General features: G+C 39.6%; 100 protein-coding genes and 2 tRNA genes (1 of these 102 cut by a window edge). 42 read left to right on the forward strand and 60 right to left on the reverse strand.

Going from position 1 to position 115,343, the window contains the following annotated elements; genetic code table 11:
- Positions 1 to 44 precede the first annotated feature (44 nt).
- The gene (locus tag ABFX33_RS11375) at positions 45 to 1,940 is read left to right on the forward strand and encodes a heavy metal translocating P-type ATPase (protein ID WP_346086170.1); all 1,896 of its coding nucleotides are present in this window, start codon (positions 45 to 47) and stop codon (positions 1,938 to 1,940) included.
- Between the two features lie 129 nt (positions 1,941 to 2,069).
- Here ABFX33_RS11375 and pgi read toward each other — a convergent pair whose 3' ends face one another.
- Entirely contained in the window at positions 2,070 to 3,719 is a 1,650-nt protein-coding gene (gene pgi / locus ABFX33_RS11380) for a glucose-6-phosphate isomerase (RefSeq protein WP_346086171.1), read from the reverse strand.
- A 286-nt stretch (positions 3,720 to 4,005) separates the two neighbouring features.
- Here pgi and prfB point away from each other — a divergent pair.
- The 8 genes from prfB to ABFX33_RS11420 all read left to right on the forward strand — a co-directional run bounded on the left by prfB (position 4,006) and on the right by ABFX33_RS11420 (position 18,224).
- Positions 4,006 to 5,089 (forward strand): peptide chain release factor 2 gene (gene prfB, locus ABFX33_RS11385; RefSeq protein WP_120261199.1). Its coding sequence is split into 2 segments (ribosomal slippage): positions 4,006 to 4,065 and positions 4,067 to 5,089, totalling 1,083 coding nucleotides; the frame shifts between segments, so codons are not numbered across the junction.
- A gap of 412 nt (positions 5,090 to 5,501) precedes the next feature.
- Positions 5,502 to 6,947, forward strand: a complete 1,446-nt coding sequence (locus ABFX33_RS11390) for a glycosyltransferase family 2 protein (protein WP_346086172.1) — start codon at positions 5,502 to 5,504, stop codon at positions 6,945 to 6,947.
- Positions 6,948 to 6,986: 39 nt separating this feature from the next.
- Positions 6,987 to 8,288 carry a nucleotide sugar dehydrogenase gene (locus ABFX33_RS11395; protein WP_346086173.1) on the forward strand — a complete coding sequence of 434 codons (1,302 nt, stop codon included), beginning with the start codon at positions 6,987 to 6,989 and terminating at the stop codon, positions 8,286 to 8,288.
- Between the two features lie 223 nt (positions 8,289 to 8,511).
- A complete protein-coding gene (locus ABFX33_RS11400) occupies positions 8,512 to 9,048 on the forward strand; it encodes an RNA polymerase sigma factor (protein WP_346086174.1) in 537 nt (178 codons plus the stop codon).
- 95 nt (positions 9,049 to 9,143) lie between these two features.
- The gene (locus tag ABFX33_RS11405) at positions 9,144 to 10,256 is read left to right on the forward strand and encodes a FecR family protein (protein ID WP_346086175.1); all 1,113 of its coding nucleotides are present in this window, start codon (positions 9,144 to 9,146) and stop codon (positions 10,254 to 10,256) included.
- Between the two features lie 238 nt (positions 10,257 to 10,494).
- The gene (locus ABFX33_RS11410) at positions 10,495 to 13,908 is read left to right on the forward strand and encodes a TonB-dependent receptor (RefSeq protein WP_346086176.1); all 3,414 of its coding nucleotides are present in this window, start codon (positions 10,495 to 10,497) and stop codon (positions 13,906 to 13,908) included.
- 17 nt (positions 13,909 to 13,925) lie between these two features.
- Positions 13,926 to 15,725, forward strand: a complete 1,800-nt coding sequence (locus tag ABFX33_RS11415) for a RagB/SusD family nutrient uptake outer membrane protein (protein WP_346086177.1) — start codon at positions 13,926 to 13,928, stop codon at positions 15,723 to 15,725.
- Positions 15,726 to 15,845: 120 nt separating this feature from the next.
- Complete coding sequence (locus tag ABFX33_RS11420) at positions 15,846 to 18,224, forward strand: outer membrane protein assembly factor BamB family protein (RefSeq protein ID WP_346086178.1); 2,379 nt, start codon at positions 15,846 to 15,848, stop codon at positions 18,222 to 18,224.
- Positions 18,225 to 18,379: 155 nt separating this feature from the next.
- Here ABFX33_RS11420 and ABFX33_RS11425 read toward each other — a convergent pair whose 3' ends face one another.
- From ABFX33_RS11425 to ABFX33_RS11435, 3 genes are all read right to left on the reverse strand, one after another.
- Positions 18,380 to 19,822 carry a tagaturonate reductase gene (locus ABFX33_RS11425; RefSeq protein WP_346086179.1) on the reverse strand — a complete coding sequence of 481 codons (1,443 nt, stop codon included), beginning with the start codon at positions 19,820 to 19,822 and terminating at the stop codon, positions 18,380 to 18,382.
- Positions 19,823 to 20,076: 254 nt separating this feature from the next.
- Positions 20,077 to 21,093, reverse strand: a complete 1,017-nt coding sequence (locus ABFX33_RS11430; protein WP_346086180.1) for a zinc-binding alcohol dehydrogenase family protein — start codon at positions 21,091 to 21,093, stop codon at positions 20,077 to 20,079.
- Positions 21,094 to 21,517: 424 nt separating this feature from the next.
- A tRNA-Glu gene (locus ABFX33_RS11435) sits at positions 21,518 to 21,589 on the reverse strand.
- A 140-nt stretch (positions 21,590 to 21,729) separates the two neighbouring features.
- Between ABFX33_RS11435 and ABFX33_RS11440 the strand changes: the two genes are divergently transcribed.
- Positions 21,730 to 24,246, forward strand: a complete 2,517-nt coding sequence (locus ABFX33_RS11440; RefSeq protein ID WP_346086181.1) for a family 20 glycosylhydrolase — start codon at positions 21,730 to 21,732, stop codon at positions 24,244 to 24,246.
- Positions 24,247 to 24,401: 155 nt separating this feature from the next.
- Here ABFX33_RS11440 and ABFX33_RS11445 read toward each other — a convergent pair whose 3' ends face one another.
- The 3 genes from ABFX33_RS11445 to ABFX33_RS11455 all read right to left on the reverse strand — a co-directional run bounded on the left by ABFX33_RS11445 (position 24,402) and on the right by ABFX33_RS11455 (position 30,258).
- Positions 24,402 to 26,897, reverse strand: coding sequence for a TonB-dependent receptor domain-containing protein (locus ABFX33_RS11445; protein WP_346086182.1), 2,496 nt, complete (start codon positions 26,895 to 26,897; stop codon positions 24,402 to 24,404).
- A gap of 142 nt (positions 26,898 to 27,039) precedes the next feature.
- Complete coding sequence (gene nagB / locus ABFX33_RS11450; RefSeq protein ID WP_428835646.1) at positions 27,040 to 28,968, reverse strand: glucosamine-6-phosphate deaminase; 1,929 nt, start codon at positions 28,966 to 28,968, stop codon at positions 27,040 to 27,042.
- Between the two features lie 141 nt (positions 28,969 to 29,109).
- Complete coding sequence (locus ABFX33_RS11455; RefSeq protein ID WP_346086183.1) at positions 29,110 to 30,258, reverse strand: methionine aminotransferase; 1,149 nt, start codon at positions 30,256 to 30,258, stop codon at positions 29,110 to 29,112.
- Between the two features lie 72 nt (positions 30,259 to 30,330).
- Here ABFX33_RS11455 and ABFX33_RS11460 point away from each other — a divergent pair, with 72 nt between their 5' ends.
- Positions 30,331 to 31,011, forward strand: coding sequence for a peroxiredoxin family protein (locus ABFX33_RS11460; RefSeq protein WP_346086184.1), 681 nt, complete (start codon positions 30,331 to 30,333; stop codon positions 31,009 to 31,011).
- A gap of 109 nt (positions 31,012 to 31,120) precedes the next feature.
- Here ABFX33_RS11460 and radA read toward each other — a convergent pair whose 3' ends face one another.
- The 3 genes from radA to ABFX33_RS11475 are packed head-to-tail and all read right to left on the reverse strand — an operon-like array spanning position 31,121 to position 35,419.
- On the reverse strand, positions 31,121 to 32,506 hold the full coding sequence (gene radA, locus ABFX33_RS11465; protein WP_346086185.1) for a DNA repair protein RadA: 1,386 nt from the start codon (positions 32,504 to 32,506) through the stop codon (positions 31,121 to 31,123).
- 31 nt (positions 32,507 to 32,537) lie between these two features.
- On the reverse strand, positions 32,538 to 33,698 hold the full coding sequence (locus ABFX33_RS11470) for a dipeptidase (RefSeq protein WP_346086186.1): 1,161 nt from the start codon (positions 33,696 to 33,698) through the stop codon (positions 32,538 to 32,540).
- Positions 33,695 to 35,419, reverse strand: a complete 1,725-nt coding sequence (locus tag ABFX33_RS11475; protein ID WP_346086187.1) for a serine hydrolase domain-containing protein — start codon at positions 35,417 to 35,419, stop codon at positions 33,695 to 33,697. Before ABFX33_RS11475 ends, ABFX33_RS11470 begins: the two co-directional genes overlap by 4 nt.
- A 171-nt stretch (positions 35,420 to 35,590) precedes the next feature.
- Here ABFX33_RS11475 and xseA point away from each other — a divergent pair, with 171 nt between their 5' ends.
- Both xseA and xseB read left to right on the forward strand, forming a co-directional pair.
- Complete coding sequence (xseA, locus tag ABFX33_RS11480; RefSeq protein WP_346086188.1) at positions 35,591 to 36,874, forward strand: exodeoxyribonuclease VII large subunit; 1,284 nt, start codon at positions 35,591 to 35,593, stop codon at positions 36,872 to 36,874.
- 43 nt (positions 36,875 to 36,917) lie between these two features.
- Positions 36,918 to 37,145 (forward strand): exodeoxyribonuclease VII small subunit, encoded by a 228-nt coding sequence (gene xseB, locus ABFX33_RS11485; protein ID WP_346086189.1) that lies wholly within the window; start codon positions 36,918 to 36,920, stop codon positions 37,143 to 37,145.
- Here the strand turns inward: xseB and ABFX33_RS11490 are convergent.
- The 7 genes from ABFX33_RS11490 to ABFX33_RS11520 all read right to left on the reverse strand — a co-directional run bounded on the left by ABFX33_RS11490 (position 37,142) and on the right by ABFX33_RS11520 (position 47,270).
- Entirely contained in the window at positions 37,142 to 37,786 is a 645-nt protein-coding gene (locus tag ABFX33_RS11490; RefSeq protein WP_257095867.1) for an MgtC/SapB family protein, read from the reverse strand. The genes xseB and ABFX33_RS11490 overlap by 4 nt on opposite strands.
- Positions 37,787 to 37,953: 167 nt before the next feature.
- A complete protein-coding gene (locus ABFX33_RS11495) occupies positions 37,954 to 38,667 on the reverse strand; it encodes a pirin family protein (RefSeq protein ID WP_346086190.1) in 714 nt (237 codons plus the stop codon).
- A 97-nt stretch (positions 38,668 to 38,764) separates the two neighbouring features.
- On the reverse strand, positions 38,765 to 39,511 hold the full coding sequence (locus ABFX33_RS11500) for an aspartate/glutamate racemase family protein (RefSeq protein WP_257095868.1): 747 nt from the start codon (positions 39,509 to 39,511) through the stop codon (positions 38,765 to 38,767).
- Positions 39,512 to 39,570: 59 nt separating this feature from the next.
- Positions 39,571 to 40,554 carry a DUF4973 domain-containing protein gene (locus ABFX33_RS11505; protein ID WP_120261227.1) on the reverse strand — a complete coding sequence of 328 codons (984 nt, stop codon included), beginning with the start codon at positions 40,552 to 40,554 and terminating at the stop codon, positions 39,571 to 39,573.
- Between the two features lie 15 nt (positions 40,555 to 40,569).
- Positions 40,570 to 42,627 carry a RagB/SusD family nutrient uptake outer membrane protein gene (locus ABFX33_RS11510; RefSeq protein ID WP_346086191.1) on the reverse strand — a complete coding sequence of 686 codons (2,058 nt, stop codon included), beginning with the start codon at positions 42,625 to 42,627 and terminating at the stop codon, positions 40,570 to 40,572.
- 12 nt (positions 42,628 to 42,639) lie between these two features.
- Positions 42,640 to 45,801, reverse strand: a complete 3,162-nt coding sequence (locus tag ABFX33_RS11515; protein WP_346086192.1) for a SusC/RagA family TonB-linked outer membrane protein — start codon at positions 45,799 to 45,801, stop codon at positions 42,640 to 42,642.
- An 11-nt stretch (positions 45,802 to 45,812) separates the two neighbouring features.
- On the reverse strand, positions 45,813 to 47,270 hold the full coding sequence (locus ABFX33_RS11520) for an IPT/TIG domain-containing protein (protein ID WP_257095878.1): 1,458 nt from the start codon (positions 47,268 to 47,270) through the stop codon (positions 45,813 to 45,815).
- 985 nt (positions 47,271 to 48,255) lie between these two features.
- On the opposite strand from ABFX33_RS11520, the gene ABFX33_RS11525 reads away from it, so the two are divergent.
- Positions 48,256 to 48,915, forward strand: a complete 660-nt coding sequence (locus ABFX33_RS11525) for a DUF6266 family protein (RefSeq protein WP_346086193.1) — start codon at positions 48,256 to 48,258, stop codon at positions 48,913 to 48,915.
- 383 nt (positions 48,916 to 49,298) lie between these two features.
- Here the strand turns inward: ABFX33_RS11525 and ABFX33_RS11530 are convergent, their stop codons facing one another.
- The 8 genes from ABFX33_RS11530 to purD form a co-directional block, all read right to left on the reverse strand.
- Positions 49,299 to 49,847 (reverse strand): hypothetical protein, encoded by a 549-nt coding sequence (locus ABFX33_RS11530; protein WP_346086194.1) that lies wholly within the window; start codon positions 49,845 to 49,847, stop codon positions 49,299 to 49,301.
- Positions 49,848 to 49,945: 98 nt separating this feature from the next.
- Entirely contained in the window at positions 49,946 to 50,386 is a 441-nt protein-coding gene (locus ABFX33_RS11535; RefSeq protein WP_346086195.1) for a hypothetical protein, read from the reverse strand.
- 235 nt (positions 50,387 to 50,621) lie between these two features.
- Positions 50,622 to 51,182, reverse strand: a complete 561-nt coding sequence (locus tag ABFX33_RS11540; RefSeq protein ID WP_346086196.1) for a hypothetical protein — start codon at positions 51,180 to 51,182, stop codon at positions 50,622 to 50,624.
- A gap of 536 nt (positions 51,183 to 51,718) precedes the next feature.
- The gene (locus tag ABFX33_RS11545; protein WP_257095888.1) at positions 51,719 to 52,432 is read right to left on the reverse strand and encodes a LytR/AlgR family response regulator transcription factor; all 714 of its coding nucleotides are present in this window, start codon (positions 52,430 to 52,432) and stop codon (positions 51,719 to 51,721) included.
- Positions 52,429 to 53,463, reverse strand: a complete 1,035-nt coding sequence (locus ABFX33_RS11550; protein WP_346086197.1) for a sensor histidine kinase — start codon at positions 53,461 to 53,463, stop codon at positions 52,429 to 52,431. The genes ABFX33_RS11545 and ABFX33_RS11550 overlap by 4 nt, the downstream gene beginning before the upstream one ends.
- Positions 53,464 to 53,747: 284 nt before the next feature.
- The gene (locus ABFX33_RS11555; RefSeq protein WP_257095894.1) at positions 53,748 to 53,978 is read right to left on the reverse strand and encodes a hypothetical protein; all 231 of its coding nucleotides are present in this window, start codon (positions 53,976 to 53,978) and stop codon (positions 53,748 to 53,750) included.
- 197 nt (positions 53,979 to 54,175) lie between these two features.
- Positions 54,176 to 54,247, reverse strand: a tRNA-Glu gene (locus ABFX33_RS11560).
- 91 nt (positions 54,248 to 54,338) lie between these two features.
- Positions 54,339 to 55,613 (reverse strand): phosphoribosylamine--glycine ligase, encoded by a 1,275-nt coding sequence (gene purD, locus ABFX33_RS11565; RefSeq protein WP_346086198.1) that lies wholly within the window; start codon positions 55,611 to 55,613, stop codon positions 54,339 to 54,341.
- A gap of 194 nt (positions 55,614 to 55,807) precedes the next feature.
- Here purD and ABFX33_RS11570 point away from each other — a divergent pair, with 194 nt between their 5' ends.
- The 7 genes from ABFX33_RS11570 to idi all read left to right on the forward strand — a co-directional run bounded on the left by ABFX33_RS11570 (position 55,808) and on the right by idi (position 64,312).
- Positions 55,808 to 58,492, forward strand: coding sequence for a carboxypeptidase-like regulatory domain-containing protein (locus tag ABFX33_RS11570; RefSeq protein ID WP_346086199.1), 2,685 nt, complete (start codon positions 55,808 to 55,810; stop codon positions 58,490 to 58,492).
- 39 nt (positions 58,493 to 58,531) lie between these two features.
- Positions 58,532 to 59,296, forward strand: coding sequence for an enoyl-CoA hydratase/isomerase family protein (locus tag ABFX33_RS11575; protein WP_346086200.1), 765 nt, complete (start codon positions 58,532 to 58,534; stop codon positions 59,294 to 59,296).
- A gap of 21 nt (positions 59,297 to 59,317) precedes the next feature.
- Positions 59,318 to 60,001 carry a hypothetical protein gene (locus ABFX33_RS11580; protein ID WP_346086201.1) on the forward strand — a complete coding sequence of 228 codons (684 nt, stop codon included), beginning with the start codon at positions 59,318 to 59,320 and terminating at the stop codon, positions 59,999 to 60,001.
- Between the two features lie 34 nt (positions 60,002 to 60,035).
- Entirely contained in the window at positions 60,036 to 61,772 is a 1,737-nt protein-coding gene (locus ABFX33_RS11585) for a phospho-sugar mutase (RefSeq protein WP_346086202.1), read from the forward strand.
- Positions 61,773 to 62,315 (forward strand): NUDIX hydrolase, encoded by a 543-nt coding sequence (locus ABFX33_RS11590; protein ID WP_257095911.1) that lies wholly within the window; start codon positions 61,773 to 61,775, stop codon positions 62,313 to 62,315. It abuts the gene before it with no gap.
- Between the two features lie 78 nt (positions 62,316 to 62,393).
- Positions 62,394 to 63,707: a nicotinamide mononucleotide adenylyltransferase gene (locus tag ABFX33_RS11595; protein ID WP_346086203.1), complete on the forward strand. Its 1,314-nt coding sequence runs from the start codon at positions 62,394 to 62,396 to the stop codon at positions 63,705 to 63,707.
- A 71-nt stretch (positions 63,708 to 63,778) separates the two neighbouring features.
- Complete coding sequence (gene idi, locus ABFX33_RS11600) at positions 63,779 to 64,312, forward strand: isopentenyl-diphosphate Delta-isomerase (RefSeq protein WP_346086204.1); 534 nt, start codon at positions 63,779 to 63,781, stop codon at positions 64,310 to 64,312.
- Positions 64,313 to 64,484: 172 nt separating this feature from the next.
- Here the strand turns inward: idi and ABFX33_RS11605 are convergent, their stop codons facing one another.
- The 3 genes from ABFX33_RS11605 to gcvP form a co-directional block, all read right to left on the reverse strand.
- On the reverse strand, positions 64,485 to 65,309 hold the full coding sequence (locus ABFX33_RS11605; protein WP_346086205.1) for an N-acetylmuramoyl-L-alanine amidase: 825 nt from the start codon (positions 65,307 to 65,309) through the stop codon (positions 64,485 to 64,487).
- Between the two features lie 208 nt (positions 65,310 to 65,517).
- Positions 65,518 to 66,177 (reverse strand): hypothetical protein, encoded by a 660-nt coding sequence (locus tag ABFX33_RS11610; RefSeq protein ID WP_346086206.1) that lies wholly within the window; start codon positions 66,175 to 66,177, stop codon positions 65,518 to 65,520.
- A gap of 398 nt (positions 66,178 to 66,575) precedes the next feature.
- Entirely contained in the window at positions 66,576 to 69,449 is a 2,874-nt protein-coding gene (gene gcvP, locus ABFX33_RS11615; protein WP_346086207.1) for an aminomethyl-transferring glycine dehydrogenase, read from the reverse strand.
- Between the two features lie 557 nt (positions 69,450 to 70,006).
- Here gcvP and ctlX point away from each other — a divergent pair.
- Positions 70,007 to 70,960 (forward strand): citrulline utilization hydrolase CtlX, encoded by a 954-nt coding sequence (ctlX, locus tag ABFX33_RS11620; RefSeq protein WP_120261243.1) that lies wholly within the window; start codon positions 70,007 to 70,009, stop codon positions 70,958 to 70,960.
- Positions 70,961 to 71,119: 159 nt separating this feature from the next.
- On the opposite strand, the gene ABFX33_RS11625 is transcribed toward ctlX, so the two are convergent.
- The 7 genes from ABFX33_RS11625 to rpmB form a co-directional block, all read right to left on the reverse strand.
- Entirely contained in the window at positions 71,120 to 74,299 is a 3,180-nt protein-coding gene (locus ABFX33_RS11625) for a TonB-dependent receptor (protein ID WP_346086208.1), read from the reverse strand.
- A 188-nt stretch (positions 74,300 to 74,487) separates the two neighbouring features.
- Complete coding sequence (bshC, locus tag ABFX33_RS11630) at positions 74,488 to 76,077, reverse strand: bacillithiol biosynthesis cysteine-adding enzyme BshC (RefSeq protein ID WP_346086209.1); 1,590 nt, start codon at positions 76,075 to 76,077, stop codon at positions 74,488 to 74,490.
- Positions 76,078 to 76,400: 323 nt separating this feature from the next.
- Entirely contained in the window at positions 76,401 to 77,738 is a 1,338-nt protein-coding gene (rimO, locus tag ABFX33_RS11635; RefSeq protein ID WP_346086210.1) for a 30S ribosomal protein S12 methylthiotransferase RimO, read from the reverse strand.
- Between the two features lie 145 nt (positions 77,739 to 77,883).
- Positions 77,884 to 78,846: a signal recognition particle-docking protein FtsY gene (gene ftsY, locus ABFX33_RS11640; protein WP_120261247.1), complete on the reverse strand. Its 963-nt coding sequence runs from the start codon at positions 78,844 to 78,846 to the stop codon at positions 77,884 to 77,886.
- A gap of 134 nt (positions 78,847 to 78,980) precedes the next feature.
- Positions 78,981 to 79,148: a DUF4295 domain-containing protein gene (locus ABFX33_RS11645; RefSeq protein WP_257095943.1), complete on the reverse strand. Its 168-nt coding sequence runs from the start codon at positions 79,146 to 79,148 to the stop codon at positions 78,981 to 78,983.
- 54 nt (positions 79,149 to 79,202) lie between these two features.
- Entirely contained in the window at positions 79,203 to 79,385 is a 183-nt protein-coding gene (rpmG, locus tag ABFX33_RS11650) for a 50S ribosomal protein L33 (protein WP_002998409.1), read from the reverse strand.
- A 76-nt stretch (positions 79,386 to 79,461) separates the two neighbouring features.
- A complete protein-coding gene (gene rpmB, locus ABFX33_RS11655) occupies positions 79,462 to 79,695 on the reverse strand; it encodes a 50S ribosomal protein L28 (RefSeq protein WP_046672597.1) in 234 nt (77 codons plus the stop codon).
- Between the two features lie 218 nt (positions 79,696 to 79,913).
- On the opposite strand from rpmB, the gene ABFX33_RS11660 reads away from it, so the two are divergent.
- The 3 genes from ABFX33_RS11660 (at position 79,914) to ABFX33_RS11670 (ending at position 81,637) form a co-directional block, all read left to right on the forward strand.
- Positions 79,914 to 80,180 (forward strand): signal peptidase, encoded by a 267-nt coding sequence (locus ABFX33_RS11660; RefSeq protein ID WP_120261249.1) that lies wholly within the window; start codon positions 79,914 to 79,916, stop codon positions 80,178 to 80,180.
- Entirely contained in the window at positions 80,164 to 80,886 is a 723-nt protein-coding gene (gene recO / locus ABFX33_RS11665; RefSeq protein ID WP_346086211.1) for a DNA repair protein RecO, read from the forward strand. Before ABFX33_RS11660 ends, recO begins: the two co-directional genes overlap by 17 nt.
- A gap of 262 nt (positions 80,887 to 81,148) precedes the next feature.
- Positions 81,149 to 81,637: a DUF805 domain-containing protein gene (locus ABFX33_RS11670; protein ID WP_346086212.1), complete on the forward strand. Its 489-nt coding sequence runs from the start codon at positions 81,149 to 81,151 to the stop codon at positions 81,635 to 81,637.
- A 110-nt stretch (positions 81,638 to 81,747) separates the two neighbouring features.
- On the opposite strand, the gene ABFX33_RS11675 is transcribed toward ABFX33_RS11670, so the two are convergent.
- Together ABFX33_RS11675 and ABFX33_RS11680 are read right to left on the reverse strand one after the other, a co-directional pair.
- Complete coding sequence (locus ABFX33_RS11675) at positions 81,748 to 81,951, reverse strand: quinol oxidase subunit 4 (protein WP_120261252.1); 204 nt, start codon at positions 81,949 to 81,951, stop codon at positions 81,748 to 81,750.
- Between the two features lie 116 nt (positions 81,952 to 82,067).
- Entirely contained in the window at positions 82,068 to 82,259 is a 192-nt protein-coding gene (locus ABFX33_RS11680; protein WP_046672593.1) for a cold-shock protein, read from the reverse strand.
- A gap of 162 nt (positions 82,260 to 82,421) precedes the next feature.
- Here ABFX33_RS11680 and ABFX33_RS11685 point away from each other — a divergent pair, with 162 nt between their 5' ends.
- The 6 genes from ABFX33_RS11685 (at position 82,422) to gcvT (ending at position 86,822) form a co-directional block, all read left to right on the forward strand.
- Positions 82,422 to 83,138 (forward strand): SIMPL domain-containing protein, encoded by a 717-nt coding sequence (locus ABFX33_RS11685; protein WP_259185410.1) that lies wholly within the window; start codon positions 82,422 to 82,424, stop codon positions 83,136 to 83,138.
- 2 nt (positions 83,139 to 83,140) lie between these two features.
- Positions 83,141 to 83,638 carry a DUF4112 domain-containing protein gene (locus ABFX33_RS11690; protein WP_257095955.1) on the forward strand — a complete coding sequence of 166 codons (498 nt, stop codon included), beginning with the start codon at positions 83,141 to 83,143 and terminating at the stop codon, positions 83,636 to 83,638.
- Between the two features lie 146 nt (positions 83,639 to 83,784).
- Entirely contained in the window at positions 83,785 to 84,153 is a 369-nt protein-coding gene (locus ABFX33_RS11695) for a DUF4359 domain-containing protein (protein ID WP_120261255.1), read from the forward strand.
- A gap of 1 nt (position 84,154) precedes the next feature.
- Positions 84,155 to 84,847, forward strand: a complete 693-nt coding sequence (locus ABFX33_RS11700) for a pseudouridine synthase (RefSeq protein WP_120261256.1) — start codon at positions 84,155 to 84,157, stop codon at positions 84,845 to 84,847.
- A complete protein-coding gene (locus ABFX33_RS11705) occupies positions 84,841 to 85,659 on the forward strand; it encodes a DUF6929 family protein (RefSeq protein WP_346086213.1) in 819 nt (272 codons plus the stop codon). Before ABFX33_RS11700 ends, ABFX33_RS11705 begins: the two co-directional genes overlap by 7 nt.
- Before the next feature lie 80 nt (positions 85,660 to 85,739).
- Entirely contained in the window at positions 85,740 to 86,822 is a 1,083-nt protein-coding gene (gcvT, locus tag ABFX33_RS11710; RefSeq protein WP_120261258.1) for a glycine cleavage system aminomethyltransferase GcvT, read from the forward strand.
- Between the two features lie 83 nt (positions 86,823 to 86,905).
- Here gcvT and ABFX33_RS11715 read toward each other — a convergent pair whose 3' ends face one another.
- The 4 genes from ABFX33_RS11715 to ABFX33_RS11730 form a co-directional block, all read right to left on the reverse strand.
- A complete protein-coding gene (locus ABFX33_RS11715; RefSeq protein WP_120261259.1) occupies positions 86,906 to 87,148 on the reverse strand; it encodes a DUF6358 family protein in 243 nt (80 codons plus the stop codon).
- Between the two features lies 1 nt (position 87,149).
- The gene (locus tag ABFX33_RS11720; RefSeq protein ID WP_346086214.1) at positions 87,150 to 87,446 is read right to left on the reverse strand and encodes a PLDc N-terminal domain-containing protein; all 297 of its coding nucleotides are present in this window, start codon (positions 87,444 to 87,446) and stop codon (positions 87,150 to 87,152) included.
- A 1-nt stretch (position 87,447) separates the two neighbouring features.
- Positions 87,448 to 87,762 carry a rhodanese-like domain-containing protein gene (locus ABFX33_RS11725; RefSeq protein WP_223584073.1) on the reverse strand — a complete coding sequence of 105 codons (315 nt, stop codon included), beginning with the start codon at positions 87,760 to 87,762 and terminating at the stop codon, positions 87,448 to 87,450.
- 154 nt (positions 87,763 to 87,916) lie between these two features.
- The gene (locus ABFX33_RS11730) at positions 87,917 to 88,039 is read right to left on the reverse strand and encodes a hypothetical protein (RefSeq protein WP_257095966.1); all 123 of its coding nucleotides are present in this window, start codon (positions 88,037 to 88,039) and stop codon (positions 87,917 to 87,919) included.
- A gap of 90 nt (positions 88,040 to 88,129) precedes the next feature.
- On the opposite strand from ABFX33_RS11730, the gene ABFX33_RS11735 reads away from it, so the two are divergent.
- Positions 88,130 to 89,434, forward strand: a complete 1,305-nt coding sequence (locus tag ABFX33_RS11735) for a M20/M25/M40 family metallo-hydrolase (protein WP_346086215.1) — start codon at positions 88,130 to 88,132, stop codon at positions 89,432 to 89,434.
- Here the strand turns inward: ABFX33_RS11735 and ABFX33_RS11740 are convergent.
- The 8 genes from ABFX33_RS11740 to surE all read right to left on the reverse strand — a co-directional run bounded on the left by ABFX33_RS11740 (position 89,431) and on the right by surE (position 97,816).
- Positions 89,431 to 89,931 carry a GNAT family N-acetyltransferase gene (locus ABFX33_RS11740; RefSeq protein ID WP_257095972.1) on the reverse strand — a complete coding sequence of 167 codons (501 nt, stop codon included), beginning with the start codon at positions 89,929 to 89,931 and terminating at the stop codon, positions 89,431 to 89,433. The two genes, ABFX33_RS11735 and ABFX33_RS11740, sit on opposite strands and share 4 nt — an antisense overlap.
- A complete protein-coding gene (locus ABFX33_RS11745; RefSeq protein WP_257095974.1) occupies positions 89,928 to 90,500 on the reverse strand; it encodes a thiamine diphosphokinase in 573 nt (190 codons plus the stop codon). The genes ABFX33_RS11740 and ABFX33_RS11745 overlap by 4 nt, the downstream gene beginning before the upstream one ends.
- A gap of 9 nt (positions 90,501 to 90,509) precedes the next feature.
- Positions 90,510 to 91,700, reverse strand: a complete 1,191-nt coding sequence (locus ABFX33_RS11750) for a M20 metallopeptidase family protein (protein WP_346086216.1) — start codon at positions 91,698 to 91,700, stop codon at positions 90,510 to 90,512.
- Between the two features lie 13 nt (positions 91,701 to 91,713).
- On the reverse strand, positions 91,714 to 92,172 hold the full coding sequence (locus ABFX33_RS11755) for an SPOR domain-containing protein (protein WP_120261266.1): 459 nt from the start codon (positions 92,170 to 92,172) through the stop codon (positions 91,714 to 91,716).
- A 20-nt stretch (positions 92,173 to 92,192) separates the two neighbouring features.
- Entirely contained in the window at positions 92,193 to 95,480 is a 3,288-nt protein-coding gene (gene secA, locus ABFX33_RS11760; RefSeq protein WP_346086217.1) for a preprotein translocase subunit SecA, read from the reverse strand.
- Between the two features lie 325 nt (positions 95,481 to 95,805).
- Positions 95,806 to 96,675: a menaquinone biosynthesis family protein gene (locus ABFX33_RS11765; protein ID WP_346086218.1), complete on the reverse strand. Its 870-nt coding sequence runs from the start codon at positions 96,673 to 96,675 to the stop codon at positions 95,806 to 95,808.
- An 81-nt stretch (positions 96,676 to 96,756) separates the two neighbouring features.
- Positions 96,757 to 97,017 (reverse strand): hypothetical protein, encoded by a 261-nt coding sequence (locus ABFX33_RS11770; protein WP_346086219.1) that lies wholly within the window; start codon positions 97,015 to 97,017, stop codon positions 96,757 to 96,759.
- Positions 97,007 to 97,816, reverse strand: a complete 810-nt coding sequence (surE, locus tag ABFX33_RS11775) for a 5'/3'-nucleotidase SurE (protein WP_120261270.1) — start codon at positions 97,814 to 97,816, stop codon at positions 97,007 to 97,009. The genes ABFX33_RS11770 and surE overlap by 11 nt, the downstream gene beginning before the upstream one ends.
- Positions 97,817 to 97,971: 155 nt before the next feature.
- Here surE and kduI point away from each other — a divergent pair, with 155 nt between their 5' ends.
- Genes kduI through ABFX33_RS11790 form a run of 3 tightly spaced genes read left to right on the forward strand, consistent with a single transcriptional unit; the run spans position 97,972 to position 100,750 of the window.
- The gene (gene kduI / locus ABFX33_RS11780) at positions 97,972 to 98,817 is read left to right on the forward strand and encodes a 5-dehydro-4-deoxy-D-glucuronate isomerase (RefSeq protein ID WP_346086220.1); all 846 of its coding nucleotides are present in this window, start codon (positions 97,972 to 97,974) and stop codon (positions 98,815 to 98,817) included.
- A gap of 35 nt (positions 98,818 to 98,852) precedes the next feature.
- Entirely contained in the window at positions 98,853 to 99,980 is a 1,128-nt protein-coding gene (locus ABFX33_RS11785; RefSeq protein ID WP_346086221.1) for a DUF4861 family protein, read from the forward strand.
- A gap of 5 nt (positions 99,981 to 99,985) precedes the next feature.
- On the forward strand, positions 99,986 to 100,750 hold the full coding sequence (locus tag ABFX33_RS11790; protein ID WP_346086283.1) for an SDR family NAD(P)-dependent oxidoreductase: 765 nt from the start codon (positions 99,986 to 99,988) through the stop codon (positions 100,748 to 100,750).
- 27 nt (positions 100,751 to 100,777) lie between these two features.
- Here the strand turns inward: ABFX33_RS11790 and ABFX33_RS11795 are convergent, their stop codons facing one another.
- From ABFX33_RS11795 to dnaN, 10 genes are all read right to left on the reverse strand, one after another.
- Positions 100,778 to 101,620 (reverse strand): SUMF1/EgtB/PvdO family nonheme iron enzyme, encoded by an 843-nt coding sequence (locus ABFX33_RS11795; RefSeq protein ID WP_346086222.1) that lies wholly within the window; start codon positions 101,618 to 101,620, stop codon positions 100,778 to 100,780.
- The gene (locus ABFX33_RS11800) at positions 101,617 to 102,405 is read right to left on the reverse strand and encodes a hypothetical protein (protein ID WP_346086223.1); all 789 of its coding nucleotides are present in this window, start codon (positions 102,403 to 102,405) and stop codon (positions 101,617 to 101,619) included. The genes ABFX33_RS11795 and ABFX33_RS11800 overlap by 4 nt, the downstream gene beginning before the upstream one ends.
- Positions 102,386 to 103,141 carry a hypothetical protein gene (locus tag ABFX33_RS11805; RefSeq protein ID WP_346086224.1) on the reverse strand — a complete coding sequence of 252 codons (756 nt, stop codon included), beginning with the start codon at positions 103,139 to 103,141 and terminating at the stop codon, positions 102,386 to 102,388. Before ABFX33_RS11805 ends, ABFX33_RS11800 begins: the two co-directional genes overlap by 20 nt.
- Before the next feature lie 236 nt (positions 103,142 to 103,377).
- Positions 103,378 to 103,953, reverse strand: a complete 576-nt coding sequence (gene nadD, locus ABFX33_RS11810; protein ID WP_223584059.1) for a nicotinate (nicotinamide) nucleotide adenylyltransferase — start codon at positions 103,951 to 103,953, stop codon at positions 103,378 to 103,380.
- An 8-nt stretch (positions 103,954 to 103,961) separates the two neighbouring features.
- Positions 103,962 to 104,531 carry a guanylate kinase gene (gmk, locus tag ABFX33_RS11815; RefSeq protein WP_120261277.1) on the reverse strand — a complete coding sequence of 190 codons (570 nt, stop codon included), beginning with the start codon at positions 104,529 to 104,531 and terminating at the stop codon, positions 103,962 to 103,964.
- A 2-nt stretch (positions 104,532 to 104,533) separates the two neighbouring features.
- The gene (locus tag ABFX33_RS11820) at positions 104,534 to 105,409 is read right to left on the reverse strand and encodes a YicC/YloC family endoribonuclease (RefSeq protein ID WP_257095996.1); all 876 of its coding nucleotides are present in this window, start codon (positions 105,407 to 105,409) and stop codon (positions 104,534 to 104,536) included.
- A gap of 93 nt (positions 105,410 to 105,502) precedes the next feature.
- Positions 105,503 to 106,075 carry a CAP domain-containing protein gene (locus ABFX33_RS11825; protein ID WP_346086225.1) on the reverse strand — a complete coding sequence of 191 codons (573 nt, stop codon included), beginning with the start codon at positions 106,073 to 106,075 and terminating at the stop codon, positions 105,503 to 105,505.
- 43 nt (positions 106,076 to 106,118) lie between these two features.
- Positions 106,119 to 106,766: a DedA family protein gene (locus ABFX33_RS11830; RefSeq protein ID WP_346086226.1), complete on the reverse strand. Its 648-nt coding sequence runs from the start codon at positions 106,764 to 106,766 to the stop codon at positions 106,119 to 106,121.
- A gap of 24 nt (positions 106,767 to 106,790) precedes the next feature.
- Positions 106,791 to 107,453 carry a DedA family protein gene (locus tag ABFX33_RS11835; RefSeq protein WP_120261281.1) on the reverse strand — a complete coding sequence of 221 codons (663 nt, stop codon included), beginning with the start codon at positions 107,451 to 107,453 and terminating at the stop codon, positions 106,791 to 106,793.
- 14 nt (positions 107,454 to 107,467) lie between these two features.
- Positions 107,468 to 108,589, reverse strand: a complete 1,122-nt coding sequence (gene dnaN, locus ABFX33_RS11840) for a DNA polymerase III subunit beta (protein ID WP_104384747.1) — start codon at positions 108,587 to 108,589, stop codon at positions 107,468 to 107,470.
- Positions 108,590 to 108,798: 209 nt separating this feature from the next.
- Here dnaN and ABFX33_RS11845 point away from each other — a divergent pair, with 209 nt between their 5' ends.
- The 7 genes from ABFX33_RS11845 to ABFX33_RS11875 all read left to right on the forward strand — a co-directional run bounded on the left by ABFX33_RS11845 (position 108,799) and on the right by ABFX33_RS11875 (position 114,605).
- The gene (locus ABFX33_RS11845; RefSeq protein WP_346086227.1) at positions 108,799 to 109,941 is read left to right on the forward strand and encodes a DNA polymerase III subunit; all 1,143 of its coding nucleotides are present in this window, start codon (positions 108,799 to 108,801) and stop codon (positions 109,939 to 109,941) included.
- Between the two features lie 10 nt (positions 109,942 to 109,951).
- A complete protein-coding gene (locus ABFX33_RS11850; RefSeq protein WP_346086228.1) occupies positions 109,952 to 111,334 on the forward strand; it encodes a PSP1 domain-containing protein in 1,383 nt (460 codons plus the stop codon).
- 54 nt (positions 111,335 to 111,388) lie between these two features.
- The gene (locus ABFX33_RS11855; RefSeq protein ID WP_257096006.1) at positions 111,389 to 111,853 is read left to right on the forward strand and encodes a gliding motility lipoprotein GldH; all 465 of its coding nucleotides are present in this window, start codon (positions 111,389 to 111,391) and stop codon (positions 111,851 to 111,853) included.
- Positions 111,853 to 112,902, forward strand: a complete 1,050-nt coding sequence (lpxK, locus tag ABFX33_RS11860) for a tetraacyldisaccharide 4'-kinase (protein ID WP_346086229.1) — start codon at positions 111,853 to 111,855, stop codon at positions 112,900 to 112,902. The genes ABFX33_RS11855 and lpxK overlap by 1 nt, the downstream gene beginning before the upstream one ends.
- An 81-nt stretch (positions 112,903 to 112,983) precedes the next feature.
- Complete coding sequence (locus ABFX33_RS11865; protein ID WP_257096011.1) at positions 112,984 to 113,352, forward strand: hypothetical protein; 369 nt, start codon at positions 112,984 to 112,986, stop codon at positions 113,350 to 113,352.
- A gap of 388 nt (positions 113,353 to 113,740) precedes the next feature.
- Positions 113,741 to 114,127: a hypothetical protein gene (locus ABFX33_RS11870; protein ID WP_346086230.1), complete on the forward strand. Its 387-nt coding sequence runs from the start codon at positions 113,741 to 113,743 to the stop codon at positions 114,125 to 114,127.
- 70 nt (positions 114,128 to 114,197) lie between these two features.
- On the forward strand, positions 114,198 to 114,605 hold the full coding sequence (locus ABFX33_RS11875) for a hypothetical protein (protein WP_346086231.1): 408 nt from the start codon (positions 114,198 to 114,200) through the stop codon (positions 114,603 to 114,605).
- Between the two features lie 149 nt (positions 114,606 to 114,754).
- On the opposite strand, the gene dnaA is transcribed toward ABFX33_RS11875, so the two are convergent.
- Positions 114,755 to 115,343 carry the final stretch of a chromosomal replication initiator protein DnaA gene (gene dnaA, locus ABFX33_RS11880; RefSeq protein WP_077436883.1) on the reverse strand. It continues 836 nt past the right edge of the window, so 589 of the gene's 1,425 nt are visible here — the last part of the coding sequence; the start codon falls outside the window, past its right edge; the stop codon is at positions 114,755 to 114,757.

The following is a 115,343-nucleotide window of genomic DNA, read 5'->3' on the forward strand; positions in this document are numbered from 1 at the left end:
CTTAAAATAGCTAAATTTATATTATTTAATAGACCCCTCGATATATGTGCGAACACAATCACGAGCATAGCCATACAGAAAAAGATACACCTTGGTGGATTTCACAACGCAAACTCCTTATAGCGCTCATCATATTGATCACACTGCTGATACTCAAGTACGCATTTAAGATCACACTTCCGTTTTACGCCTCTCTCCTTCTAAATGGCATTGCTTACCTATTGGCAGGTATTCCGGTTATCCAAATGGCTTTTCGAAAAGCAAAGCGTGGCGATTTCTTCAACGAGTTCTTTCTAATGAGCGTGGCAACCTTGGGCGCATTCGCAATACGGGAATTTGAGGAAGGCGTAGCTGTCATGGTATTTTATCAGATTGGCGAATGGTTTCAGGATACCGCGGTGGACAACGCAAAAAAATCCATTAAATCACTATTGGATATCCGTCCGGACAAAGTCTCTGTCTTGCGAGATGGAAAACGAGTGGATGTCAACCCTAAGACGGTTGAAATCGGTGAAATTATCCTCGTCAAAGCCGGTGAAAAAGTCGCTCTGGATGGCAGACTGATCAATGAACGGGCGGCGTTCAATACCGCAGCGCTAACCGGGGAAAGCAAACCGGACACCAAATATAAGGGTGACACTGTTTTTGCAGGTATGATAAATCTAGAAACAGTTGCTGAGATCGAAGTTGTCAGCTCGTTTCAGGACAGCAAATTGAGCAAGATATTGGAGATGGTGCAGGATGCGACAGCGCGCAAATCTAAAACACAGCTCTTTATCTCAAGGTTTGCAAAAATCTACGTCCCTATTATCTTTGCGCTGGCACTTCTGGTACTTATCGTCCCTATATTCCTTGTCAGTGATTATAGCTTTAGAGACTGGTTTTACCGCAGTTTGGTCTTTTTGGTGATCAGTTGTCCTTGTGCACTCGTAGTCTCGATCCCCTTGGGTTACTTCGGCGGAATAGGATTAGCCTCCAGAAATGGAATATTATTCAAAGGCAGCAATTTCCTGGATGCCATCACCACAGTTGATACTATTGTTATGGATAAAACAGGTACCCTCACCGAAGGTGTTTTTGAAGTAAAAGAGGTCCACGCTGTCAATGGACAAGCGACAACATTACTGGATTATGCCAAGGCCATTGAATCAAATTCTACCCATCCTATTGCCAAGGCAATAGCTAGCCACCAGCCGGGAGACAACTCATTCATTACTGAAGGGATTGAGGAAATCGCGGGCCATGGACTCAAAGCAACGATCAACAATAAGCTTGTCCTCGCTGGCAATAGTAAATTGCTGGACAAGTTCAACATTCGCTATCCGGAAGAAATAAAGCAAATTGTCGATTCCATTGTATTGATTGCCATAGCGGATCAATATGCGGGCTACATCACCGTTGCAGATCGAAATAAGCCTGATGCAAAACAGGTTATTTCGGCTATGCGGGCCCGAGGCTTATACACGGTCATGTTGTCCGGTGATAAAACAGCAGTAGTAGATGAGGTCGCGAGGGAACTTGGTGTTGACAAAGCTTACGGGGACCTTCTACCCGAAGATAAGGTAAGTCATGTGCAGAGACTGATCGACGAAGGACGCAATGTCGCTTTTGCCGGAGATGGCGTCAATGATGCCCCTGTGGTAGCTTTAGCTCAGGTAGGTATAGCAATGGGTGGATTAGGAGCTGATGCGACCATTGAAACGGCAGATGTTGTGATCCAAAATGATGAACCTCATAAAATTTTATCCGCAATCAAAATTGGTAAAATTACCCGCAATATTGTTTGGCAGAACGTCATCCTAGCAATGGGCATAAAGATTATTGTCTTGATCTTGGGTGCCGGGGGAGTTGCAACGCTCTGGGAAGCTGTTATCGCGGATGTTGGGGTAGCACTCTTGGCGATCCTAAATGCCATCCGTATACAAAATAAAACTGTATAAGCTAATTCGCTAGCAGAAGAAAACTGTGCAAAATCGGTAAAACATAAGCGGCTGACTTTGGGAAAAGTCAGCCGCTTATGTTATATACTGGTATCAGTATTCCTGAATGCCATGTACTTTCCGGTCATCTTAATCACGCCAGGATTTATATGTATTAATCAATCCATTGGTGGAAGAATCATGACTAGTGATGGGATTATTATCACCTAATTCTGGTAGAATCTTATTGGCCAACTGTTTACCCAGTTCAACGCCCCATTGGTCAAAACTGTAGATATTCCAGATCACACCTTGCACAAAAATCTTGTGTTCATACAGGGCAATGAGTCTACCCAGTGTACGTGGCGTCATTTTTTTCAATAAAATAGAGTTTGTTGGTCGATTACCCTCAAATACTTTATACGTTTTCAATTCCGCCACCTCTTCATTGGATTTACCTGCTTTTTGTAATTCGGCAACAACCTCTTCCTCCGTTTTACCGTTCATTAGTGCCTCTGTCTGTGCAAAGAAATTAGACAATAAAAGCTGATGATGGTTGCCTATCGGATTAAGGCTGTTTGCTGGAGCAATAAAATCACATGGTATCAATTTTGTACCCTGGTGGATCAATTGATAAAAGGCATGCTGTCCGTTTGTTCCAGGTTCCCCCCAAATGATCGGTCCCGTCTGGTAGTCTACACGCTCGCCATTCCGGTCTATATATTTTCCGTTGCTCTCCATATCCCCCTGCTGGAAATAGGCCGCGAAACGGTGTAAGTATTGATCATAAGGAAGAATGGCGTGGCTTTCAGCTTCAAAGAAATTATTGTACCATATACCAAGCAAAGCCAATATCACCGGAATATTTTCCTCAAAGGCGCTGGTTCTGAAATGCTCATCAGCATCGTATGCACCTTTTAAGAGTTCCTCGAAATTATCAAAGCCAATAGCCAGGCTAATGGACAGTCCGATTGCAGACCATAGGGAATAACGTCCGCCAACCCAATCCCAAAATTCAAACATATTTTGTGGGTCTATTCCGAAAGCCTTTACTGCCTCCGTATTGGTGCTCAACGCCGCAAAGTGTTTAGCAACATCCTGCTCACTTGCTCCCTTACTTAAAAACCAATCCTTAGCGGTATGCGCATTGGCCATCGTCTCCTGTGTTGTGAAGGTTTTGGACGCAATCAGGAACAAGGTTGTTTCGGGGTTTACTCCCTTTAGCGTTTCAGCGATATGTGTACCATCTACATTAGAGACAAAGTGTACATTCAGCCTGGTCTTGTAAGCTTTTAAGGCTTCGGTAACCATTACTGGTCCCAAATCAGAGCCACCAATACCGATATTAACAACATCCGTGATCTCCTTGCCTGTATAGCCTTTCCATTCACCGGAGAGAATCTGCTCTGTGAACGTTTTCACATGTGCCAACACGCTTTTAACAGCAGGCATCACATCCTTTCCATCGACAAAAACAGGTTGATCGGATTGATTTCTCAATGCGGTGTGCAAAACGGGTCTGTTTTCGGTCACATTGATCCGCTCACCCGCAAACATACCCGTGATTGCTTCGGAGAGCTGGCATTCCTTTGCTAACTGGATCAGCAGCGCCATTGTCTCTTCGTTTACGCGATTTTTAGAATAATCTAAAAGAATATCCTCGAAAAGGATCGAAAACTTCTCAAATCGCTGTGGGTCTGCCACGAAAAGCTCACGGAGGTCCTGCTGATTGATATCAATATAATGATCTACCAAATATTGGTAGGCTTTGGTTGTTGTAAAATTAATTTTTGGAAACATACTGTTTTTGTTGAAATTATTTGTTTTAAACCGCTAATAAGAACCTTCCGTATTTTTTCATTACACCTTGCACAGATCGCAAAATGAAGGTTTATGCTGTTGATGATATCAAAACTAAAAAAAAAAGGTCAAATATTAGTATTGAGTGGAGAGTATTGCAGAATTAGCGGCCAGCAGTACAAGTCTACGGCTTATAATGTTATTCTTAATATAGCTGGCTACAGTCTTAATAACATATTGAATTTAAGAACGGATTTATTGATTAAAAATATCTACATTAGCAGATATGACAAAAGAACAAATTCAAGACTTGAGGGATCGTGTTACTTCCCTGAGGAGGCATCTTTGACATCGATGTCCGTAAAGAAGAAATAGAAAGAGATCAAGCCATTACAATGGAAGCAACTTTCTGGGATGACTCCAAAGCGGCAGAGAAAATACTGTTGGCCATCAAAAACCAGAAAGTATGGACAGATCATTTTGATGAAGTTGCTTCAGCGGTTGAAGATACCTATGTAATGTACGAGTTTTTTCAATCTGGAGACGCAACTGACAAAGAACTGGACGACCAGTATAAACTTGCATTGGAACAGGTCGAAGAACTGGAGTTCAAAAATATGCTCAGTGCAGAGGAGGATCAGCTGGATGCAATCTTACAGATCACTGCGGGAGCTGGTGGTACTGAGAGTTGTGACTGGGCAGCCATGCTGATGCGGATGTATATCATGTGGGGGGAGAAAAATGGGTATAAAGTCACCGAACAGGATTCTCAGGAAGGGGATGTTGCCGGAATTAAAAGTGTAACTCTTCAACTATCTGGAGACTTTGCATATGGCTACCTTAAAGGTGAAAACGGAGTACATCGACTGGTTCGTATATCGCCGTTTGACTCCAATGCAAAACGACATACTTCCTTTGCCTCGGTTTATGTATACCCCCTGATTGATGATAATATCGAAATAGACGTCAAAGATTCAGAAATCGAATGGGATACCTTCCGTTCTGGAGGTGCTGGTGGTCAAAATGTAAACAAAGTAGAAACAGCTGTACGACTCCACCATAAACCCACAGGCATTATTATCAAAAATCAGGAAACGAGATCGCAATTGCAAAATAAGGAAAATGCGTTACGCCTATTGAAATCACAATTGTATGAGATTGAAATGCGCAAACGACAAGAAGCCTCCGCTGCGATCGAAGGAAATAAAAAGAAAATCGAATGGGGATCCCAAATTCGTAACTATGTTCTACATCCTTATAAATTGATCAAGGATTTACGCACAAATTACGAAACATCAAATACACAAGCGGTATTGGATGGAGACTTAAATGATTTCTTAAAAAATTATTTGATGGAATTTGGCGGTTAATCTATCGCGAAAAATCTGCAAAATCAAAAGGGGTATCAGCAAGGCTTGATATCCCTTTTTTCATACAAAGTCACTGCCTTCTTTCGGACACAGTTTGTCACTTAAACTGTCAAGTTCTCTTAAAAAAATTCCCAAAAACGTTAAAAAACCTTAAATGTCTACTGCTCATATAGGCTTGTTATTTTTTGATTACACAAGCGCCAATACAGCAACAAAACACTGATATTCAACAGATTAAAAACAATAAAAATGTATCAAGAACGTTACAAAAGAGTCGTTCGCTCAATTTTTGGCACAAAATAAAGGCATGTATTTTGCGTTTATGGATTCGTAATATTTTCATTACAAAAGACTCGTCGTTTGAGTCAGCAAAGAAAGTAAAGAAGAATGTATATCTAAAAATAGAATGGCTATGAATTACATGAAAGAAAACTCAATCGTATCAAAGCAGATGGCTAAACAATGGGAACCTGCAATGTACGACGTAAATGAAGAACAGCAGCAATCCGAGACCAAAGTAGAGAAAGTCGAAGAAAGCAATTTTGGACCAAAGGAATACGGTATTTTTGGAGCGACCTTTTTCGTACTATTTGCATCGGTCTTTGGTGTATATATGCTCCAACCAGATTTTGATGCATTACGTTTCCAACGTTTAGATAGTATAGGTGGAACCTTTTTAGTAGGCTTAGGTATATTTTTGGCCACTATCGCGATCAGCTTTTTAATCTTTTTAATTGTACTTCATCGTAAATACAAGCCGATTGCATCCGTTTCAGATGAAGAACTTCCAACCTGTACGATTATAGTTCCGGCTTATAATGAAGGACAATTGGTTTACGATACACTTCATAGCTTGGCAAGTAGTGATTATCCCGATAAAAAGCTTCAGATTATCGCCATTGATGACGGAAGTAAGGATAATACTTTCGCTTGGATACAACGTGCCAAAATGGAGCTGGGCGATCGCATAGAGATCTACCAACAACCTAAAAATATGGGTAAACGCCATGCGTTATACCGCGGTTTTAAATTAGGTACTGGTGAAGTATTTATTACAGTAGATAGTGACTCTGTGGTCAACAAGGATACGATCCGTAATATGGCCAGCCCATTTGTAACCAATAAGGAATGTGGTGCTGTAGCGGGTAATGTGCGTGTATTGAATAATAAAAAGGCTATTATACCACGTATGTTAAATGTGAGTTTCGTCTTTAGTTTTGAGTTTGTGCGTTCGGCCCAAAGCATGCTAGGCACTGTGATGTGTACGCCAGGGGCATTATCTGGATATCGCAGAGAAGCTGTGATGAACTGTCTTGAAGACTGGATTCACCAAACGTTTATGGGACAACCTTCGGACATTGGAGAAGATCGTGCCATGACCAATATGATTTTGAAGCAAGGATATCATGTATTGTTCCAGTCTAACGCGTTAGTATATACGGATACTCCGGTACGTTATAAAAATTTATATAAAATGTTTATCCGTTGGGAACGAAGCAATGTGCGTGAAAACATTATGATGAGTCAGTTTGCCTTTAAAAACTTTCGTAAAGGACCGAAGTGGGGTGCACGTATCTTATTGATTATGCAATGGCAAAAAGTGTTGCTTTCCTACCCTATGCTATTATTGATGTTATGGACAGTATTCCATTATCCATTGATGTTCTTAAGCTCAACTTTGGTAGGTATTCTTATATTTTCAAGTATCCAGGCATATTTCTTTGCCTCTAAAAATGCAAATGCGAAAGAAGCATTCTGGGCATATAGCTACAGTATATTTTATGCCTTTAGTTTATTTTGGATCACTCCCTATGCCATTGCTACTGCTGGACGTAGAGGTTGGTTGACAAGAGGTTAATTTCAACGTAAAGAACGTATCTTTACTTTAAATATAAATATGACAGACTTTCAGATAAAAAAAATTGCCATCATTGGACAGGGATATGTGGGATTGCCTTTAGCGATAGCTTTCTCTGATTTCTTTCCAGTGATAGGCTTCGATATCAACAAAACACGTATTGACGAACTTAAAGCCGGCATAGACCGTACACTGGAAACTCCTGCAGATGAGCTTACGCGTGCTAGAAATCTATTTACGACATCGGAACAGCGCAAAGGCTATGATGCAAGTGCAACCGTTCAAGATATTGCAGATGCCAATGTCTATATTGTAACTGTCCCGACGCCTATAGATCGTTATAATTCACCAGACCTATCACCACTATTAGCGGCGTCTAAAATGATCGGTGAACTCCTAAAAGTTGGTGATTTGGTTATTTATGAATCCACAGTCTATCCCGGGTGTACCGAAGAAGAATGTGTTCCGGTTTTGGAAAAAAACTCAGGCTTGAAATTTAATCAGGACTTCTTTGTTGGATACTCACCAGAACGCATAAATCCTGGCGACAAAGTTAATTCACTGCAAAAAGTGATGAAAGTAACCTCCGGAAGTACTGCTGCAGCGGGACTTGTTGTGGATGGACTTTATAAACAAATTATCCATGCAGGTACACATCTTGCTCCTTCAATCAAAGTGGCCGAAGCAGCGAAAGTTATTGAAAATGCACAACGTGATGTCAATATATCGTTTATGAACGAACTCGCTTTGATCTTTGACCGCGTTGGTATAGATACGCAGGACGTGCTTGATGCAGCAGGAACAAAGTATAATTTTCTCCGCTTCAAACCAGGTTTAGTTGGTGGACATTGTATTTCAGTAGACCCCTATTATCTTGCTCAAAAGGCAACACAGTTGGGCTATCATCCCCATGTTATCCTATCCGGTAGGGAGGTTAATGATCAAGTAGCTTCTTTCATCGCTTCCAAGGTCGTCAAACTGATGATACAGAAGAACATCAAATTCGATGGTGCCAAAGCTTTAGTATTAGGTGTAACCTTTAAGGAAAACTGTCCAGATATTCGTAATAGTAAAGTCGTTGACATGATTCAAGATCTCAAAGAATTTGGTTTGGAGGTCGATATCTATGACCCTTGGGTAAACCCCGATGAATTAAAAAAACATTTTGGTCTTGACCTATTAACAACTCTTCCGCAGTCAGGCAATTATGACAGTATTATTCTTGCTGTAGGTCATCGAGAGTTCTTACATCTGGATCTCAAAAATTTAAAAAAGAATCCTTCCGTTGTATTTGATATCAAAGGAATATTAGATCGAAAATTAGTGGACGCACGCTTGTAGGGTTCTGTTTTTTTTAGATTATTTTCTGGTAACATTCTTTTAAACCATCAGTTTTCTTATTATTTATTGAGAAAACTGATGGTTTTTGTTATAAATGGAGATTATGCAATCGTTTGCTTAAAAAAACATCATCAAATCTTTTGTTTTTAATATTAACTTAACACCACAATTATAAATTTGACCTCATTAAACTAAGGGATATTTAGCACAAATTGCGGTACTTATGAAACAGTTAGACGACACCGAGCTATTCATCAGAATTCAAGCGGATGACCGTTATGCTTTTTCTGAATTAGTCAATCGCTATTCAGATATACTTTTCCGTTTTATTCAGCGCCGTGTTTCCTGTAATGAGGACAGTGAAGACATTTTGCAGGAAATATTTGCCTCACTATGGCACCAACGTCTTAACATCACAATAGAAAACTCTTTATACCCTTATCTATTTAAAACTGCTAAATATAAAATTATCGACTGGACAATAAACGAGCAAAAGAAAATTGTCCGTGCCGAAAAACTACTGGCAAGCTTTCAAGGGGCGTCCCCGACATCCGAAGATGAGCTTCTGGCAAAAGAATTGGCGGTATTGATCGACGCCGAAATAGAAAAAATGCCCACAACAATGAAATCGGCTTTTTCACTTAGCAGAAAGGAATCCATGTCCATCAAAGATATTGCTTCGGAACTCGCCCTATCCGAACAAACCGTGAAAAACAATATTTCGTTAGCCCTGGGTTGGCTAAAGCTTCGTTTCAAATAACGAATAAAAAAATATACACCTAGTTTACAAGCACTTAAACTATTTTCATAAATTTCTTCGGTACTTTTATTCTCCTTCTCCGATTATAGGTCTGTATGAAGGAACAAGAATCGTCAGATCAAGCTAAAGCTTTGCTCAAAAAGTATCTGGAAGGCCAGTGTACTCCAGAGGAAGAACAACAAGTTCTTCACTGGTTTTATGCACAGGATCAACCCGAGGAGGAGCAATTAAAGGAATACCAAACAGGATTAGCATCACGTATCAATACGAAGCTAGAGGAACAGCTATTTAGTGAATCTACTCCTACTGTCCGACGACTAACTTGGTTTCGCTCCAAATGGATGGTGGCAGCGATGCTTGTAGCCGTTTCGGGCTGTAGCCTTTGGATGTACAACAGATTTTCTTCGCTAGATCAAAAGCCACTGGAACTGGCTGCAGAAGTACCTTCACAGGATCAGGCCTTTCACAATGACATCCTTCCTGGAGGGCATTATGCCAAAATTATAAACCCAAAAGGAGAAGAAAAACAACTAGCAGATCCATTTGTACAGCGCCTTGAACAATCATCCGATCAACAAGGAAAGAATTTTCTTGTTGATGTTCCAAAAGCGGGTTCTTATATGATTATTCTTGAAGACGGAACAAAAGTATGGTTGAATGCTTCTACAAAATTATCCTACCCCACACATTTCGAACCCCATCAACGTCAAGTTGCTTTAACAGGGGAAGCCTATTTTGAAGTAGCAAAAGATGCTAATAGACCTTTCCGGATCAATGCCAACGGTACCACAATTGAAGTCCTTGGAACAACTTTTAATGTCAATGCCTATCACGATGAGGTTTCTACATCTTTAGTGGAAGGCAGCGTGAAAGTCCTTAAAGAAGGCAACCAAATTATTATCAAGCCAGGCCAACAGGCAACAACATCGCTAACAAACGATATCAAAGTTACAGCAACTGACCTGACAAAAAATACAGCCTGGCAACGGGATGAATTTTATTTCGATGGCAACAATTTCAAAGATATCTCTCTTCAGATCGCCCGATGGTATGATGTTGAGTTTGAAAATATGGAGATAATCGGAGCAAATTCAACCTACAAAGGCTCCATCAGCAGAAATAGTAGACTTTCAGAAGTATTGCAGATCTTGGCTCTTGCCACGGGACGCAAATTTGATATTATCGGACGAAAGGTTATAATACAATGAGACTAATTACCCAAATATTAAACGGCCTATGGTATAAACATCAACTTTAGCGCCTTGTGGTTAACAAAAAAGGGGATGTTGACGCATCCCCTGTTAAATTCAAGGCTTATTTTACTGATTACCAACAGAAATTTTAAAACCTTAAAAATCATTCTAATTTATGAATTTTTTTTCTCCAATGAAAAGGCAGGAGAAAGATCGGGGATTCCGTATCCCTCCGGCCTTTAAAACTTTATGTATGATAAAGTTAAGCACTCTTTCTTTGCTTTCCATCGCACTTGGAGCCCATGCTTCGGGAACAGCACAGACTGTCAATCTTTCTTTAAAAAAAGTACGCGTAGAGAAAGTTCTGCAAGAAATTTCAAAACAGACCGATCTCCGCTTTTTCTATGATGAAAAACTATTGAACAGTTTACAACCTGTAAGTATCCAAATGGATCACGGCCCTATACAACAGGCCCTATCCAAGGTTTTTAAAGGTCAGAACCTGACGTATCAGATTCTTAACAACACGATCGTCATTTCAGAAAAACAACGCACAGATATCGAAATAACAGGTATTGTACGTAGTACAGAATCTGCCCTGGCTGGTGTTACCGTATCTGTTGAGGGCCATACTACACTTTCGACGAAAACCGATGCCAATGGTCAGTTTAAACTCCGTGTGCCGGAGAACGCTGTACTTGTATTTCAATATATGGGATATACCACAGAACGTGTGCAGATAGGAAGTCAACGTACAGTAAACGTGACCCTCCAAGCAAGCAACTCACAGTTGGATGAGGTGGTTGTTGTCGGCTACGGTACGCAGCGAAAAGTGAACCTAACGGGGGCTGTCGATATGATCTCTTCAAAACAACTGGAAAGCCGTCCTATTGCAAATCTCGGCGCTGGACTACAAGGGTTAATCCCCAACTTGAATATCACGACTTCCAATGGCCGTGCTTCTACAAATCCCGAATTTAACGTACGCGGATTTACCAGTCTAAATGGCGGCGCCCCGTTAATTTTGGTCGATAATATCCCCTACTCTCCGGATGAAGTTGCACGTATCAACCCGAATGATGTCGAGTCCGTGTCTGTATTGAAAGATGCTGCTTCAGCTGCTATTTATGGTGCCAGAGGTGGTTTTGGGGTGGTATTGATCACAACAAAAAAGGCAAAAAGCGGTCAACTTGATGTTAATTTCAGTACAAATGTTGGGTATAGAACTTTAGGTAAACTGCCTGAATTCATTACTGACCCTTATGAAGTAATGGCCATTAAACATGAGGCAGGAAAACCATTGTACAACTCCTACCCAGAATCTGCACGTGAGTATGCAAAAAAACGCTCTTTGGATCCTTCCCTACCGGCAGTAACACTATCAGACAATGGACAAGATTGGGTATATACAGGCAGCACAGATTGGTTGAAAGAAGCCTACAATAAAACTGCTCCAACCTATAATGCAAACTTAAGTATTGCCAAAAAGTCGGATAAAATCGGCTATTACCTCTCCAGTGATTACTATAGACAAGATGGGCTTTTAAAATATGGAAACGATATTTACAAACGGTACAATGTCAGAGGAAAGGTAGATTTTGATGTTACTGACTGGCTACAGGTATCTAATAATACATTGCTTACCAGCATGAATTATGATACCCCTGTCGTTTTGGATGCCGGCGACAGCTTTTTTTGGAGAGTCAACCGAACCAACTCGCTCGATGTACCCCGAAACCCAGACGGTAGCTGGACAAGAGCCGGTGCGCAGGTATTAGGTTCATTACAAGAAGGTGGGCGTAATGATAATCGTATCAACGAATTTGTAACCACATTCTCCGCAAAGGCCGCGTTGATCAAAGGGATCTGGGACTTAAATGCCGATGCAACTTTCAGACGCAGTTCAGGATTAAAAAGATCATATGATGTTCCTTCGAAGTACAAAACGGGACCAGAGGCTATCCTAACGCCAACATTTTCGAATACCTATGCAAGAAATGAGAATGATCTCACCCGATACAACGTCTATAATATTTACACTGATTTTCATAAAAATTTTGGAGACCACTATATACAAGCACTTGCAGGCTATAATCAGGAGTACAACTACAACAACTACAATTACATACAGGCATTAAACCTAATCTCCACCACGGTGCCTTCCATCGGAAGTGCGACGGGAAATATTTCAAAAGATGAACGCATTAAAGACTGGGCAGTACAAGGTATATTTGCCCGTATCAGCTATAGCTATAAAGATAAATATCTAGCGGAATTCAATGGTCGCTTCGATGGTTCATCCCGTTTTCCAAAGAATAACAGATGGGGCTTCTTTCCATCTGCCTCTGCGGGTTGGGTAATCTCCAAAGAGAATTTTTTCGAACCGGTGAAAAATGCTTTGGCAATGGATTTCCTAAAGATCAGGGGATCTTATGGATCACTGGGCAACCAATTGTTCAGATATGATTCCGATTTCCCTTACTATGACACCTATCCATATATGCCTATTATGGACAACAAGCTGGCGGACTATATCCTGGGCAATGGCAAACCACCAGCGGTATATGCTCCGAGAGCTGTTTCCGATAATTTTACCTGGGAAACAATCCAGACGGTCAATGCAGGTATTGATATGAATTTTTTCAGCAACAAATTGGGAGTTAACTTCGACAAATATACCCGCTACACCAATGATATGTTGGTACCAGGAAAGGAATTGCCGGGACCATTTGGCACAAAGATTCCCGTCCAAAATGCCGGTGACTTAAAAACAAAAGGCTGGGAGTTGCGTTTAAGCTGGCGCGATAGCAAAGAGCTAAGTGGCTCTCCTTTCTGGTATAATGTCGCCTTTACACTGGCGGATAGTCGTTCATGGATCACTCGTTTTGATAACCCGACAAAATCCTTGGGCGATCAATGGGACAGAAATTATGTGGGAAGGGAAATTGGCGAAATTTGGGGTGCTGATATTACTGGCTTTTTTGAAGATGATGCAGCAGCAGCAGCTTCGAAACAATCTGCCATGGGAACGGATGATCAATCATACAAATTTTATGCTGGTGATCCTGTCTTCGCTGACCGCAATGGGGATGGCAAAGTTGATATGGGCAAAAAGACGGTGGATGACGCCGGCGATATGCATATTGTTGGCAATAACAGTGCGCGACTACCTTATAGTCTAGATCTCTCTACAGGATGGAAAGGCTTTGATTTACGCGTATTCTTGCAAGGCATAGGCAAACGTGATTGGTATCCAGGCGCTTCCAATATCTACTTCTGGGGAGTCTATGCACAACCATGGACAAATCCGACCGTACAAAATGGAGATCACTGGAAATCAAAAGATGAACCTGGCTATTTCCCTGCTGTGCGAGCCTACTCTGCAGAAGATAATTATCAACAGCTCGGTATTCCAAACAAGCGTTATATGCAGAATGGGGCCTATATGCGGGTAAAAAATCTTACGCTCGGTTATACACTACCAGAATCTGTATTACAACGTATCAAATTGCGAAAAGTACGTTTCTTCTTCAGTGCAGAAAACGTTTTTGAGATCTCTCATATTAAGGTGAAATTGGATCCGGAATCGATAGGATCAGGTAACAGGGCGCAAGCTGCATATCCATTCCAGCGGACGTATACCTTTGGTCTGAATGTAAATCTTTAATCTCTAAATCTAAAAAAATGAAACGTATCAATTATATCGCACTGGCATCCCTTATACTACTGGGGACATCCTGTAAAAAAGATTTTCTGGATCGCACCTCGGGATCGGCGATAACCAAAGAAGTATTTTTTAATACAACGGAAGATCTGGCAATTTATACAAATGGTCTATATAAGCAAATGCGTGCACAATATACAGATCTATACTCGGATAATATTGCGTTGAGCAACAATGATCAAAACGCCGAAGTGAGAACTTTATTGGCAGGCACACTTACACCATCTACTGTAACAGGATGGGATAAAGACACTTGGGCTCCCCTGCGTGATGTAAATTATATGCTGGACAATGTGGGTAAAGTTGCTGGTGACCCTGCTGTTATCAATCATTATATCGGAGTTGCCCGTTTACTTCGCGCAAACTTCTACTATAAAATGGTGAAAAAATATGGCGATGTGCCTTGGTACCCCCATGTAATGGGTACATCATCCGAAGACCTTTACAAGGCAAAAGATTCCCGTGCTGCTGTTGTTGACTCCCTCATGAAAGATCTCGAATTTGCGGCAGCAAATGTCCGTCCGGGTGGAGATAATAGTTATTTCACCAAATGGAGTGCTTTGACACTATTGTCCCGGATAGCCCTTCATGAAGGTACCTTCCGTAAATACCACACGGAATTAAATCTACAGAACACTGCAGCAACATTTTTGGAAAGAGCTGCATCAGCCTCGCAGGAAATCATCAATAACGGCGGGTTCTCCATTGCAGGTAGCTCCGCGACCGATTATCGTAACCTCTTTTCAAGCAGCACCCTCGCAGGCAATAAAGAGGTCATTTTCTTACAAAAGAACGGCCGCGATTTAGGAGTTGCCAACAATACACACACAGTGTTGGATTGGCAGTGGGCATTGAGTGCCGAACTGGCCGATGAATTCCTGATGAAGGACGGAACAACATTTACATCCAAAGTAGATTACAAAAAGAAAGCTTTTGTGGACCTATTTAAAGATCGTGATCCTCGTTTAGCCGAAACAATTATGCCGCCGGGTTTTAGTAACAATGTAGCTGGAACGCCGTATATAACACGTCCAGACTTTGGAGGATTACTTCAAATTAAGTTCTATCCGCGCGATCCTGCATTACGTGGTGGCTGGGAACTTAACTATACTGATCTTCCTATCATGCGTTACGCGGAGGTCCTATTAATTAATGCCGAAGCAAAGACCGAATTAGGAAAAATAACGCAAACTGATATTGATGCTACTGTAAACAAGATTCGCGCACGTGTAGGAATGCCTGCATTAAATCTTGCCGTTGCCAATGCAACAGCTGATACCTACCTCGCAAATCAATATCCTTTAGTAACGGGCGCTAATAAAGGCGTGTTGTTAGAAATCCGTCGCGAACGTCGAGTAGAACTTGCCTGTGAAGGATTCCGTTTTGATGATCTTTACCGCTGGAAATCGGGCAATATACTCGCCAAGGCTCCAAGTGGCATGTACATCCCTAAGCTGGGACTTATTGATGTCAGCGGTGATGGTGTTGGTGATATCATTATCCTAAAAAAAGGAGATAACAGTCCTATAGCTGGTATTCCTGAGGATGATCTTAAAAAGATTCCTAAATTCTATGTCAATGACGGTATATTTTATCTGGAAAACGACAATTCAGGAAGAATCATGTTCATCGACGACAAAACAACCCGTCCAAGGAGCTTCAATGAGCAAAGATATTATTACTTCCCTATACCGATCGAGCAAACTGTTCTCAACAATAAGCTGAAACAGCCGAAAGGTTGGGAAGAATTTGACCTGTAAAAAAGCAACATTCATAACCTCGGTAAATAAGTCTAGGTGATGAATATGCTTAATAAGCAGTGAAACCAGTAAAACGAGCCAGTTCTCCGCAGGGAGCAGCTGGCTCTACTTTATAAAACTATGATGAAATTAACGAAACTAATCACATGCCTCCTACTCCCGATCTCGCCCTTATTGGCACAACAACGGACAGGACGGGTTTTTGAAGATCAAAATTCGAACAATCAATTCGAACAGAACGAAAAACAACTTGCCAACATTGTTGTCTCCGATGGTTATGGTGTAGTAAAAACAGACAAGACCGGGACATACAGCTTACCGCACAACCCAAACGCCCGCTTTTTGTCAGTTACCATTCCGAGCGGATATAAAGCAACAAAAACGCACTATATCCCATTGCGCGGTGAAGTTAAAAATTTAGATTTCGCCTTAACCAAAGACACTGTGCAGCAAGCTGATTTTTTGCGTTTTATCCAAATTACGGACACCGAAACTCCACTTTATGGCCCCTGGATAGATAACGTCAGAAATTATGCCCAACAGCAAAAGGCGAGCCTGATTATGCATACCGGCGATATCTGTTATGAACCGGGTATGCTTTTTCATGCCAAGCAAGTAAACTCCGAACTGATGGCCAGACCTACATATTATACGGTGGGCAACCATGATCTCGTAAAGGGGGAATATGGAGAAAAACTATTTGAAGACCTCTTTGGTCCCACCTATTACTCGTTTGATGCTGGTCCTGCCCATTTTGTCGTGACACCAATGCCAAATGGAGATTATAAACCAAGTTACACAGCCGACCAGATCATCGCCTGGCTTAAGAAAGACCTTGCAACAATGGACAGATCAAAACCCTTGATCTTTATCAATCATGACTTCTTCGCTGGTCCAGACTTTATCCTGAAAGGTGAGAAAGAGCAAATTGACTTGATGCAATTTAATCTGAAAGCTTGGTTTTATGGCCATTGGCACAACAATTTTGTCTTTAAACAAAAGGGAGTCTATGTTGTCTGTTCAAACGCTCCCAATAAAGGAGGAATTGATAACTCGGCAGCGCAGTTTGTCGTGGTCGATATCGACAAACAAGGAATCAAAGATATTAAACCTATTTATACCAATCTACGTGACCATATCCAACTAGTACATCCGACCGCTGACCAGCAAATAAATATGCTAGAAACTCTTCCAATCGTGGTCAGTGCTTATGACAGTGAGCGAAAAATACAAAAGGTAGCCGTGGAAATCTCTGCCCACGAAACCGGTAAACGTCTAGCCAATGTTCAGCTGTCTCCTTCTGGCGATTGGTTATGGCAAGCAAAAGTACCATTCGGAAAACAAAAAGGACAATATGATGCACTCATTACTATTCATTATGAAAATGGTGAACAAGCCTTAAAAAGGCAGTCTTTTAATTTGGCTGGCCATGCAGAAAGCACCATGAAACTACAATGGTCTGCTGCTGTAAACGGAAACATCTGGAAAACCAGTCCGCTAATTGTTGGAGATAAACTTTTCGTTGCGACGATGGACGATGGTATTGGGACTAATCATTCCATTATAGCACTAGATAAACGCACCGGCAAAACGCTGTGGTCATTGCCAACAATCAATTCTATCAAACATAAGCTGCGCTACAGCGACGGAATATTGCTCGCAACTGACGTCGAAACAAATGTATATGCCATCGATGCAAACACAGGCAAAATCCTGTGGACAAAAAACCCATCCAATCCAAGTCTTCCTACATTCGTATCTGGTCCAGCACTTGACAGCGGAATTTATTATGCAGGCCTGGGCAAACGTATGTCAGCAATTGACATCCATACCGGAAAAGTGCTTTGGGAAGGTGTCGATCCATCGGGCGGGGAAGCGACTCCAGCAGAGCTATCGGTCGTAGATCAAACCTTATTGGCGGGATACAATTGGAATGCCTTATGTGCATATGATATCCAAACGGGAAAGCTACTTTGGAAACGTCAGGAAGATGGGCTACGTTTTAGAAGCGGCGGCGTTACAGCAAAAGACGGTTATCTGTATACAACGGGGCTCAATGGTATATTTAAGCTAAACTTAAAGACTGGCGAAATCGCACAAAAAAGCATCAAAACAGATGATTTCAAAGTCATGGCCTCGCCCAAAATTATTGAGGACCTATTGGTCATGCCGACATCCACAAACGGAATAAAAGCATACGACCCTCAGACTTTAGAAGAGAAATGGCATTTTTCCACTGGCGAGGCACTGGTATACACCTCCCCTTACAGTAGTCCTGACCAACATAAATTGGTTGGAACCGTAGAGTCATCGGTAACTGAAGCCAAAGGAAAGCTCTTTTTCGGGGCTTCGGATGGTTACTTCTATGCACTCAACAAGCAAGGGAAGCTACTCTCTAAATTTAATCTGGGTGCTCCTATTTTTTCAGAAATCACAGTAGATGGCGATTTTATTTATATCGCTGATTTCGCAGGAAATGTTTCCTGTTTTAAATTCTAATAGACAATAGCATCTGCAAGACTCCCGAATCTGGGAAATGCCTAAATTCGGGAGTCTTGTTTATTTGTCAATTAAAAGACCACCTGAAATATCAATGAAAAAATTAATCAATTAATCTGTAATCTATCCTAGATTAAAAGACACTTTTGGTTAGTCTATAAAAAATAATTTATGGTTGCCAATATACCTTGCCGCTCTATATGAGTAACTATTGTATGAACTATTGAAGTGAGACCTGGATAATTATGAAGTGGTTTATCCCAGATCTTAGGATCGGATAATATCCTTGTTGTAAAATCGGAATACTCCTGGTGTCTTAATATTATTAAGCTGGCGTCATCTTGAAATGAAGGTTCTGTTGTGTCTTGATTGCATATGACAAGTATGTATGCAGCTAGGCCAATAGCAATACCAATCGGTGGTTCAGATTGTTTACTATACCATTGTTCAATTAAAGGACACACGCGCATGTTAAGTTTGGTCGTATACTGAAATGCGATGGACTGCCATTTGTGTAATAAAAATGGGTTCTTAAAACGATCAATAACTGCCTCACCAAAGGGTTGAATAAGTTCATGACTGATCCCTGATTGCTCAACTATTGGACTTATCTCTTTAAAAAGTAAATATTGAATATAACGGTCTAAGATCTCATTATTAAAGAAGTCCTTAACAAATTCTGTATTGGACAAGAGCGCAATACCACAACATAAGATATGCGGAGCATTAAGCAGACGCAGTTTCAATTCGCTATATTGCGCTATGCTGGGAACTATCTTCACGGTACTGTCAACCCATGCAAAACTCAAAATACTCTTAACATCCTGATTATCTGATTCAATAGCCCATAATTTATACGGTTCGGCCATAATTGCAAGCTGATCTGTATAGGAAAGGTCCTCTTCAGAGACCTTACCGGGAACAATACGATCTACCAGTGAGTTGCAAAAGTAATTGGCCTTGTCAATCCAATCAATAAAATCTTTGCTTAATTTTTGCTGTTCCGCCATCCAGACGATGTTACGCTTTAGTACTTTAGCATTATCTGAAACTAACTCCGTAGGAATGATGACAAGACCTTTAGAGTTATCGCCATTAAAATAGGAAAATCGATGATATAAATAAGCTGTTACCTTTGCCGTAAAGCTTACCGGGGGACTGTCATCAATAGCTCCTCCCAATTCCAACAGTCCAGCTTCAGTTGTATTTGAAATCAGAATGCTGATCAAAGGAGAAGTCGCTGTCGTTAGTATTTCTTCCCACGAATCATGGACAGACAACACCCTGGAGATGGAAGCATTAATGCATTTCAGTTCTTTAATCTTTCCTTTCTCCATCCCCCTCGTAATCAAAGTATAGAGCCCATTTTGATTGTCAAATGCAGTTGTATTTCCAGTGCGTGTTGATTTGACAACAACTATACGGCCATTAAATATTCCTTTTTGATTGGCCTGATGGATATAATCATCAGGCAGGCCACGTAAGAGTGCTCCTGTTCCAAATTGGACGACCCGTTCCGGCATAGTAAATATTGACTCCATGGGAACTTCAATTTCCTGATTGTCAATACCCGCTAAATGTTGTTTATCTAAATTCATCACGCTATTTCTTTAATACCAAAAGCTTTTGTTTTCTTTTTACCTATACTTAGTCCTCAGCAAAATGGTCATTATTCAAATTGTACACGCTATTTTGAATGTCATGATTGCGTATAACTATCACTCTGTTTTCATAAACTACTTTTTACTTTGATCGTACTGATAGTCCCTTTGGGTTATTCAAGGTTTTCAATAGAATATATTAATTTATATTATGCGGTATTTTATGGGGACTAAATTATGATTAACTTAAATCAACGAATGGATATCATCGCTTTTATTACCGATGATGATGGGTCGAGCCAACTTTTAAACTTAGTTTTTACTTCATCAAAAAATACCCTGTGTGTAATATAATATTCGGGGTTGATCAATCGCTTTTTCATACAGTTTATTACATGATCAAAATCTTCTATAGTTGCATTTCGACTGCTCATGAGGGTCCCTTCGCGTTTATGGAATTCCGGATGACTCACCATCAATTCACCCTTTTGTAAGCCAACCAATACATATCTGCCACCGTGTGCCATGTAATAAAAAGAATTGTTAATCGCTTTTTGGTTACCTGTAGCATCTATCACCAGTGTAGGCATATCACCAGCAGTAATTTCAGCTAATCTATCGGCTACATTTTCATTGTTTGCATTTATGATGTGTCTTAGATTTAATTTTTCACTACAGAAATTTAAACGATTGTTGTTGACATCTAACGCAATTACTTGAGCGCCAGCAATTCTGGCGAGTTCAATAATACCAAGTCCTATTGGACCCGCTCCGACTACAAGGACAAACTCACCCGGCTTTATCTGGGCTCTACGAAGGCTATGGGCGCCTATAGCCAAAGGCTCTATCAAAGCCAGTTCATCAAAACTTAAGCCACATCCCTTCACCAACAAACGTGCAGGAATCTGTATAAACTCCGCCATTCCTCCATCAGTATGCACTCCGCAGACTTTTATATTTATGCAACAATTAGGCTTTTTACTTAAGCAGGCAATGCAGTTTTCACAATTGATGTAAGGGATAAATGTCACAGGCTCCCCCACTTCAAAGTTTTGATTACCGCCAGTATCGATCAGTTCACCAGAAATCTCGTGCCCCAAAATGCGAGGATAAGTAAAAAAGGGTTGCGTTCCTTCAAATGCATGTAAATCGGTGCCGCAAACCCCGATGCGATGTATTTTTATAATTGCAAAATCAGCCTTAGCTTTTGGCATGGTGCCGTCTTTGTATGCTAGTTTTTGTGGTCCTGTACAGATTAGAGTTTTCATAATTTACCGTCTTATTGACACTTAATCATATACTAAAAGCCAAATGTCCTATTTAAACCTTCCTCGCTAATCAAATTTCCCCGATATAGATGATGCCAAAAACTTTTAGGTATGTGGGTATGTGTCAAACCAATATTCTATTCAATATGCTCGAGCGAATTCGCGCTTAAAGCAATACTACTTATTCCCGAAGCTGCTATCCCAAATTTTGCACACACTGCTACTGGAGTAAGATTCATTTGCCTTTAATATTCAGTTATTAAGAGCAAAAATAATTTTTTGAAATCGATTTCCAATATTTTAATTCATTTTTGAAAAATAGGGGAATAAGGGCGGAGGAGAGCTTGATCTAGATATGCGAACAAAGTAGCGGAAGAGGACAAAAAAAAGGCAAATCAAGTAAAAACTTGATTTGCCTACCCTGTAGCCCGTAGGGGAATCGAACCCCTGTTTCAAGAATGAAAATCTTGCGTCCTAACCCCTAGACGAACGGGCCATTTTCTGTTTCGGTGTGCAAATATAGAAAGTTTTCTAAATCCGTCAAAATTTTATCGAAATTTTTATTCATTTTTTTCAAAATAGATCTTAAAACCCTCTAAAATAGCTATATTTAGACTCATTGAAAAAGTAACCAACATGACTAATTTTAAAAAAATTAAAAATCCTCTACTCTATGCGGGTCTTGGCATGGCACTTTTTAGCCAAGCAGCATATGCTCAAAAATCGAGCTCAATTGCAGATCAGCTGCAACTCACCTGGCAGGTCAAGGATGGCCAGAACATCCGTAAAAATCCTGTCTCAACAATCATTCTGAAAAATACGAGCAAAAGTGCGATACAGCTCAATGATTGGAGCCTCTGGTTTAATTTTATCAGATCTATTGATCCTGGTAAAGTAGATAAAAGATTTGCCATTGACCACAGGAATGGCGATCTATTTCAGGTAAGCTTTAAGAAAAACAATTTTTTATTAAAATCACAGGACACCATCCATATTGATTTCATCACAACAGGACTCGTCAATTATACCGACGGGCCAATCGGTTTGTACATAAAAAATAGCAAAACTGGGCTTTCAACAGATATTCAGAACTATACTGCGGTGAAAACAGCACCTCAGTCCGATGCTGAAAAAGCGGATTATTGGTCTTATAAATATGACCAAAATAAACTTACCGAAGGTATAGAGGCGCAGGCCATTATCCCCCTACCCAGCAATATTAGTATTAACAATAATACAAAGTTCAATATATCGGCTAGTACAAAAGTATTTATCGCCAGTGAATTCTCTTCCGAAGCAAGCTTTCTGACAGATTTCCTAAACAAATACGCAGGTATCAAGTTGTCAACTAGCTCTGAAAAACAAGATGCTGTTGTTATCGTCAAAGCAAACGATCTGAAACCTGAATCTTATCGACTAAACATCGATGCAAAAGGTATCCGTATAGAAGCAGCGGATAAGGCCGGTGCATTTTATGCCATACAGTCTTTGAAATCCTTGATTAATCATCAACAATGGAATAAAACGAGCAAATCAATTGCCTTACCTTACACAAAAATAGAAGATAGTCCTCGTTATGGCTACCGTGGATTTATGTTGGATGCGGCCCGTAATTTTCATAGCAAGGCAGAGGTGCTGCGCATTTTGGATCTGATGGCTGCCTACAAATTAAATAAATTCCATTTCCACTTTATTGACGATGAAGGTTGGCGATTGGAAATTCCATCCTTACCGGAACTGACTGCAGTGGGGGCCAACCGTACCGCTAATTTTGAAGACGGCAAAGGAATTCAACCTGCTTACGGCTCTGGTGCAACTGCAAAAGCGCATCAATTCTACACCGTAGCTGATTATATCGAAATATTACAATATGCTAAAGCAAGGCATATCGATGTGATACCTGAAGTAGAAACACCGGGGCATGCCCGTGCTGCGATCAAAGCAATGCGTGCACGCTTTGCTCATTTTACAAAGGCGGGCGACAAACAGAAAGCAGAAGAATTCCTGTTGGATGACGCGGATGACAAATCGATCTATAACTCCGCACAAAACTGGAACGACAATGTGATGAACCCTGCCCTACCTTCAACATATCATTTCCTGAGCAAAGTGGTCGATGAAATCAAAACGATTCATGAAAAAGCTGGAGTACCGTTGAAAATTATCGATTTGGGAGGAGATGAGACACCGAGTGGTGTCTGGGAAAAATCACCAAAAATCCTTGCATTCATGAAGGATAATAATATCAGTAATGTACTTGATGTTTGGCCGATATATATCGCCAAAATTAACAAGCTCGTTCAAGATAAGGGTTTGACGATGTCTGGATGGGAAGAGATGGGCATGCGCAATAAAGGGAAAGGAATGGAAGTTAATGCTGAATTGGGCAAATCCGGCATCCATCTCAATGTATGGAATAACCTTCCGGGTCAAGGACAGGAGGATTTAGCTTACCGCTTAGCAAATGCAGGCTATAAAGTTGTCTATACCAGCGCGGCAAACAACTACCTGGATATGTCTTGGGACCGCGACTTTGCAGATCCAGGCCATAGCTGGGTAGGTACTGTAAACCTGAACAGAACCTATTCTTTCTCACCGGAAAACTTCTTTATCAATCTTCGTAAAGATGATACTGGAAAAGATCTTGTAAAAGAAGCTTATACCAACAAAGAGCAGCTTACTACTGAAGGAAAGAAAAATCTGCTCGGCATTAAGGGTGCACTCTGGGCCGAAAAAGTATCGACAGATCAACGCCTTGAAGAGATGATATTCCCTCGATTAATTGCTATTGCCGATCGTGCCTGGGCGCAAGAACAAGACTGGGAAAAAGGGAACTCGTATGACGAAGCAAGCTATCGTAAATCCTACACAGCCTTTATTAAAAAATTAGGAGAGGATGAATTGAAGAAACTGGATATTATTGATGGGGGTTACACCTATCGCCTTCCGAAGCTTGGTATTAAAAAAGAGGGCAACCAACTCCTTATCAACACCGATTATCCAGGGTTCAAAGTATATTATACGGACAATGGAAGCACACCGACGTTGAAATCAAAAGAAGCAAGTGGTGCAATTCCTTATCAAACGGGCAAGAAATACCTATTCAAAGTCTTTGATGCCAAAGGTAGATCCGGAGAGGTTATTGCTTATTAAAAATCAAACTGCATGATCTCAATAAAACAGGGTTATCAGGCAACTTAAAGCTCATAGGTGAATCTATAAACTAAAGCAATCCTGAAATGGAAAAAGGGATGATTTCGAATAGAAATCATCCCTTTTACTTGCACTCACGATTAAATGCGTTCTGCTTAAAACTTATAGCTTAATGACACGGCAGCATTTCTAGGGTCGATCTGATTGATAAAACCGCCTCTAAAATACGAATTCAAGCCAATCTCATTGGTGATATTGTTAACAAAAACTTTTGCATCAAACCTCCGCCATTTATACCCCACCTGTGCATTTAAAGTTGTATAAGCTGGCATATTGAATGGTTTTTCGCCATAATATTCACCGTGGCCTTGCGGTGTTAGACTATACTCATTTACTGGACGATCGCCCACATAATACACTCCGGCACTTAAGCTCAGATTTCTTAAAGCACCTTGATTAAAGACATATTGCACCCAAGCATTGGCCGTATGCTTTGGCGCATTCATTGGAGCAGAGCCATTCATGTAGGATGGAGAATTTTTATATCGGGCATCTAAATATGCATAGCCCAACATAACCGTTAGATTTTCCAACACACGACCGTTTAATTCAGCTTCGATACCATCCCGGACTAAATCACCCGCTTTAAAATAAAGACCTGTCGGTTGATTCGCCTCATTATATTCCGCATTCGTTAGGTCAGATGTATAAATATGGAAATAAGTTAAATTGAAACGCAGTCTATTATCCAACCAATCTGATTTAATCCCCCCTTCGAATTGTTCGGTAGTTGAAGCACCCGCCTTGGTCCCATCAACCATTGGATTGGCTGCACTTCTGAGACTGGTTGAGTTCGTATAAGATCCGAATACATTGAAATTCTCGAAAGGCGTTACGATAACACCTGCCATCGGATTCCAAGCTGATACCCTCTTATTTCCGTTTGATATAAAATCCTTCGTCGTCATCTCAGAGTAACGCAAACCCAATACTGCCTTAATGTATTTATTGAATTCAATAACATCCTGCGCCATAAAGCCAACAGAAGAATAGTAATTTCTAACAGGAGTTTTAGCCTCAAAAGCCACCTTCTTTCCTATCTGATTATTCCCCAATGAATCCACATAAGATACTTGGGTCAAATCGTTGGCCCAATCGCCATGAATATCAATCACGTCAATTATACCACCGGCTAAAGCTGCCTGATCAGGCTTTGACAAGGGAACTTTACTGTCCAACAAACTCAATTTGGTACCAAACGAAGTTGTTGTTGCATCGGCGATACGATAGTCAACTCCCGCCTGTACCAAATGCTTTACCTTACCTGTATAAAGATCTTTTCCAATCAGATCAAACTGAAATGTCTTATTCTTATCATCTCTTAAGCTCTTACTCATCTTCCGCGAAAAGGTATTGAACTTTTCCTCTTTGTCCTCTATCAGAGTCGCCGATGTTGTCAAGTTATCGACCTGGTAAGATGAGGTCGCTATTGAGGCGCGAATACTCCAACGATCGCTCAATTCATGATTGATCTGCCCCATAAAGCTCTTCATCTCTGTGTTAACATTATCAGAATTCATACCTAAGAATTTATTATTGGGTATGACATATAAAGCATTAATACTCTGCGAAGGGTTTAAGTTAACCGCCGAATTTACCGGGGTACGGTTATCGTTGAAATAGTCTCCTTCCAATGTGATCGTTGTTCTCTCAGTAGGTTTCCAGGCCAGTGATGGGTTCAGATAGACACGGTTGGCTGAAAGCCCTTTTCTGAAACTATCATTTCTTTCATAGGCACCATCCATACGAAAAGCGACAGTCTCTTTTTTGTCTAATACGGTCTGAAAATCGAATGTCGGCCGAAACTGCCCCCAGCTTCCCACACGTACCCCAACCTCACCAGAGTTTGTAAAATTAGGCGTTTTTGTCACGACGTTAATCACCCCACCGGCATTCCCGAGGTCAGTAATAACACCTTGCGTCACCGCTGCAGATCCTTTGATCATCTGGATAGACTCCACCCCTTGCATATCAACGACGCCAGAAGCTGTCTGAAACTGCGAGTCCATACGTACACCATTTTTCAAAACTGGTACACCCCTGAAACCCCGTGTAGATAGGGATTCTTTGACGCCACCGTAAGAACCAAATAGTGTAACACCCGGAATATTTCTAACAGCATCAGTCAATGTCAATATACCCTGATCTTGAATTACTTTATTGGATATCACCGATATACTCTGAATCTGATCGGAAGGTTTTAACGGCATACGGGTAATCATCTCAAGCCCCTTCGGCTTTTTATTTCGCTCACCAAACACTTCCACCTCATCGATGGCTTGCTCATTGCCTACTAACACCACCGGTTTCATGACGACCTCACGGCTAGTGGAACTAAAAACATAATCAACCGATGTCGCCTGATAACCTAGATAAGTAAAACGAATGATTGCATTCTGATTGATACCCTGAAGCCTGAAATGACCTTTATGGTCTGTCCGTACTGTTTTATCACCGATTGAAACGGTTACTGAGCTTAATGGGTTGTTGTTTGCATCTACAACCTTTCCTTTTACGATTCCTGAAGTTTGACCGTATACAGCGCTTCCGATTAAAAATGTAGAGGCAAGTGCAAGTAAGTGTTTGTCCATGTTAATAATCTTGGGTAATTATTTTTAATTAATCTAAATAGTTAAGCAAAGGTATAAAAATTTTGCTTGCTATAACAACTAAAAACAAAAAAGCTCTGAACCAATTAAGATTCAGAGCTTTCCTATATTAATTCAGACTATTTTAGTCAAATTTCCATCTTACAAAAGCTTCTATCGCTTCATAGTTTGCAAGACCTAATCGGTCATACATTGCTGCGGTATCGCTCGTACGGTCTTCAGCACGTACCCAGAATTCACGTGGATCATCACCTGGGAATACAGGTAGATCTTTTTGGGATTGATGTTTGAAGATCGCTAAACGCTTGCGATATACCTCTTGTGGAGATAATGGAACGGCCATTTCGATCTCATGGATCGGATATTCATGCCATGCACCTCTATACAACCACAACCAACAGTCTTTTGTCCACTCGTCAGTTTTGCTCAATCTTCTCAAAGCTTCAAACAAAATATCGAAACATACTTTATGCGTACCATGTGGATCTGCAAAATCTCCTGCTGCGAATACTTGGTGCGGTTTTACCTGACGCAACAATTCCATCGTTTGTTGGATATCATCTTCAAACGATACATCCTTTGCAAATTTTTGTCTATCGTAGAATGGTAGATCTTGGAAATGGATATTTTCATCTGGCAACCCGACTAAACGAGCTCCGGCAATAGCTTCTCCTTTACGGATCAATGCCTTTATTTTGCGAACAAGTTCGGTATCGATCTGATTTGGTTTTTTAGTCGCAAAGATTGCTCTTTCTTCATCATAAATCTGATTGATTTGAGCTGCCTCTGTATTTGCACCAATTTGATTTGCTAAATCTTCAGCAAACTCCAGGTAACGTACCACATCATCATCCCATACAGCCGTATTACCACAAGTCTGGTAAGCAACATGCACATTGTGCCCTTGGTCAGCCAGACGGATAAATGTTCCACCCATAGAGATCACATCATCATCAGGGTGTGGCGAAAATACGATCACGTTTTTCTTAGCCGGATTCGCGCGCTCTGGACGCTGTGAATCGTCTACGTTCGGCTTACCTCCCGGCCATCCAGTAATTGTATGTTGAAGCTCATTAAAGATTCGGATATTAATGTTATAAGCAGGGCCAGTTTCTGTAACCAGCTTGGCCATACCATGCGCATTGTAATCTTCATCTGTAAGTTTTAAAATCGGCTTATTGATTTCCAGTGCTAACCAAACAACAGCTTTTTTGATCAATGTTGGCGTCCAGGTAACATCTTCTGCCAACCATGGAAGGTCAAAACGTGTCAACAAGGATGCTGCTGCCTCATCTAAGATGAATTCGACATTATCCGATAGTTGAAGATAGGTTGCAGGAATCTCTGACGAAATCTCGCCCTCAACCGCTTTCTTAATGATCTCGGCTTTCGTTTCAGTCCAAGCCATCAAGATAATCTCGCGTGCTTTGAAAATTGTACCTACGCCCATCGTGATGGCTTTTCTTGGCACATTTTCTTTACCACCAAAGGCACGTGATGCATCCCGACGTGTCAAGTCGTCCAAGGTTACAATACGGGTACCAGAGTTTGGAGCAGAACCCGGCTCATTAAATCCAATATGGCCTGTACGACCGATACCTAATAATTGAATATCTAAACCGCCAGCAGCAGTAATCTTTTGTTCGTATGCTTCACAAAACGCATTGACTTGATCCGGAGCCAGGGTACCATCAGGAATATTTACATTCGCCTTATCAATGTCTACGTGATCAAACAAATTCTTGTTCATAAAGGTCACATAGCTCTGATCGGCATCAGGTTGCATAGGGTAATATTCGTCAAGATTGAAGGTAATCACGTTCTTAAAGCTTAAACCTTCTTCTTTGTGCAAGCGAATCAATTCTTGATAAACTTTCACCGGTGTAGCACCAGTAGCAAGACCTAGAACAGCTTTTTCACCTTTCTCCTGCTTTGCACGAATAATTTCAGCAATACGATTTGCAACGTTTTTCGAAGCTGAATTTTGATCTGGATAGACGCTTACGGGGACTTTTTCGAAGCGTGTTTCTTCCAATAAATTTAATCTAGCCATTTTATGGATATATTGATAAACGTGAATTACAAATTTATGAAATTAGTGAGTTAAGTTGAAGTAAAATTTTAATAAAGTGGCTTATTCTTAACAATATTTTAAATAAATCCTTTTAGCCCTTATTTTAGCATAGAAATCCCACTATATTTCGTTTAAAATCGCTACTGCTTTTAACAAAGTATCATCCTGCTTAGCAAAACAAACACGTAAAACTTGCTGATCTGTAGCTTGTTTATAAAAGGCAGAGAGCGGAATCGTCGCTATTTTGTGATGTTTTGTCAAATAGCAGGCAAAATCAAACTCCTTCTCCTGACTAATGGCACTATAATCGAGATTAAGAAAATAGGTCCCTTCACAAGGGAGAATCTTGAAGCGAGACGGCGCCAATCCATTTTTGAGTAAGTCTCTCTTCTTCGCAAAGAAACCAGCAAGACTCTCCACATAAACAATATCTCTCAAATATTCGGCAATTGCGATCTGCATAGGTGTATTAACACTGAATACATTAAACTGATGGATTTTCCGAAATTCGCGCATCAATAGAACTGGCGCAACACAGTAGCCGATCTTCCATCCCGTGGTATGCAACAGCTTTCCGAAGGAAGCAACAACAAAACTCCGTTCACGCAAGCTCGGTATACTTAAAACAGATTGCGGTGAAACGCCATCAAAAACGAGATGTTCATAAACTTCGTCGCTTAATAACAGGGTGTTTGTTCCCGCTAATAGCACCCCAAGTTTATTTAGATCCTCTTTTCCGAGTACTTTTCCAGTAGGATTATTCGGATTATTGATAATCACCAATCGCGTTTTTTCGTTGATGAGTGTAGCCACATAATCCCAGTCAATTTGAAAATCTGGTGCCAATAATCGAACTGGAACAACCTTACCGCCAAACAATTCAATCGTTGGGGCATAACTATCGTATGCCGGTTCGAATATAATTACTTCATCTCCCTGGCTGACGACTGTTGCTATAGCCGTAAAGATGGCCTGTGTTCCCCCGGCTGTAACCGTGAGTTCTTCAGTCGGATCTATATCCACGGCATATACCGCCTTGTATTTATTTACGATCGTCTCCCGTAGGCTTTGTGCACCGATCATTGGTGCGTATTGGTTGTGCCCTTTTTCCATTGCGGCAGAGACCAATTGTACAAGCTTGGGGTCTGTCTCAAAGTCTGGAAAACCCTGTGACAGATTCAGCGCCTGCTCCTCATTGGCAAGCGTGGTCATCTTGGTAAAGATCGATGTACCGACATGTGGAAGTTTAGCTATTAGGTTGAAGTTCATTTTTTGACATTTTATTAATCTACCAAATTAGTGGATTTTCTTATATTTGTAAATATATACAAGAATAGCAACATGATAAAATACATCACACTACTTTTTTTGGTTCTTCCGTTCTTTGGTTTAGCCCAGAAAAAAGAATTGACCAAACAGGAATATATCGCCCGCGTAAAAGCAACACCGGATTCCATCTCAACTTTAGTTGATTTGCGTCGTGTAGGCGGCTACGACCCTGTCTATACCGAGTTACAGGCGCTTTATAACACCTTGAGTGGCAATGTAAAGAATTCCAATGAAGGAAAAGAGTTTCAGGAATATCTGAATGCGCTAGAGACTGTTCAGATCGGCAAAGTTGCGCCTGCTTTTACACAAAATGATACAACAGGCACCCCTGTACAACTATCCGATTTCAAAGGTAAATATGTATTACTTGATTTTTGGGCTTCATGGTGTCCAGACTGTCGCGTTGAAAGTCCAGATCTTGTAAAAACTTACGAACAATTCAAAGGAGACAACTTTGAAATCCTGGGTATATCCTTTGACAAAGACCGCAACTCTTGGATCAAGGCCATTCACACAGATAAGCTACATTGGAAACATGTTTCTGACTTAAAACGTTGGCAAAATGATGTTGGTACATTATACGCGGTGAAATCTATCCCCCAAAATGTGTTGATTGACCCGAATGGAAAAATCATTGCGAAGAATTTACATGGTGATGCTTTACGTGCCAAGCTAAAAGAAGTATTAAAGTAAGAAGGAATGTTAGCCATGAGGCTATAGGGAAATAGAAGAAATATTAAAGAAAAAAACAGGTGTCCGAAAATTCGGGCACCTGTTTTTTTAATATGGTTCTTATGCTATATTAGCCAAATAAGGCGCTAAACAGGTCTTCCAATTTAGCTACTGGTCTAATGGCAATATTATATTTCTTGGCATCCAATCCTTTGGTATTAAACTTGGAAATAAAGATCCCATCAAAGCCCAACTTCTCAGCTTCTTGAATACGTTGTTCAATCCGGTTGACAGCTCTGATCTCTCCGGATAAACCTACTTCGCCAGCAAAGGTCAGGCTGGTCTTTATCGGAATATCTTGTTGTGACGAAATAATAGCCACGATAACTGCCAGATCGATGGCTGGGTCTTCAACGCGAAGTCCTCCGGCAATATTCAAAAATACATCCTGCGCGCTTAACCGAAAACCAAATCGCTTTTCCAATACAGCCAACAACATGTTTAATCGTTTTGTATCATAACCTGTAGATGAGCGTTGGGCAGTTCCAAATGCGGAATTGCTCACCAAAGCCTGAACTTCAATCATCATTGGACGCATCCCCTCTAGCATAGCCGCAATGGAAACACCGCTCACGGGCTCATCGCGTTGTGAAATCATAATTTCGGACGGATTCGACACCTCCCGCAATCCGGAACCCTGCATTTCATATATACCTAATTCAGACGCGGAGCCAAACCTATTTTTTACCGCACGCAATATACGATAGACGTGATGGCGGTCACCCTCAAATTGGAGTACGGTATCAACCATATGCTCCAAGACTTTCGGTCCTGCAATGGAACCATCTTTGGTAATATGGCCTACAATAAATACTGGGGTGCTGGTTTCTTTGGCAAACCGTAGTAATTCGGCTGTACATTCCCGCACTTGGGAAACCGACCCTGGTGCCGATTCAATCTGCGCTGAATGCAAGGTTTGGATGGAATCTATGACAATGACATTAGGTTGTACTGTCTCGATCTGCTTGAAAATATTTTGTGTAGATGTTTCTGTCAGAATATAACAATTGGCTTTGGAGGATTGTGACAATCGCTCGGCCCGCATCTTGATTTGCTGCTCACTCTCCTCTCCGGAAATATAGAGGGTCTTGACCTGTGGAATGGACAAAGCCAGCTGAAGCATCAATGTGGATTTTCCAATTCCGGGTTCACCTCCTATCAAAACCAGGGACCCCGGGACGATTCCCCCTCCCAACACCCGATTAAACTCCTGATCTGGAGTCAAGATACGCGATTCATCCTGATATACAATCTCATGAATAATAGCTGCTTTGTTTGCCCGCTTTGTATTCCCTGTTGTTGTGGTGCTTCGCCATTCAGGAACTTTTGAGCTTGACTTTTCGACCACTTCCTCCACGAAACTATTCCATTGTTTACACGAAGGACACTGTCCCATCCATTTGGGAGCCTCATAGCCACAGTTTTGACAGAAATATGCTGATTTTGTTTTTGCCATTCTACGAAATTACAAATTTCTATCCTTTACTTTACCCTTCGTTTTCTTTTAAAATCCGTAGAAAATTCTGTCCCATGATTTTAGCGATATCTGCTTTGTCGTAACCTCTTTCTAAAAGTCCTTTTGTCAATAAAGGAAATTTAGAAACATCTTCTAATCCTTGGGGAGCAGATTCGATGCCATCAAAATCCGATCCAACGGCAACATGTTCAATCCCTACTTTCTTGACGAGATAATCAATATGGTCCAATAGTTTGGACATTGGTGCATCGACTTCATACCTAACATCTATGGGCAATTTATCATACATCTTCCAGGTACTCAATGCGGTATCGGCATTCTTACCAAATTGCTGTGTATAGATTCTCTTTAATCGTGTCTCATACTCGGGATCTAAAAAACCAGAGTAAAAGTTGACACCGATCACACCGCCATTTTTCTTCAGGGCATCCAATTGTTCGTCTTTCAGGTTGCGGAAATGTGGACATAAACGATAAGCATTACTGTGAGACACCAATATTGGCTTACTGGAAACCGCAAGGACATCATAAAAGGTCTGCTCACCACCGTGGGAGAGATCGACCAGCATGCCAAGTTCATTCATTTTTCGGACAATCGCTTTCCCGTGGTCAGTTAATCCCTTCGCCTTGGAATCCATCGCACCAGACTCCATTGCGGCACAACTCGCCCATGGCACATTATAGTTCCAGGTCAAGGTTAAATATTTCGCACCACGTTTATGAAGTTCGATGAGCTTGTCTATGCTACCCTCGATCATATTACCTCCCTCCACACCAATAATCGCAGCAATTTTACCCGTTTTTAGAATGCCATCGATATCTGCGGTTGATTTTGCCAAGGCAATATCCTCCGCATTTGTAGCAATCATTTTTTCCAGGGCATCTATTTGAGCGTTGGCATGCTCAAAGGCTCCGGTCTTCCATTTTGCATCATCCGACCAAACAGCAAATACCTGCACATCGATCCCACCTTCTTTTAGTCGCGGCAAATCCGTAGCACCCGTACTCAATCGCTGACCAATATCCTTTCCTCCGAAAATTGATTCATAGATTACATCATTATGTCCATCCACGATAACCAGATCCTGATGAGCTTTTTTATAATCCTGACTATAAGCCAACCTATTTAAAGATAACATGCCCAGCCCCATCAACAATAGTTTTTCTATCATTTTTTCGCCTCATTAATTGTTTCATAAATGGCATCCTGAATCCGGCTACGGATATTGAGATCCAACAATTTGGTGCTGACCTGCGGGTGCACGCGATTGGATAGGAAGATATAAATCAATTGGTTTTGAGGATCCACCCAGATACAGGTGCCTGTATATCCCGTATGCCCAAAGACAGTGCTATTGGCCAATTTAGAGGGATACTCGTTTTTCGGGTTTGGATCCCAGCGGTCGAACCCCAATCCTCTTCGGCTTGTCGCGGACTGCTTAGACGTAAAAAGATCGATTGTTTCAGTCTTAAAATATCGCTCGCCTCCGTATTCTCCCCGGTTGAGCAAAAGCTGGCCATATATCGCGAGGTCATTAGCTGTGGCAAATAAGCCGGCATGTCCAGCGATACCGCCGGCCATAGCTGCTCCCTGATCATGCACATAACCTTCCAACAATGTTTTACGGAACGAAGTATCCTGCTCGGTAGGCACAATCTGTTCCTTCGCAAATCGCTCCCTTGGAAGATATCCTGCATGTGTCATACCTAATGGTTTATAGAAATTTTCCTGAACATAATCCTGCAATGGTTCGGCCGTCTGATGTTCGGCAACCTCCTTCATCACATACATGCTAATATCACTATAGACATAGTTTCCTGTTGGCTTAACAGGCGATTTTAACATTTCGGGCCACATCACATCGCGGTAATAATGATTGAGAATATAACTATTGTCAGCCATCTTTACCTGATGTTGTTGGTCCGGTACGGCAACAACATCACCTGCTTTTAAATATTTATAAAAAGGGATAAATGGCGTAAACCCTGCTTCATGCAGCATCACAGAACGCAATTTGATATCTTTTTTATTTGTATACTTTGCCTGCCACAGGTAATGCCCCATCGTACTATCGAGATTAATGATATTACGCTCCGTCAATCGCATAATCACGGGTGTAGTACCCGCAATTTTACTGACTGAGGCCAGATCAAAAATATCACTTGTTTTTGTTGGAATGTCTTTTGAATAGGTATGATAACCATAGGATTTCTCCAATAGCACCTGCCCATCTTTGATAATCATCACAACTGCACCGGGGGTTGCCTGCTTTTCAATAGCTTCTTGTGCAATGGCATCAATTTTTTTGGTCAATTTACCCAAATTCAGATTGGAGTTTTCACCTGAACTGTATTGCAGTCTCGATTGAGCCGTCTTCACATTTCCTACAGTAATGGCAGCACCACCAAAAATAGACATCGCGGCATTGCGTTGACCAAGTTCCGTAAAAGGAGCCAACAATTCGATCAAATCAGATTGGGGATGTTCGGACAATGATCTTTTGTTGCGTTCTTGTTCAAAGAAATGACAAAGAACAACTTTTTTATTGTTCAGTACAGCCTGCTTTAACTGTGACAAGCAATCGGCGTCCAAATCATCTTCCTTACCCGCAACAATAATTGTATTATAATATTTGATATCTTCATCAAATTTACTGAAACCAAATAGCGTAATGGCTGCATAACGTGCCAATTGGCTTGTAAACGCGGCATATTTTTCAGCATGAGGCACAACGACAGCAATACGTAACTGTGCCAGATTACCCAAAGGAAGCAGCTGATCTACATTATTGTAAAGTATGGTTTCATTCTTTATGGTCGACTTATATTGAGCGAACAAGGGGCCAATACAGAACAAACCTGCAAATAACACCCCAAAAAATCCTTTTTTCATTCTGATTTTATCGTTTTTTAGGTTCTATCAAATAAAAATACGAATAAAATAAAAAAGCAAAGTCCTTTCCCTTAAAAAAATCAATTTTGTTACGTCAGTTTTTTACAGCCTCAGTATAGGGATTTTTGGCATGAGCAAGTATAAATCTTTTTTTTTCTGTAAGTTTGGTTAATGCCGGAATTGATTCAAGATAAAACAATATTTTCCCTTTTGGAGGTTAGCAAAAGTATCCAAAAAACGCTTGCTGAGCGTTACAAGAGCTTATATTGGATCAAGGCGGAGATGAATAAACTCAACCATTATACGCATTCCGGACATTGTTACCCTGAGCTCGTTGAAAAGCAAGACGGTAAAATTGTAGCCGAGATCAGATCAACTTTGTGGAAAGCAGACTTCACCCGAATCAACAACAATTTCCTGAAAATTGCGCAAGAACCTCTACGGGAGGGTATTACGATGTTGTTTCAGGCAAGTATTTCCTATGATCCGATGTATGGTTTGAGCTTAAGGATTGTCGATATTGACCCAACTTTTACGTTGGGGGAACTGGAGAAAGAGAAGCTGGATAGCATTAGAAAGCTTAAAGAAGAAGGCATTTACGAGGCTAATAAATCCGTTCCGTTCCCAACGCTTCCAAAAAGGCTAGCGATTATTTCGGTGGAAACAAGTAAAGGCCTTTCCGATTTTTACAAGATTATCAATCAAAATCCGTGGGGTTATCGATTGGAATGCACCTTATTTCCGGCACTCTTACAGGGTGATAAATCTATCCCCTCAATCATCAATCAACTTGCGATCATTGCCGATAAAATAGCTGAATTTGATGTGGTCGCCATTATTCGTGGCGGTGGCGGTGAGGTTGGCTTATCGAGCTACAATAATTATTTGCTGGCACGGGCAATAGCAATCTTCCCTATTCCTGTATTGACCGGAATTGGCCATTCTACCAACTATACTGTGAGTGAGATGGTGGCTTACAAAAATGCAATCACACCGAGTGAGCTGGCTGATTTTCTCATTCAAAAGTTTCATAATTTTTCTGTTCCCATTGACAAAGCAACTGAAAGCATCCAGCAATTGATCTCTACTCGTTTTAAGGAAGAAAGAAATACTTTGGCTCAAATGGCAACGCATATCCAATGGGTTGGGAAAAGAGAACTTCAGACTGCGCGCGCCAATATTCAACAGATTCAGCACGAACTGGCTGCGCTGATCAAACTACGCTTTTATGAACATAAAACGGCGTTGGCGCATACCGAACGGATTATCCAGCTTTCTGATCCGCGGAGGCTGCTTAAACAAGGGTTTTCCATTACAAAAGTCAACGGCAAATTACTTCAATCTATCGATCAGATATCTCCGGGTGATCTGATCCAAACGATGGTGGAAGATGGCGAAATTACAAGTACTGTAACGGATAAGAAGACGCTTAGCGCCAGTTCCGAAAACAACTAACCGGAACTATATTAGCGTGAACAATTTAAAGAGATACCATACAATGGAACAAAAATATACATATACCGATGCCTTCAATGAATTACAAACGATTGTAAAAGAAATTGAGAATGGAACAACAAATATTGATGAACTTGCAGAGAAAATCAAACGTGCATCTGATCTCATTGAGGTATGTCGGACAAAATTGACCGCAACCGAAGACGAAGTGAATCAGTTGTTGCAAAAGATCTCGCCTGTACAAGATTCAGAGTCTGGCTCCCCCTCCTAATATTGATATGCAACAATTTGTTTATCCCTTCGCAAAACTTTAACGAGCTCTTTATGTTGATTTATGTTGCCTGTCAATCGCCAGGTAGTGTTTAGACTTTCCTTATTATACCGTTGATTTACGATTGTTGCTTTAAACCCCATCTGTCTGATCAATTGCTCTGTATGTTCAAAATCTGCTTCAGATAAGGTCTGGAGCTCATAGTCTTTAATTTTATGGTAATTATCAATATAAGTCTGTAAATAGGTCAACAACCCCAAAATCACTAAAACCAACCCTACACCGATAAAGGCTAAAAAAATATTCCCTGTGCCGACACACATTCCCAGAGATGCGGTTGCCCATATCGTTGTTGCTGTTGTAATTCCGCTAACTTTATTATCTTCTTTAAAGATTACTCCAGCCCCTAAAAAACCAATTCCTGTAATAATATTAGCTGCTAGTCGATCTGGATTTCCAACACCTATCTTCAATGAGATAATAGTAAAAAGGCAGGAGCCAAAACTCACCAGTATAAAAGTCCGTAATCCAGCAGATTTATTACGGTATTCGCGTTCGACGCCAATCAACAGCCCAATCAGCACGGATAACATAATCAGTAAGACATCCCTACCCTCAAAAGCATGTAATAAATTTTCCATGGGTTTTACTTCTATTCCTACTCCAATTTACAAAAAATAAGGAGTCCCTTTTACAGAACTCCTTATTTTTATAGTAGATCTTTATATTTCTTTTTTTCATGTATCCCTAGTCTAGCCGAACAATAAATCAAGCATTACCAAATCATGAAAGGTGTAGGCTTCCAGCACTAAAACATTGGAACTTCAATAAGTAACAGCTTTGCATTGTACTCGGCCTTAATCTCAATGTTATCCAACTCATAGATGCCGATGGCATCTCTTCGCGATAATATTTCGTCCGCTACCTGTACCTTACCCTCTAATACAAAAAGATAAATTCCGTTTCTTTCAGAATGAACTGTATACGGGATTGTATTCCCTTCATCCAAGTCCACAATATTGAAATATGCATCTTGATGAATATGAACCGCATCTGAATCGGAAACATCAGGGGACACAATGGTTACAAACTTATTATGACGGTCCAAATGAAGGTAAGACTTCTGGTCATAACCAGGAGTAAGATTCATTTCTTGAGGTATTATCCAGATCTGAAGAAACTTAACAAGCTCCTTCTGGTCGCCATTAAACTCCGAATGCTTTACTCCTTTGCCTGCAGACATAATTTGCACATCTCCGGTTTCAATGTTTCGGACATTGCCCAGACTGTCCTGATGGGAAAGTACTCCCTCCAAAGGTATGCTCACAATCTCCATATTGTCATGAGAATGGCGACCAAAGCCTTGCCCCCCTTCAACCTGATCATCGTTTAATACGCGTAAAGCCCCGAAGTTTACTTTTTCTGGATCAAAATATTGCCCAAAACTGAATGAGTGGGCACTTTTCAACCAACCAAAATCAACATGGCCACGATCGTTTTCTCGGTGTATGATCTTTTGCATCTGTTCCTCCCTGTTACATAAATAACTACTAATCAGAAGACAAAACTCATACCAACAAGCATTTCTCTAGAAAATCTGCCAATTTGACAAAGCAGCACTAAAGTGCTTTGAGTTTTCCAGGAGCAACCGTTTGAATCAGCGCTCGGGCAAGAATACGATTGGGATCGATTACAACCATTCCGTTATGATCTTTTTCGGGAATGGCCAACGGCAATTCGGCACATCCCAAAATAATCACCTGAGCACCTTGTTTTTTCAAGTCATCCATCGCCATTAGTAAATCTTCTCTTGCCTTATTGGCTATGGGTACCGGTTGTGCCTTAATACCATAATCTTTATCGTAAATAGCATTGTTTACCTTTTCCTTCTCTGCCCCTTCAGGTTCCACAATAGGAAATCCCTTTTTCATAAAAGCTTCTCGATACTGACTATAGGCTTGTTCACCCGCTGTCGATAACACACCTATTGTACTCTCTGGATAATTTTCATGAACAAAGCGCACTGTTTCATGGACAATATGAAGCAACTTCAGTTCATTCCCTAAACGTGCCATCTCATCCTGAATAACTGAAAAAATCGGTTCTGCATGCGCTGTATTCGACGGAATTGCCGCAATCGTTGCCCCAGCCTGTTCCAGTTGTTTTAAAATCATCGCTATTGCCTTTCCTGGATTCTCCTTCGATTTATCCAATAAATATGCGGAACGATCTGGAATCAAATTAGGGCAGGAAAACAATAACAGTGGCAAGTGTTCCTGATCGGAACTTGCCACTGTTTCATCTATAATTTTCTTGGCTATATCCAAGCCTGCATAAGGACCTAGGCCACCTACTATACCAATCATAACTACTATTTTTATACCTTATGATATAACCAATAGCTCGCCGAATGGTTTGATAAAGTTTACCATTCAATGGCTTGATCCTCATCTGGAATCTGTGTATTGAGCTGACGCTCCAAGATCAATGAACCAGAAACCTTGAATTTGATCGCCGTAGTAGAAACAAGCGTATAATCGGTAAATTCATAATCCACATTATTGATTGTGATATAACGATGCAATAAATAAGGACGGACGGCGTCCATCTGTTCTGAAACAGTATAACTTGCATCTTTTTTAACAACGAATTTCATATTTGGATTTACGGCACGAAAGCTTACCCCACCCTTGTCATTGAATGTTGCAAAAACCTGATAATTCTTCCGGTCCTTTCGCTCTTCATCTATATTACCCGCATAAAAGAAGATCGTATTCTCATCGACAACATAACTTTTGATTTGACTTTTTACGATCGGGGTTTCATTTTCATGTCCTTCCATAACAACCTTCAGGGCTGTCCCGCTATAGGTCCCGGAGTAATTGTTAAAAGGGTTGATGCGTAATAGTGCTTTTTTATAATGCTTTCGGGGATTGACCTTATATTTAGCCCCTGGATCATCCAAAATAGTCAAGGGAAGCACCCATTTTTCGGTCATATCAATACCCTTCAATGTAAAATCAATGGCCATTAATCCGGTATTTTCCCCAGACTTGATATCCACCGCTGATGGAATCGCAAAAAAGTTCGTACTGAGCTGTTTGTAATAAAAATCCGTCCTCGTTTGGAATCGCTCGTAATTCAGCACGCCCAATGTATCAGCATCCACTCCAACCTTGACCGAAAGATTATTATCGTTGGTTGTCGATCCGCTGACTTCCAGCGGCTGCATAAAGGTTGTCTTTTGCCCATCCTTGTAACGAACATAGATATTCGCGACACCCTCACTTTCCAAGGGAGCCTTAAAAGAAATGTAATGTTCGAATTGTTCCTCTTTCCATTCATCATTACAAGAGCTGCAGACAGCAAGTAAAGTGAGGAACAACAATTGTATATATGACTTGTTCATAAAATGCATATTTGGTTAATCATTATAAGTCCATCCAGGATTTTGAGTCAAATTCTTATTGCGCTTAAGTTCGGTATGGCTAATCGGCCAAAACCACATTTTGTCGGCAAAGGTTGTCTTTAAGGTCCAGATCGCGACGGGCTGATAGAAAAGGTCACGTTCCTCTACGTTCATCAAAACGTTACAGCCATACACCGGCAATGCTTCTTCAACAGGCGCATCCATCCAACGGCGTAAATCATAGTAGCGCTGGCCTTCGCCCATAAGCTCAATAAAGCGCTCCCTTTTCAATGTTTTGCGCAGTTCATTCTTATTCCCATATATACTGGCCGAATAATCAGGCACACCTCCGCGGATGCGGACAGGATGGATACCCTTTTTCATTTCGGCAATGTCACGGCTGATCGAGTAACTTGCTCCACGCCAAGAAGGAATCGTATACGAACCGCTTAATTCATTTAGCGCCTCAGCATACATCAACAATACATCTGCATAACGGATGGCTGGCTCCGCCTTAGGAATAATACGAGAGCCAACTCCACCTTCATAAGTATCACTGGGATGAACAAACTTCTTAACTCCGAAACCCGTACGCAACCAATAGCCATTCGCTGAATTAAAGCCGTTTCCTTTCGGGTCAGCGCTATAATAGAAGATTTGTTTATTGCGGTTTTCCTCTTTTGTTTCATTAAGCAGTGTCCAAAAACTTCCGCTATAAGCCACCGAAGCATAGAATCTCGGTTCTCGGTTTGCATATTGCAAGGACACACCGGGACGCAATGGTCTGTATTTATTGTTGTCATAATTTTCCTGGGTCACAAAACCACTGACACGATTTGAACCATTTCCACGGCCGATTTCTTTATCCTTTCCCGGTACATCCGTACCGTCATTCATATAGTAGGCGTCCACTAGCTTCTGTGTCAGTCCATGCGTATTCCATCCCGTTGCTGAACGCGGCAGTTGGTGGATGACCATTTGGTCGATACCTTCATTCGGCTGGTTGTTACCTCGGGTAAATATTAACTCCGGATTACCCGAAGCAGTCAATGTCCCATTAAAGACCTCTGCATATGATTTGGCAGGATCAATGTCCGCCCAACCTCCTGGCCAGCTTTTATCCGAAAAATTATGATCCTGAGGAGGTCTAACTGTTGCATCATCACCCGTTTCCTGAAAAGGTGCGGTGTACAGCCGATATACCCCCAGTTCGATGACATCGCGTGCAGCAGCTGCAGCCTTCGCCCATTTCTCTTCTTTATAATCGGCAGACAACAGACGTTTCATCTGCTTGTCTACCAACCGGGCAGCGTAACCTGAATTATTCCCATTGGCCAAGGGACTTGCAGCATACAGGAGCACCTTAGCCCTCGCTGCCAATGCTGCCCCCACAGAAGGGCGGCTAGAACCATCCTGTCCACGTCTCATCCCAAGGGCTTCCATTTCTTTTGCGGCTGTTAATAGTTCGTTGCTGATGAATTCAGCACACTCATCATAGGTGTTTCGCGCAATAGCCAGTTCTTCGTAACTATCTGTATAATCCAGACCTTCATCGGGCAGTATCGGAATTGGTCCATATTTACGGAGCAATAACCAGTAGAGGTAAGCCCGCGCAAAACGTGCCTGCCCCCGATAATCTACGATTTCGGCCTCGGACATCTCCGTATTCATGTAGATATTATGGATAAAGGTCGAAGCATTCCGAATCCCGCGATACGATTGAGTCCATGTACCCTGTTTATCCGTTTCGGTATACAAACCCATTTTAAACATATTATAGGACAGTTCATTTTTTGATGGATCATAATCCTTGTCCCGATCACCATAATACATATCATCCGCGAAGCAGTGCGGTGTCAGGCCTTTACTGGCGACATCAGCATTTTCACCTTTAAACTCTTCAAATACATGAGCCAGCCATTTCTCCGAATACAGCTTGCTTTTAAATGTTTTTTCCAAGGTGATCCGATCTTTAAAATATTGGTCGGATTTTAAGTAATCCTTTTTACAGGATGAGATCACATTCGTGCCCAAAACGAGCATCAACGCAATATATAATGTCTTTCTTTGCATCTTTTTCTAATTTTATAGGTTAATATTGATGCCAAATGTAAATGACTTAGGTAAGGGATAATCCTCACCCCTTGGTGTTGCCAGCTCCGGATCCCAAAGTTTGAATTTTGACCAGGTCAATAAATTTGAGCCAACGAGGAATAGGCGAATACTATTGGCCTTGATCCGATTGGTCAGGTGTTTTGGCAGTGTATATCCAATATCCAGGGTTTTCAAACGAAGATATTGTCCGTTTTTTAACCAAAATGTTGACTCTCTGAAATTATTAATATTGTCTCCAAAACTTAAACGTGGATAAGATGCATTTGGGTTTTCGGTCGACGGATCGCCTGATATGTCGGCAGAAATCCAACGATTATCGCCCATGACACCTTTCATTACCTGCCCCCATTCGCCCTCACGAAAGGCTTGCACCGTTTTTCCATAAATCGAAAAAGTAGACTTCCCTGATCCTTGGAAATGGACACTAAGGTCAAATCCCCGCCAACTCACTGAAGCACCTACACCATAAACCAAATTAGGTCTCCGCGTTGCTCCTATGGCCACCCGGTCACCATCATCCACTATGCCATCTCCATTGACATCTTTATATTTTATATCTCCGGGCTGATAATTGGGGGGATTATTATCAAACTGTTGTTTCGGGCTATTGCGAATATCATCGTAATCTTTAAACAAGCCTAAAGCGATCAATCCTATAGACTGATCCACACGATAGCCTTTTTGATTTTGATAACCATATACGTTATTTTCCTCATCAATTGCCGTAATTTCGTTCTTACTATAGGTGATATTGCTACGTGCTGTAAGGTTCAATTCACCGATCTTCTGTTTATATTCCAAGCGTCCGTCGAAACCACGTGATTTTACGCCACCCACATTAGCTCTGGGAATACTCTCCAAACCAACCATGCTTGGCAAAAATCTTCGTTCCATATAAATGCCGGTACGTTTTTCATCAAAAAAATCAAAGTTGGCGACAATTTTATCACGAAATAAAGCGATATCCAAACCCAGGTTATTTTTGGTAGCCATTTCCCACGTTACGTAGGGCGAAGCCACCTGACTATAGCGAATACCGCCATAGGGACGATCTAGGCCGTAGTCAGCCCATTGATAACCCCCTGCGGGAATCCGCTGACCATTACTATCCAGAATCAGGTTACCCCTATCATCTCTACGCCAGATTTCCTCAATCGTATACAAATACGGAAAACGTTCGTTGTTATCACCTATTTTAAGTTGGTCATTTCCCACCTTACCCCAGGAGTAACGTACTTTAAGCAAATTCAGCCAAGGAACATTATTCTTGACAAAAGGCTCCTCGGAGATATTCCATGCTGCCGCTACAGCAGGGAAAAAGCCATACTGTTGTCCCATGGCAAAGTTTTCCGAACCCGTATAACCGAAATTAAAATCAGCAACATAACGCGACTTCCAATTATAGGTTAATCTTCCCGCTAATGCCTGGTTACGTCGTGATACACCATTTTTGATATCATTGCCCAAATCAACTGTTTTGGTAAAAGCATCTCTTGTAAAACGTGCTACTGCTCCCAAATTATGGTCTCCAATTTTGCGATCATAATTAAACATGACATCATAAAACTCCCGTCTATTTCCTTCAGAATACCCCCCTTGTTCCATTTCTCTGGGATTAGCCTTATGCGTAAAAATCAGATTTCCATTCTCATCACGCGCACGTTCGGCATGCCATAATTCAGGCAATTTAATACGCGTGATATTGTTATTATTATAGGTATCAAAACCGACAATCCCTCTAAGCCTTAAACCTTTGGTAATAAAATCAAAGTTCTGTTCTATTGTGACATCGGTCTGCACTTTGTTTTGCCAATTTTCATTGAATCCCGACTGTGTTGACATGACCCATGGATTGATCTTATTGCCATCTCCTATTGTTGGTACGCGGCCGTTGGAATACAGTACTGGTGTACTGATCGGAGAATATCCAAAAAAAGAACCCCACAGATCCTGATCACCCAGGCCCGGGCTATTCCGTTTGTCCAACGATCCCGCGACGCCAACTTTCAATACGGTGCTTTTGGTCACATTGATATCTGCATTCAAACGGTAATTCCAACGTTTATAATTAGCATTTGTGTTGTAATCGTTGCGCAGTGTCTCATCTGTTTTATACATACCCCCCTCATCTATATAGCTTCCCGACACGAAATAACGCGTTGTAGCCCCGCCTCCAGTCATGTTGAGGTTTGCCCGGTAGGTCATGGCACCATCTTTCAACAATAGATCTTTCCAGTTGACATTGGGATAAAGATCTGGGTCCAATCCTAAACGCAAGATTTCTAATTCTTCAGGACGATAAATAGGTTCAAAATTTCGTGTGATCCGGGCCTCATTTAGTAGGTTAGCATAAGTTACACCATCCTCAAATTCAGGCGTAATTGTACGTGTATTATAAATCGTCTCGTCTTTAAAATTGATATTAATTTTCCCCTCTTTCCCGCGTTTAGTTGTGATCAGGATAACGCCATTTGCACCTCTAGAACCATAAATTGCGGTCATCGCTGCATCTTTAAGCACTGTAAATGTTTCAATATCTTCGATATTTATATCATTGATATCGCGCTCGACATTGTCTACTAAAACCAAAGCGGCACTACCGCCACCGAAGGTAGAAATACCACGTATCCAAAACTCGGAGATATTTCTACCGGGCTGACCAGACTGCATCATCGCCATTACTCCTGGTACATTTCCAGCAAGTGCATTCGTTATACTTGAAGTCGGGTTGGCTTTCATCGTTTCTACATCGACTCCACTTGCAGCTCCTGTCAATGTCAGCTTCTTTTGAGTTCCCGTACCTGTTACCACCACCTCATCCAATACACTGGTCTCCGATTCTTTCAAGCTCACATTAATGATATGTGAATCTTTCACAAGTACTTCCTGTTTTTGGTAGCCAACAGAAGAGAACACAAGTGTTTTGTAACGCTCTACCTTTATCTTATAGTTACCTTTGCTATCCGTGGTCGTCCCTAGACCGGGGGTATCTTTCACAGCGATGCTGACACCGACCAGTGGGGATTTCTGAGTATCAACAATGACACCTGATACTTCAACAATTTCTTGTGCGAACACACTCCAGCTGAAACTGAGAAGCGCCATACATGTTAGTAATATTTTATTCATCATCTTATCACAGGTTAATCTTGGTCATTTTCATCCATTTCTTCCAGTGCGATCTTACGAATTCGCCTATTCTCCCGGTCTCCGATATAAAAAGCTTGTTCTTTTTCATTATAGGCAATACCTGATGGTCGATCAAAACGAGCATCTGCCCTTAGATCTCCATTAACATAACCGTAAGGATTAGTATTCAGGCTTGAACTACCTCTGCCGGCAAAAGTTGTTACAGCACCTTCAGGCGTAAGCATACGAATGGCATGATTCATAAGGTCTGTAAAATAAAAATCATAGACGTCAGGCTTACCTGCTTCCACATAGGCTTGATTTTTGACAAACACCCCTTGGTAGGGCTGATTGACACGGGCTGAGGATCCGACCCCATCTTTATAGCCAGATTCACGGACTTTACCGCAAACTAAGTAGGGTTGGTTAAACCGCTTTTTATCCCAATTGTAGTCCGCACGCATAATATAACCTTGGTTAATCACCAAAATATACGCGTAGTTTCCAGTCGGATGAATCAAGGCCCGATATTCCCATTCCGGATCCTGAATCACATATAACTGCTCAGCTTTTACCGTTTTATCCGTGAAATACTGATTGAGATCAAACCGGAAGAACTCTCCCTTCGCATAACTGTTAAAATACATTTCTCCATTAACCGGGTGAATGGAGGCCCCATTACATTGTCTACTTTTGGTCAGTACTTCTTTATCGAGAAAGCTCTTTGCACGGGAAAACAATAGGGTAGACTCATCATTCTCTCCGCCCCGATCTTGCGCCACAATCATATATTTGCCATCTACCGAAAAATCTACACTACGTGGACGGTTAAAATCGGAGCGCTTTTTGGTAATCGTGCTATCTTCAAAATTAACCAGATAAAGGCCATTATTGTCATCAAATGTCACCCACAGATGTTTGGGATTCGCGGGGTCAAACTTCATAAAAGAGGAGAGCCAAAAACCGCTGGCCATTTTGTTTTGGTCAGCATCTTTAAACTTGCCATCTTTCCAAGGTTCGTCACCGCGGGCATTCCTGTAGCCGGCGAGTGTGGATACCACCAGCTTACGTTTATAGTCAAACTTTGCTTCAGCCCGGCCGATGACAGGTTTCTCGGCTCCGCCAACACGCACTTCGATATTGCCCTCGAAAGCCTGTTTGGGGACTAGGCAATACAATGACTCACCTAAAGCATTAATAACGATTGCTTGTTGTCCACCTATAAGCACAGTAACATTCTTCGGATCATTTCCGAAATTTTGCCCATAAATAATTAAGCGTTGTCCCATACCACCCGATTTTGGGTTGAAATCAGACACGACGACTGGTTTTGTAGGATCAAAAGGCTTAGATTCTCCAATAATTGCTGTTGTATCGTTCTTGCAGGCCCAAAGACCAAGGGTGAGAATCATAAAGACCCAGAGTCTACCAAATCGGTACAAGGCTCTACTCGCTACTTGTTTTCTTCTCATAAGTTATTAATTGGTTAGAATTTATTTCAAATACTCTTTTCAGTATCCCCGTAGATCGCTTCTGGATATTTTATCTTAGGCTCTCTCCTTGAAGGCATCTCAGGGGTTTAATTAATTTTCTTGGTATCATAATTTTAGGACGAACGAATCAATGCCCGCCCTTTTGAAGGGCAAACTCCTTTTAAAAATTTACACATAATTGATTATTTAAAATTAAAGCTAAATGGTATTAGCTTTTGACAGCTAAAAAAGACTTTATTGCAATAGCTTCAAAGTCTTCCTAATTTATTTAAATTACTTTTCTATTATTTTCTATTTCCCTTTTTCAAATTCCGAACATGGCACGGCTTGATGTTTTATTGGAAACTTCCCTGTTCCCCGTTTAATAGTTACTTCAAACCATTCTACTGATCATTCGCATTGTACTGTCTGTTTCGTTCAAAAAAATTGTTGGATAGTTCTTAAATTTTGGTTTCTAATACTTCTCTAAGATGTTCTGCTTTATAATTGATTACTCAAAAGTAGGGAACGTAAAATTTTTGAGACTATCGAATTATCTCAATAATCTGCGTATTTGTATCAAACCAAAACATCCATAACACAATAATCTATAAACTAGCTTATTAAGAATTTATTTTTTCTATACAACGCATCAGCGAGTTGATATTTAGTCCTTGAAAAGTAGATTTATTTCGTTTCGGCCCAGTTGAGATCTTGGATCCTTTTCTTTATGAATGTTAGTTTCTTTTGTCGATACTTTTAGGGACAACACACTGGGATCAACTAGTGATCAAATTTGATCTTTTCACAGTATTTGTTCAGTGCTCGTTCAGTGTTTGCTCAGTGATCGCTCAGTATAGATTGAATAACCAATGACTGATCAATGTCTAAACATTGATTGAAAATTGTTATTAGATATAATCTGGTATTAGGATGTTCCAGCTTTAATGCTTATCTTGACTATTAGTTTTATAATCAGTTAGTTATGGCAATCATCAAAAATGGCGTAAATGGAACTGTTTCTGGGAAGGCAGGTTCCGTTGTGTTTGTGTTAACAAAAACAGGAAATTATGTACGTTCTCTCCCGCGCGTTAAAAAACGAGCGCCTACACCTGAACAGCTGCTCAGTAGAACACGCTTCAAAATTGTGAGGTCGCATATTAGCCTATTAAATGCCGTCATCAATCTTGGTTATAAGGCGTACAGCTATCCTAAGCGGGCATACGATGTCGCCATGTCTTATAATCTGAACGAAGCACTTATCAAGAAAGAAGACGGTTTTGTAGTTGACTGGCAGAAATTTATGATTGCCAAAGGAAGCCCCAACCCCATCACCTCCTACGCGATGGATTTCGATCAAGAAAACCAAATGCTCAAGGTTACCTGGGAATATGATGCCTATCTGGAAAAGAAGTTTGACACAGGGTCTTACGATTCCTTGTTAATCCTCTATAGTGCAGAAGATAATGGGGCTGAATTTCCACTTTTGATGAACGAATCGAAAAATAGCTTGACATCTGGTAAACAGGATGTTAATATTCCAGAACATACAAAGGAAGCGACTTATGAAGTGTATATATTTTTTGTAAAGAGTTATGGTGGAGGTAATACAGACAGTCTGCATTTAGGCAAGATAAAGGTTTGAGCGGTACCATATTAAAAAACCTACAAATTTACTATTTTGCAGGTTTTCTTTTGTAGTCTGTAGGGGGATATAAAACATTGCATTATAATAATGTAAAGCAACATTTTTTATAATGGTAGTCTTCTTTGGGTTTCTTTATCCGGACAGAATGATTAACATTCTTGCGTAAAGGTATGGGTATCGTGCAAAATCTTCACTATGGACAGCGACTTGGAAAACAACCCGAGATAATCAAAGCATTACCATCTTACCGGTGCATGGAAATAATAGCCAGTATTTCTGGCCTAACATTAATTCGTATAGCTCAAAATATATGCATATGGAAAGATTAGAGATTTTAGTATTATAAAATATAAATTCTGTCAAAAGCAATAAATGTAATCCTAATTGTATGGCGCTGCAAACTCACCATCTGTTACTTTCAAAAAGGAACTTCCATTCCTAAGGAGACCGGAAAACTTTCCTTTTACACCCCATCTACTTAAGCTTGTAATGGTGAGTGTGAAATAGGTGCCGTCGCTCCGCCCGCCCATATGACAGTCGGTATCTACGTGAGCTCCTGCATCCCAGCGTTGTACACAATACTGGCCGTCGAGTTCCAACGATGTGTTCCCATTCACGGAATAGGTCGTTTCCTTTGCTCCATCGGGAAGCACCAAAGAAATATCAAAACTAGGCGATTTATCGATATCGTTCGTTTCCCATCCTGCGATCACAACAAAATGGATCTTATTCCAATCTGCCGGTTGACTATTCGCATTGACAGCGAAATTAAACTTACGTTCTTTACCATTGATTTTGCATATTAAAAAACTTTCCTCGTTAATTCCTGTTGGCTTACCATCATTTTTACTACAAGCGACCAGAAGCAGTATCCCTATGGCTAGCATAAACTGGGATCTGCCCTTAACAAAATTTAATATCGCTACCATCACATATAGGTATTTATCATTGTTGAGATGTACATTTTGTTCGATTATAGGTTTGCCTGCTTGGAAATACCAGACAGGCAAAATCTAAAATAATAGGCCTAATGTAAGCGAAAACTAATAGCATCGTCCTCCACTTCTTCAATAGACTCTTTGGTAACAATTCCATTGGCTTTTTTCAAAATTTCCTTGAGAAGATCCGAAGAAGTTGTTGAATGCATAACCGTAATTTTGGAACCGTCTTTGTTGAACTTTGAAGTTGCAGACGCAACTCCGCTACAGCCTTCAATACGAGCTTGTAGATCTTGCAGCTTGGCATAATCAATGCCTGAAATGCTGATAACAGTTTTTTGGTCGGATTTTTCTTTTTTGCCAAAAAGCTTACCTAGTTTTCCAGCCGTTTTCCCTGCACGGTCAGTTTGATTTGACGCTTTTTCAGTTTTGTTCAGCAATTTGTCGACCTTATCAAAAATGTCTTGTGCCCGAGCGCTGTGAAGACTAGCACTTAACATCATAACCAATAAACATTTGAGTGTATTCATAATTTACATTTTTTATCTTGCCTACTCTAGAAGCAGTTTTCGGCCTCCCTGCTAGAATACTAGCGTTATAATTCAGGAATAAAAATGGAAACAAACCGTTGATTATCGAAAACTGTTCAACAGGTTGGCCAAAATATTTAGTGCCCAAGGTATTTTATTCAATAATTTTGTATCCAGGCATTAAGAATACTTTACTTGACTGTGTGGGGGGATAACGTAAATAACAAAAAGAAATCTAGCGTGCCCGGCTCATATCCACAGGCATATAGAATTTGCCCGCGGCAAGTTTTATTATTTTCCCATTGGCATTTTTGACTGGACATTCAAATGTGCCACGGATCTCTTCATTTGTAAAAGACACTACGCTGATCCTACCGATAGGCCCCTGCTCACCAGCACTATAAACGTCTTCATTCTCGTCTTCCGCATTCATATCTACCCAATATATTACGGAATTGAAGCCCCCCGACGAGCCGGTCGAATAGACTCCAGCTTTTTTTTGAAAAGGTTGGATCAGGAGGTCTATTCCTCCAAATTTTTTTAGATCGATCGTTGAAATTCTCCACCGGCCACTCACTAACAATTGATTGCCAAACCCTTCTGTAAATACAACCTGGGCTTTCATACCGAGAAGCTTATCATTCTCAGCTTTTTTTTCTGTACCGTCAATATTTACTGTAAAGTAATACGGGCTGGCTGAATTGCCGGAATTGTCATTGCTTTTAGAGCAGCCACTAACAAGAAGAACTGCCAAAAATAGGCTATTAAAAAAATACGATTTGCGAGCGTTTTTCATGCTTTAAAATATTTATTTTGATTTTGTTTGATTTTCACTCAATCAGAATAGGTTATAACTAGGATTATTAGTTTTCTCTTAAACTATCTGAACCGAAATGTTATCTCATAAATTATTGGAGCATTTCAATTTTTCTATAAAAGTCCAGGGCAGAAAATTTAGCCAGAGCGAGATAAGCATAGTTGACGCCATCGCCAAGGCCAATCCTAAGGTATTGATAATGATAAACGCCCTTTTATTCTTAAAGGTTCTGAGTATGATCCGGAGCTGCTTTTTCTGCATCATGGTATGAATGTCTTGAACTCAAAATGAAAATAGCACCTTCACGATTGATGCAATACGAAAATAAATGTGGTACATAAATGCTGAAGATGAAAAACTATTCAACGGTTTGTTGAGAATATTTAATAAAATAAGCGAATTGTTCAAACTATACATTTAAATAACCTTAATTATCGGCCACCTAAGTCCTGTCTTCTATTCAGGAAAATTGGCTGTCTTAAAAGATGGGTTATGAAAAATGTTTATGGTAGTGATCATAGGATATGTTTCGCTATCAGGCTTAAAAATTGATCCCTATAGCTGTTACTAATCGGTATTTTCGTCTGCCCAATGACGGCCTGATTGTCAACGATACGATCCAAATGCTTGATATTGACAATAAAGGAATTATGGATACGGATAAAGAAGTCCGGCAGCTCTGCTTCCAGTTGTTTCATCCTTTTATAAACCAGGATTTGTCTGTCGGTACTGACGACAGTTACATATTCTTTCTGCGCCTCAAAATATAAAATGCACTGGTAGTCCAATTTGATATACTGTTTTCCTGATTTGACAAATATGTAGTGGTCAGAATGTCGTTCCTTTGAGGTGTCAGTGACTATTTTACGATCAACAAGAACATAATTTCGAACTTTTTCAATGGCATGTATAAACCTTTTAAACGTGATTGGTTTGAGGAGGTAATCGATAGCATTGTATTCATATCCTTCCAAGGCATAAGATGAGTATGCCGTCGTAAAAATAATACACTGATTTTTGGGTAATTGGGCCGCAAGTTCCAATCCCGACATCTGGGGCATGTTGATGTCCATAAAAATAAGGTCAACCTGTTCCTGTTTCAGATAAGCAATGGCTTCAAATGCATCATAGCATTTTTGTTTTAATACCAAAAACGGTACTTTGAGGATATGGTCTTCCAACAGCTTTACAGCATTGGGCTCATCGTCCAGGATCAAACAGTTAATCATCTTTGTAATGGTATAATCAGGTGAACAATAAAATGACCATCACTTTCCTTTTTTTCAAATTGAAAGCTTTCTCCATAAAGTAGTTTCAATCGGGTACACAAATTTTTTAAACCGCTGTGGCTTGTCGCAGGAATTTGGGATGAAACTATACGGTTGGTGACTTCAACATGGAGCTCACAGTTATTTACTTTCAGATTTAAACGCAACAGATTATTGAGGCCACGCCGGTCTATACCATGTTTAAAAACATTTTCAACAAGCGGTATGATGAGCATTGGCGGAATGTTAAACGTCTGGGTATCGCCGACGATCTGAATTTCAACCTTCATCGCATGGCGTAAGCGGATCCGCTCGAGGGCTATATAGTCAAGAACAAACTGAATGTCTGTAGCCAGCAGTATCTCTTTTTTCGGTGCTTCATCAACAAAATAACGCATGATATTGGAAAGTTTTGCCAGCAGCTGAGCTGTTTCCGGAGACTGGGTCTGTGCTACATAATAAATATTGTTGAGTGTATTGAATAGAAAATGAGGCTGTACCTGCGATTTCAATAGGTTTAGTTCAACTTCTGCTGTGTATTGTTCCAACATTTCCTTTTCCTTCCGGACCCTAAAATAATCCAGCGCCATTTTTAGCAAAAAGCTGAAGAAGAACGCCATTAATGATGGGATGATTACGGCTATATAGACCTGTAAGGTTGAACTTTGGTCGACAGCACCAGGAAAGAAAAGCTTCATCATAAAAGCTCTGAATTCTACCCTGTAAACGCTGATAAGCAGAATAAGGAGGAAACTAAATAAAATATAACTTCCTATTTTATGCCGTTGGTAGAACTTTGGCATCAGAAAAAGCATATTTCCATAAATTATAATTGCCCAGCAAAGAACATTGTTGATGGCCGAGTAAAGCGCTCTGACCATAATTGGATAGTCCGTTATTAAATAGGAGACGATCAAAAGAAGAAATACACAGATCCAGCAGATCCATTGAATACGGATCAAAGATGTATCTCGCAATTCTACTCTTTTCATAAATAAATATAAAATTAAAGATTCAAACATTCAATCGGTTTCAATAGATTCAAATTTTTTATCAACAGATGAGCTATATAGTTAAATAATTGGAGGGGTCACTGTTCATTGAAATGTTATGTACGGTGCCTTGCACAACAGAAGCCTCCTAAGCGCCCTGTCGTGGATTCCTTTTGAATGTCGTTGACAAATTTGCCTTTTAGAAATTTACATTCGGACAGACATTTTTCAGATGATCGAGTATTTTATGTTCATTTTCGGCTTCATACTGTTTCAATTCAGTGTTACCTGTCGATGATTGCGTTTGCTTCTGCCGATTCCAGTGCTTTCGGTTCTTCGATGGGCCTTTCCTTTTCAGGATTACATTTGACAAGGTGTATCTTGGTTCCCGTAGGGATCTTTACAACTGGCTTGCCGTTGTACTCCACGAAGCATGTTATTGGCGTTGGTTTTGTGGCTGCCATTTCCCTGAGACGGAAATTTATACCACATTCGATTTTCATCGTTCTTCTCATAATCCACTGATTTTAAACTACCAAACAATAACACAAGTAAGAAAGAAAGTGAAAAGCTACAAGATGTTGGTGGTTCTTTTTGGGGTTATTTATCGAATTAGGGTGAATTTCATCGTATCCTATAAAGTCAAAATCCGCATTTAAATATATTTAAATGCGGATTTTGAATCTTTTTGGCTCTCTTTGGAGCCTCTCTGTAGCCCGTAGGGGAATCGAACCCCTGTTTCAAGAATGAAAATCTTGCGTCCTAACCCCTAGACGAACGGGCCATTTTTAATGCAACTCCAAAAGCTTTCTTGTTTTTGGAGTTGCAAATATATACCTTAAAATCAGTATTACAAAAATAATTTTAAATATTTTTTAGATGAGGTCAAAACCGATGTCACGTCTGAAGTATTTTCCTTCAAAATAAATTCTTCCGGCATCAGCAGTAGCCTGTTGAAGAGCATCAAAAAGGGAGTCTTGTAATGTCGTAACAGCGATCACACGTCCACCGGCAGTGACAACCTTACCGTCCTGCTCCTTGGTTCCTGCCTGGAATACAATAGATTCTTTGACGTTCTCCATATTCGCGATTTCCTTTCCAGATTCATAGGCTCCGGGGTAACCTCCAGCCACTAACATCACCGTAACAGCTGTTTTTGGAGAAACGGTATAAGAACGTTGGTCCAAATTTCCTTGTGCGACACCTTCCAACAGATCCAACAGATCAGATTCAATCCGTGGCAATACAGATTCTGTTTCAGGATCACCCATACGAACATTATATTCAATGACATATGGCTCTCCTTCAACATTCATCAAACCGATGAAAATAAAGCCTTTATACGGAATACCATCTTTCTTCAATCCTTCGACAGTTGGTTTAATGATACGTTCTTCCACCTTATTCAAAAATGTTTCATCAGCAAAAGGTACTGGAGAAATAGATCCCATTCCACCTGTATTTAACCCTGTATCCCCCTCACCTATCCGTTTATAGTCCTTCGCAGAAGGTAATACCTTATAGGAGTTTCCATCTGTCAAGACGAATACCGATAGCTCAATTCCTTTTAAAAATTCCTCAACGACAACGACGCGGCTGGCCTCTCCAAATTTGGAATCCGCAATCATAGCTTTCAATTCCGCTTTGGCATCTTCAAGTGTTTCACAGATCAAAACACCTTTTCCCGCAGCCAGACCATCAGCTTTAAGAACGATAGGCAACTTTTGGCTCTCTAGATACACCAATCCTTCGTCCAATGACGCGACATCAAAAGAACGTGATGCAGCGGTAGGTACACCATGTCGATCCATAAACTGTTTCGAAAAATCTTTTGAGCCTTCTAATTGGGCTCCTTCCTGTTGCGGGCCGATTACTGGAATATCTTTCAAATCTGCACGGTTCAAAAAATAATCATGAATACCTTTTACCAAAGGCTCTTCAGGTCCTACGACTACCATCTGGATAGCATTTTCCAACACAAAGGATGCTATAGCTTCAAAATCAGTAACTTTAATATTGACATTTTGGCCATATGCTCCTGTACCAGCATTTCCTGGAGCAATAAATAATTGACCTAAACGTGGACTTTTCGACAACTTATAGGCGAAGGCAGATTCACGACCTCCGGAACCGATTATTAGGATATTCATAGCACAAAGATATTTTTTTTATGCTAATTTTCAGGCATAAGATGGTTCAAAAACGGATTTTAAATTTATTTTCCGGCTTAAAAGAACTCCAAAGCATCAATACAAATAATTTAACTTCTCCAATTCGATAATATTTTGATTTATAAGTTGATTAAAGGAAAAATATTTTCTAATTTTCAAGAAACATTAGTTATATGTACGCTCGAATATTGTTGTTAGTCAATTGCCTATTACTTCCTTTCTGGGCGCTCGCTCAAATTGATCAAACGTTACAGACATTGGAGTCTTACCATGAAAATCATGTAACTGAAAAAATTTATCTACACCTAGACAAAAATGACTATTCGGCCGGTGAAAATATTTGGTTCAAAATGTATTGCACCACCGCACCTTTCAATTACTTGAGCAATATCAGCAAAATCGCCAATATCGAATTAATCTCCCCAACAAATAACGTCATCAAGAGCATCAAAATTCCATTAACATTAGGGCTCGGTATTGGTGATTTCAGCTTATCTGACACCCTCGTAGAGGGTTCGTATAGAATTAGAGCGTACACCCGTTGGATGCAAAATGATTCCATATCCAATTTCTATGAGCGCATTATCCCTATTACCAACGGAAGAGCAGATAATGTCATAACCCAAAGCACATTCCTTAAAAATGGAAATGAAAATTTCTTCCAGATCAATCTAAAAACAATTCAAGGAGCACCTCTAATAAACAGTAGTGTAAGCTATGCCCTCAAACAAGATGGCCAAAAGGAAAAGACTGGACGGTTAAAATCCAATGAAAATGGAACAATAGCACTTGAACTCAAAGATAACTTTAAAGGCGGGCTATTAACATTGCAATTCCTCTCCTCAGATAAAAGACGTGTTTTAAAGAGTTTTACTATCCCAAATCCAAATCAGCAAAACAGTATCCAGATTTTTCCTGAAAGCGGTGAATTAGTAAACAATATCTTGAGTAAAACTGGAGTCAAAGTGCTTAGCCCCGCAGGCTTGGGTATAAAATCAAAAATCAAAATCGGGGAGGAAAACCAGACACCGATCATCGAATTTGAGACCAATGCCCTTGGTATGGGAAGTATGCCGCTTATTCTAAGCACTGGGAAAAAATATATTGCCACGGCAGTCTTCCCAGATGGAAATTCTGTGAGTGCTCCTCTGCCGCCAGTTGCAGCCTCCGGCTATGTACTTACCGTCAATGCTGGTTTAAAAGACAAGATTGCAGCCCAATTATCCTCCACTAGCGATCTGGTAACGGGCAAAGATGTTTATCTAATCGCACAATATAACGGCATCGTACTACATGCTGTAAAGCAAAAGCTAAATGGACCGGAGATTCTATTCAACATTCCCAAAAAGGATCTTCCTTCGGGAGTGATTCAACTATCTGTACTTAATGAACAGATGACTCCCTTTATAGAAAGACTCGTTTTTAATTACAATGCTCCTAAAACATTATTTCCAATAGCGATCCAATTAAATAAGTCCTCCTTTGCGACGAGAGACCAGGTCATCGCAAACCTCTCTGTAAAAGAAGGCAGTAGCGATACCTCAAAAATAGCGGCACTCTCTGCAGCTGTAGTCAATCTCAGTAAAATCGATTCTACGACAGATCAATATTATTCTTCGATAGTCTCGGAGCTTCTACTCAAGTCCGATCTCCGTGGTTTTGTAGAACGACCCAATTATTATTTTGAAGATTTAAATAACATCCGGTTTGGTGAGCTTGACAACCTGATGTTGATTCAGGGTTGGCGTAAGTTAGACTGGAAAAACTATCTCAATACCACGAATACGGTGTATCCACCAGAAAAAGGTCTCACGATCTCGGGAACGGTAAAGAAAACTGGGCGCAAAGCGGTCGTTCCCAATGCTAAAGTGACCCTAGTACCGACCAGCAATATGATGCTGAGTATAGATACATTGACAAATAATGATGGTCGATTTGTTTTTGAGGACCTCTTATTCGCCGACAGTATTAAATTTATAGTAACCGGGAATGGTCCAAAGGAGAAGAATAGAGTCGATATACTTGTGGACGAGACCACAGCGCCTGCAGTTAATGAGAGCAGAGACCAGCCATTGATCGCGAATGATGTAAACAGCAAACTGATCGATCAGCTCAAAGGTAGCCAACAATTTTTGACGGAACTGGAAGCTGCTGGTATTATTCAAAAAAGTATTAAATTGGAGGAAGTACAGGTGAACAGGGTAAGGGCCAATAAAGCAGACAAAAATTCAAGAAACCTCAATGGCCCCGGTCATGCAGATCAGGTCATATCTGCCGAAGATCTATCGACCTGCACAACCCTGGAGCAATGTCTCGCGGGGAGACTGGTAGGCGTGATCTTCAGAAATGGAGTCCCTTACAGTACCCGATCGATGGGAATGAACGGGGGTAGTCCCATGCAGGTTGTTTTAGATGGCATGTACATTGAAGCTGATCAGATCAGCATGATCAATGTTCAGGATATCGCGAGTATCGAGGTGCTGAGAAGCATAGGCAATACCGCCATTTATGGTATGTATGGCGGAAATGGTGTATTGGTTATCACGAGTAAATCTGGCGAGGCACTCTCAGCGTCCTATACACCGACTGGAATTGTCACAATTGTGCCCAAAGGACTGCATGTAAACCGTAACTTCTACAAACCACAATATAATACCGCACAAAAGCAGGAACTTAGGCGTGACCTAAGAACAACCATCGCCTGGGAGCCTAATTTGGTCACAGAGAAAAATGGAAAAACCAAATTTGATTTTTTCACTTCTGATGAACCCGGAACTTATAAAATTACCATCGAAGGAATTGACATGGAGGGTAAAATTGCCCATCTTGAATATTTAATAGAAGTAAAACCACAATAGCAACCCGAACAAACCGTTATAAATTTATATAAATTCGTTATGGAGCATATCAAAACCAAAATAGAAGACCATATTTTAAGTATTTTTTTGGATCGGGGTAAGTCTAACGCCATCGATACACTGCTATTGAAAGAGCTTATAGAGACATTGGAATCTAGCCAAGAAAACGATGCCGTGCGTGGGGCGATCCTTATTGGTAAGGAGAACTTTTTTAGTGCTGGTCTTGACCTAATAACCTTGTTCGGCTATGACGAGGATCAAATCCGGGAATTCTGGAATCTTTTTTTAGAGGCAACCTCGCTACTGGCCTCTTTCCCTAAACCGATAGCTGCCGCCATATCTGGCCATAGCCCTGCTGGAGGTTGTGTATTTGCCTTATGTTGCGATTATAGAATCATGGCTGAGGGTAATTTTGTCATAGGACTTAATGAAATACCTGTTGGCCTTATCGTTCCTGAAAGTATCTTTCAACTTTATGCTTTTTGGATCGGGAAACGACATGCTTATCAGAATCTCCTTGAGGGAAAACTGCTTTCTCCCCAGGAAGCAAAATCACAGGGCTTAGTGGATGAAGTCGTTCCAGCGGATATACTTTTTAATACCGCCGCAAAGAAGATAAGACAGATCACGCAGTTTAATCAAAATACCTGGCAGACTTCTAAACTAAACTTCAGAAAAGAAATAATTCTTAAATTGCGCGAAAATAGAGAAGAAACCATTCAGGCTATTCTCGAGCAATGGTGGCTTCCGTCAACACGGTCTATATTAAAGTCGATCATCGAAAACTTGACTTCAAAAAAATAATATATAATAAACGAAAATCACATGAGAAATCTCTTTTTCTTTGTTCTTATCTGTCTCTCCATAGGTGTGATCTCCTGTAGAAACAATAAAAAAGAAGACAAGGCAGTAAAAATTGCCCAGGATTCTATCCCTTTGGATACTATAAGCAAACCGGACACGATCGAAAAAGAAGTGAAGAAAGAGAATACTGAAACACTTGAAGAAGTATTGGAAAAAATTGCCAAAGCATATACCGATCAAGACAGTAAAACAATCAACAACTATATCCATCCAAAATTAGGGATCTATATTATCTATCGTCCGGGGGCATTGGATTCGTATGTACATCAAAGTAGTTTTAACTTTTCCAAACCAGTACCAGAATATCATTCGTATGAAAAACTGAGTTACAAAGGTCCTCTAAAAGCAGGAAAATTGCCTGCTTTTGACTGTGGAACAATGAAATGGGACAAACTAGGTTTTTTTTATGATAAGAAGTCCCGTCCGAATGAACTGTCACAAACGGCCAAATTCATGAATGAGATTTTAGATGCAAAAATTAATCAAACCGAATTACAGCGATTGAGAAATATAGAAACCAGAAGCTACCGTGCGATCATGACTTCCAACGAAAGCGAAGAACCTTTCGTTTTTCATGTCACAAAAGAGGGGGAAAAGTGGTATATTACAGTCATAGACCGCGCCTATGCAGGTTGTGACGCATAAAAGAATTTTTTACATTTAGCCATATTTAACGATCATGGGAAATTTAGATAAAGACATACTAGAGAAAATCGACGATTGGTTAACCTCCAGTTATGACGAGGAAACAAGAGCCTCCGTCCAGAAATTAATAGATGATCAGGCAGAGACAGAACTTATTGATTCATTCTACAAGGATCTTGAGTTTGGAACAGGAGGTTTAAGAGGAATTATGGGTGTAGGATCCAACCGTATGAATAAGTATACAATTGGAAAAGCTACACAGGGATTATCAAATTATCTAAAAAAACAGTTCCCCAACCAGGAAATAAAAGTAGCTGTTTCCTACGATAGCCGTAACAATTCGCAGTCCTTTGGTCAGCTTGTTGCCCAAGTATTTGCAGCAAACGGTATCAAGGTTTATCTTTTTAACGAACTACGTCCTACACCAATGCTATCTTTTGCCATCCGCCATTTTGGATGTAAAAGTGGGGTCATGTTGACTGCTTCGCATAATCCCAAAGAATACAATGGCTATAAAGCTTATTGGAACGATGGATCCCAATTGACAGCTCCTCATGATAAAAATGTGATCGATGAGGTCAATGCTATCGCCAGCGTCAAAGACATCAAATTTGAAGGGAATACCCAAAATATTATTCCTGTTGGTGAAGAAATTGATCCAATTTATATCGATGCCAATAAAGCATTAAGTATACATCCGGAGGCTGTACAAGCACAGAAGGACCTAAAAATAGTTTATTCTCCGATACATGGTACCGGAATTACGATCGTTCCAAAAATGCTTGCTTCGTGGGGCTTTGAAAACGTTACTGTGGTCACCGAACAGGCGACTCCTGATGGGAACTTCCCTACAGTGATCTATCCTAACCCTGAGGAGGAGGATGCCATGGCCTTAGCGAAGAAAAAAGGGGAAGAGATTGATGCAGACCTTGTTTTAGCAACCGATCCAGATGCGGACCGCGTTGGGATCGCGGTTAAAAACAATCAAGGCCAATTTCAATTACTCAATGGTAATCAAATTGGCAGTTTGTTAATCTATTATGTGCTGAGTTCAAAAAGTGATCTAAAGCAATTGGGCAACAATCCCTATATTGTGAAAACGATTGTAACCAGTAACCTTCAAGCAGACATTGCAAACCATTACCATGTTTCTCATTATGAAACACTCACTGGGTTTAAATATATTGGTGAACTGATAACAAAACTAGGTGATTCAGCACAATATCTTGCGGGTGGAGAGGAAAGCTATGGCTACTTAGTCGGTGATTTAGTCCGGGATAAGGATGCGCCTAATTCATGTGCATTCTTGGCAGAAATGACTGCATATTTTAAGTCAAAAGGCAAGACTGTGTATGAAGTTTTGTTAGATATCTATCAAGAATTTGGCTGTTATCAGGAAAAGCTGATCTCCTTAACAAAAAAAGGAAAAGCTGGAGCCGAGGAAATTCAAGCCATGATGGCTGGTCTACGGCAAAACCTACCTACCAAGCTTGGCGGAATCGAAGTCAAAGAAATTCGGGATTATGAGCTTTCCCAAACAACGGACATGAAAACAGGCCGTAAAAGCGAAATTACTCTTCCAAAGTCGGATGTATTACAGTTTATCACTGTGGATGGTGACGTGATTTCAGCTAGACCTTCGGGTACAGAGCCCAAAATCAAATTCTATTGCTCCGTTAAGGGGACGCTTCAAGATAAAAGTAATTACCTAAGCCTTCAAAATATATTGGAAGAAAAGGTAGACCGTATGATGAAAGATATTGTTGGATAAATGGAAAAATGGAAACGATTATCATTCGAATATATTTGTAAGGAACCTTGGGCAACATTACGCAGGGATACTTGCGAACTACCCGATGGGCGAATTAATGACCACTATTATGTCCTGGAATATCCGGATTGGGTCAATATGGTCGGCATCACTGCACAAGATGAGTTGTTAGTAATCCGGCAATACCGTCATGGTGCAGGTATCATTTCATTGGAAATTCCGGCTGGTACCACTGAGCCGGGAGAAAATCCGCTAGACGCCGCAGTCCGCGAAATGCTTGAAGAAACGGGATATCAGTTCGATAAAATTGAAGAGATTGCGAGCCTCTATGCCAATCCCGCGACAAGTGGCAACATTACATATACCTACCTCATGACAGGTGGACAGAAAGTTCAGGAACAAGATCTGGACGAACACGAAGAGATTGAAGTTTTTCTTATCCCACTTGAGGAAGCGAAAACAATGTTGCTGGAAAACAAATTTAGTCAGGCATTACACAGCAGCGCATTATTCTATGCTTTTAATAAATTAGGCTTGTTATAAAACAAGCCTAATTTTATTCTGTTTTTCTCTTTCATACTTTAATTTTCACTAGACTTTTGATTTTTGTACCTTTGTGCTATGGCAAGAGAAATTTTTGAAACCAAGCGCAAGGCCCTGAAAATAAATCTAAATCCTGAGATTTATGGAACCTTCGCTGAGATCGGTGCTGGACAGGAAGTCGCACGAAACTTTTTCAATGCAGGGGCCGCATCCGGCACAATTGCAAAAACAATGTCGGCTTATGACATGGCATTTAGTGACGCGATTTACGGTGAGGAAGAAGACGGCAGATATGTCAGCAGAACCCGCTTAAAAAAGATGCTTTCCCATGAATTTAACCTGCTGACGCAACGACTACATGGCGATAAGTATTGCAACAAAAAATTCTTTGCCTTTGCGGACACTGTTACCACGCTTAACTTCACCAAAACCAATGAGCCTCATGGCTGGATTGGTCTCCGTTTTCAGCACGAGGTCGGTGGCCCTACAAATGATATTATTGTCCACGTCAGACTTTTGGACAGTGACAATCAGCTGCAACAAAAAGTACTGGGTATTATCGGTGTAAACCTGCTGTTTGCGGCTTACTACTATACAGAAAATGTGCAGACCTTAATTGAATCCTTGGTCGATAATTTATCTGTCGGATCTGTCGAAATTGATTTAGTTAAGTTAAACGGTCCTTTGTTTGAAAATGTCAGCCAACGACTGATCAACTTATACCTCATTGCCAAAGGATTTGCAAAGGCTGCTATTTTCCAACCAGATGGTAAAGCAGTACAGATCAAGGATTATTTGTACAAAAAGAATATCATCTTACTTCGCACAAAATACCGCCAGAAATCACTTCCTAACTTTGACCTATTTAACCTTGCCGTCGAGCAGTTTAAGAAAAATACAGGGGCAACGGACAGCGATACCATTGTATTGATCGAGGTGTTAATGGGTAATGTATTGGAAGATACACATGAGATCACGGATGAAGATCTACAGGAATTTGCGTCGAGAGCAGATGAATTATGTGCCACAGGCAATAACATTATCGTCAGCAACTTCCGTAGAAACAACCATTTAGCGGAGTTTATAAGCAACTTCAAACCCAAAAATATCGGGATTGCAACAAACGTTTATAACTTAAAGAACATCTTCAATTCGGACAATTACAATAAAGAACTCTACACCAATGAATTATTATCCTACATATCAGGTATGTTCAATAAGAATGTAAAGCTTTATGCTTATCCATACCTATTGAAAAAGGAAAATAAAATCATCACAACGCAAAATATGCCCGTTTCGGAAGAAGCCAAACCGCTATTTGAATTCTTAATTAAAAACGGTTACATCATTGATATTGAAAATTACGACGAGAAATTTGTAAAAACTGTATAACACAAATCTTCGCGATAATTTATTATATAGTCCAATTTGGTTAAATTGGACTATATTTATGTTTGAGCCTTATGAAGCAAGAAAATGTAATACTAGTCGATTCCAATGACAGTGTCATTGGAAGTATGGAAAAATACGAAGCTCACGAGAAGGGTTTGCTACATCGAGCTTTCAGTGTCTTTTTGTTCAATAACAGGGGTCAGTTGCTCATGCAGCAAAGGGCTTTGGACAAATATCATTGCGGCGGTTTATGGACTAATAGCTGCTGTTCTCACCAACGGCTTGGCGAAAGCAACTTAGATGCTGCCGAACGTCGTCTGATGGAAGAACTCCGGATCAAGGCATCAGACCTATATGATTCATTTTCGTTTGTATACAAAGCCGAGTTTGACAATGGCCTTACCGAACATGAATTTGATCACGTGCTTATTGGAAAATTCAACGGTAAGTCTAATTTTAATGTTGCAGAAGTAGCAGCCATACAATATATGGATCAGCAGCAGATCGAAGATGAGATCGCGCACTTTCCAGAGAAATTTACCCCTTGGTTCAAACTCATCTATCAACGTGTATTTGAAACCTATTGGGACAAATACAAAAAATAGGATCATCAAAAAAGCCCTATGGCGATAGAAGGACTTCGACACCATCCTTATCATGTCTACACTTCATCAACAGCACGCTAATACAAGCTCTAGGATCTGCTAGCCCCGCAAATAAAAAGGAGCAATTCTATCATAAATTGCTCCTCTCATTTTTATACAGATCAAGAAACCCCTATAAGTATTTTTTATAGATGGAATACATAATCTTTAGATCGTTTTCATTCAAAAATGCAGTATTCACATCTTGTTGAATATAGTGAATTTTAAAAGCCTTTATGGCTGCATCCAGATTACGGACATCGTAGCCAATAATACGCAAAGCCATTTTTGGATTAAAATCGATTGGTGGCGTTTCTAAAAATTCCTCATACCAATAGCCAAATCCCTGATCGGCCAATTTTTTCCAAGGGAATCGTGATGGGTCATTTTTACGCGAAGGTGCCAGATCCATATGTCCAATAAAATTTGCCTGCGGAATCTTATAGGTATTTTTCAAATAGTTCAGCAGCTGAATCAACGCATTTATCTGTGCATCCGTCCAGGGGTCTGTCGTCCCATTATTATCCAACTCGATACCTATCGATGAGGAGTTCAGATCAGTATCATTCCCCCATTTACCCAAACCTGCATGATGGGCCCGGTATAGATCATTTACCATCTGTACCACCTTACCATCCCGCCCCACAACATAATGTGAACTTACCCCTGCTTTCGCAGAGTGAAAGGTACGGATTGTCTGTCCTAACGAATCCTGAGCTGTATGATGAATGACGACAAAATTAGGTTTTCGGATACCAAAATTGATGGAGGCGATCCATTGCTGATCTTTGACATTTACTTTCTCCAACTGCCCAGATACAGGAGACTGGCGATACAAATTAGAAAACTCTTTTGCTTGGTTTTTATATACCTTTTCGGTCTTAGCATATTTATTGCCAGCACAAGATGTGATCAATGCTGCAATAATAAAAAGATTGAATCGTGATGTTACCCTCATATCGAAATGTTTCAACACAAATATACTTCCAAAATAGGATATCGGTGTGATTGTACCCTAAAATGATACAATAATCTTCCTTTTCAGAGGCGCCTCCAATGAAATGGCCAGTTGTTCTTGAGCGATTTACCGCACACGAGAGCTGATCATCAAAAAAGTCCAGACGGAATAGCTGGACTTTTTGAGATCGATGTAACGTATCGATATTTTATTTTAAAGCGCTTACATTCAATTTACCCATGAATGCTTTCAGCTCATCTAAACTATACCCATTGCCTCTTAGTGTGATCAAATAACGATCTTTTTCAAGGTAACTGATTTCGGAACTCTTTGGTGTCGAACCTTCTACACCTTTATTATCCATTGTCTTTGCACGCTTTCCTTCAAAATCACCCGTTTTCTCTACTTCCGTATCAGTAATATTTTCTGAATCGACCATAAAACCCATTTGAGCAAGACTAACGATAGCCGAAGCGGTCTCACCGGCACCATCAATAATGCTTATTTTAATATCCTTTTGATCATCAACAGTATAGGTTGCGTCGCCAGAAACGACACTGACGCCATACATCGAGCCGGCAGAATAAGATGTTCTTTTCAAACCGTCTAAACTTTCTGGGAGAAATGCTTTTAATTCGTCCGAACTCAATGGTTTTTCAGATTTTAGTTTGGCCTGAAGTTCTTCCATTTTTTTTGCACCATCAGTCAGGTTATCTAGATTAGATACCCCCTTAACCACATCCGAGATTCCCGCACTTGTTTCATTATCATCTCCTGCACCATCCTTGGATTCGTTGCGATTACCGCAACTTGTGATCAAAATAGCTGCGCCTAATAATAGGGACATTATGCTCAATTGTCTTTTCATGATTATCGGTTTTTTAGATAAAACGTTAGAAAGATAAAAAAATGATTTAATTGGCGCAACTATTTAAAATATAGCCGTAAAATAGTCCTATTCGTTTTTCCTGAACTTATCTAAGAATGTTTGGGGATCATCATACTTATATACTCTTTGGTATCTATCCTATTGGTTTATAAAGGCTTCATTTAAACCCCTTAAATATTGCCCAGACTCCTGCAAATAATCTCGTCTGGATTAAACCTTTTACAGTATAATGCTTTATTTGCCTAGCCCCAATTCGTCTCACGCTAAAAGTCAATATATTTTGTATAACAAAAATATAATGACCGTTTCTAAATTCTCCGTAAAAATTAAAGCCCCTCCGATGTGGAGAGGCTTTAAGCATATTATTTTTAAGACTATTACGCCTCGGCATATTCTTCGATAGAAGGACATGAGCAGATCAATGTACGGTCTCCCTGAGAGTCGTTTACACGACCTACAGAAGGCCAAAACTTACGCTCTCTTACGTACTCCAACGGATAAGCCGCAGTTTGACGACTGTAAGGTCTATCCCACTCATCTGCAGTAACGACTGCTGCTGTATGTGGAGCATGCTTCAACACGTTATTTGCTTGTTCTACTTCACCGGATTCAACCGCAGCAATCTCCTGACGAATGGCAACTAATGCATCACAAAAACGATCCAATTCAGCTTTAGATTCAGACTCTGTTGGTTCAACCATCAGGGTTCCCGCAACAGGGAAAGAAACTGTTGGTGCATGGAAACCGTAGTCCATCAAACGTTTTGCGATATCAGCAACTTCGATACCTACATTTTTGAATCCACGGCAATCTAAGATCATCTCATGCGCACAACGACCATTGCTACCAGAATAAAGTACTGGGTAGGCATTCTCCAAACGCGCTTTAATATAGTTTGCATTCAATATTGCTGTACGTGTAGCATTAGTCAACCCTTCACCACCCATCATCGAAATATAAGCGTGGGAGATAATCAGGATTGATGCTGAGCCAAATGGTGCAGCCGAAACAGCAGTAATTCCTTCTTCTCCTGAAGTAGAAACAACTTGATGGTTTGGCAAGAAAGGTACCAAGTGTTTAGCAACACCGATCGGCCCCATACCTGGACCACCACCACCATGTGGAATACAGAACGTTTTATGCAAGTTTAAGTGGCAAACGTCAGCACCAATATGGCCCGGACTAGTCAAACCTACCTGTGCATTCATGTTTGCTCCATCCATATATACCTGACCACCATTGGCGTGAATGATTTCACAAACTTCAATGATAGATTCCTCAAATACACCATGTGTAGATGGGTAAGTTACCATTAAAGAGTTCAGGTGAGCAGCATGCTCTTCAGCTTTTGCTCTTAAATCTGGGATATCAATATTTCCAAGTTCATCACATTTCACTACCACCACTTTCAGACCAGCCATTGAAGCTGATGCAGGGTTTGTACCGTGTGCAGAAGCTGGAATCAAACAGATGTTACGGCCATGATCGCCGCGGCTCTCATGATAAGCACGGATAACCATTAGACCTGCATATTCACCTTGCGCTCCTGAATTTGGCTGGAAGCTCATTTTAGCAAAACCTGTGATCTCTGATAACCAATCGTTCAATTCACCGATCATCTGCATGTAACCCGAAGTTTGATCTGTTGGTGCAAATGGATGTAATCCACCAAATCTCGCCCAGGTAACTGGAGTCATTTCAGCTGTCGCATTCAGCTTCATTGTACATGAACCCAATGGGATCATAGAATGACACAACGATAAATCTTTCGCCTCCAACGATTTAATATAGCGTAACATTTCATGTTCAGAATGGTAGCTATTAAAGTTTGGATGAGTTAAGTAAGCTGAGGTACGAACCAATTCCGCAGGAATCGAAGAGCTTAAGTTTTCTTCTAGCGTATCGAAATCTACATCGTTCAATGTTTTGCCTTGAATTTTTGCAAACACTTTTACGATCGTTTTGATATCCTCATATGTTGTTGTTTCATCGATAGCGATAGAAACTTGTGAACCGTTGTAGTAGAAGTTCAATTCATTGTTCAACGCTTCAGATTTCAAAGCGCCAGCATGTCCACCTAAATCTACACGTAATGTATCAAAGTAAGCGTTATTCAATTGAGTATAACCCAAAGACTGTAAAGCTTGATCCAATAAATTTGCTAAAGCATTGATACGGGATGCAATATTTTTGATTCCTTCTGGACCATGGTAAACAGCGTAGAAAGAGGCCATAATAGCCAATAAAGCTTGCGCAGTACAGATATTCGAAGATGCTTTATCACGACGGATATGTTGCTCACGAGTTTGTAAAGCCATACGTAAAGCGTACTTTCCATTTGAATCAGAAGTTACACCAATGATACGTCCGGGAATATTACGTTTGAAGCTATCACGTGTAGCGAAGAATGCTGCATGAGGACCACCGAATCCCATTGGTACACCAAAACGTTGTGAGTTACCAACAACAACATCTGCCCCCCATTCTCCCGGAGGAGTCAACAAGGCTAAACTCATTAGATCCGCAGCCGCACATACTGTAATATTTTTACCGTGTGCAGCGTCAGCAAATGATTTGTAATCAATGATTGATCCGTCCGCTGCTGGGTATTGTACAAATGCAGCAAAAACATCATCTGTCAATTCTGATTCTTGAATAGCTGTAATTTTCAGCTCGATACCGAAAGAAAGCGCACGCGTCTTTAATACGTCGATCGTCTGTGGATAAGCATTTTCAGAAACCAAGAATACATTTGCATCTTTGTTTTTACGTGCTGAGTAAAGCATAAACATGGCTTCAGCAGCAGCTGTAGCTTCATCCAACAATGAAGCGTTTGCAATTTCCAATCCAGTAAAATCAGAAATAACGGTCTGGAAGTTTAACAGTGCCTGTAAACGACCTTGTGCAATTTCTGCTTGGTAAGGCGTATATTGTGTATACCATCCTGGGTTTTCAAACACATTACGTTGAATTACACCTGGAAGGATCACGTCATAGTAACCTTGACCAATAAAAGATTTAAAAACTTTATTTTTCTCTGCGATTTCCGCTATCCGCTTTAAATAAGCAACCTCAGACAATGCTTTTGGAAGATTTAAAGGTTTTGGAGCGCGGATTTGAGAAGGGACCGTTTGGTCAATTAGCTGGTCAATTGACGATACGCCCAATTTGGCCAACATTTCATTCGCTTCAACTGGACTTGGGCCATTGTGGCGACTTTCGAATTTTTCTTGGAAGTGTATATTGCTCATGTGTGCAAAAAGTTAACGCTTATAGACAGTTAGCGACATAATAATTAGGTAATTAACTCTCTTATAAACAGTCGTTTTTTGGATGAGCAAAGATAGTAAAATAAATGACTGAAAACGAAGCAAAAAAGTGTATAAAAAGTCAGTTTTAAGTACAAGCGAATGTGCAATCGATTGTCCTCACTACATTAAAATTAAAATAAAAACAACCAATAACTATCAGATTTAAAAATGTACTAATCAATCCTGAAATAAATTGACACAATGACAAAAAACAAAAGATTATACTACTATTTTTCAACCACCATTTTTTCTTTTTAAAGATATTCTTTTTGCAATGGCGCTGATTTTTCAATACATTAGTATAAGTACCAATTGTAAAGTGATTGCTGACACAAAGACTATTATTCAAAACGAATGTCAGGCATATTCTGGGATACGCTGATTCGCTCAAAAATATCGAAACCAAACACTGTCTCTTTCATACAATAGGCTCATTTAAGTAAGAATATCATTTCTTTTTTAACAAATATAAACCAGCGAAGTAACGATTATAAATCATGAGAAAACAGGTAACAGACAGCGTACTTCTAGTAAGACCCTCTGTCTTCCGCAAAAATGAACAGACCGCAGTCAATAATTTTTTCCAAAAGGATATTGAAAATCTAAGCGGCGAAGACGTAAATAGAGAAGCACAAGGTGAATTTGATGCCCTTGTCAACGAATTGAAATCACATGGTATTTTAGTGACCGTCATTCAAGACGATGAAAAATCCGAAAGCCCAGACAGTATATTTCCGAACAATATTGTCTCTTTCCATCAGGATGGTAAAATTATCTTTTATCCGATGTTTGCCCCCAACCGTCGAAAAGAACATTTATTAGACTTTGAGGGGCCATTGAAGCAAAATGGTTATTATGTAAAGTTGATTAAAGACCTAAGCGAGTCCGAAAATAATCGACAATATTTAGAAGGAACAGGTGCTCTTGTACTAGATCGTACACATCGTATTGCTTATTGTGCCCTGTCTGAACGAGCAGATCGAGCCATGTTGGACGAGTACTGTAAAACGGAAAATTACACCCCTGTTGTCTTTCATGCATTTCAGACAGTCCATGGCGAACGTAGACCTATCTACCATACCAACGTGGTATTGGCTGTGGGAGAAGATTTTGCAATTTTATGCCCCACTGCGATTGATAATGCATCTGAGCGTGATGCACTACTAAAGAAATTAAAAGAAACAGGTAAGGAAATCATCGAGATCAACGAAAATCAACTGGAAAATTTTGCGGCAAATTGCCTTCAGGTGAGAAATAAATATGGAAATCGCTTTATTGTCCTAAGTGATAAAGCTTTGTCCTCATTGACACTGTACCAAACGGCACAATTGGAAAAACATGGCAAAATCATTCATCAAGATTTACATGTCATTGAAACCTGTGGTGGAGGCAGTGTCCGTCATATGATGGCTGAGGTATTCCTGCCAAAAGAAAAAGTGATGAATGCTTAGGCATTCATCACTTTTATAGATAATCAAATGGGAAAGGACCAAATTCTTACTGAATTTTGGTCCTTTCCCATTTGATTTAATGAATTTTTAAAATTTTATTTTGAGCCATTTATCAAAATCGACTTTTGTGACAGCTCCTTATCCTTTTTCTAAAACATATTAAAAAGAATAACGTAATCCCAGCTGGAATTGGTATGGGTTACCAGATGGAGTAACGATACCTGAATTGTTTACATTGTAATTAAACTGTTGCTTTGCAACATCAAAGGGGATCAACTTTTCCCCAGCAGCATCTTTCCCACCTAAAGCATACAGATTTTGATTGCCTAGAGACTCATTTACACCCCAAGTTTTCTTAAACAAGTTGGCAACGTTGAAAAGATCCCCTGATATTTCCAGAGCATGGTTTTTATATAAATTGAATTTTTTAGCAATCCGAAGGTCAATCAAACCATAAAAACCATTCACTCCACCATTACGGTCTGCTATTTTACCCTGATATTTCTTAATATAATCTTTAAGGCTCTGACTCGCTTCTGGGTTATTCAACAGATTATTCAGCCCGGTAACCAGCTGTTTTGAAGTATTGGAATTATTCGGGTCAAAAATATAGGCCAGATCATTGTCTCCGGCAACAAAGTCTCCATTGATATTTCCGCCGGCGAGCAAACTATACCGTGTACCTCCGATACCTGAGTAGCGAACGCCGACACTGACACCATAAAACGTTGGCAAAGTTCCGTAAATAACAATCTTATTACGGAATTGATTGTTCGAATAGCTCATCTTGCTTAAATCACGAGGATCATCTTTCACAGCTAAGGATAAAGTCGCCGTATTGGCTACATTTCCGTTGAAGGAGGTATTGTCTTTTGCATCATTCCACGTATAGCTAACCGATATCGTTCCATCCTTGTAATACTGATAACTTGCGTCAAATACGACAGCAAATTGGTTGACTTTCCCCTCAGAATTCAATTCTAAAACTCGACCAAACTTATCGGAAATCCTTCCTTTTTTCCAATCCGGAGCTCCATCGACGATGGATGCGGCAGGAACGAATACGCCTCTATTATCTTCATTTGCAAGTCTAAAGAAAGGATCTTTCACCATATTACGGTCGACATACATATAATTATTGCGTCCCAAATTCATATATCCGGAAAGACTTGCCTTCAGCTTTTCTGTGAAAAAGTGTGTATAAGATACATTAGCCTTATACACGACCGGAATTTTGGCATCGGGACCATAAGTATTGATGGTCGGGACCTGAAACTGGGCTAAAGTAGGTGTGGATGACGGATCCTTTCTGTAGTCGACAAAATTTGGTGTAGGTACATCCGCACCGCGAACATCAACAGTAGCAAAATGCTTTCCATCAAAAGTAAGGTTATTGATCGTCATATAATTATTGATATCCGATGCAAATATACCTGCGCCCACTCGAAAGAAATCTTTTCTTTCTTCGTTCACATCCCAGGTCATTTGGAAACGCGGCTGCACCACAAAAGACTTGAGTTTATGATCTGTACGGACACCAACTTCTTTTAACAATTCTTCATTCAGAGGAGAAGTAGGATAATGTCCGTAATCCAATCGCAAACCGGCAACCAAGTCTAATCCCTGCGCTAACTTGGTTTGCAATTGTCCATACACACCGGCATTGAATATTTTACCGACCACAGCCGGATCACTCATCAAAGGAACTTCACGATAGTAAGCATATGGTTTCATGTCGTCAAAGTTCTGCATAGCCGTCTTTCCATCACTTGGTCTAAAGTGGAAGCGACCATTAACCTCACTTCCGTAAATGGAATTTGCATGGGTATACATCAGGTCCACACCAAAAGTGTAATTGATATTATCCGTACTGTAATAGATATTATCAACAAGCTGAAATACATTATTTTTAAAAGATTCCTGCGCAAAACGATGCCCTCCCAATTGCAATGTGGTCTTTTTATCTTCCCCTGCAACTTTGGATACCGCATCTTCCACAATTGCACGAGGAATATTCTGACCAGGTAAAAGGTCTCCGGGACTACTTTTCTGATAGGTATAGAGATGTTGTACTTTTAACTCATTGGTTACCTTAGGGGAAATGGTGGTACGCAAAGTAGCCAATAGGCTATTATCAATATTCTTATCGTTCCCGTAAGATTCATATAAAGTAATTGGCTTGTTGTCTTGCAGCCCCAGCTTATTGTTATCACTTGTAAAGTTATTACGGATTGTCAATAAGTTTTTATCATTGATCTGCCAGTCAATACGTCCAAAAATCGCGTCAGAACCTCTTTTTTTATCGAAAGCACCATATTGGCGTTCGTTCCCCAATCCGTACTTTTTCCGCCCGATATTGACAAATTCATCTAATGTTGCGTTTGTAACATTAAATCGTTTTTCATCGGCTTCAGAGTTAATATCAGCAATAATCAGAGGACGGGAGTCCTGCTGATGATCCCAGGCAACAAAATAATGAAGTTTGTCTTTTATAATGGGACCCCCCAAAGTAAAGCCATATTGATAAGTGGAAAAATCGTTGCTCCGTTTGTTTCCCCGAATATCATATGGGCTGGACAACCAGTCTGCTCGAGAATATAACCAGGCACTACCCTGCGTTTTATTTGTTCCCTGTTTGGTCACAGCACTGACCGTTCCGCCACCTGCTCTTCCATAGGTTACATCATACTGGTTTGTCACCACTTTAAATTCACGAACGGCTTCGATAGAGATGGAATAGGGAGCACCACTCCGACTTGTTGTCGAACCCGCAGAGGTTGGGTTTTTCGCGTTCATACCATCTATCGTAAAATTGGTAGAAGACCCTAACTGACCACCAATATTATCGCCTTTGCTTAACGGAGACAGATCCATTAAAGACGTAAAGTTACGACCATTGACAGGTAGTTTTGCGATATCCCGAGCTGTCACCGCAGTTGCAGCACCAAGGTTCTCAATTTTATTTTTCAATGTACTTACTCCTGTGAGCTCAACCGTTTCCAATACGTTAGATGCATTTTGAATCGGAATATTCAAGCGAATCATATCGCCCTGGTTTAGTGTAAAGCCCGAACGAATCTGTTCGCCATAACCAATAAAGGTAACTTTGATAATGTATGGTCCTCCGAGTGGAAGTTCCTTAAAATTGAAATCGCCATTGGCGTTGGTCGATGTTTTGGTGGTAAAACCTGTAGACTCGTTACGAACCTCTACTGAAGCCCCTTGAACCCCTTTGTTATTCTCGTCCGTAATCTTTCCGGAAAATCCTGCTTGGGTTGTTTGCGCATACAAACCTGTTCCTATCGCAATGGCACAAGTCGTAAGTAATATTTCTTTCATTTAGTTGTTGGTTGTAATACGGCAACAAAACTACTTCGATCGTATTAACAGAAGCTAAACGAAATATTATGAAATTATAAACAAAGCATCATAAAACATTATATAAAAAAAATAACGAAGCAAAAATCAAAGTTTCTTCCTCCTGCTTGGTCCGATATTCATAAAAAAAGTCAGTAAAATACTGACTTTTAATATAAGATTGTGAATTTGAAATCTAAGGGATTAAAGTATTTATAGAGATCTCTAAAAAGGTTATCACCATATTTTACATACAACAAGGCAAAATTTTCAGATCGCTCTTGTAATCCTCCTCCGGGAAAGAGCTTCTCCTTTACGTTATCAATATCTGCCAATGCATGCTGATGGTTTCGTTTTTCGGCTTTCATCAACTTTTTCTCTAGATTGTTCATCGCCTTTTTCAAACGAGCTTTTATCGCCTCGGTGCTAGGTCCTAGACTAGGATCAATTTTGTGTGTACGTAACCTTATCTTTCCAAAGATCGCATTCAGTTCCATCCATTCATCATTCAGATTCAATCTTTCCTTCGTATGACGACGCACATACTCTTTCTTCAAAACCTCCGCAGGGCGAAAAATGCTTTTGAAGGTTAGATCGACACGAAAAAGCTTGGCGGCCACGTTATCTTCGGTAATCATGGCTGAATTTCGCGGAATTAAGATCGGAAAATCTATTTGGTACTGATCAAAATTAGATTTTAATTGCATCCAATAGACCATCTCAGCACCACCACCAATATAGGCCAAATTAGGAAGGATAATTTCCTGATACATTGGGCGCATCACCACATTTGGACTAAAACGTTCAGGATGGGCATTTATTTCTCTTTCCAGCTCTTCCTTGGTAAAATATATATTTTGATGCAAAACCTCATATCGGCCGTCTGCGGCCAGAACCAAACGTTCTCTAAATTCATCGGTCAGATAGAAGAAATTGATCTCCCGGGCATGTACCTGTGTAGAAAACCCTTTCGCTTCCAGTTCTTTCGATCTGTCTGTAATGGCCTTAAAACTATTTTCGGATAAAATATCCGTTTTGATAATCGGCTTAAATAACTCCTTCAGTTCTTTATCATCTGCATCAATAATCAAAAGACCATAGGATTTAAAAAGTTCGTTCACCATATAACGCGTCGCATCTGCCAACCTTTTGTGTTTCAGATAAGCTTGCTCTACAATACGTGTAAGCTTAGCAGAATTGTCTGAAAGCCCAAGAATATTGGTGTATTGCTTTACTACATCGACAATGGAGGTGGTATCCATACGTCCTGTAGCGGATACCGCAGGTGTCTCCCATGCGATTTTCTTTCCGTAGACCTTGGTATGATTAATTTCTTCAAAATCATGATCTTCAGTCGCCATCCAATATACCGGGATAAAGTTTTTGTCCGGATGTTTGACCCGCAGATCCTCTGACAGACGTATCGCTGTCATAATCTTAAATATAAAGTATAATGGCCCTGTAAAGATATTCAGTTGATGGCCTGTGGTAATCGTATAGGTATTCTCCTGCAACAACAAATCTATATTTGCAGCTACTGTGGGAGAATCCTGCAACAATGTCGCATATTGAGCTTTTACGCGTTCCACAAGAATGCTGCGGTGGCCAAAATGCCTTTTTTTGTGCAATTGCTTCTCAAAACCGTCAAATGTAGGCCAGTGTCCAACAAACGGTTTCAGCGCCTCGTCATGAGCCAGGTAGGCTAGCAATGTTTTGGAGAAACTGTTTGTCTCACTATATTCGATATAAGTTGCTTTCATATATGCTTATTGTACGATATACAAATGTATTTAGTTTGAGCAGACAAAATACTGATTTTTAATAAAAAGCTCATTCCACTTTTAAATTATATCATTCTATTGACAAATGTCCAACTGAAACCGCTATCATTTCACAAACACCAACAACTATGAAAATCGACGAAAGATTCTTTCTAACCAATAAACTGGGCATAGCGAGCTCTTTAATACCTCAATGAAAAAATACAAATCAAATAAAAAAGCAATTTCAAAAAAAGAGCCTCCCTATATCTAGGAGGCTCTTCTGTATACTATCTTCATGAGCACCGCGGGTCAATCAAGTATTATTTTCTAACAATCTCGCCGTAGAGATCGAAATCCTCCGCGCGATCTATTTTTACCTGAACAAAATCTCCGATCCGTGCATAGGAATCAGCTGCCGAAATCAGCACCTCATTATCCACTTCTGGGGAATCATATTCTGTTCGTCCGATAAAATAATCTCCGTCCACACGATCCACAAGCACTTTATAGGTATTACCTACTTTAGATTGATTAATCTCATAAGAAATGCCTTGTTGAACCTCCATAATCGCTTCAACACGTTCTTCTTTTACTTCTTGTGGCACATTGTCCGCCAAGGTGTGTGCGTGCGTCTTCTCCTCATGTGAATAAGTAAAACAGCCCAAACGGTCAAAACGGGTTTCCTCTACCCATTCCAACATCTCCTGAAAATCTTGTTCGGTCTCGTCTGGATATCCACAGATTAGTGTTGTTCGCAATGCGATATTCGGTACTTTGTCGCGAATGGCATTGACAAGATCAATCTGCTTTTGTTTCGTCGTCCCTCTACGCATAGACTTCAACATCGGGTCAGAGATATGCTGCAATGGCATATCCAGATAATTACAAATATTTGAACGCTCATTCATTGCATCCAAAATATCCATAGGAAAACCAGAAGGATAAGCATACTGCAAACGGATCCATTCGATACCATCCACATCTGATAAATGGCGCATCAAATCAGAAAGATTACGTTTACCGTAGATATCCAGTCCATAATAGGTTAAATCCTGAGCAATTAAAATCAACTCCTTGGTGCCATTTGACGCCAAAAATTTAGCTTCTTTAACCAAATCATCAATTGATTTGGAAACATGCTTACCACGCATTAAAGGTATTGCACAGAATGAACATGGGCGGTTACAACCTTCGGCGATCTTAAAATAAGAAAAGTGGGAAGGAGTGGTCAATAAGCGTTCACCCAGTAATTCATGGCGATAGTCTGCTCCGATAGAAGAAAGCAAATCAGGCAGATCATTTGTCCCAAAATAGGCATCCACACTCGGAATTTCAGCCTGCAATTCGGGTTTATAACGTTCCGAAAGACATCCAGTAACAATCACCTTATTGATCTTACCTTGATCCTTTAATTCCGAATATTGCAAAATCGCATCAATAGATTCCTGTTTGGCGTTGTCAATAAATCCGCAGGTATTAATGACAACAATATCATTCTCCTGTATATTTGAGGCTTCATGGACCACCTCCATCTGATTACCTTTCAACTGGCCCATCAGCACTTCACTATCGTGAATATTTTTCGAACAGCCCAAAGTAACCACGTTCACACGGGGTTTATTGATCAAAGGGACAGATTTCGTATATTTTGTCTTCATATGATTAGAAGGGTTTGTCGAGAAACAAAAGGAACACTTGACTAAGGAAACCAGGTATTAATATGTTCACCTATGTTCTTAATCTATTCATTAATCATTCCCGGTAAAGAATGAAAGCCTTATTTCTGACAATTGTTTTAGTATTCTATTTGAAAAGGGAGTCTACAAACTCCTTTTTGTTAAATAATTGGAGATCGCCTATTTTCTCACCCACACCGATGTATTTCACGGGGATTTTGAACTGATCGGATATCCCGATAACAACACCGCCTTTGGCTGTTCCATCCAATTTTGTCAGTGCCAAAGCGTTTACATCTGTCGCTTGTGTGAATTGCGTACATTGTTCTATCGCATTCTGACCTGTCGAAGCATCTAAGACCAGTAAAATTTCATGCGGAGCGCCGGGAACAACTTTTTGCATGACATTTTTAATTTTGGTCAATTCATTCATTAAACCAACCTTATTATGTAGGCGACCGGCAGTATCAATAATACAGACATCTTCACCATTCGCTACAGCAGATTTAATGGTATCATAGGCTACCGAAGCGGGATCTGAACCCATTGCCTGTGCCACAACGCGCACATCAACACGTTCACCCCAGAGTTTAAGCTGATCTACAGCCGCCGCACGAAACGTATCCGCCGCCCCCAAAACCACTTTACTTCCACCCTGTTTAAGTTGATGGGCAAGTTTACCGATTGTGGTGGTCTTGCCAACACCGTTCACCCCAACAACCATAATTACATAAGGTTTATGATCCCCGTAATTAAAGTTTTCAAAATCTGAGCTATTATTCTCTGCCAGTAATGTCTGAATCTCTTCTTTCAGTAAATTGTTCAGCTCCGATGTGGACACATATTTATCTCTGGCAACACGCGCCTGTATACGGTCGATGATTTTTAAAGTCGTTGTAACCCCGACATCAGAAGTAACCAAAACCTCTTCCAGATTATCAAGCACATCGTCATCCACAGTCGATTTACCGACTACAGCTTTCGTTATCTTGGAAAGAAATCCTTCTTTTGTTTTTTCCAAACCTTTATCTAAGGCTTGTTCTTCTTCTTGTGTTTGTGGTTTTTTCTTAAAAAAATCAAATAATCCCATGGAGTGTTTAGTGAAAATTGATGTCCAAATATAAACAAATGTCCTCAACAAAAAAAGCCCTTTCGGTAGGATACCAAAACGGCTATTTTTATCGAATTCTTTTTAAAGAAAAACTTTAAAAAAGGAAAATGCTACTAGTTATTTTTTTGAGCTTCTGCAACTACGTCTTTCACTTTATCGTTGTGAATCATACCTTCTTTGAAAGTATACGCGCCAGTTTTCGCAGATTTAGTAGTAACAATAACCTTTGTAAATTCTTTACCGCCACCTTTTTGTAACGATGCAACTGCTTTCTTTGCCATGGTATTTTAAATATTTTTACTCAGCCCTCTATTGCAAGTGCTAAGATGGGTGAATTACTTAATTTCTTTATGAACAGTAACTTTTCTCAATACTGGGTTGAATTTTTTCAACTCTAAACGCTCAGTTGTGTTCTTTTTGTTTTTAGTAGTGATGTAACGAGACATTCCCGGAAGACCACTTTCTTTGTGTTCAGTACATTCTAAGATAACTTGTACTCTATTTCCTTTTTTAGCCATTGTTTTACTTTATTTTGATCCTAATATAGGATTGAAATTCATGAATAATCTTAATGTAACAGGCGATAAATCAATATTAAATTGATCCTTTAACGATAAATTTATTGATCGCAGCTGTGATACCGTTCTTGTTGATAGTCTTGATAGCAGAAGTAGATACTTTCAACGTAATCCAACGATCTTCTTCTGGAATGTAAAAACGTTTAGTTTGTAAATTTGGATAGAATTTACGTTTAGTTTTAACGTTTGAGTGAGAAACGTTATTTCCTGTTAACGCTGCTTTGCCTGTTAAATCACAAATTCTTGACATGATATTATCTTTTTTGTTGTCTTTATTACAATATGTTAATCCTTTGCACTCTCTGCAAAGAGTTTGCAAATATCTATATTTTTTTTTAGATAAGCAACAACATTATGGGAATTATTTTTAAAAATAGTTCTACACAGGAATGGTATGGGCAAAAATAAAGCATTTTATTGTATTATATTTGCTCTGTAAAGAAAAATAGTTTTCAACAATTCACATTTATGAACAAATATCTTCGCAAGGGTCTAAGAGAAATAATCATTGGTGTATTATTGGTTATCCTCGGTTATTACCTCATGGAACAACGATCCAACTGGTATAAGCTAGCAATGCTCGTTGGAGTGATTACCTTCAGCATTGGTTTCCTTACATTAATTTATAGAATGATTCGAAAAGTGGACCGTAATGCGATTATCGAGATGCGTGGAGAGGCTCATAAAGAGGATATTCATAAAAAAGATAAGGAAGAAGATGCTGAACAAAACTAGGGGTATCGTCTTAAAAACAACAAATTATTCGGAAAGCAGTCTCGTTGCGCAAATATATACCGAATCCTTTGGCATGCAATCTTATCTCATTACTGGCGCACGTAAACCAAAGGCAAAAATCAAAGCCAATATCTTACAACCTTTACATCTGTTGGAAATTATAGCAACACACAAGGATAATGGTTCACTACAGCGCATCTCGGAAGCTCGCCAAACTCCGGTATTGCAAGAAATACCTTACGATATTATAAAAAGCTCACTGGCGCTCTTCTTAAATGAAATCTTGTATAAAGTATTGAAAGAACAGGAGAGTGACCCTTATTTATTTGAATTCATCCATCAGTCTATCCGGTGGTTAGATGAAACCCATTTAAATCTGGCCAATTTTCATCTGGTATTTCTAATCAAACTGACACGCTTTCTTGGCTTTTATCCGGCCGCATCCAAACAGGCTCTGCCCTATTTTAACCTACACGAGGCGACATTTTCAAACAGTCTCCCCGAACACCCCCTTGTGCTCCAGGAACCACATACTTCAATTTTCCGGGATTTAATAACAGCAGAATACTCAAATTGTGATCATATCAAAATGTCCAGTACAGACCGACAATTTTTATTGGAAAAGCTACTGGATTTCTACCGTCTCCACCGCACAAATTTCAAGGAGATAAAATCGCTTTATATACTTGAAGAGATCTTTCGGTAGTGCTTAGTGCTGTGACCCAATCCCAAATTACAGCAAGCAAAACCTCCATGTACTGCCGTCACTGGCTAATAGGATGCACGAACTATATGCTATAAATGAAAAGGTCTTTTCATCCCCCTATTTATTCAACAATGAAATTGAACAACGATACATTCCATAATAATTGTTTTATCAGATAAATTATTGGTACATTTATTGTAACAGAATTGTAATAACATTGATTTACTAACACATATTTTTCACCTAAAAATCTTAAAATTATATGGAAATTAAAGATTGGTTTTTGAAAGTCGTAAGGGATAATTATGCAAATTTCAACGGCCGCGCCCGTCGCAAAGAGTACTGGATGTTCTTTTTGGCAAACGTTATCATTGGGGTTGTATTCGGAATACTCGGACAAATCGCAAGTTTATTTTCTTACATCTCCTATCTTGTAAGCTTAGCTTTACTGATTCCAGGTATCGCTGTTGGAGTACGGAGGCTACATGATACAAATAAATCGGGTTGGTTTTTATTATTGGGCCTTATCCCATTAGTCAATTTATACTTGATTTATCTGATGGTTATTGAGGGTGACAAGGGACCCAATCAATACGGTCCCGATCCAAAAGCGGAGGAAAATGGAGCAAGTCATCCATTCAATCAAGCCCAAGATCCATTTGGCTCTTCGCAACCAAAGGATCCATTTGGAAGTTCACAAGCACCTACTTCATCTTCAACTCCTCCTCCGGATAATGATCCATTCGCATAGATTATTCTGAATAAGAAAAAAGAGCTTTCATTTAATAAATGAAAGCTCTTTTTTCTTATTCACTTTTTGTTGATTGCGGAATTTTCTGCAAAAGCGAAAAATCCCTGAGATCAATGTTTATGTTTCTTTTTCTTTTGTTGTCCAGGAGCAAAATCTTTTGCTGATTGTTCTCCATAATATTTTTTTGCCTGACCAGGGGGCATTCCCTTCGATCCACCTTTGTGCCTATGCCCATGCCCATGATGCGTGGAATAACATGCAGACATCGAAATTGCCACCACAACAGAAAGGATCAATACTAAAGTACGTTTCATGTTAAACTATATATTTGATACATGTCAATACAATTATCAGTCCAAAACATTTGCTCAATAAAAAAGCCTATGCTGATGGCATAGGCTTTTTCACAATAAATATATCTTGAATCTAATTAGATAACTCTTACATTTACCGCATTAAGACCTTTACGGCCTTGTTCAACTTCGTAAGATACATTGTCATTCTCACGAACTTTGTCAACTAATCCAGAAACGTGAACAAAAATTTCGCTCTCGCCTGAATTAGGGATGATGAAACCGAAACCTTTGGTCTCATTAAAGAATTTTACTTTACCTTCTTGCATGGCACTATTTTATTAATTTCCCTAAAGGTATAGAAATAAAATTAAAAATCTTAACGTTTTTATTTTTTTTATGCGTTAAACTTTTTTGTCTACTTTGGCTCCAATCTTGTAGCAATGCGACAATAGCAATCGTATTATTATAAAACTTTAAGATAGTAAAACATGAAAAAAATATTATTAGGACTGGCTTTTTTAGGTTTGATGACAAAACTAAACGCTCAACAAATGGTAAATAAAGAATTTGTATCCACAGTGGGTCGCGCAGAAGAAGAAGTGACTCCAGACATCATCTATATAGATGTTACACTAAAAGAGTTTTATGACAATGGAAACACCAAGAAAAAGGTTGCTATCGACAAATTAGAAAAAGACTTATTTGACTCGGCAACAAAAGCTGGTATTAAAAAAGAAGATTTTACGATCCAGAATATCTGGAGTTACAATACACCAGAAAAAAAGAAAAAGGATACGGATATCTTACTTTCTAGACAATACCGCATTAAAGTAACGAACTTAAACAACTTAGATCAATTGTTGGATGGGGTTGATAAAGCAGGTATTCAAAGCACTTACATCAGTGAATATGATTATTCGAAGAAAAAAGAGCTAGAAAAGACCTTAAAAACGAAGGCTGTATTGGATGCGAAAGCGAATGCGCAAATTCTTGCCGAAGCAGCAGGACAAAAAATTGGTAAAGCGATCGTGCTTTCTGAGACACCGCAACAAATTATCTTTGGTGTTCAACCAATGATGCGTAATGCAATGTTTAAAGGCGCCATGGCTGAAGCAGCAGACGATGCTGGTGGAAATGGCCTTGATTTAAATATCAGACCAATGAAAGTGACCAGCGAAATCAGCGCTTCTTTCGAACTATTATAATCATGCATAGAGAATTATCTCCAGAAGATAAGAAGAAACAAATAGACCAAGATTTCGGTTGGATCAACCGAATATCTTGGTTAATGGATAATCAATTCAAGATTGGCAATTTCCGGTTCGGATTGGATCCAATCTTGAATCTGATTCCTTTGGGCGGTGCTATCGCCGGCTTTGGCACATCGCTGGTTCTGGTCATCGCTATGTGGCGAAATGGAGCTAGCCCCAAGTTAGTCATCCGTATGCTACTCAATATCACCCTTGATGCGATCTTAGGAAGCATCCCCTTTCTAGGTAACATCTTCGATTTCTATAGCAAAGCCAATGAAAAGAATATCAAACTTTTACGCGAGCACTATTATGAGGGTCGACACAAAGGCTCGGGCATCGGTATTGTCCTAACGGTCATATTGATACTATTTATCTTAATAGGAGGCACTTGTTACCTGATCTGGATTTTCTTTTCCTGGGCATTTTCCTTGCTAAATGGGATTTCTTTTTAAGATCCAGCCTTTTTTACTCCTCTCGCCGTCCACAACAAATCCCCTCATGCAAAAACAATTGTGCATATCTAATATCTATTTAATAATTTTGATAGCGATATATGCTGTTTTGACCTGATCTATCAACACTAATTTTAGCATTAAAAATGAGTAAAAAAAGAATATTTGCCCTACTTCTAGTTGTCATCATGCTGGCGGCCATCCTGACAAACCCAAGCAAAGAGGAACATGAGAAAATTGTACGTGCAAAAGCCGAACAATTATTGAAAAGCCAGCTTCATGCAAAAGACCAAGCCTTTTTTGGATTGGGCATGCAACTGTTTGGAAACAAATTAGTCGATGATTTTGTCCAAAATTCTGTTGTTGTGGACAATTACTACCTCTTTTCCCTCACCAAGATCAAATGGCAAGGTAAAGAACAGATCATAGGTGGTGGTGCATTTAAACAGATTTGGTTGAGTCCCAAGATTGATGAAAAAGCAGATGAAATCATTGCTGCATTGAAAAAGATCTAATATGTCCTTAGAAATTCTTTACGAAGACGAATCCATTGTAGCGATTAATAAGCCACATGGTCTATTAGTGCATCGCTCATCCATTGCGCGTGATACATCCGAATTCGCCCTTCAACTCTTACGTGATCAATTAGGGAAAACGGTATATCCGGCACATCGCTTAGATCGTAAAACTGGAGGTGTCCTTCTGTTTTCATTAAATAAAGAAACGGATCAATACTTACAAAAAAGCTTTCAGGAACATCAAATAGACAAAAAGTACCTCGCCATACTGAGAGGCTTCGCCCCTGAAGAAGGGTTGATTGATTATCCATTGAAAAAAGAAAATGGCACCATACAGGAGGCCCAGACATCGTTCAGGTTGCTAGCTAAAAGTGAACTGGATATTCCTTTCGGAAAATTCCCGACCTCGCGTTACAGTCTTGTTGAAGCCAATCCACTTACTGGCCGCATGCATCAATTGCGACGTCACTTTGCGCATATCTTTTATCCCATTATCGGTGACCGTCCACATGGCTGTAATAAGCAAAATAAATTCTGGAAAGAGAACTACCAGATGGATACCATGCTACTGCATGCCTCTGAATTAACCTTCAAACATCCCCTTTCGGGTGAAACTGTTCATGTAAAAGCAGCAATCCAGTCCGATTTCCAGAAAGTCCTTGGAATCTTAAACATACACGAATTATGTTAAAATTAATTCTCGAAGCATTTATCAGCATATCGGGCATCGCGGCAGCATCTGGGATTGTCTACAACAATGATGAGCTTCATATAGTCTCGGACAATAGCAATTACCTGTATAGCTATAACCTCGCTCAGCAACACTTATCCAAAACAATCTTATTGGAAGCTGAGCCCATGGAAAATATAAGCAAAGCGAATAAAATGGACCTTGAATCTATTACATTCGATGGCAATCGTTATTATCTCTATGGCTCAGGGTCAACTGAAAAAAGAAACAATCGCTTTATCTGGGACGGAAAAAAGGTCATACAGGAAGACTATAGCAAGATCTATACGCATTTTATGCAGAAATTTGGGATAAGCAAGGAGGACTTTAACATAGAAGGTGTAGTACATATTGATGACCGGATATTGTTTTTCAATAGAGGGAATGGCCCCAAAGGCATCAATGCTGTTTTAGAATATAACAGTAAGGCTGAAGATAAATATCGGTATACTCCTATTGAATTACCCAAGTTAAATGGGATCAGTACTGGTTTTTCCGATGCGACAGTTGTTGGTGATGACATTTATTTTATCGCAACTGCAGAAGATGCAAAATCGACCTATCTCGATGGGGAAATCGCAGGATCTTTACTTGGCAAAATATCTGCAGATCTGTCTTCCAAACCGGAAGTATTTCAAATACCCGAAAATCACAAGTTTGAGGGAATCACCCTTAAGGAGAAAACCGACAACGGCTTAATTTTCTTACTCTGCGAAGATGCTGATACAGAAGATGCTGAACTAACTGTGTATTCGTTGAAAGTAACGAATTAAATCGTTTGTTCTAAAATAGAATCAAAGCTAGGAATCACGTATATTTTATTAAATTTGCAACTGATTAAAACTTAATTTTTATGTTAAAAAATACTGCCCTTTCGGAGACACACATTGCTTTAGGAGCAAAGATGGTTCCCTTCGCAGGCTTCAACATGCCAGTGCAATATACTGGTATCAATGATGAGCACGAAACAGTTCGTACAGGTGTAGGAGTTTTTGATGTAAGCCACATGGGCGAATTCATCCTTAAAGGTGAAAAAGCCTTGGACCTTCTTCAAAAAATCTCTTCCAACGATGTATCGAAATTATATGACGGCAAAGTTCAATATGCTTATATTCCGAATGAAACGGGCGGTGTTGTAGACGATTTTCTAACATACCGTATAGACGATAACACCTATTTTTTGGTTGTCAATGCGTCCAATATTGAGAAAGACTGGAACTGGATTTCCAAATACAATACTGATGGTGTAGAAATGAAAAATATTTCTGACCAGACTTCTTTATTTGCCGTTCAGGGACCTAAAGCAGCCGATGCTTTACAATCGTTGACAGATATCGAGCTTGCACCAATGGAATATTACACCTTTGCTAAAGGTACTTTTGCGGGAGTAGATAACGTATTGGTATCGGCAACCGGATATACTGGTGCAGGTGGTTTCGAAATTTATGTTGCCAATGAAGATGCGCAGAAAGTTTGGGATGCTATTTTTGAAGCCGGAAAAGCTTACGGAATTAAACCTATCGGATTGGGTGCTCGTGATACATTACGTCTAGAAATGGGTTTCTGCCTTTATGGAAATGATATCGACGACAATACATCTCCTTTAGAGGCTGGCTTAGGTTGGGTAACGAAGTTTACAAAAGACTTTGTAAACTCCGCAGCGCTTAAAGCTGAAAAAGAAGCTGGGCTTAAAAAGAAACTAGTTGGTTTTGAAATGATCGACAGAGGTATTCCGCGTCATGATTATGAAATCGTAGATGCTGATGGCAATGTAATCGGTCGGGTTACTTCGGGAACACAATCTCCGACATTGAAAAAATCGGTAGGTTTGGGTTACGTAGATACTGCATTCGCAAAAGACGGTACAGATATCTTTATCCATATCCGTAATCAAAAAGTTAAAGCTAAGGTAACGAAACCTCCATTTGTCAAATAAGAATAGGTGTAGGCGATATAAAAAAGAGCAGAAGACTATCGTTTTCTGCTCTTTTTGTATATGATAAGTAAGAAACTCCGCTCTTATTTACTTTTTCCTTTCGCTTGCTTAGCAGCATATTCCTGTTTTTTTTCACGATCCTTTTCTTGGATAACAACTTTTATCCGCTTGCTTAAAACGACCTTAAGGTAAATCAGGACGACCAAAAATGCGATAGACAATCCTGTCACCAACATATTTCCGGCTTTATACCCTTCAAATCCACAATACGCCAAAAATACAATGGCCAAGTTCAATACAATATTCAGTATAAAATATTTTGTCATATTACTTTTTTGTTAATCCCAATACACGCGGTCGCCACACAAAGAAATAGAAAATTCCGCCGATAATATTAAGCAGTACAATAGCCAGTGCCATCAACATCCGCTCACCATTGGAAATAGTCCTGGAAAGCATAATTTCCCGCAAGGCCAATATCACCCATAAGAGGGACAATAAAATAGAGAGACTACCTAATACAGGGAAGACCCCTAAGTTTAAGAGCCGAGTTAATAGGGCTACGATATAAAAAGCAAGACTAAACAAGAAAGCTTGTTTAGTCTGATGCTCCAAGTTTTTCATATTAATAAACGTCTAACTCTGGATCGATTTCCTCTTTCCAGGCCAAGATACCGCCTTTTAAATTTGCTAGATTATCAAATCCTTGTTGCTCCAACAACATAATTGCCTGTGCTGAACGTTTTCCAGAACGACATTGAACGATAACTGGTTTATCCTTCGCAATCTTATCGGACTCGATCAAAATTCCCGAAAGTGGAATATTTAAACCTTCCAAATTTGAAACTTCATATTCAAATGACTCACGCACATCAATCAATTGAAAATCTTCGTTATTATCGATCTTGCTCTTTAATTCTTGTACAGATACTTCTTTCATTGTCAAATAATTTATACCCAAACTTAGATAAATTAGTTTTGATATCCAATTTAATTGTGTCGCATATAAAAACGAATTTATCGATCTCTCCTCTACCCTTGAGAATCTTTAATATAGAGGAAATATACTACATTTTTTTCTGAATTGTCTTTCTTCAAAGGCCATCAAGAACTTTCATGCCTGTTGCCAATTCAATGGCAGCCACGAAAGTTTTATTGAAAGCATATTTTCCCGGACTCATTAACATCTCCATTTCAACTGTCATGACCTTTAGCATAAAGATGATATGGGTTTATGCTAAGGCACTACAAATTTCCGCTAAAATTACGGGCGAAATCATTATCTTCATCCGAACATTACTAACTTTATGAAATCAGCACCTAAAATATTTTTAGCCTTATCGTTAATTGCGCTATCTTCCATGACATTTGGACAGCAAGTAATTTCCGACCAGCAACGTGAGGACGTGAGCCGTATCTTAAATACCTTGGCTTCGGATGATATGCGTGGACGATCGGCTTTGACAAAAGACATCGAGCATGCAGCAGATTTTATCGCCGGAGAAATGAAAAAAATAGGCCTCAAACCTTATGCGGAAGAATCTTTCCGACAGTCATTCCAACTGGACAAACTCTCGCCAAAAAGCAATTCTGCAGCTATAAATAAAAAGACAATTCCTGCCGAACATATCATATCGCTTGGAAACCATGTGGATCTCAAATGGGATGATAAGAGTCCCATTAAAATCGTTAATATTACATCGGATGCGGATTTCGCCCAAGCCTTTCGGGAACAGTCCTTATCCAAGGAAAATACGCTTGTATTGGTAGATCCATCCTTTGAAGCCTCTTTTGTTCGTTTTGGCCAAATGCTCAGCAATCCCAAGTTTATTGAAGATTCGAGTATACAAAAACCCTCAATAGTTTATCTGCTGACAAAAGAAAAACCAAAAACATTCCACATTCATATTGAACGAAATCTTCAAAACTTTCCGCTTTTTAATGTTGCGGGAGTTATCCCCGGAAAAAGTAAACCAAATGAATATGTAATTTTCTCCGGCCATTATGACCATATTGGCATATTACCTGCTGTCGGACAGGACTCGATTGCCAATGGAGCAGATGACGATGCTTCGGGAGTAACAGCGATGTTGACGCTTGCAGACTACTATAAAAAGAAAAACAATAATGAAAGGACGCTTATTTTTGTGGCATTTACAGCAGAAGAGCTCGGCATGTATGGTTCAAAATATTTTTCTAATCACATCAATGCAGACCAGGTTGTAGCAATGATCAACATGGAAATGATCGGAAAAGATTCAAAATTTGGTCCCAATACGGTCTATATAACAGGATATGATCAATCCGATTTAGGCAAATTAATGCAAGAAAACCTAAAGAACACAACGTTCAAATTTTATTCAGACCCTTATATAAAGCAAAATTTATTCTATCGAAGTGATAATGCTGTGTTAGCCGCAAAAGGTGTTCCTGCACATTCATTCTCAACTTCCCAAATGGATAAAGATGAATATTACCACACGGTAAAGGATGAAGTAGCTACATTAAACGTCCAAAATATTATCTCCAGTATCGAAGCGATTGCGATTGGAGCTTCAGGTATTGTAGAAGGCAAGCAAACTCCCTCGCGTGTGGAAAAATTAAAGGACTAGGAAGACGCTGTACGATCTATTGCCAGCTGCATGACATAGTCATTGAGCACATAGTTATAATAGGGAATATCAACAATTTCAATAACCTGAAAACCCTGCTTTAAATAGAAATGGTAAGCAGGGTTATTTCTATTTACATTGAGTTCCAAAATATCCTTGCCTTTGACTTTCGCTTTTTCGATAGCGAAGTCAATCAATGCTTTCCCAAAACCTTTTCCCTGTACATTGGGCATCAAATAGAGCTTTTCAATACGAAGTTTATCTGCAAGAGTTTTCAATGCAACAAAACCTTGGCCAATACCGTCTTCCTTCAGAATATAAAAGAACTGTCCACCGACCATTCCTTCCGCTAAACCCTCAATGGTATAGCTTTTCTCCAGCATGAAATCAATCTGGTCTTTTGAAAGTATTTCTCCATACGCGTCAGGCCATATAATATGCGCCATATTAGAAATGCTGCGGATATCTGTCTGTTCGGCTAATTCTATTGTTATCATGAGATTGTCTCTCCTATTAAAATATATTTTGATTTCGAAAATCTGAGGGTAAATAAGCCATCCGCTACTGTTTCATAAAGATCATCACCAATTTTTCGAAGCCCTTCTGTCGTGATTTCTTCACTTTGGGAATCTATTTTTAGCTGTTCACCCTCTGTTTTCCATTTTGTAAAACCTGTAGTGACAAAATAGTAGCGTACCCCCTTAGCTAACAAGACTACATTGATCAGATCCAAATAGTGTTGATAGTGTGCAAGACTTATTTGATCCGTAATAATATTGACCGCCTTATACTGATGTTTAATGAGATAGCCAATGGCTGATTGCAAAAAATTATCGATATATGGAATTACTTTTAAATTCTCCTGTGCTTGATTCGCTTGGGTCTGCGCAAAAACAATATCAAACTTGTATCCTCTAGCGTCCAATGGATCAACCATATTGTTTTCGATAACAATTGTTGGACTCCATTCAAGCAATTGCCCCAAATCTTCTTCGTCTATGAGAAAAAGGTCTTCAATCAGCAGAGCAGGTTCCTGGTTCTCACGAACAATATGATGCGATGACATACTAAAGATCTAATAGCCTAATCTGCGCAACGTGATATACGCCATTAGCCCTGTGCTGATCTCCAACGAGGACTCGTCAACATCGAAGGTTGGTGTATGAACTGCAGAAGTTATTCCTTTCGCTTTATTCCCTGTGCCCAGTCGGTAGAAACAAGCATTGATTTCTTGTGAGTAGTAGGAAAAATCTTCGGCAGCAGGCCAAAGATCTAAATCCACGACGTTCTCTTTTCCAAGATATTCCTCCGCAAAAGTACGCGCACTCTTCGTCAGTTCTGGCTCATTGATCAAAAATGGATAGCCTTTGCGAACCTCAAAATCACAGGTAGCATCCATACTTTCAGCGATTCCGACAGCCATTTTTACCATCTTCTCATGTGCTTCAGCACGCCATTGCTCATCGAATGTGCGGAATGTACCTTCGAGATAAACTTGGTCAGGAATAATATTTGTTGCACCGTTAGCGATGATTTTGCCAAAAGACAAAACCGTCGGTGTACGCGGATCTGCAAAGCGGCTTGCGATCTGCTGTAAAGCCGTAATAATATGTGCTGTGATCACAATCGGATCAATATTCTGATGTGGATGTGCACCGTGCCCTCCTCTTCCTTTAACCGTCATAAATAACTCGTCACAGGAAGCCATATATTTACCTTCACGAAATCCGACTTTGCCGACTTCAATAAACGGCATTACATGTTGACCTATTATTGCAGAAGGTGCCGGATTTTGTAGTGCCCCCTCTTTGATCATAATGGATGCTCCGCCGGGCAAACGTTCTTCGCCTGGTTGGAAGATTAATTTCACTGTACCACCAAATTCGGCTTTCAAGCTATGTAATATCTTCGCGGTTCCTAAAAGCGAGGAGGTATGTACATCATGGCCACAAGCGTGCATGACGCCTGGGTTATTGGATCCATAAGGTCGTCCTTCGACTTCCTGAATAGGTAATGCATCCATATCCCCTCGCAATGCGATTACTTCATCTGAAGGAAGTTCACCTTTAATTAGAGCTACAATACCTGTATCTGCTTTTACTTCGTAAGGGATGCCTAATTGATCCAGCTGCGCCTTTACAAATGCCGAAGTATTATACTCTTCAAAGGAAAGTTCAGGGTTTTGATGAAGATGTCTACGGTTAGCGACTGTATCTTCAAAATATTGATGGGCTAAGGCCAGGACTTTTTCTTTCGTACTTGCCATGAGGTTGTTTGATTTATTGATAGACAAAAACGCTTTCTGAAAATACGAAAACGTTACTAAAATATTGACGCAGCTCACGCATAAACGCATTCGCCTCAGAGCGACTTCTAAAGTCGCCCACCTTCACCCGATAATTGGGTTCATCATAGGTGATATAGGTATCAACATCTTTATACATTCCCCGAAAACGAGTTTGCTCCGAAAAAGCTTGATTTCGGCTAGATCCAGCAAAGATCTGTACACGAAAGCCTCTCACCTTGACTCTTGTTGCAGCAGAACGTACAACGGGTTTAGAAGGAACTGTTGTGATTTTGCTTTCGACAGGATTGATTCCCATGGCAGCCCTAAAATTTTGAAGCTGTGTAATCAAAGAATCTTTGGTTACAATAACTCCACCCTTTTCTTGCGCCTTTACATTAACAATCGTAAATAGCACAAGTGCATGTATGAAAATCAATCCTCTCTTCAGCATAGTTTAACTTTTCTTATCGATTAGTTATTTGCGCCGTGGCAATTTTTATATTTTTTTCCTGAACCACAAGGACATTCGTCATTGCGTCCTACTGTATTCTCATTACGAACAGGTTCTTTCGGTCCATCATTCACATCTTCTTCACTGACTCCTGTTGGTGAAACCAATTCTGCTTTTGTTTCAATCGTCTTTACAGGAGCTTGATTTACTTGTCTAGCCTGTAATGAAGTTGTTTCCTGTCCAGGGATCTCACCTTTGAAAATAAAGCTCACGACATCCTTGTTCATAGAAGCCAACATAGATTTGAACAAGTTAAAGGCCTCCATTTTATAGATAATAATTGGATCCTTTTGTTCATAAACAGCATTTTGAACAGATTGTTTTAGATCATCCATTTCACGTAAATGCTCTTTCCATGCCTCGTCGATCAATGCCAAGACAATTCCTTTTTCAAACGATTTGAAAACCTCTTTACCATTGGTCTCAATTGCTTTTTTCAGATTCGCTGAAACTTGGATACCGCGGATACCGTCTGTAAATGGAATAACGACATTTTCAACAATCTGACCACGTTCTGCATACACATTATTCAATACTGGAACAGTCAATGCACCAATAGCGTCAATTTTATGATGGTAAGCGTTAATTGCCTGTTCGAAAAGACGATCTGTCAATCCTTCAATCTTACCTTGTGCAAACTCTTCTGCAGTAATTTCTGGAGTAATCGCAAAAATACGGATTACTTCGATTTGGAAGTCTTCAAAATTACCTTGCTCTTTGGCTTCAGCAACAATCTCTTCAGCAACGTCAAAGATCATATTATTCAAATCCACGTCTAAACGCTCGCCAAACAAAGCGTTTTTACGTTTTGCATAGATTACTGTACGTTGGGAGTTCATGACGTCATCGTATTCCAATAGACGTTTACGAATACCAAAGTTATTCTCCTCAACCTTACGTTGTGCGCGCTCGATAGATTTGGTCAACATGCTATGTTGCATCACCTCGCCCTCTTCAACACCCATTTTTACCATGATATTGGAGATTCTTTCAGAAGCAAATAGACGCATTAGGTTATCTTCCAGGGATACAAAGAATTGTGATGATCCCGGATCCCCTTGACGACCTGCACGACCACGTAACTGACGGTCAACACGGCGCGACTCATGACGCTCAGTACCAATAATCGCAAGACCCCCAGCGTTTTTAACGATCTCGGTCAATTTAATATCGGTACCACGACCAGCCATATTCGTAGCAATGGTTACTTGGCCGGGTTGACCAGCCTCTGCAACGATATCGGCCTCTTTCTGGTGCAACTTCGCATTCAAGACGTTGTGTTTGATCTTCCGCAATTGAAGCATACGACTCAATAATTCGGAAATTTCTACCGATGTTGTACCAACCAATACAGGACGACCTTGCTCTGTCAAACGTTGGATTTCTTCCGCCACCGCATTGTATTTTTCACGTGCAGTACGATAAATAAAATCCTGTTGGTCATGACGTTGGATACCACGATTCGTAGGGATTTCAACAACATCCAATTTGTAGATTTCCCAAAGCTCTCCCGCTTCTGTCGAAGCTGTACCAGTCATCCCCGAAAGTTTGTGGTACATACGGAAGTAGTTTTGCAATGTAATCGTCGCATAAGTCTGTGTCGCATCTTCGACTTTTACATTTTCTTTCGCTTCGATCGCTTGGTGTAAACCGTCTGAGTAACGACGACCATCCATAATACGGCCTGTTTGCTCATCGACAATTTTCACTTTACCCTCATCAACGATATATTCTACATCATTCTCGAATAAGGTATATGCTTTCAATAATTGATTGATCGAGTGGATACGATCAGCCTTAATAGAGTAATCGCGTAACATGTCTTCTTTCTGAGCGGCTTTTTCTTCCAAAGTCAATGAAGACTTTTCAATTTCCGCGATCTCAGTACCTACATCAGGTAAAATAAAGAATGAAGGATCCTCTCCTGTAGCTGTGATCAATTCAATACCTTTTTCAGTCAGTTCAACCTGATTGTTCTTCTCATCGATGACAAAATAAAGCTCCGCATCAACTTTAGGCATATTTTTATTTTGCTCTTGCATATAGTAGTTTTCTACTTTTTGCAAGATAGAACGATTAGCTCCTTCACTCAAGAATTTGATTAAGGCTTTATTTTTAGGTAGACCTCTGTAAGCTCTTAATAAAGCTAGGCCACCACCTTCTACATCAGAATCACCTGCAGCCAACGCTTTTTTAGCATCATTTAATACAGTATTGATATAAGCTTTTTGGACATGTACCAAACGCTCAATACGTGGTTTCAATTGATAGAACTCGTGTTGATCACCACGAGGGATCGGGCCTGAGATAATCAACGGTGTACGGGCATCGTCAATTAAAACTGAGTCAACCTCATCGACCATGGCAAAATGTAATTTACCTTGCACCAATGCATCAGGTGTCTGAACCATGTTATCACGTAAATAGTCGAAACCAAATTCGTTGTTCGTACCATATACGATATCCGATTGGTAAGCTTTACGGCGTTGTGGTGAGTTTGGTTGATGTTTATCAATACAATCTACGGATAAACCGTGGAATTCAAATAATGGAGCGTTCCACTCAGAGTCACGACGAGCAAGATAATCATTCACGGTCACGATATGCACCCCTTGTCCAGAAAGCGCGTTCAGATAGGTTGGCAAAGTTCCGACCAATGTCTTACCTTCACCTGTAGCCATCTCAGCAATCTTACCGCTATGTAATACAATACCACCGATCAACTGCACATCATAATGTACCATGTTCCAGGTTACCTCTGTACCTGCAGCCATCCATTTGTTTTTCCAAATGGCTTTATCACCATTGATAATAACGTTTGGCTTGTAGACAGCCAATTCTCTGTCAAAATCGTTGGCAGTAACTTCCAGTTCTTCGTTTTCTGTCAAACGTCTTGAAGTTTCCTTCACCACAGCAAATGCTTCTGGTAAAATATCCTTCAATACCTCTTCCAACTTCTTATCACGATCTTTCGACAATTTGTCTACTTGTTCGTAAATAGAAGTCTTTTTAGCCATATCGTCCTCATCTTGATCCGCCTCTTTTTTAAGCGTATCTATTTCTTGGTCAATATCTGCAAGGTAATTTTTAATTCTTTCTTTGAAGTCAGCGGTCTTGGCACGTAACTCGTCATTGGTTAGATTTGAAAGTTTATCATATTCAGCTTTGATTTGCTCTACAACTGGCTGAATCCCCTTGATATCTCTTTCGGATTTACTTCCAAATAATTTACTTAAAAACTTTAACATAATTTTTTTTCTATCTCAACTAAAGATTTTGTACAATAATGACTCCAAAGTAAAATTGCAGACAATTTGACACTAATCGGGCAAATTTAGTTATTAGATATGATATCTAACAGCTTACCACTATTTTTTTTGCGTTATTTTTTTCTATCGGATTAGCTTCTTATTCTGCACGGTTCAATTTATCCTATTATCGGGTATCTCATATGCCCGGTATCCGAGTTATTTGCTCTCTAAACCCAAAATAGCCGCATTTGAAACCAAACTGGTAGACTCCGTTCCTGCACAAGCGGCCTACTCATACGGCTACTAAATATCAGTGATGATGTTATGAAAGAAAGAGTTTTTTATCCGAATGTGGGATAAAACCCATTTCCTGAGCCTTTTCAAACATTTTGGTAATTGCATTACGTCCTTCGACACCCAATTCAACGGAATATTTATTGACATACAGTTCAATATGCTTATACATCACCTCCTCACTCATCTCCTGCGCATGACTACGGATAAACTCCAATCCGGACTTTGGATTTGCAAAAGCAAATTCAACACTTTCTTTTAAAATTGCATTAAGCGTGTCTTTCACGTCTTTCGGCAACGAACGTTTTACCACAATACCACCAAGCGGAATCGGAAATTTTGTCGTACTTTCCCAATATTCCCCCAAATCGACTACTTTATACAGTCCTTTTTCTGCATAAGTAAACCGATTTTCATGAATAATAAGCCCCAAATCAATAGAACCATCCAATAACGCTCCTTCAATATCAGAAAAAACCAGTTCTATTTTATTGGTTAATTCCGGAAATGCCAGCCCCAACAGGAAATTTGCTGTCGTAAACTTCCCCGGATATCCCACCTTTAACTTATCGAATTCACCCAAACCGTCACCACTTTTTAACTTCGCTTGGAGCATTTCGGCCAAAGTCGCATCTTTTGTGATCAGCATAGGCCCTACACCAAAGCCCAAGGCGCTACCTGCATCCAATAATTCATAGTCTTCAACGGCATAAGCAAAAGCATGATAACTCAGTTTGGTGATGTCCAGATCTCCTTGAAATGCCTTCAAATTTAATGTCTCAACGTCCTGATATTCCACATCAAAATCCAGCCCTTTTGTATCAATTTTATGGTGAATCAAAGCATCAAAAATAAATGTATCGTTTGGACAAGGAGAAAACCCCAATGTTAATTTCATCTTATTCCTCTTAAAAAAATAAACAATAAAAAACTCGTAAATAACCTTCGCTGTATAGCTCGGATATCTTTACATTTTGTTTTATACCGTCACTTTATGTGTAATTAAATATAATATCATGGCCAAAAATGTCATGATGATAATTCCTTTCCCTACCTGATCATTACCTGAACGGTATGCAAACCTTAAGAAAATCAAATTGATCAATACGGCAATGGCATACGTTGCCATTGGCTTCTCGGGCAGAAAATGAAGTTCGATATCGGTAAAACGCACCAACAAAAATGCCAGTAACGGGAAAGCAATTCCTATGCCCGAGCCTACCCAAAGATTATTTCTCACCTTTGCTGTGTTTCGTCGTACCTTCCAAATGATCAAAACTCCATGAATTCAGTTCTGGGATAGCATGATGTGCAGTCATGTCGAATTGTGTAGGAACAACTGAAACATAGCCATTTGCTAACGCAAAACTATCCGTATCTTCTCCACGGTCTTGTAAGACAAACTTTCCTGTCGTCCAATAATAATCACGGTTATGTGGATCGATACGTTCATCAAATTCTTCTACCCAATGTCCTCCAGCCTGTCTGCAGATTTTAATCCCTTTAAATCCTTGTGTTTGTGGAAAGTTGACATTTAGCAGTGTATTTTTGGGTAAGCCATTGGCCAAAACTTGTTCCGTTATGGAAATCACATAAGGCCTACAGTAGCTAAAGTCTGCATCATGGGAAAAATTATCCAACGAAAAGCCAACAGAAGGTATTCCCTCGATAGCTCCTTCAACCGCAGCAGACATTGTCCCAGAGTATAACACGTTAATTGAATTGTTGAGCCCATGGTTAATACCGGACACACAGATATCCGGCTTCTGTCCCTTGAAGACTTTATTAACAGCAAGCTTGACACAGTCAACCGGTGTTCCAGAACATTGGTACATCTCAACTCCCTCATAGAGATTGATCTTATCCAATCGTAGTGGTCTACCAAGCGTAATCGCATGCCCCATACCTGATTGTGCCGAATCTGGTGCCACAACAACCACATTGCCAATTTTTTGCATTTCTTCTAACAACACCTTAATTCCCGGTGCTGTGATACCATCGTCATTAACAACTAAAATATTCGGTTTCTTCTTTACCATATACGAAGTTAGGAAATCTGAAAAATAAAAACCGCAAGAAAATTTGTCTTAATAGATCCTTTACATAAGTACGACATCGATTGCGTAAGATTGTATCGTTTTTGAGAAATATTAGCCCTAAATTTAGCTTTCAAATAAAGAAAAATCATTCCGTTATGAGCATTAATTTTGAATCCCGCTATGCAATCGGGCCGAAAGAATACAAAACATTAGATACACAAGGATTAAGAGATAATTTTCTCATTGAAAAAGTTTTTGAAACTGATAAAGTTAATTTTGTCTACACCCACTATGACCGTTACATGGCTGGTGGTGCAATGCCCGTAAATTCTAAAATTAAATTAGAAACAATCCCTGAATTATTAAAAGAACCTTACTTTCTCTCTAGAAGAGAATTGGGTATTATCAATGTCGGTGGCAACGGGCAGGTAGAAGTAGATGGAACATTCTATGAACTTAAAACCAAAGAAGCGCTCTATATCGGACAAGGCGCAAAAGATATCTATTTTTCAAGCCAAGACAGTGCGAATCCGGCAAAGTTTTATTTAAACTCAACACCAGCGCACCAGAGTTATCCTACCAAAAAGGTCACTAAGGAAGATGCTAATAAAATAGAATTAGGATCTCTGGAAACAGCCAACCGCCGTACCATCAATCAGATGCTGCTGAATAAAGTTGTACAGACCTGTCAGCTACAAATGGGAATGACAGAGCTAAAGCCAGGATCCGTGTGGAATACGATGCCATCGCATACGCATGACCGTCGTATGGAGGTTTATTTTTACTTTGAGCTACCAGAAGGTCAGGCTGTATCTCATTTCATGGGACCGATAGACGAAACACGTCATATCTGGATGCATAATGATCAGGCTGTCATTTCTCCACCTTGGTCAATTCACTCAGGAGCTGGAACATCCAACTATACATTTATCTGGGGTATGGCGGGCGAAAATCTCGACTACGATGATATGGATAAGTGCGCTATCACTGAGCTTAAGTAGTATTCAGATATCTTTTTTCTTTAATCCATTATCAAATGAAAAGAACATTCATATTAAGTTTAACGCTGGGGCTTTCAAGCATCGCCTTTGCCCAAAACAATAAGACGATTACGGTTAAAAATCCTTCAGCTGTATCTAGAACAGAGCTGATCAGTATTCCCTATGCAACGTTCGAAAAACATTTCGAATTGAAGAAAAATGTCTTTACGATTGTTGATAGCAAGGATAAAGCGGAACTGGCTTACCAATTGGAAAAGCTAGGACAGCCAACCCCTCAAAATGTACTGATACAAGTATCTATTGCGCCTAAAAGTGCTTTGACTTTTGGTGTAACTGGAAATAATCCAAAAACCGTTGCTACCAAAACATTTGCGCGTTATGTTCCCGAACGTAAAGATGACTTTGCCTGGGAAAATGACATTGCTGCATTCAGAGCCTATGGAAAAGCATTGGAAGGGAGCTCTGAAGATGCACAGGGATTTGATTTTTGGTCTAAGAGAACGAATGACCTTATTATTGACGAATGGTATAAAACAGGGGATTATCATGCCGATCATGGTAAAGGTTTAGATTACTATTCTGTGGGTCAAACGCTAGGAGTAGGCGACGCAACTCCATTTATTGATCAGCAGGTCGTCTATCACAAACATTATCGTCAATACGAAGTCTTAGATAATGGTCCTTTACGCACTACGTTTAAGCTTATCTATGAGCCAGAAAATGTAAAGGGTCAAAATATACAAGTTGAAAAAACAGTCTCTCTGGACGCTGGAAGCCAACTGAACAAAATACGTTATGCAATCAAAAATACGACTTCAAGCAGCACCCCTGTAGTCGTTGGTGTTGCCAAACGAAAAGAGGATAAACCTCAACTCTTAAACGATACCAAAAAGGGTATTTTGGCTTATTGGGAGCCCGCTGAGGGGGATAAAATCACTGGGACTGCCGTGATCTTACCTAATAAAGTAAAATATGTATTTAAGGATAGTCCAAAACAGTTTTTATTGGCAACTACCGTCAAAAACAACAGTCCTTTGACCTATTTTGCTGGAGCTGCATTCAATAAAGCAGGAAAAATAACCAGTTTTGATCAATGGCAATCCTATGTCAAAGAATTTAGAAATAACTTAAATCAACCATTAACGATAAAATACTCAAAATAATGTCCATACTGCAATCTTTTGATTTGACCGGGAAGGTCGCTTTGGTAACTGGCTGTAAAAGAGGGATAGGTAAAGCTATAGCCGAAGCATTAGCGGAAGCTGGGGCAGATATCATTGGTGTTTCGGCATCGCTGGAGACAACAGGGTCGGCAGTAGAAAAATCCATCCAAGCATTAGGAAGGAATTTTTATGCTTACCAATGTGATTTTTCAAAAAGAACCGAACTCTATCAGTTTATTGAAAAAGTAAAATCGGAGCATCCAACCATAGACATCCTTTTCAACAATGCCGGAAATATTCTGCGTAAACCAGCAGCTGAACATCCCGATGAGTACTGGGATGAAATTATCGAAATCAATCAAAATGCGCAGTTCATCCTGACAAGGGAAATTGGAAAAGATATGATTTCACGTGGAACTGGAAAAATTGTATTCACGGCATCGTTATTGACTTTTCAAGGTGGTATCAACGTTCCTGGATATGCTGCCTCCAAAGGCGCAATAGGGTCATTGGTAAAAGCTTTTGCAAATGAATGGGCCTCCAAGGGAGTGAATGTAAATGGTTTTGCTCCAGGTTATATTGCAACGGACAATACGGAAGCATTGAGAGACGATCCTGAACGTTCTAAATCTATCCTGGACCGTATACCTGCCGGACGCTGGGGTACGCCGGAAGACTTTAAAGGACCAGCGGTATTCCTTGCTTCAAAAGCAGCAGATTACGTACATGGCACCATCCTTACTGTCGATGGTGGCTGGATGGGAAGATAAAAAATCAACCTTTTAAGATTTTTTGTTTTAAAAGCCTTTATCCTTCGGGGTAAAGGCTTTTTTTACGATCCTAAATCCAAGATTACTGAATGAGGCATTCGGGCTAACAGAACCAATATAGACTGTATTGAATGCCGAACAGCTATTTCTACTGCACCACCATGACCCTCCTCTTGCATGAGCCACATAACGCTCCCCATCTCTATTTAGCTTGCCCGAACAAAATTCAAATACATTACCAAATACATCATAAAGTCCCCATGGATTCGGTTTGAATGCCCCTACAGGGGAAGTATACATATAACCATCCGAATAGTCTGCTTTAAGGTGATCCCTGCTATGCCATATATTAGCATATTGACCTATATTTTCTTTATTCATCCCCTCAAAATAACGTCCATCACTACCGGCCCGCGCAGCTACTTCCCACTCCTCAAAACTGGGTAACCTGCAATCAGCCCAAGCGCAATAAGCCAATACGTCTTTAAAAGATATACAAGTGACAGGATGATCCATTTTGTCTACTATACCACCACGGCTTACCCCATTAGGGAAACGCCAATAAGCAGTGCTGTCTTGTAGCCACCTGAATTCTGCAAGCCCTGGCTCAAATACCATCGCATTATGATATCGTTCTGCCAAAGTATGATAGCCCGTCGCCTGTACAAATTTTTCAAATTCGGCATTGGTCAGTTCGTATTGAGCAATCCAAAAAGGATCTATATGTACTGTTCTTTTCGGATTATCCAGACTCATTGTATCCCCCAGTTGGTAATCTCCTCCGGGAATCAAAACATACCCCTTCTCCTGCCCTATTAATGATATATAGCTCAAGAGAAACAAAATCAATATGGGTAGTGCTTGTCTCACTTATTTTGACGTTTTTTATATAATGCTTGAGCTGATTCAACAATATACTCTTCGTTGGCACTTGAAAAATTCACCCAACTATCCGAATGCGTATTTTCTCCGTATAACTTGTTGTATATTTTAGACTGTTCAAATGTTCCAAAATTTGACGTTTTCAATAGCTGAAGCAAAGTAGTCAATATATCTTTATCGTTTGGATTCTTTTGATAGAAACTGAGCAAAAAGGGAATACTTTCCCAAGCGTCAATTTCTATTAATGCAGTTTTAAAATTCAATCCGAGTGCATTGTTTCGGTTCGCTTGATCTATGATCAGATCTATTACTCTTTTTTTATTTTTCTTCATAAAATGAAGCTGTCGTTCACTCCAAAAGACACCATTATAAACAAAAAGCAATTGCGCAAATATTTTACTTTGGGGGTTAAATACAAACATTCGCTCCGCACAAGCCTGACTATAAATTTCGGGATAGATCATTGTATAAGTAAACTTCTCTTCAAAGCTCAGCTTATCAAAGTCAGCTCTCGAAATTCCTGCGTTATAGTCTACCAATGCTCCGTCCGGAAGCTTTTTTGATTGTTGCTCCACTAAGCCTTGAACCTTTTTGAGACCAAAAGGGGGTATACTCGCTTTTTCCCGCATCGCATAATAAGCTGAATCTTTTGACCGAGGTTCATTCCAGGCAACATCTTTATATTCCTGATATTCTTGGCCAAAACTCGGAGTACTGATAAAGCCTAGCAAGATCAGGCAGCAAGCCCATATTTTATTTACCTTTTTTTTCATTGTAATACCCCATTGCTCTACGATATATTAGTGCTTCATTCTCCTTATTATAGTCCAAATAGGCATAATAATTACTTGTCTCGCCATATAACTTTTTGAAGGATGTAGACTTCATAAATTCGCTATACTCGCCACGTTTCATCAGTAACAACAGCAAAGTTAATGCATCCTTATCTTTAGGGGTTTTCTTTGCATATTCAATAATAAATGGAATCATTTGCCAGCCATTGATCTGTTCAATCGTCTCCTTATAATTCACCCCCATTCGTTTGCTTCTCAAGACAGACTCTTGAATCAGTTTCATAACCGAATCCCTGTTTTCCTGCAAAAAATCGGTCTGTCTTTCCGACCACCAAGCTTCATTAAAACCACCAAGCAACTTACCAAATATTTTCTTGTCAATAGCTTTCTGATTTTCTGGTATATCGCAATTCTGGGCATATACCTCCGCATGAATCATGGTATACGTAAATTTTTCGCGTAAACTTAAATTCTTAAAATCCGTTGCAGAAAGAGCAAGCACACTAGTTTCTCCCCCATCTTTATCCCCTACAGGAGATAATTTAGCAATCAAAGCTTTCACCTTTGCCAAACCATAAGGTGGTATTGTCATCTTTGTCCTGAATTCAATAGCCGCGGGATCCATGATATAATTACTTCCCTCCTCGTTTTCTGTCTGTGCAAAAGCCCAAGTCCAACTACCGAGGCAAATAAATAATAAAATTAAACTTCTCATAAAGTATACATAATGCTATTTAAAAGTAAAGAAATTATTCCTACCAAAAACAATTCCATTTGTTAAACCTAATACCATAAATTTCATTTACTTCTGATCTATAAAGGTATCACTTTCGATAGACCTACATTTTCCAAAGCTATGCGCTGCACAATTAGCTTTCTAACGACATAGAAAACAAAAATCCCCAGACTTCCTAAGAGATCCAGGGATTCACATTGTATATTTTGCAGTCCTTATGAATAAAGGCCCTTTTTATCTATAAAATCAATAACTTTTTGCGGCGTAAAAAACTGAATATTCTTATTCTCTTTGATCGCTTTTCGCAGAAAAGTAGAAGAGAGTTCCATTAATGGTGTATCTGTCATGGTTATGGAAGGATGATCCTTTAGTTTTCCCCCATCATAACCCGGACGAGGGTATACATAAATATGATAATCGCGTAAAATAATCTCTGCATTCTTCCATTTTTCCAATGACTCTAAGATATCCTCCCCCATCAGAAGCACAAATTCTCTATTTGGATATTTTTCTTTTAGATATGTTAAGGTATCTATTGTATAAGACGGTACTGGTAAATGAAATTCAATATCACTCACACGCAAATGTTCACAATCTTCCACTGCCAGATTTAACATCTCTAAACGATCGTAGGGGTCCGCTAAGGTAGATTTTTTCTTAAATGGATTCTGTGGAGATACCACAAACCAAACTTCATCCAGTCCAGTAAAATTGGCCATGTAATTTGCTATAATCAAATGCCCAACATGCACCGGATTAAAGGAACCAAAAAACAAACCAATTTTTTTCATTTCGCCCTTTATTTATTGATGAAGCCCATTACAATTTCCTCAGCATCAGCGCAAGCTGTGGCTAAATCAAAATTTTTCAGGATTACATCAAACTTATTCGCGTAGGTTAGTTCCAATTCCGCTTTGGCAAATCTTTCCTGTAGTTTTTCCTCCGAATCTGTCCCACGTCCAGTCAGACGTTCTTTAAGTACTTCTAATGATGGTGGTTGCACAAATATAGAGATTGCCTGCTCTGGAAATTTAGATTTCAGACGTAATCCTCCGACGACATCAATATCGAAAATAACATTTTTACCCTCTTTCCAGATGCGTTCGATTTCGGAACGCAAAGTACCATAAAATGTACCTGAATAGACCTCTTCAAATTCGATAAACTCTTGTTTGGCCACTTTATGCAAAAATTCTTCTTTGGACATAAAGTAGTAGTCTTTCCCATCGACTTCCTGTCCCCTTGGATCACGGGTACTCGCAGAAATAGAAAATTCTATTTTATCACCATGTTTACTTAAAAGATCTCTTACTATAGTTGTTTTTCCTGCGCCCGAAGGTGCTGAGAAAATAATTAATTTACCGCTCATCCTTATAATACGTTGAGCAACTGCTCTTTTATTTTTTCTAATTCTTCTTTCATTCTAACCACAATCTGCTGTATACCGGCGTGATTAGCTTTAGATCCCAAGGTATTGATTTCGCGGCCCATTTCTTGAGAGATAAAGCCTAGTTTCTTACCATTTGAATCGGCAGAATCAAAGGCTTTTAGAAAGTAGTTACAGTGGGAACGCAACCTAACTTTCTCTTCAGTGACATCTAATTTATCGATATAGTAAACAAGCTCCTGTTCAAAACGATTCTGATCCACATTCTCTTTACCCACGCTATCATTGAGAAATTGCTCTATACGTTGTCTGATCAAAGGGATACGTTCAACTTCAAGTGCTTCCACTTCGCCCAAATAGGTCAAAATCATTTCAGCTCTCTTTTTTAGATCTTGAGCCAATACATTTCCTTCATCTTCACGGAATGTATTGAAATGTCTTACCGCATCATAAAAAGCATCCATCAATACTCCTGATTCTTCATCATCAACGGTATCGTCATTGTTAGTGACAACTTCAGGCATATTTAACGCCAATTCGAATAGATTGACATTCGTATCATTTAGCTCATTTGCGATCTGCTGCAATTGACCATAATATTTTTTTAGCAAATCAGCATTGATAGATGAAGCCTTGGCTGTTTGATCAGCATATTCTACAGTTACGTTCAGATTAACTTTTCCGCGTTCAATAAGCTTACTGCATTCAGTACGCAAGGTCAATTCTTTGTCCGAAACTACTTTGGGCAGACGAAGATTTAATTCAAGGAATTTTGAATTTAAGGACTTTATTTCGACACTATATTTGACTTTACCGTTCTCTTTGGAAGCCGTGCCATATCCTGTCATGGATTTTATCATATGCAAAGGTATGACTTTTCGAATAAAAGTTGAAGACGCAACATAGATTAATTGCTGATACTCCTCAAATTACCTCCAAATAGGATAGTTTATTTACCAATCATGCTTTGCAATAATAACAACGAGATAGCTTTCATAAGGACTGGCTCCCTTACACTTCACATAACCAATCCCAATATCATATAGTGATCCGTTCCATTGATCCATACCCAATAAATGCGTACGATGATGATAACCTGGCGCTTCTCTTCCGATAATCAATGCTTTAATAGCATCGGTTGCACTAGCACGATTAGCAGCAATGGATTCAAAATTATTAGCGCTCCTTTTTTTTAGCCAAGACTGATTTAACTCGTATCCAGCTTCTTCGATAAAATAATTGGGTCCATAGCCTTCAGGAGAGACATGATCAAAATAAGACCGTTTGGCCATATCTTTAGCCCGATACTCTGCAACTTCGGCAAGCTGCTTGTTCCAATTAAGCTTTGTTCGGGTAATCTTTTGTAGATTGAAAAGTTTTAATTCCCTTTTATATTTTTCAGGATTTGTTCGAATTTTATTTAACAGATCGTAAGCCTCTTTTGCTTGACGCCGATCGACAGAGACACGTTGCCCTGAAGCAAGCTGTGTGACAAATAAGGTAAATGCTAAAATGAAGTATTTCATATCAATCCTTTAACCTTAAAAGACTGACTTTAGTATTTAACGTTTAATCTTTTTTTGACCTTTTAACCGCTAAAAACTGTATCAACATGGGTATTAGGCTAATAAATATGATAGCTAATACAACTAGGGAAAAATTCTGCTTGAAAAAAGGAATCTGCCCAAAAAAGTAACCCGCTAGAATAAATAACGATACCCATAATATACCACCTACTATATTGTATTTGCCAAAAATGCGGTATGGCATCTTGCCAATACCCGCTACAAAAGGGGCAAAGGTTCGGACAATAGGTACAAAACGAGCATAAACAATGGTTTTAGTACCATATTTTGCATAGAAATCTTGTGTTTTTTGAAGATAGGATGGTTTAAAAATTTTTGAGTCTGGTTTAAAAACTCGAATTCCAAAATATTTACCTATCTCATAATTCACAAAATCGCCAGAAATAGCCGCACATATTAGAATAAATAGGAAAAGTGACAGTGAAAGATTGCTTTCTTGTCGGGCAATAATGGCTCCCAATGCAAATAATACTGAATCCCCCGGAAGGAATGGTGTAACCACAAATCCTGTTTCAGCAAAGATAATCAAGAATAGAATGAAATAAGTCCATCCAGCATAGGTATTGACAATCTGCAACAGGTGTTGATCAATATGTAGGATAAAATCGACCAGCTGAGAAAGAATCTCCATATTTGATAAATAAAAAAGGGAGTCCTATTGAACTCCCTTTTTAGTTTTTATTTTTTCTTTTACCAACTCAAATATAATAGGCAGTACTGAAATAAAAATGATCAGTAGTACCACTTTCGAAAAGTTATCTCGAATAATTGGAATATTACCCAAAAAATAGCCGGCTAATGTAATGCCGCCCACCCACAACACAGCTCCTACTATATTGTAAGTAATGAAAGTACCATAATTCATCTTGCCAATACCACCAACAAATGGTGCTAAAGTACGTACAATAGGTACGAAACGAGCTATGACAATCGTTTTGCTTCCATACTTTTCATAGAAAGCGTGTGTTTTTGCAATCTGTTCATCCTTGACAACCTGTTTTCCAAAAAGTTTGAATTTTGTCAATCGCATCCCAAAATGCTTTCCGATGGAATAGTTAAGAGAGTCGCCTGATATTGCAGCAATCAGCAGAATCAATATCATCAACCAAACATTCAGTTCATTCGGCTGTGCAGCAAGCATTCCGCCAGCAAACAACAACGAATCTCCCGGTAAAAAAGGCATTACGACCACACCCGTTTCCACAAAAATGATAAGAAACAAAATAAGGTATGTCCATAATTGATAATCATTGACAATTTCAACCAAATGTTTATCAATATGGAGAATAAAGTCAATAAGATGTGTAATTATTTCCAAAACCGATAAGAAGATTAAGCGTTATTTAACATCACTGGCATAACCAACATCAAAATATCCTCATGATCTTCAGACGTCGCAGGAATCAATAAACCGGCACGGTTTGGTGTACTCATTTCGATAACAACCTCTTCGCTTTCAAGGTTATTTAACATTTCAACCAAAAATTTAGCGTTAAATCCGATCTCCATATCGTCTCCCTCAAATTGACAAGACAAACGCTCGTGCGCTTCGTTGGAGAAATCCAAATCTTCAGCAGAGATATTCAATTCGCTGCCTGATATCTTTAAACGTACTTGATGTGTTGTCTTATTTGCGAAAATAACAACTCTTCTCAAAGTGTTTAAGAAAAGTAATCTATCAACCGTAAGCTTATTTGGATTGACCTGAGGAATTACCGCAGCATAGTCAGGATAACGCTCATCGATCAAACGACAGATCAGATTGATATTACCAAAACTAAAGAAAGCATTAGTCTGATTATATTCGATAGATACTTTTGTATCATCCGAAGGTAATGACGATTTTAATAAAGAAAGTGCCTTCTTAGGTAGAATAAGTGAAGCAGGTTTTTCAGCACTGATATCTGATCTTGTGTAACGTACCAATTTATGTGCATCTGTAGAAACAAAAGTCACATTTTTCTCAGCCAATTGCACTAAAACCCCAGACATCGCTGGTCTCAATTCATCGTTACTTACCGCAAAGATAGTCTTACTGATTGCCTCCGAAAGAACCGGAGCCGGCATTTCAATAATAGATCCGTTATCAATAGAAGGAATTTTAGGAAAATCATCTGCATTTTCTCCGCTCAATTTATATTTACCATCACCTGCACTGATTTCAATAGCCAATGTATTCATGTCTACTGAAAAAGCAACGGGCTGATCTGGGAGAGTTTTTAGTGTTTCTATCAAAATCTTAGAAGGCATAGCTACTCTTCCTTCTTCTTTTGCTTCAATCTGCAAAGAAGTAACCATACTCGTCTGCAAATCCGTAGCAGAAATAGTCAAGTTATTGTCTTTTATTTCAAAAAGAAAGTTTTCCAATATTGGTAAAACAGTACTTGTACTAGATGCTCCATTGATAGCTTGTAACTGCTTTAATAAAATTGATGTTGATACAATGAATCTCATTTCCTAATTACTAATTATTATGTGCAATAATACACAAATTAATCAATATTTTTGAGATTTGTAAATGCCTTTCTTTCCACATACGAAGATTTATTGCACTTAAATAAGCGATTGTATTTCAATTAATAAGCACGCTTTCAAAAGTATAGAAAGCAAATTCCCCCTGATAAATCACAATATTTATTACATTTGTATAATAGCAATAGTGTATGCAGTTTAAAGATATCATTGGGCATAAAGACATCAAAGAACATCTTGTTCGTACGGTTCATGAAAACCGTGTGAGCCATGCGCAATTATTTCTAGGCCCTGAGGGCTCCGGAAGCCTTGCTCTAGCCTATGCTTATGCTCAGTTTTTAAACTGTGAAAACAAACAAGCTACGGATAGTTGTGGCGAATGTGCCTCTTGCCGAAAATATGGCAAGCTGATTCATCCAGATTTGCACATGTCTTATCCTTTTATTGCCAAACACAAAGAAGATACGGCCACAGACTATGCTGAAAACTGGCGAAAGTCCTTTTTAACCAATCCCTATATGGGTTTGGAATACTGGCGAAATCAGTTGGATGCAGATAATAAACAGGTCAATATTAATATTGCTGAAGCACATAGTATCATCAAGAAATTGAGTCTTAAAGCTTTTGAGGCTGAATATAAAGTGTTGATCATGTGGTTGCCCGAATACTTGGATACCCAAGGCAACGCATTATTAAAATTGATTGAAGAACCGCCCGAAAAAACGTTATTTATTTTGGTTGCAGAGAATCAAGATAAAATTTTAAATACCATTATTTCTCGGACACAGCTGGTCAAAATTAAGAAACTAGACCATACCGAAGTCGCACAGTATTTGAAGACTGCGCAACATCTTTCTGATCAGGAAGCATCTGAAATAGCTTTTATAGCTGATGGGAACTTACAGGAAGCGCTTAATCAACTCAATACACAGACCAATAATCATTTTGGCATTTTGGTAAACTGGCTACGATTTATCGTATCGGACGCAGGAACAAACATGATTTCTTTAGTTGAAGAGGATTTGTCCAAAATGGGTCGCGAAAATCAAAAGAGCTTTCTTTTTTACGCGATCAACATGATGCGGCAGATTATTTTGATTAAGGAAGGTCTCTCCAGTCTCGTATTTTTACCTGCCAAAGAATTGGATTTTGTCCAAAAATTTGCAGTACATTATAGCATAGAACAAATTGAAGAAACAATAAATCTATTTGAGGAAACGCATTATTTTGTAGAAAGAAATGCAAACCCTAAAATATTATTTTTAGATTTATCTTTGCAATTAACATTAATATACAAATACAAAACGTTTCCGAAAGGAACTCAATATATATAAATAGAAAACTATGGGATGTGGCAGTTGCTCATCCGGCGGAGGTTGCGGTACTACCACAGCAAGTGGTACACCGGCAGGATGTCAAAATAACGGCTCTTGCATGACTAGCGGATGTAATAAATTAGATGTATATGACTGGCTTTCCGATATGGATATGCCATCAAACTATAAACCATTCAATATCGTAGAAGTACGATTCAAAGGATCTCGAAAAGATTTCTTTATTAATGTAGACAACCTTTACCTTGAAATGGGGGAAATGGTCGTTGTAGAGCCCTCAACAGGGGGATATGACGTTGGCCACGTTTCCCTGACAGGTGAGTTAGTTCGATTACAATTAAAAAAGAACAATGTTACCCCTGAATTGGTAACAAAAAAGATCTATCGGAAGCCAAATGAAGTGGATGTAGAAAAGTATAATGCAGCGAAAGATCTTGAATGGGAAACCATGCATAAAGCACGTAAACTTGCTTTGGATCTAGGCTTATTAATGAAAATTTCGGATGTAGACTATCAGGGAGATAAAACGAAAGCAACGTTTTATTATACGGCAGAGGGCCGTGTGGATTTTCGTGAATTGATCAAGAAAATGGCTGAAGCATTCCGTATACGGATTGAAATGCGCCAGATCGGTATGCGTCAGGAAGCGAGCCGTCTTGGCGGTATTGGATCATGTGGACGCGAACTATGTTGTTCTACTTGGTTAACGGATTTTAAAACCGTATCCACCTCTGCTGCCCGCTATCAAAATTTATCATTGAATACCTTAAAACTAGCTGGACAATGTGGTAAGTTAAAATGCTGTCTCAATTATGAATTGGATAGTTATATGGACGCATTGAAAGACATTCCTAACAATATTGACCGTATTGAAACACTAAAAGGTGTGGCTTATCTCCAAAAAACCGATATCTTCAAAAAAATGATGTGGTTTTCTTTCCCAGGAGCAGAAAACTGGATTGCTATGCCAGTTCAACAAGTCAAAGAACTTGTCGAAATGAATAAGCAGGGTATTAAACCAGAAGCCATATCAAGTGCAATAGAAACAGAAGATATCCGAGAGGAAAAAATTATTAACTACGATTACGAAAATGTAGTCGGTCAAGATAGTTTAACACGTTTGGATGACCGCAACAAAAGAAAGAAAAAACGGAAAACCAAAAGCAATAATGCTAAACCGGAAAACAAAAGCGGTCAGAAAAGTGATAAGGCTGAACAAAATCCACCAAAACAAGTAGTGGCCAAACAGCAAAACAATCCGGATAATACAAATCCTGCAACGACGAACAAAGAAAATAAAGAGGGTCAAAATAATAAACCTAAAAAACGCTTTAATCGTCATAGAAATAAAAACAAAGGCAACAATAACAATCCTGCCTCAAAAACAGAATAAAACGAATATGCCTAATTTAAAATGTTAGGCATATTCTATTTATATAGATTTAAAATGAAACTAAAGGCTTTTCTTTTTGGAATTTTATGTATTGGTTTATGGACATCTTGTGACCAAACTGCTATTATCAATGAAAATAAACCTATCGAAAATAAGACGTGGCTATATACCTCACATCCTAGTTTTCAATTCCACATTAGCGACAAGACAAAAAAATACGATGTACTTATAGATGTACGCCATACACCTGAATATGCTTTTTCTAATCTCTTTGTTTTGATTTACCAGCAGGGCCCAGATAAAAAAACAAATACCTTCCGTAAGGAAATTAAATTGGCAAAATCAGATGGAAAGTGGATTGGAAAATCATCAGGCAGTCTTTACAATCAGCAATCTATCATTCATCAAGATTACGTATTTCCAGACACCGGATTATATACGATATCCATTGAACAGAATATGCGAGATAATCCTTTGCAGGAAATTACAGATATTGGATTGACAGTAATACCAAAATAATGTGGACTTTCCTACGATATCTCCTTCTTCCCTTTTCCATTATTTTTGGATTAATCGTATGGTTAAGGAATCGCCTATATGATTCCCATGTGCTACCAGCTCGATCTTTCCAGATTCCGACCATCGTAATTGGTAATTTAGCAGTTGGTGGTACCGGTAAGAGTCCCATGACCGAATTTGTTGTCTCTTATCTTAGTAGTAACTACAAGGTTGCTATCCTCAGCAGAGGTTATGGTCGAAAAACAAAAGGATTCCGGACTGTGCAAACAGATTCTCCAGCGATAGATGTAGGCGATGAGCCATTGCAATTCAAAAACAAGCTTCCAAATATCACAGTAGCGGTATGTGAAGATCGTTGTACTGGAATAGAAAAACTTCAGGGGGATCATCAGCTTATTATCCTAGATGATGCCTATCAACATCGAAAATTATCTCCTTTATTTAATATTCTTTTATTTGATTTCAGATCCTTTTCGCAACCTATGTTTGTATTTCCTGCTGGAAATTTCAGAGACCTACTCACTGAATCTAAACGAGCGCAAATCATAGTCATTACAAAATGTCCGCCTAATATTTCCAGTGAGGAAAAGATACGTATAGAAGAAAAGCTCCGTCGTTATAACAGCGAGGCCTTGATCGCATTTAGCCATATAGACTATTTTGAACCTGTTAATAGCGATGGGAGATCGATTGATATCGAAGATAAGGATATCATATTAGTGACTGGTATAGCCAGACCACAGCCATTACTGGATCATGTCAAGAAAAAAGCAAACGCAGTCAATCATATCTCTTTTGGAGATCACCATACATTTAACGACTCCGATATTGACCAAATCATAAAAGCTTTCCAATCTCTAAATAGCAGCAATAAAATAGTATTGACCACTGAAAAGGATTATCAGCGGCTAAAACCATATAAAGATCGTTTCGATACGATAGAACTCGTCTATTTACCGATAGGACTTAAATTTAATGATCCAGTACAAAGAGATCACTTTTGTAATATTATAAGTGATACAATAGCATTAAGTGTTAATCAACCTTAAATTTTGTTAAGGGCTAATATTTTAGTAAACTTTTTCGTCAAATTTATATTCAAAAGGAAAGTAAACTTAAAATATAAAGCGATGAAAAAGAAAACTTTAATGGTAATAAGCGGCCTACTTTTGGCAACAACAGTAGCTTTTGCCCAGCAACGTCAACAACGGAGTCCCGAAGATCAAGCGAAGATGCGTGTGGAACATCTAGACAAACTACTTACACTTAATCAAGTGCAAAAAGATTCCATTTATAATCTTACATTAAGCCAGGCCCAACAGCGAGCGGAAATAAAAAGTGATGGCGGAGACCGCAAAGCCAATATGGAAAAGTTTAAGCAGCTCCAAGAAGCTCAGGCAACTAAAATAAAATCATGGCTCAATCCGGATCAAGTAAAACTATTCGATGAACAGCAAGAAAAAATGAAGGATAGAATGAAAAAACGTTCTGAAAACTAATTTTAATGGAAAAGGTCGATAAATAATCGACCTTTTTTATGAATTATTCTATGGTTGGCCAAAATAGTAGAGCGTGTACCTTTCTATAGCATATTAGACCTATAAAGCCGTATAATACCATTATTAGGTCTTTTAAGGCAATTTATTCTCCCAAGCAAGCATATCTTTCCTCAATACCAAAAGCGATTCTCCGCGCTTTATTTAAAACAAAACAATCATTATCTATTATATCTTGCTCCTAAAATACATATACAACTGAAAATAAATAAGATACATAAATATGCAGCGTTAAAACTTTGTTAAAGTAACATACTTGATACAATATAAATCAGCTTTATTAGTTTTTATATCAAGACATCATAGTTGTAACTTTTTAAATACAATAGATATGAAAAAGCTAATTTTAACAGGTATAGGATTGTGTTTGGCACTTAGCCTAACATTCGCTCAACAGGCTACACCTGAGGAAACCGCTGCAAAAGCTACTACCGAACTGGTACAAAAGCTGAATCTGAATGATGAACAGAAAACTGCTGTATCCTCCATTCTATTGGATCAGGCGAAGGCAGAAGAAACGATTTTAAAAGACAGCTCTTCCACTGCTGCTGCGAAAGGCGAAACCCTCAATAAACTTCAAACAGAAGTAGACGGCAAGGTGAGTCAATTACTGACAGAAGATCAAAAAACTATTTATCAGAAGGTAATTGCTGAACGGCCAGCAAAAGCTGTCCCTACGCCTACTGAACCTTCTAAAACAGAATCCAGTGCTAATTAACAGTTTATTGTAATAATTAAAAACAGACATTAATAAATTCATTGAATAATTTCATTTAAAATTAAACATCATGAAAAAGTTATTTTTAACCAGTATAGGTTTTTTCCTAGCGATGACCTTATTGTTTGCACAGCAAACCACCCCAGAAGAAAATGCAACTAAAGTTGTGACTGAGTTGGTAACAAAGCTTACACTGAATGATGAACAAAAAACTGCTGTATCACCAATTGTATTGGATCAAGAAAAAGCGATAGCAGCTGTTATCCAAGATACCACAACAACAGCTGATGTAAAAAAAGAGAGCATTACGAAGCTTCAAGGTGAATCAGATAGCAAGATCGCTCTACTATTGACCGATGAGCAGAAAGTGGCCTTTAAAAAATACATTGAGGAGCGACCTGCAGTAAGTATTCCTGCCACTCCGGCGCCAACAGAACAAAAAGAAAATAACAACGAAAACAGCAATCAACAACAATAATCATTCTATTCAAATTAAGAGGAATGTATTAAACCTCTGGATATGCTTAGGCATATTCAGAGGTTTTTTATTCAATCATCATATATGAGTACAAAAAAAGGCTGTCTATCGAGACAGCCTTTTTTACTTTAACTTGATATCAAGCTACATTAAGATTTCAATTTCTTCATAATGTCGCTGACATAAGTTTTAAATTTCTTGTCAGTTTCAATTAAATCCTCAACGGTTTGACATGCATAGATGACAGTTGAATGATCTCTTCCTCCGAAGAATGCGCCAATCGATTTGAGCGAAGATTTTGTGTGGCTTTTTGCTAAATACATCGAAATTTGCCTGGCCTGCACGATTTCACGTTTTCTGACCTTTGACTTTACCATATCCACAGGAACCTCAAAGTATTCGCAAACTAATTTTTGAATAAAATCCATTGAAATTTCCTTATGTGTATTCTTCACAAAATTCTTCAACATCGATTTAGCCAACCCCAAATCAATTTCCTTTTTGTTCAATGTAGATTGAGCCAATAGCGAAACCATTGCTCCCTCCAATTCACGAACACTGTTATCGATTTGCGTTGCTACATATTCCACGACATTTTCAGGTAATTCAATGCCGTCAGAATACATCTTCTTCTTCAAAATCGCCATTCTTGTTTCAAGATCCGGAATTTGAATATCTGCAGATAATCCCCACTTGAAACGACTAAGCAAACGTTCTTCTAAACCAGCTAGATCTTTA

The organism is Sphingobacterium ginsenosidimutans, assembly GCF_039536865.1.
GTDB lineage: Bacteria > Bacteroidota > Bacteroidia > Sphingobacteriales > Sphingobacteriaceae > Sphingobacterium > Sphingobacterium detergens.

Coding starts and splice junctions, on each gene's coding strand:
- rimO (WP_346086210.1), bottom strand. CDS start 77,738: ATGAAGACAAAATATACGAAATCTGTCCCTTTGATCAATAAACCCCGT.
- ABFX33_RS11520 (WP_257095878.1), bottom strand. CDS start 47,270: ATGAGAAGAAAACAAGTAGCGAGTAGAGCCTTGTACCGATTTGGTAGA.
- ABFX33_RS11695 (WP_120261255.1), top strand. CDS start 83,785: ATGAGTAAAAAAAGAATATTTGCCCTACTTCTAGTTGTCATCATGCTG.
- ABFX33_RS11740 (WP_257095972.1), bottom strand. CDS start 89,931: ATGATAACAATAGAATTAGCCGAACAGACAGATATCCGCAGCATTTCT.
- ABFX33_RS11690 (WP_257095955.1), top strand. CDS start 83,141: ATGCATAGAGAATTATCTCCAGAAGATAAGAAGAAACAAATAGACCAA.
- ABFX33_RS11415 (WP_346086177.1), top strand. CDS start 13,926: ATGAAACGTATCAATTATATCGCACTGGCATCCCTTATACTACTGGGG.
- ABFX33_RS11405 (WP_346086175.1), top strand. CDS start 9,144: ATGAAGGAACAAGAATCGTCAGATCAAGCTAAAGCTTTGCTCAAAAAG.
- ABFX33_RS11420 (WP_346086178.1), top strand. CDS start 15,846: ATGATGAAATTAACGAAACTAATCACATGCCTCCTACTCCCGATCTCG.
- ABFX33_RS11580 (WP_346086201.1), top strand. CDS start 59,318: ATGAGAAATCTCTTTTTCTTTGTTCTTATCTGTCTCTCCATAGGTGTG.
- ABFX33_RS11705 (WP_346086213.1), top strand. CDS start 84,841: ATGTTAAAATTAATTCTCGAAGCATTTATCAGCATATCGGGCATCGCG.
- ABFX33_RS11805 (WP_346086224.1), bottom strand. CDS start 103,141: ATGAGAAGTTTAATTTTATTATTTATTTGCCTCGGTAGTTGGACTTGG.
- ABFX33_RS11800 (WP_346086223.1), bottom strand. CDS start 102,405: ATGAAAAAAAAGGTAAATAAAATATGGGCTTGCTGCCTGATCTTGCTA.
- ABFX33_RS11400 (WP_346086174.1), top strand. CDS start 8,512: ATGAAACAGTTAGACGACACCGAGCTATTCATCAGAATTCAAGCGGAT.
- ABFX33_RS11685 (WP_259185410.1), top strand. CDS start 82,422: ATGAAAAAAATATTATTAGGACTGGCTTTTTTAGGTTTGATGACAAAA.
- purD (WP_346086198.1), bottom strand. CDS start 55,613: ATGAATATCCTAATAATCGGTTCCGGAGGTCGTGAATCTGCCTTCGCC.
- ABFX33_RS11590 (WP_257095911.1), top strand. CDS start 61,773: ATGGAAAAATGGAAACGATTATCATTCGAATATATTTGTAAGGAACCT.
- ABFX33_RS11610 (WP_346086206.1), bottom strand. CDS start 66,177: ATGAAAAGACAATTGAGCATAATGTCCCTATTATTAGGCGCAGCTATT.
- ABFX33_RS11785 (WP_346086221.1), top strand. CDS start 98,853: ATGAAAAGAACATTCATATTAAGTTTAACGCTGGGGCTTTCAAGCATC.
- ABFX33_RS11870 (WP_346086230.1), top strand. CDS start 113,741: ATGAAAAAGCTAATTTTAACAGGTATAGGATTGTGTTTGGCACTTAGC.
- surE (WP_120261270.1), bottom strand. CDS start 97,816: ATGGTAAAGAAGAAACCGAATATTTTAGTTGTTAATGACGATGGTATC.
- ABFX33_RS11875 (WP_346086231.1), top strand. CDS start 114,198: ATGAAAAAGTTATTTTTAACCAGTATAGGTTTTTTCCTAGCGATGACC.
- ABFX33_RS11765 (WP_346086218.1), bottom strand. CDS start 96,675: ATGAAATTAACATTGGGGTTTTCTCCTTGTCCAAACGATACATTTATT.
- ABFX33_RS11390 (WP_346086172.1), top strand. CDS start 5,502: ATGAATTACATGAAAGAAAACTCAATCGTATCAAAGCAGATGGCTAAA.
- ABFX33_RS11540 (WP_346086196.1), bottom strand. CDS start 51,182: ATGAAAAACGCTCGCAAATCGTATTTTTTTAATAGCCTATTTTTGGCA.
- kduI (WP_346086220.1), top strand. CDS start 97,972: ATGAGCATTAATTTTGAATCCCGCTATGCAATCGGGCCGAAAGAATAC.
- ABFX33_RS11535 (WP_346086195.1), bottom strand. CDS start 50,386: ATGAATACACTCAAATGTTTATTGGTTATGATGTTAAGTGCTAGTCTT.
- ABFX33_RS11700 (WP_120261256.1), top strand. CDS start 84,155: ATGTCCTTAGAAATTCTTTACGAAGACGAATCCATTGTAGCGATTAAT.
- ABFX33_RS11845 (WP_346086227.1), top strand. CDS start 108,799: ATGCAGTTTAAAGATATCATTGGGCATAAAGACATCAAAGAACATCTT.
- ABFX33_RS11755 (WP_120261266.1), bottom strand. CDS start 92,172: ATGCTGAAGAGAGGATTGATTTTCATACATGCACTTGTGCTATTTACG.
- ABFX33_RS11490 (WP_257095867.1), bottom strand. CDS start 37,786: ATGGAAAATTTATTACATGCTTTTGAGGGTAGGGATGTCTTACTGATT.
- nadD (WP_223584059.1), bottom strand. CDS start 103,953: ATGAAAAAAATTGGTTTGTTTTTTGGTTCCTTTAATCCGGTGCATGTT.
- ABFX33_RS11750 (WP_346086216.1), bottom strand. CDS start 91,700: ATGGCAAGTACGAAAGAAAAAGTCCTGGCCTTAGCCCATCAATATTTT.
- ABFX33_RS11575 (WP_346086200.1), top strand. CDS start 58,532: ATGGAGCATATCAAAACCAAAATAGAAGACCATATTTTAAGTATTTTT.
- ABFX33_RS11675 (WP_120261252.1), bottom strand. CDS start 81,951: ATGAAACGTACTTTAGTATTGATCCTTTCTGTTGTGGTGGCAATTTCG.
- ABFX33_RS11525 (WP_346086193.1), top strand. CDS start 48,256: ATGGCAATCATCAAAAATGGCGTAAATGGAACTGTTTCTGGGAAGGCA.
- ABFX33_RS11495 (WP_346086190.1), bottom strand. CDS start 38,667: ATGCAAAAGATCATACACCGAGAAAACGATCGTGGCCATGTTGATTTT.
- ABFX33_RS11440 (WP_346086181.1), top strand. CDS start 21,730: ATGACTAATTTTAAAAAAATTAAAAATCCTCTACTCTATGCGGGTCTT.
- dnaN (WP_104384747.1), bottom strand. CDS start 108,589: ATGAGATTCATTGTATCAACATCAATTTTATTAAAGCAGTTACAAGCT.
- ABFX33_RS11515 (WP_346086192.1), bottom strand. CDS start 45,801: ATGATGAATAAAATATTACTAACATGTATGGCGCTTCTCAGTTTCAGC.
- ABFX33_RS11850 (WP_346086228.1), top strand. CDS start 109,952: ATGGGATGTGGCAGTTGCTCATCCGGCGGAGGTTGCGGTACTACCACA.
- ABFX33_RS11830 (WP_346086226.1), bottom strand. CDS start 106,766: ATGGAGATTCTTTCTCAGCTGGTCGATTTTATCCTACATATTGATCAA.
- gcvT (WP_120261258.1), top strand. CDS start 85,740: ATGTTAAAAAATACTGCCCTTTCGGAGACACACATTGCTTTAGGAGCA.
- secA (WP_346086217.1), bottom strand. CDS start 95,480: ATGTTAAAGTTTTTAAGTAAATTATTTGGAAGTAAATCCGAAAGAGAT.
- rpmB (WP_046672597.1), bottom strand. CDS start 79,695: ATGTCAAGAATTTGTGATTTAACAGGCAAAGCAGCGTTAACAGGAAAT.
- xseA (WP_346086188.1), top strand. CDS start 35,591: ATGCCGGAATTGATTCAAGATAAAACAATATTTTCCCTTTTGGAGGTT.
- ABFX33_RS11825 (WP_346086225.1), bottom strand. CDS start 106,075: ATGAAATACTTCATTTTAGCATTTACCTTATTTGTCACACAGCTTGCT.
- gcvP (WP_346086207.1), bottom strand. CDS start 69,449: ATGAGCAATATACACTTCCAAGAAAAATTCGAAAGTCGCCACAATGGC.
- ABFX33_RS11735 (WP_346086215.1), top strand. CDS start 88,130: ATGAAATCAGCACCTAAAATATTTTTAGCCTTATCGTTAATTGCGCTA.
- bshC (WP_346086209.1), bottom strand. CDS start 76,077: ATGAAAGCAACTTATATCGAATATAGTGAGACAAACAGTTTCTCCAAA.
- ABFX33_RS11570 (WP_346086199.1), top strand. CDS start 55,808: ATGTACGCTCGAATATTGTTGTTAGTCAATTGCCTATTACTTCCTTTC.
- radA (WP_346086185.1), bottom strand. CDS start 32,506: ATGGCAAAAACAAAATCAGCATATTTCTGTCAAAACTGTGGCTATGAG.
- ABFX33_RS11625 (WP_346086208.1), bottom strand. CDS start 74,299: ATGAAAGAAATATTACTTACGACTTGTGCCATTGCGATAGGAACAGGT.
- xseB (WP_346086189.1), top strand. CDS start 36,918: ATGGAACAAAAATATACATATACCGATGCCTTCAATGAATTACAAACG.
- ABFX33_RS11715 (WP_120261259.1), bottom strand. CDS start 87,148: ATGACAAAATATTTTATACTGAATATTGTATTGAACTTGGCCATTGTA.
- ABFX33_RS11530 (WP_346086194.1), bottom strand. CDS start 49,847: ATGGTAGCGATATTAAATTTTGTTAAGGGCAGATCCCAGTTTATGCTA.
- idi (WP_346086204.1), top strand. CDS start 63,779: ATGAAGCAAGAAAATGTAATACTAGTCGATTCCAATGACAGTGTCATT.
- ABFX33_RS11545 (WP_257095888.1), bottom strand. CDS start 52,432: ATGATTAACTGTTTGATCCTGGACGATGAGCCCAATGCTGTAAAGCTG.
- ABFX33_RS11500 (WP_257095868.1), bottom strand. CDS start 39,511: ATGATTGGTATAGTAGGTGGCCTAGGTCCTTATGCAGGCTTGGATATA.
- ABFX33_RS11645 (WP_257095943.1), bottom strand. CDS start 79,148: ATGGCAAAGAAAGCAGTTGCATCGTTACAAAAAGGTGGCGGTAAAGAA.
- ABFX33_RS11475 (WP_346086187.1), bottom strand. CDS start 35,419: ATGAAAAAAGGATTTTTTGGGGTGTTATTTGCAGGTTTGTTCTGTATT.
- ABFX33_RS11445 (WP_346086182.1), bottom strand. CDS start 26,897: ATGGACAAACACTTACTTGCACTTGCCTCTACATTTTTAATCGGAAGC.
- ABFX33_RS11395 (WP_346086173.1), top strand. CDS start 6,987: ATGACAGACTTTCAGATAAAAAAAATTGCCATCATTGGACAGGGATAT.
- ABFX33_RS11745 (WP_257095974.1), bottom strand. CDS start 90,500: ATGTCATCGCATCATATTGTTCGTGAGAACCAGGAACCTGCTCTGCTG.
- ABFX33_RS11670 (WP_346086212.1), top strand. CDS start 81,149: ATGGAAATTAAAGATTGGTTTTTGAAAGTCGTAAGGGATAATTATGCA.
- ABFX33_RS11725 (WP_223584073.1), bottom strand. CDS start 87,762: ATGAAAGAAGTATCTGTACAAGAATTAAAGAGCAAGATCGATAATAAC.
- ABFX33_RS11865 (WP_257096011.1), top strand. CDS start 112,984: ATGAAAAAGAAAACTTTAATGGTAATAAGCGGCCTACTTTTGGCAACA.
- ctlX (WP_120261243.1), top strand. CDS start 70,007: ATGAGAAAACAGGTAACAGACAGCGTACTTCTAGTAAGACCCTCTGTC.
- ABFX33_RS11430 (WP_346086180.1), bottom strand. CDS start 21,093: ATGAAAACTCTAATCTGTACAGGACCACAAAAACTAGCATACAAAGAC.
- ftsY (WP_120261247.1), bottom strand. CDS start 78,846: ATGGGATTATTTGATTTTTTTAAGAAAAAACCACAAACACAAGAAGAA.
- nagB (WP_428835646.1), bottom strand. CDS start 28,968: ATGGCTAGATTAAATTTATTGGAAGAAACACGCTTCGAAAAAGTCCCC.
- ABFX33_RS11855 (WP_257096006.1), top strand. CDS start 111,389: ATGAAACTAAAGGCTTTTCTTTTTGGAATTTTATGTATTGGTTTATGG.
- lpxK (WP_346086229.1), top strand. CDS start 111,853: ATGTGGACTTTCCTACGATATCTCCTTCTTCCCTTTTCCATTATTTTT.
- ABFX33_RS11555 (WP_257095894.1), bottom strand. CDS start 53,978: ATGAGAAGAACGATGAAAATCGAATGTGGTATAAATTTCCGTCTCAGG.
- ABFX33_RS11680 (WP_046672593.1), bottom strand. CDS start 82,259: ATGCAAGAAGGTAAAGTAAAATTCTTTAATGAGACCAAAGGTTTCGGT.
- ABFX33_RS11595 (WP_346086203.1), top strand. CDS start 62,394: ATGGCAAGAGAAATTTTTGAAACCAAGCGCAAGGCCCTGAAAATAAAT.
- ABFX33_RS11425 (WP_346086179.1), bottom strand. CDS start 19,822: ATGAATTTAGATAAACAACATTTAGCGGGTATTGACAATCAGGAAATT.
- ABFX33_RS11820 (WP_257095996.1), bottom strand. CDS start 105,409: ATGATAAAATCCATGACAGGATATGGCACGGCTTCCAAAGAGAACGGT.
- ABFX33_RS11470 (WP_346086186.1), bottom strand. CDS start 33,698: ATGATAGAAAAACTATTGTTGATGGGGCTGGGCATGTTATCTTTAAAT.
- gmk (WP_120261277.1), bottom strand. CDS start 104,531: ATGAGCGGTAAATTAATTATTTTCTCAGCACCTTCGGGCGCAGGAAAA.
- rpmG (WP_002998409.1), bottom strand. CDS start 79,385: ATGGCTAAAAAAGGAAATAGAGTACAAGTTATCTTAGAATGTACTGAA.
- recO (WP_346086211.1), top strand. CDS start 80,164: ATGCTGAACAAAACTAGGGGTATCGTCTTAAAAACAACAAATTATTCG.
- ABFX33_RS11375 (WP_346086170.1), top strand. CDS start 45: ATGTGCGAACACAATCACGAGCATAGCCATACAGAAAAAGATACACCT.
- ABFX33_RS11660 (WP_120261249.1), top strand. CDS start 79,914: ATGAACAAATATCTTCGCAAGGGTCTAAGAGAAATAATCATTGGTGTA.
- ABFX33_RS11510 (WP_346086191.1), bottom strand. CDS start 42,627: ATGCAAAGAAAGACATTATATATTGCGTTGATGCTCGTTTTGGGCACG.
- ABFX33_RS11410 (WP_346086176.1), top strand. CDS start 10,495: ATGATAAAGTTAAGCACTCTTTCTTTGCTTTCCATCGCACTTGGAGCC.
- ABFX33_RS11550 (WP_346086197.1), bottom strand. CDS start 53,463: ATGAAAAGAGTAGAATTGCGAGATACATCTTTGATCCGTATTCAATGG.
- ABFX33_RS11455 (WP_346086183.1), bottom strand. CDS start 30,258: ATGAACTTCAACCTAATAGCTAAACTTCCACATGTCGGTACATCGATC.
- pgi (WP_346086171.1), bottom strand. CDS start 3,719: ATGTTTCCAAAAATTAATTTTACAACAACCAAAGCCTACCAATATTTG.
- ABFX33_RS11585 (WP_346086202.1), top strand. CDS start 60,036: ATGGGAAATTTAGATAAAGACATACTAGAGAAAATCGACGATTGGTTA.
- ABFX33_RS11460 (WP_346086184.1), top strand. CDS start 30,331: ATGATAAAATACATCACACTACTTTTTTTGGTTCTTCCGTTCTTTGGT.
- ABFX33_RS11505 (WP_120261227.1), bottom strand. CDS start 40,554: ATGAACAAGTCATATATACAATTGTTGTTCCTCACTTTACTTGCTGTC.
- ABFX33_RS11605 (WP_346086205.1), bottom strand. CDS start 65,309: ATGAGGGTAACATCACGATTCAATCTTTTTATTATTGCAGCATTGATC.
- ABFX33_RS11720 (WP_346086214.1), bottom strand. CDS start 87,446: ATGAAAAACTTGGAGCATCAGACTAAACAAGCTTTCTTGTTTAGTCTT.
- ABFX33_RS11730 (WP_257095966.1), bottom strand. CDS start 88,039: ATGCTAAAGGTCATGACAGTTGAAATGGAGATGTTAATGAGTCCGGGA.